The sequence below is a fragment of the Acidovorax sp. genome (assembly GCF_034519795.1).
Taxonomy (GTDB): domain Bacteria; phylum Pseudomonadota; class Gammaproteobacteria; order Burkholderiales; family Burkholderiaceae_C; genus Acidovorax.
This window is the reverse complement of sequence record NZ_JAXHOB010000020.1, coordinates 789,358-902,929: the sequence shown is the minus strand read 5'-3', so window position 1 is coordinate 902,929 and position 113,572 is coordinate 789,358. Positions and strand designations below refer to the sequence as shown.

The window sequence follows — 113,572 nt, the reverse complement described above, 5'->3', positions numbered from 1 at the left end:
ATCGGCCTGCAGGTGCTCGCGGAAGTTCTTCTTGGCCATGGAGGCATAGTGGTGCCAGCCCTTGGCGTTGGAAAACACCGTCTCGGCCAGCGCGCGAAAGCGATCCATGGTGGGCCCGTCCTCGCGGTAGACCACGGGCGAGCGCAGCCATTCGAGCAGTGTGGGGTTGGATTCGCGCATTAGCCCCAAGGCCTTGCGCAGGTCCCAGCCGTTGATGTCCAGGTCGCCGCTGATGGGCACCTCGATCACGTCGCGCCCCGGAGTCACCGTGAGGTACCAGGGCAGGCGGTTCACGTAGATGAAGCGCACGTCGTAGTCGCTGTCGGGCGAGGCAAAGCCCCAGCCCCGGCTGCCCGACTCGCAGGCAAACAGGATGGTGACCTGGTGCTGCGCCTCGATGGCGCCCAGGTTCTCCATGATCTGCGCGCGCATGGCGGGATCGATGGGGTGGGCCGATTGCAGAAATTCTTCTGGTTGCTGTTCTTGGTGCATGTGCTGATGCCGGCACTGGTCTGGCCAGCGCCGGCTCCGTTCAATGGTTGCCGTGGAGGTGCAAGGGAGGCTATCCCTTCACGCACACCACCTGCTTGAGGGTATAGACCACCTCCACCAGGTCCTGCTGCGCGGCCATCACGGCGTCGATGTCCTTGTAGGCCATCGGGATCTCGTCGATCACGTCGGCGTCCTTGCGGCATTCCACGCCCTCGGTGGCGGCGATCTGGTCGGCGATGGTGTACATCTTCTTGGCCTTGGTGCGGCTCATCTTGCGGCCTGCGCCGTGGCTGCAACTCATGAAGCTCTCGGGATTGCCCTTGCCGCGCACGATGAAGCTCTTGGCGCCCATGCTGCCGGGGATGATGCCCAGCTCGCCGGCCTTGGCGCTCACCGCGCCCTTGCGGGTGATGAGCACGTCCTCGCCGAAGTGCGTCTCGCGGCTCACGTAGTTGTGGTGGCAGTTCACCGCCTCCACATGCGCCTCGAAGGGCTTGGTGATCACCCTACGGGCCGCAGCGATCACGCGCTGCATCATCACCTCGCGGTTGGCGCGCGCGAACTTCTGCGCCCAGCCCACCGCGCGCACGTAGTCGCCGAAATACTTGGCCCCCTCTTCGAAGTAGGCCAGGTCCTGGTCGGGCAGGTTGCGCTGGTGCAGCTCGGCGTCCTTCTTGGCCAGTTCGATGAAGTGCGTGCCGATGGCATTGCCCACGCCGCGCGAGCCCGAGTGCAGCATGAACCACACGCTGCCGTGCTCGTCCAGGCACACCTCGATGAAGTGGTTGCCGGTACCGAGCGTACCCAGGTGCTTGTGGTTGTTGGTATTGCGAAAGCGCGGGTAGTCCTCGCAGATCGCGTCGAACTCGCCCTTGAGCGCGGCCCAGGCCACGTCGGTCTCGTCGGGTGGCGTTTCCCACGCGCCCTTGTCGCGGCCCATGCGGCGCGGGTTGCTGCCGTGCGGCACGGCCTTCTCGATCGCCGAGCGCAGCGGGCCCAGGTTATCGGGCAAGTCGTTGGCGTGCAGCGTGGTCTTGCAGGCCATCATGCCGCAGCCGATGTCCACACCCACCGCCGCCGGGATGATGGCCTTGAAGGTCGGGATCACCGAGCCCACCGTGGCGCCGATGCCATAGTGCACGTCGGGCATGGCCGCCACGTGCTTGAACACGATGGGCAGGCGTGCCGCGTTCTCCAGTTGCTTCTGGGCCTCTTCTTCCACAGGGACGCCCTGGGTCCACATCTTGATGGGGACGCCGTTTTCCACGTTGCGTTGCAGGTAGCTCATTTCTTTTTCCTTCTATTCGTTGTTGTTCTGTTGGTTGATGTTCATTCGCTGATCATGTCAAACACCGATTCCAGCACCTGGCGCTGACCCATGCAGTTGCCACAGGTGCAGTGCGTGGGCGGGCCCATGGCGCTCGTGTCCACCGCCAGGATCTTCTGCGCAAAGCGCTGCCGGTTGCCCGCGTCGAGCAGCCAGGCCTTCATCGTTTCGCGAAACACCGGCTGGTCTTCGGCAAAGGCATTCTGTATTTCACGCTGCCCCCAGAAGTCCCAGTAACTTGCGTTGGCGTAATGTAGGACGGCACTGCCCCGCTCGTCCTGCAGCCAGTGCGCCAGCAGCGGATCGATGGACACGCCGCCCTTGTGGAACATCAGCAGGATGTCGAAAGCGTTCGCGCCATTGAACGGGCCCGGCTCGCGCCCGAGGTGGCCCAGTCCTTCGCGGAAGAAGGCCAGCGCGAAGGCATCCACGGCAGCCCGCTCACGGGGCGACAGCGCATGGGCGCTGCAGTTGCCCAGCCGGTCCAGGTACAGCTCGGTGGAGTGGTGCAGCTCTTCGCCCTGGGCCAGCAGCTCCAGCATCCGGGGCAGGAAGTAGGCCAGTTCCTCGGCGGGTTGCTCGCTGCTTTTCGCAGAGCCGTTGTACTCATAGAAGTGCCGGGTCGAGACCTGGCGCAGTGGCAGGCGGCGCATCTCGCGCTCCATCGCCTCGTCCATGCAGCAGGCCAGGCATACGTCCAGCGTGCCCGTGGGGGCTGCGTGGTGCTGGAAAGCGGCGTACGCAGCGTCCACCACGGTACGCAGGGCAGGGGGCAATACGGTGCCGTTCGCGGTTGCTTGTGCTTTCATCTTCGTCCTCTCATGGCGCGTCGTGCGCCGTTGCGTCCCTCGTATGGCGCCGCTACTGCACCATTCCCTGGGCCGCGGCGCGCGCATAGTTCCTCAGTTCCTCGTCATGCGCCGGCACGCTGCGGATGAATTGCTCCACCCGCTCCTGCAGCTCCCGGGGGCGCAACAGGGCGTGGCCCTCGTGGCCGATGCCGTGCAGGGCCGCGACCTGCACGTCACGGCAGGGCACGTCCAGCATCTGGCAGAACACCTGCCACATCGCATCCCGCCATTCGGGGATGTGCCGGGCGTTCCAGAAGGTCGGCCACACGTCGAACCACATGTAGCAGACAAAGCCCAGGCGGCCACTGCTGCTGCCGATGGCCTCGTGCACAGGGGCCCTGCGCGGGCCGATGCAGTCGCTCCACAGCCGGGGAAAGGCCTGCAGCATGCGCACCGCATCCGCCAGTGGCACCGAGGGGTCGAGCACCTGCAGGGGGATGTCGCCGGCGTTGGTGCTCATCACGCAGTTCAGGCCCATGCCCACCTGCTCGTCGCTGTAGGCCGTCAGATCGGTGCCCGCGTTGGCGAACAGCGCGGTCTGGATATGCGTCCACTGCAGCGGTGTGGCCTCAAAGTACGGCTCATCCAGGTCCCAGTACCACTCCCGCTCCTTCTTCCCCGGCACGGGCCGGTCGAAGAGGTAGCGCACGGCGTCGGCATAGAGCGTGGCATCGAGTCCGATGGACTCGGGTGTGAGCGGCGACGGTGCCTGCCTTGCCAAGCGCTTCTCGCGTGCGGTCTGTTTCATGGTGTTCCTCTTTTCTTCTTTCTTTTTTGCTATCTGGTGGACGCGGCGGGATTCGAACCCGCATCTTTGCAGCGACCAGGGTGCTTTACTCCGCTGGCCCAGTGAACGGTTGGAAACGCGCGCCAGTGGCAGACCCGTCATCGGAGCCAGCACCTGCATCCTCAACCTTGCCCGTTCACCGACTCTCCCGCTGCACTCGGTGTTACCCGACCTGCCGGCAACAACAACATTTTTGGCAGTGGCGCTCCCTTCTGTGCCAGCGCGCCCGTAAAAATGAGAGGTGACGAGGAGCGGAGGGTTGTGAACTGAGCTATCTGCCAAAGCAGACCGGGATTCGGACCCGGGACCTCCGTGACCGAGGCCACGACGCTCTACCTGTAAACCCACCTGCATTCACCCCATAAACTGCATCCTGGCCATCTCTTTGCGACAAGAGGGGATGGAACGGCTTGCTCTACCAACTGAGCTACCACCGCTGTTGTCAGGCTGCGGACGGGGATCGAACCCGCGACACAGTAGTTCCATCTGCATTCGTCAAAGAAACGCCAAACTTCTCGGATGATGAAGAGCAGCGACAAGATCGGTGAAACGTTTTACGTGCTCTATCCACTGAGCTACGGCTTTGCAGCCGGCAGGATTCGAACCTGCGACCCCGAGATTAATAGTCTGTAGTTCCACCAGCATTCGCTGCAAAAAGCAATGCGACAAGAACGGCAAGACATCGACCACGCCACCGAAGCGGCGCTGGGATTCGAACCCCGGTCCAACCAGATGTAGTCCTGCCTGCATTCGCACATAACCTGGGTCCCCGTTCGGCGACAAACGGTTGGTGTGACTGGCTTTGGATGTAGTCACACCTGCATTCGCCGAACGACGACGTTCAATCGTTCCTCCGAATCGGGAGCCGCAGACGCTGGTCTGCGGCTCCCTCTCACTTCAGATCGCGGTTTCCTCGATCACTCCCACCCAGTGGTCAGCGCCCAGCCCGCCAGCCGCATACAGGGCCAGCAGGGTGAACACTTCGTCGCTGAAGCCGCCGATGTTCAGCACATCGGCGCGCTCCTGCGCCTGGGTGGTCGCACAGGGCTGGATATCGATGCACACGAGCCGTGCCGCCGGATTGCGCGACTTGAACTGGGCCCATTCCTGCATCGTTGCCGTCGAGCGGCCACGTGCCGTATCGGCCCACGACTCGTTGTCGGACACCAGCACCACCAGATCGGCGCGTGCCTTCTCCTGGTTCAGCAAGGCCAACGGAGCGCTGCATGCAGTCCCGCCGCCGCCAATCGCAGCCAGCTTGGACGCATTGGTCATCACCGAGTCCCGCGGATTGAGCTGCAGTGAAACCACCTTCGTTTCGAACGGCAGCACACGGGCATCGGCGTTCTTGCGCAAGACCGCAGCAGCCACCAGGGCTGCAACGTCGATGCAGCGCACCGCCGTCGTGGCGCCCTTGCGGTAGCCCGTGACTGGCGAGCCCATGGAGCCGGACACGTCGGGGCAGACCACCACACGGCCCGCGAACTGCGGTACGTTGGCGAGTGCCAGTTCCATCGCATCCTGCAACGCTTCCTTCACCACCGTCGGCACCTCAGGGCCGGCAGCGGTGTAGGCCGCCATCAACTGGTACGGCAGTACCCGTGCCTTGGCCACGGCCTGCGGATCGCGCAGCTTCGCGGCCACCGCATCTGCCACCCCGGGCAGTGCGAGCACGCCGTGGCGGGCAAAGGTGTTCAGGTTCTGGCGCACCATCTGCCACGAGCCTCGCTCTGCGATGCGTGCCCAAGCCTGCGTATCCAGGTCCAGAGCGGTCAGCATCTGGAAGGGGACGTCCGGCACCTCGGCGGCCCGGTCGCGCTTGTAGCGCTCGAAGGACTGCGTCAGCGGCGGCAGGGCTGCCGTGTCGTAGGGACGGCCGATCAGCCAGGCAAACCAGGCTGCGCGCCATGCTTCGGCAGGCTTGGGGTGAACCATCTTCACCACATCCGCCAGCGACGGCGTGGTACCCACCGATGCGTTCAGCAACTGCGCTTCGGTCGCCGACAGCAGCCACTGCTGCACCAGCTTCTTCGGGCGGGTTCCCAGCGACTTTCGACCCACCGCTCCAGAGCGCAGCATCTGCACGAAGTTGCGCAGCATCTTGCCGTTGTCGATCACACGGCCAAACACCTGCGTCAGCAGTCCCACGTCACGCTGGGCCAGCGAGGCGGCCAATAGCGCCGGCATGTCCTTCATATGGCCAGCGCGACGTGCATACACCGCAGTCTTGGCCACGAACACAGGATCCACCTCGCTGGCCAGGGACAGAACGGTGTCGAGTTGACTTTCGGCCTTGGTGTAGAAGGTGTTGTTCAGGCAGCCCGTGGCGGCCAACTGAGCCAGTTGGTGCTTGGGCGATGGCAGAAAGGCCGCGCCGCCGGCTTCGTTCAGTGCGTTGGCGGTGGGCATCAGCGTGCCGCGCAGCGTCTGGAACAGTTGGGTGTTGACCATGTTGAACTCCTCTGATGTTGTCTTTTTTTGATCTCGGTCTCGGTACTGTTGTTGCAATGCGTGTGCCAGCTCGCGGGTGGTAAGGTGAGGAAATTTCCAAGTAATTGATTTGATTGGGAAATTTTCGAATTTTTCTGATTGGTACTGTCTGATTGATTGAGTGTGTAGAATCAAAAATTATTTTTTGAGCTAGTAATCTATCCATGAAGAGTGTTGTGGTGATGGGCTTCATCGGTACCCAGCTCGATTCCGGCAAGGGCGCAGGGCGCTGGGAGAAGTGGCGACCCACCGTGTCGCTGGTGCAGCACGAGGACATGGTGGTGCACCGCATGGAGCTGCTGTACACGCCGGCCCACCAGGAGCTGGCGCACCAGGTGCGCAACGACATCGCCACCGCCTCGCCCGAGACCACGGTGCGGCTGGTGCCCATGGAGATCGCCGACCCCTGGGATTTCGGCGAGGTCTACGCCAGACTGTTCGACTGGACGCAGGCCTACCGCTTCGACACCGAGCGCGAGGAGTACTGGACCCACATCACCACCGGCACGCACGTGGCGCAGATCTGCCTGTTTCTGCTGGTGGAGTCGCGGCGCATTCCCGGCGTGCTGGCGCAGACCTCGCCGCCCAGGCGCCAGCAGATGGGCGACGCGGGCAGCTATGCGCTGATCGACCTGGACCTGTCGCGCTACGACGTCATCGCCCAGCGCTTCGGCGCCGAGCAGCGCGATGCGGTGGACTTCCTCAAGAGCGGCATCGCCACGCGCAATGCGCGCTTCAACGCGCTGATCGACGAGGTGGAGCGCGTGGCGGTGCGCTCGCGCGCGCCCATTTTGTTCACCGGGCCCACGGGCGCGGGCAAGTCGCACCTGGCGCGGCGCATGTACGAGCTCAAGAAGGCGCGCCACCAGGTGGAGGGTGAGTTCGTGGAGGTCAATTGCGCCACCCTGCATGGCGACGGGGCCGCGTCCACGCTGTTCGGCCACAAGAAGGGCGCCTTCACGGGCGCAGCGGCCGACCGCGCAGGCCTGTTGCGCACGGCGCACAAGGGCGTGCTGTTTCTCGACGAGATCGGCGAGCTGGGCCTGGATGAGCAGGCCATGCTGCTCAAGGCAGTGGAGGAAAAGCGCTTTTACCCCATGGGCAGCGACCGTGAGGTGGCCAGTGATTTCGAGCTGATCGCCGGCACCAACCGCGACCTGCGCACCGAAGTGGCGGCCGGGCGCTTCCGCGAAGACCTGTATGCGCGCATCAACCTCTGGAGCTACCAGTTGCCGGGCCTGGCCCAGCGCCCCGAGGACATCGAGCCCAACCTCGATCACCTGCTGGCGCGCACCGGCACGGAGCTGGGCCGCACGGTTCGGCTCTCGGCCGAGGCGCGCAGCGCCTACCTGCGCTACGCCCAGTCGGCCGATGCGCTGTGGAGCGGCAACTTCCGCGACCTCTCGGCCAGTGCCACGCGCCTGGCCACGCTGGCCGACAGCGGCCGCATCGGCCTGCCGCTGGTGGAGGCCGAGATCGCGCGCCTGCAGTGGCTGTGGCAGCCGGCCAGGGATGCGCGCGATGGGCTCTCAGGCGCGCGGGCTGCCGATGCGATCGATCTGCGTGCCCTGTTGGGTGAAGAAGCCCTGCACGCCATGGACCTGTTCGACCAGCTTCAACTGGCCGCCGTGCTGCGCGTGTGCCGCCAGGCGCGCACCCTGTCCGATGCGGGGCGGCAGTTGTTCCAGGCCTCGCGCGCGCAGCGCACGGTGGTCAACGATGCGGACCGACTGCGCAAATACCTGGGCCGTTTTGGCCTCACTTGGGAGCGGGCCAGCGGCGGTGAACGATAATCCATCTCGTGAAGCGCGCCAGACCGCCGCTGGTGCAATCTGGGAAACCAGGCACTGGAGGAACGTCCGGACTGCACAGGACAGCGTAGCAGCTAACGGCTGCCCACCGCGAGGTGAGGATCAGAGCAACAGAGACGAGTCTAGACAGGTGCCTGTACGAGGTGTTCTGTGAGGCGCCAGCGCAAGCTGGCGAGAGGACAGCGAGAGCTGTCCGAACCTGGCGAAAGCCAGGTCCGAACAGCCACCCCAAACAGGCAGCGGGCATGCCCGCAGCCTGTTTGGGGTGAAACGGGCAATCTCTACGCGCAGCAATACCAAGTAGGCCAACGTTGATGTGGTTCCGCAGAGTTGGCGGGTAGGTAGCATCGAGCCGTGGTGGCGACACCCGGCCCAGAGTAATGGCGGTCACGCCGCGGGCAACTGCGGTGCACAGAATCCGGCTTATCGGCGCGCTTCACACTTTTGAATTCAAATCCGCGGCGACGGCAGTTGTCAATGCTGCGCAGGCCTGCCCTGTGCAGGCGACACGCTGATCAGCCAGGCTTGGGGCAATGCAAGGCATGCCCTTGTTCCAGTTCGGTGGCGCGCTCCACGGTGTCGGGGTGGCTGCTGAGCAAGGACCACACGGGGCCCAGTGCCTCCGGTGCCTTGGGTTCTGCTGTGGTGGATGCAGAGCCCTCGGCCGGTGCGCTGGCGCCTTCCTTGGCGGCGGTGGCGGCCTTCTTCCTGGCCGCTTTTTCCTCGTCGTCTTCGTCCTGCGCAATGGCCAGCAGCAGCTTGCCCATGGGCGCCGTGGGTAGCTTCGCATGGCCCATGAGCGCGATCGCAAAGCAGTCGGCCTCGCGCTCGTGGTTGCGGCTGTAGGCCAGGCCGGTGAGCACCGATGCGCCGGTGGAGACGATGCCCGACACGTCGCCCAGCGCCAGGCCCATGCCCATCTGCAGCACGCCCTGCTGCACCACCATGCGCGTGGTGTGGCGGTGGGCCACGTGGCCGATCTCATGCGCCAGCACGCCGACGAGGGCGTCGTCGCTGAGCCCCTTTTTCTCTGCCGTCTTGGCCAGGCCATCGGTCATCACCACCGTGCCGCCGGGCAGGGCGAAGGCATTCGCCCCCATGCCGGAGCGGAACGACAGCGTGTAGGTGGGGGCGTAGCCCGGGTAGCGCTGCAACTGGGTGGGCAAGGCTTGCACCAGCGTGTCGAAGCGTGCCTTCAGTGCGGCCTGGCGCTCCTGGGGCAGCTTGCTCGGCTTGAGCGTGCCCTTGTCCATCTGCGTGAGCACATTGCTGGCCACGCTGGTTTCCCAGGACAGGGGGACGAAGCGCGTGAGTTCCGTGGCCGCCCAGGGCGTGCCGTAGCGGTAGAACAGGGTCAGCCCGACGACGGCGACCACTGTGACGCCGAGCAGCACGGGCCAGCGCGTCTGCATGCGCTCGGCCAGGCTGGGGCGGGCACCCGCTTCGGCCAGAGCGGCGTGCCACTGGGCCACGGCGTCGATTTCCAGGCTGCCGTGGTCGCGCAGGTCCACCACCACCCGCTGCTGCGGGCGTCGCTCGCTCCAGGCCTCGGGCCAGCCCACCTCGCTCCAGGTGAACACCGCCGGGGCCGCGCCGGGCTGTGACAGCGGGTGCAGCGCCAGCGACGGGCCCTTGGGGGTGGGCTGCAGGCCCACGAGCACCGGCCTGGCCTGGCTGCTCAGGCCATCGAACCAGCGTCCGGGCACCAGGGTGCCGGCGGGTGCTGCAGCGGGGGATGTGGCTGAGGCCATCAACCGATCAGGTCCAGCCCGGCCGCATCGGCCAGCGCATCGCCGATGCCGCCCTGCTGCTGCTGGCGCACCATGGCACCGGTCACCTGGTCCACGCTGCCCTTGACGTGCAAGGTGACGGATTCGACCTTCATGCGGTACTCGCTGACCCGCGCGAACGGCCGGTACAGGCCCAGCGTGAGCAGGGTCAGGAACAGGTTCTTGATGCGCAGCAGCACGTAGCGGCCCGTGCGCAGTTGGCACTTGAAGCGCGCCACCTGGCTCAGGCCGATGTTGTCCCACATGAGCTGGAACATGCGCGCCTCGCGGTAGGCGCGCGCGGGTGCCGAGGCCAGGAACAGCAGGAAGACCCCTGCGATGAACGCCACTGCGAAGACCACAAGAATCAGCGCGCCCCATTTGTCCTTCAGGCCGGCGAAGAGCGCAAACGACCCCCCGGCCAGCACCGCCAGCCCCGCCGAGATGCCCACCACGAACAACAGGAACACGGCCACCGTGGCCGCCCAGACCTTGATGAAATCCAGGTACACGGGTTTCCAGCGACCGGATTCGTCCCCCACCTGGGCGCGCAGCACCAGCAGGCTCTTGTAGTTGTATTCGAGGCGGATGAAGCACAGCACCGACAGCAGCAGGCCCAGCACCAGCAGGCCCCAGATGGCGGCGGTCATGGTCGGCAGGTCGGCCTCGCCGCTGTCGTCGGCCGCCAGTTCCTGCAGCGCCCCGGCCGATTCGGGCGCGAGGTACTGGATGCCGAAGAACACCCCGATCCACACCAGGGCGATGGCGAACACGGGCCAGCTGGCCACATACACCTCGCGCCAGGAGGCCGTGAACTGCAGGCGCAGGCCACGCCAGCGCGTGGAGCCCAGGCGAAAGCGCATGGCACTGCCCCAGATGAACGGGGCCAGCAGGGCGCCGGCAAGCAGGAAGAGCGAGACCGCCGTGTCCTGCCCGGTGTTGACGGCAATGTTGTAGGCGATGGTGATCATCACCAGCATGACGAAGCCCATCACCATCCGGCGCTGCTGCGCCGTGAATTCGAGTGGACTGCCCGCCACCAGGGTATGGCCATAGAAATACTGCGCAGTGCGCCGGCGCGCCCAGGGGGTGTAGAAGCCCAGGGTGAGGATGGTCAGCAGCACGTTGACGATCCACACCCGGAAGTATTCGCCACCGCTGCCGGTGAATTCGAGCGGATGCGCACCGATCTCCTGCGCGAAGTTCGAGACGGGCGCCGCTCCTGCCCCTGATTGCTGATGGTCCATGGACTCCCTCCTGTTATGGCGGGCAGTGTATCAGCGGCCTGCGGCGGATCACCATCCCTCGAAATGGTGATTGCTCATTTATTGATAGCTAAAAATGAACGTTCAGAAACGCTCCCAGGGCTGCAGGTAGCGCCACTGGCCTTCGGGCACCTTGGCCAGCGGGACGCGGCCGATGCGGATGCGCTTGATCGCCACCACGCGCAGGCCCACGGCCTCGCACATGGCAGGAATCTGCCCCGGGCGGATGCCCTTGAGCGCAAAGCGCAGCCGCGTCTCGTTCTGCCAGCTCACCTTGATGGGGGGCAGGGCGCGCCCGTTGAAGGACAGGCCGTGGCACAGCCGTTGCAGGCCGTTGGGGGCAATCTCGCCGGCCACCTCCACGATGCACTCCTGCTCCAGCGATTCGATGTCCTCGGCCAGCTTGCGCGCAATGCGCTTGTCCTGTGTATAGACCACCAGGCCGCTGGCCTCGGTGGGCAGCGGGGTGAAGCATTCGAGCTGGCGGAAATGGCGCTGCAGCACGCGAATGCCCGAGGCGTCCTCGGGCAGGTGCGAAGCCAAGGCGAGCAGCGTCACAGCGGGCGTCGCGCCCTGGCTGCGGCTCGCATGGGCGGCGCCCGCCTGGCCCGGCGCGCCAAGGCCCGCCTCGAATCCGGCGGGCTTGTGCAGCAGCAGGGTGACGGGGGTGAGCTCCAGCAGGCTCGCGTCGGGGTCTACGGTCACGCTCTGGTGCAGTGCCACGCGCGCGCCGGGCGCCTCGACCACGGCGCCCTCCACGCTCACGAAGCCGCCCTCGATGAATTGCTCGGCCGTGCTGCGCGAGCAGTTGAGCTGCTCGGCCACGCGCTTGGCCAGGCGCACATGGCCGGCTTCAGGGTTTTTTTCAGTCATTACCGGGTTCCATGGCGCGGATGCGTTCTACGTGGGCGAGCAGCGATCGCTGGGCCACGGGCCACATGCGCGGGGGCACATCGTCGTAGGCGTGGCGCACCCAGTCGTCCATGCTGCCCTGGGGCAGGGCCTGCATGGCGGCCAGCACCTTGGCCTCGCGTGCCAGGCGGTGGGCCTTGAGGCGGGCAATCGCGCTGCGCGCCTCGCCCAGCACATAGCCGTGCGCGGGCAGGATGAAGTGCACGCCATGGGCTTCGCAGGCCGCATCCAGTGCGTCCAGCGAATCGAGGTAGTCGGCCATGTTGCCGTCGGGCGGGTCCACCACGGTGGTGCTGCCATTGAGGATGTGGTCGCCGCTGAACAGCAGGCCGTCCTCCTCCAGCAGCAGGCACAGGTGGTTGGCCGCATGGCCGGGAGTGTGGATCACCTGCAGGGTGTGGCTGGTGGTGGCATCGGCCACCGGGGCGGACAGCACCAGGCGCTCGCCATGGGCCAGCTCGCGCTCGGGCGTGAAGGCGCTGGCCACGCGGGCCGTGGGGGCCGAGCGCAGGCCCAGGATGGGGGGCGCTGGCTGGCCGGCCTGCACGCACAGCGCCTGCAGCGGCGCGGCGCCGGGGGAGTGGTCGGGGTGCGAGTGCGTGCAGACGATGGCGCGGATGTCGCCACCGGCGGCGCGCCAGAGCTTCTCCAGGTGCTCGGGGTCGGCCGGGCCGGGGTCGATGGCGATATAACCCGTGGCCGGGTCGCCCACCAGGTAGCTGTTGGTGCCCGGGCCGGTCATCACGCCCGAGTTGGGGGCTGTGAGGCGCTGCACGTTCTTCAGCAGCGGCACGGGGTGGTCGGTCTGCCAGTCGAGCGGGTGCACGATCTGCCCGTCGGGGCAGACCAGCGCCAGTTCGCCGAAGGGCATCTCGTCTTCCATGTAGCGCGCTTCCTTGCCGGCCAGCAGGCCGGCGCGCGGGCAGCTCACCCACAGGGGCTGTTCGCTGGCCAGGGCGGCGAGCACGGCGTCGGTGTTCTTGAACTTCGCCAGCCGCTGCAGTGTGCGGATGGTTGGGAAGATCATGAAGAACTGGCCTGCCTCGTGCCGCGCCAGCGCATCGGCCGGACGCACCCACACGGGCTCGAACTGCTCGGCCTCGTCGGCCACCGGGGTCTGGCCTTCGGGCATGCGTGCGGCCAGGAAGGGCACCTCGAAGCGGCGCGGCAGGTCGCGGTCGGCCGTCCAGTAGGCCAGCAGGTAGACGCTGTCGGCCGCCAGGCGCAGGCCCCGGGCTTCGCACTGCGCGGCAAAGGGCGCGCTGCGGTCCAGCGCGGCAATGTCGGCGGCATCGGCCATGCGGCCATCGGCGTGGCGCGCCAGCAGCACGCCCAGTTCCTCGAAGCTCTCGCGGATGGCGGCGATCGCCTGGGTCAGGTGCAGGTCGCTCTGGGCAGGGCGGCGGTCCGCTGCGGCGTGCGATTGGGCATCGAGCGCATCGATGCCGCCGCCCGGGAAGACGTAGGCCCCTGGGGCAAAGCTCGCGTTGGGCGAGCGCCGCGTCATCAGCACTTCCAGCGCCCCGTCGCCCTCGGCGTCGCGCAGCAGCAGCACGGTGGCGGCCAGGCGGGTGGGTACGGGTTCGCGGTGGGGATGGAGTTGCTGGCTGATGCGGGGCATGGGGCCATTATCCGGCTTTGACCCGCAGCCTGCCGAGCGCGTCATGCAGGAAAGCGCGGGGCTTTCCCGCGGATCAGTACTTGCCCGAGAGCAGGGCGCCGGCATCGGGCACCCGGGTCTCCAGCCCCAGGCGCCTGAGCATGGCCCAGGTGGTGCACGCCGCCGCCGACACCACGGGGATGCCCAACCGGTCTTGCGCCACCTGCACCGAAGCCAGCGAGGGCATCTGCACGCAGGCCGAGATCACCACCACGTCCACGCCATGCGTGTCCAGGCGCTGCACGATCTGCGCCGGGGCAGCAGGGTCCTGTGCGCCCACCTCCAGGTTGTCGGCGATCTCCAGTGACAGGCTGTCGTGCACGGCAATGCCCTCGTGCTCGATGTAGTCCACCACCAGCTGGGTGAGCGGCTTCATGTAAGGGGTCAGCACCGAGACCTTCTTCGCGCCCATGGCCTTCAGGCCTTCGACCAGCGCGCCGGCGCTCGACACCACGGGGGCGGGCTTGCCGTTGGCCACCGTGACCTCGTGCAGCCGCTTTTCGGACGTGCGGTGGTAGCCCAGGCCCATGCTCATGATGGCCACCAGGCAGGCATAGCCCATCACGTCCATCTTCCCGTCCGACAGTTCCAGCGCGCAACGGTCGGAGTCGCGGTCCATGGCGGCCAGCTCTTCCTGGGTGACCTTCTGCATGCGCATGCGGCTGGCATGGAAGCTGAAACGCTCGGGCAGCACCTGCTCGCGGGCGCGCAGCATGGCGGGGATCTCGGTCTCCATGGTGGTGTTGGAGCTGGGCACGATCTGCCCGATGCGGTAGGTGCGTTGCATGGCGGTCTTTCAGGGAAAAATGGGCAAAGCGCTGCCCTGCCCGGCGCGCGAGGCGCCGGGAATGGGATCACGCAGGGGTAGGAGGCTGGCGGGTCAGTCGGCCTTGATGCCGGCGCCCTTGATGGTCTTGGCCCAGTAGGCGGTCTCGGTCTTCACCAGCTCACCCAGCGCCTCGGGCGCGAGGTAGCGCAGTTCGATGCCGGCCGCGTCGGCGCGCTGGCGCGTCTCGGGCATCTCCAGCGCCTTCTTCACATCGGCCGTGAGCTTGGCGATCACCGCCGGTGGCGTGGCCGCCGGGGCGAACAGGCCCACCCAGGCTTCGAGCTTGAAGTCGGGCATGCCGGCCTCGGCCACCGTCGGCACATTGGGCAGGCCGGGGTGGCGCTTGGTGCCCGTCACGGCAAAGGCCTTGAGCTTGCCGCTCACCACATGCTGCATGACCGAGGGCGGCGTGGTGATGAACACCTGCACCTGGCCGGCCAGCACGTCGGCCACGGCCGGGCCCGAGCCGCGGTAGGGGATGTGGGTCATGAAGGTGCCGCTCTGCTGCTTGAAGATTTCGGTGCCGATGTGCGAGAGCGAGCCATTGCCTTGCGATGCGTAGTTGACCTTGCCGGGGTTCGCCTTGAGGTACGCGATGAACTCCTTGAGGTTGTTGCCGGGCACCGAGGGGTGGGCCGCGATCACGTTGGTGGCCACGGTGAGCAGGGCCACGGGGGCGAAATCCTTGGCCTCCCAGGGCAGGCTGGGGGTCAATGCCGGGTTGCCCACGTGGTAGGCCGAGTACGAGATCAGCAGGTTGTAGCCATCGGCCTTGGCGCGGGCCACGGCGCCATAGGCCACGTTGCCGCTGCCGCCAGCCTTGTTGTCGATCACCACCGGCTGGCCGAGCACGCGCGCCAGGGGTTCGTTGAGCAACCGGGCCGAGGTGTCCACCACACCGCCGGGCGGGTTGGGCACCGTGAGCGTGATGGCCTTGCTGGGGAAGTTGTCCTGCGCCGAGGCCAGACCCGAAAGGGCCAGCGTGGCAGCCAGCAGGCTGTGCTTGATCGTCATGTTTGTCTCCGCCTGGATGTTGTAGTCAGGGTATTGTGGAAACAAGCGAACCAGCAGTCCAATATATTGTTGGTCTTGATCAAGACTTGAGAAGTATCAATGGAACTGCGGCACCTGCGTTACTTCATCGCCCTGGCCGAAGAGCTGAGCTTCACGCGCGCCGCGCAGCGCCTGCATGTCTCGCAGCCGCCGCTGAGCCTGCAGATCGCCCAGCTGGAGGCGGAGCTGGGCGCCCAGTTGTTCGTGCGCACCAGCCGGCGCGTGGAGCTGACGCTGGCCGGCCAGGCCTACCTGGTCGATGCGCGCGCGGTGCTGGAGCGGCTGGACACGGCGCGCCAGCGCGTGGCGGCCATCGGCCAGGGGCAGGCGGGGCGCATCGAGGTGGGGCTGTCGGGCTCGCACTTCCTCGGGCCGTTTCCGGCAGCGCTGGCGCGCTATCGGAACAGCCACCCGGGCGTGGACGTGGTGCTGCACGAGATGCAGCCCTCGCTGCAGCAGGCGGCCCTGCGCGACAAGCGCATCGACGTGGGCATCTCGCGCACGGCGGTCAACGACGACCAGCTCTCCAGTACCCTGCTGTGGCCCGACCCCGTGGTGGCGGTCCTGCCGCCCGGCCACCCGCTGGCGGCGCGCAGGGCGCTGGCCTTGAAGGACCTGCGCAGCGAAGCCTTCGTGATGCTGCGCCGCGACTCCTCGGCCCATGCCGAGCACATGGTGCAGTGCTGCGTGCAGGCCGGCTTTGCGCCCCGGGTGGCGCAGACCACGGTGGAACTGGCGGCCTTGCTGAGCCTGGTGGCCGCAGGGCTGGGCGTGGCGCTGGTGCCGTCGTCGCTCGGCAGCCTGTTCGGCGCCCGCGTGGTGCTCAAGACCCTGGGGGCCAAGGCACCGCGTGCCGATGTGCATGCACTGCAGCGGCGCGACGATGCCCTGGGCGTGGTGCCGGCCTTTGTGCGCGTGGTGGCCGGCTGAGAGGATCGGTCAATCCCAGGCAGGGGCAAGGCCTTCGGGATCGACCAGGCGGCCGCCACGTTCCAGTGCAGCGATCTGCGCCATATCGGCATCGGTAAGGCGCAGCTGCTGCGCCTTGAGGTTGCTGGCCAGGTTCTCGCGCCGGGTGGACGAAGGGATGACCGCATAGCCCAGTTGCAGCGCCCAGGCCAGGGCCACCTGGGCCGTGGTGGCACCATGCGCACGGGCAATGGCTTCGATCACCGGGTCGTTCAGCACCTTGCCGTAGGCGAGCGTCATGTACGAAGTGATGGGGATGCCCTGGCTTCTCGCGAAGTCGGCCACGCTGCGGTTTTGCAGGTAGGGGTGCAGCTCGACCTGGTTGGTGGCGATGGCGCCCGCGCCCACGGCGGCAATGGCCTCTCGCATCAGCGCCACGGTGAAGTTGGAGACGCCGATCTGCCGCGCCAGGCCCTGGGCCTTGGCTTCGGCCAAGGCGCCCATGTACTCGGCCACGGGCACGGTACCCCTCGGGGAGGGCCAGTGGATCAGCGCCAGGTCCACCTGCTCGGTTCGCAGCTTGGCGAGGCTGTCCTTGAGGCTGGGGATGAGCTTGTCCGCCGCCAGGTTCTCGGTCCAGACCTTGGTGGTGATGAACAGCGCGCTGCGTGGCACGCCGCTTTCGGCAATGGCCTGGCCGACCTCGGCCTCGTTGCCGTAGATTTGCGCGGTGTCGATGGCGCGGTAACCCAGGTCGAGCGCGTTGCGCACCGACTCGATGACGACCTGGTCCTTGAGGCGGAAGGTGCCCAGGCCGAAGGCGGGGATGGAAGAAGAATGCATGAAGAAAGACTCCGTGTGGATGTGCAGGGAAAAAGTGGGTGATCAGTGGCCGACGGGGACCGGGCCACTGGAGCGCACGGGGATGCCGGCACGCCGGTCCAGCACGCCGCTGTAGTGCGTCAGGGCCAGGGAGCCCAGTACCACCACGGCGCCGATCCAGGGCGTGTGCATCAGGCCCAGGTGCGTCACGATCAGGCCACCGGCCCAGGCGGCACCGGCGATGCCCAGGTTGAAGGCGGCGATGTTCAGGCCCGAGGCCACGTCCACCGCCTGGGGCGTGAAACGCTCGGCCTGCTTGACCACGTAGACCTGCAGCCCCGGGACATTGCCGAAGGCCACGGCGCCCCAGAGCAGCACGGTCACCAGCGCCAGCCAGGGGTGCGGTGCGGTGAACTGCAGCAGCAGCAGCACGGCGGCCAGCAGGGCGAACACGATGCGCAGCGCAGGGATGGGGCCCAGCCGGTCGGCCAGCCGGCCGCCCCAGAGGTTGCCCACGGCCACCGACACGCCATAGACCAGCATCACCCAGCCCACCGCGCCGGCGCTGAACCCCGATATGTCGGTGAGGATGGGTGCCAGGAAGGTGAAGGGGATGAAGGTGCCGCCGTAGCCGATGGCCGTCTTGGCATACACCAGCAGCAGGCGCGGCTCGGCCAGCACCTTGGCCTGCTGCAGCAGCTAGGCGGGTGGCGTGTGGGCGATGTTGCGCGGCACGAAGAGTGCGCTGCCGATGAAGGCGACCACGCCCAGGGCCGAGACGGCCAAAAAGGTCTCGCGCCAGCCGAAGTGCTGGCCGATGAAGGTGCCCAGCGGCACCCCGGTGACCAGCGCCACGGTGAGGCCGGTGAACATGATGGCAATGGCGCTGGCGGCCTTCTCGCGCGGGACCAGGCCCGTGGCGATGGTCGAGCCGATGGAGAAGAACACCCCGTGCGCCAGGCCGGTGAGGATGCGCGCGGCCACCAGCGATTCGTAGCTCGGTGCCTGCCAGGCCAGCAGGTTGCCGGCGGTGAACAAGGCCATCAGCGACAGCAGCAGCGCCTTGCGCGGCAGCTTGCCGGTCAGCGCGGTGAGCACCGGGGCGCCAATGGCGACCCCCAGGGCATACAGGCTCACCAGCAGGCCCGCCGAGGGGATGCTGATGGACAGGTCGGCCGCCACGGTGGGCAGCAGGCCAACGATCACGAACTCGGTCGTGCCGATGGCGAATGCGCTGAGCGTCAGCGCGAGCAAGGCAATGGGCATGGAAACACTCCTGTGGCAATGGGAAGGAGTGTGGTTTTTTCAGTCTTGCAGAAAAAGACGGTTACGCTCGATAGATAGTTGACTGTGAATCAACAATCAAGGATTGGATAGGCCCATGAAAACCACCCTGGAAGAGCTGCAGGCCTTTGTCGCCGTGGTCGATGGCGGCTCGATCACCGCTGCCGCCGACCAACTGGGCCAGACGGTCTCGGGCATCAGCCGAGCCCTTGGGCGCCTGGAAAGGAAGCTCGATACCACGCTGCTGCGCCGCACCACGCGGCGCACCGAGCTGACCGAGGAGGGGCAGGCCTTTCTGCAGCGCACGCGCGCCATCCTGGCGTCCATCGACGATGCCGAGGAACACATGGCCGCGCGGCGCCAGCAGCCCGCCGGCCGGCTGCGCGTGAATGCGGCCACGCCCTTCATGCTGCACGCCGTGGTGCCGCTGGTGCCGGCGTTCCGTGCGGCCTATCCGCAGATCACGCTGGAGCTCAATACGGACGAGATGTACATCGACCTGCTGGAGCAGCGCACGGACGTGGCCATCCGCATAGGCCGGCTGCAGGACTCGACCTTGCATGCGCGCCCCCTGTGCACCAGCCGCCTGCGCGTGCTGGCCAGCCCGGAGTACCTGGCGCGCGCCGGCAAGCCCAAGGGCGTGGCCGACCTGGCCGGGCACACGCTGCTGGGCTTCAACGAACCCGAGTCGCTCAACCGCTGGCCGCTGCGCGGCACGCACGGAGACGAATGGCGGATCGTGCCCAGCCTCACGGCGTCGAGCGGCGAAACATTGCGCCAGCTGGCGCTGGAACATGTGGGGCTGGTGTGCCTGTCGGATTTCATGACCGCAGGCGACCGCGAGGCCGGCCGCCTGGTGCAGGTGCTGGCGCGCGACACGGTGGACGTGCGCCAGCCCATCAACGCGGTGTATTACCGCAACACGCAGCTGGCGGCGCGCATTGCGTGCTTCCTGGACTTTCTCCAGGAGAGGATGGCTTAGCCGCGCGCGGGGATGTTCAAGCCCTTAGCGACCGCCGGGCGCGCCACGAACGCGTCCAGCACGCGCTGGACTTCCTTGAACTGGTCGAACTCCACCAGCTCGCCCGCGCCGTAGAAGCCCACCAGGTTGCGCACCCAGGGCAGGATGGCGATGTCGGCAATGGTGTAGGTGTCGCCCATCACCCACTGGCGGCCGGCCAGGCGCTGGTCCAGCACGCCGAGCAGGCGCTTGGACTCGGCCACATAGCGGTCGCGCGGGCGCTTGTCTTCGTAGTCCCTGCCGGCGAACTTGTGGAAGAAGCCGAGCTGGCCGAACATCGGGCCCAGGCCGCCCATCTGCCACATCACCCACTGCAGGGTCTGGTAGCGGGCCGCCGCGTCCTGGGGCACCAGTTGGCCGGTCTTGTCAGCCAGGTAGATGAGGATGGCACCGGACTCGAACAGCGCCAGTGGCTTGCCGCCAGGGCCGTCGGGGTCGAGGATGGCGGGGATCTTGTTGTTGGGGTTGAGCGACAGGAACTCGGGCGAGGTCTGGTCGTTGGTCTCGAAGCTCACCAGGTGCGGCTCGTAGGGCAGGCCCAGTTCTTCGAGTGCGATCGAGGCCTTCACGCCGTTGGGCGTGGGCAGGGAGTACAGCTGGATGCGGTCGGGGTGCTGGGCCGGCCACTTGCGGGTGATGGGGAAAGCGGAAATGTCTGCCATGGGCTCCTCGTTCGTTGTTTTCAAAGACGCGTTAGCCTAAACCGCTTGGCCGCCCTGTGCTGGATGGGGGCATTGCCATTGCCACGGTGGTTGGCAGGGCCGCCCCGCCAGCGACGATAATCCGGGGCATGAAGATCCACTTCACCAAAATGCAGGGCGCGGGCAACGACTTCGTCGTGCTCGACGAGACCCAGGCGCGCCTGAACCTCACCACCGGCCAGTACCGCTACCTGGCGGACCGCCATTTCGGCGTGGGCGCCGACCAGATCCTCACCGTGCGGCCCTCGCCCGCCGCGGGCATCGACTTCGAATACGTGATCCACAACGCCGATGGCGGCGAGGTGGGCCAGTGCGGCAATGGCTCGCGCTGCTTTGCGCGCTACGTTTACGACAAGGGCCTGACCACCAAGGACACCATCCGCGTGCAGACCCTGAGCGGTGTGCTCTCGCCAAAACTCAATGCCGACGGCCGGGTCACGGTGGACATGGGCGTGCCGGTGCTCGACGAGCCCCGCGTGCCCTTCGATGCCACAGCCCTCGCCCCCACGGTGCAGGGCAACGGCCGCACCTGGCCCCTGGCGTTCGATGTGCAGGGCATCCCGGTCACCGTGCCGGTGGCCGTGGTCTCCATGGGCAACCCGCATGCGGTGCAACTGGTGGACAGCGTGGACACGGCCCCGGTGGGGCTGTGGGGCCCGCTGATCGAGAGCCATGCGCGCTTTCCGGAGCGCGTGAACGCGGGCTTCATGCAGATCGTGGACCGCGGCCATGTGCGCCTGCGCGTGTTCGAGCGCGGCACGGGCGAGACCCTGGCCTGCGGCTCGGGTGCCTGTGCGGCCGTGGCCGCCGGCATTCGCCTGGGCTTGCTCGACCGCGAAGTGCATGTGGACATGCACGGCGGGCGCCTGACCATCGCCTGGAGCGGCGAGGGCACCGATTCCCTTTTCATGACCGGCCCGGCCACCACCGTATTCGAAGGCCAGATCGACATTCCGGACGCAGCATGACCAATCCCAGCACCCATATCCCGCCCATCACCGAAGACGACATCGCCCGCTTCCTGGAGAACACGCCCGGCTTCTTCGAGCGCCACGCCGAGGTGCTGGCCAGCGTGCAGATCACCAGCCCCCACGGCGCCCGCGCCGTGAGCCTGCAGGAGCGCCAGGCCGAGATGCTGCGCGAGAAGATCAAGGGCCTGGAGCACCGCGTGATGGACATGGTGCGCAACAGCGGCGAGAACACCGCCATTGCGGCCAAGGTGCACCAGTGGACCAGTGCGCTGCTGCAGGTCAAGGACCCCTTCGACCTGCCCGAGGCGGTGGTGGAAGGCATCCGCACCCTGTTCGACGTGCCCCAGGCCACGGTGCGCGTGTGGGAAGTGGCCGGCCCGTATGTGGATGCCGATTTCGCCCAGGGGGCCAGCGAGGACGCGCGGGCCTTCGCCTCGTCGCTGACCATGCCGTTCTGCGGCCCCAACCTGGGCTTCGAGCCCGCCGGCTGGCTCAGCGCGATCGATGGCGTGCAGGCCCAGTCGCTGGCCCTGCTGCCGCTGCGCCAGGGCGCGATCGACAGCGCCACGCCGGCCTTTGGCCTGCTGGTACTGGGCTCGCACGACCCCCAGCGCTTCGATGCCACCATGGGCACCGATTTCCTCTCGCGCATTGCCGAGCTGGCCAGCTCGGCGCTGGTGCGCCTGCGCTGACCGGCCCGGCGGACGAGTTCACGTGACCACCGCCGCATCCATCCCCCCTGGCGCCGGCACCCCGGCGCCAGATCCACTGGTGCTGCGCTACCTGGAGCATGTGCGCGTGGAAAAGCGCCTGGCGGCGCGCACGCTCACGCTCTACACGCTGGACCTCGAAAAGCTGGCGCAGTTGGCCGCAGGCGTGGGCGTGCCGCTCTTGCAGCTGCAGACGGCGCACATCCGCCGCTTCGTCGCACAGATGCACAGCGGCGGGCGCAGCGGGCGCGGCATTGCGCTCATCCTCTCGGGCTGGCGCGGCTTCTTCATCTGGGCCGGGCGCCAGGGCCTGGTGCCACACAACCCGGTGCAGGATGTGCGCGCCCCCAAGGCGCCTAAGCCCCTGCCCAAGGCTCTGGGCGTGGACGATGCCGTGCGCCTGGCCGAGTTCGACAACACCGGCGCCGACCCCTGGCTGGAGGCGCGCGATGCAGCCATGGTGGAGCTGCTTTACGGCTGCGGCCTGCGGGTGGGCGAACTCGCGGGGCTCGATGCCGTGCCCAGCGCAGAAACCCAGCGCCAGGGCCGCGGCTGGATCGACCTGCAGGCCGGCGAGGCCCATGTGTTCGGCAAGGGCAGCAAGCGGCGCAGCGTGCCGGTGGGAAAATCCGCGACCGAGGCGCTCTCGGCCTGGCTGGCGCTGCGTGCCGGCCCGTTCGGCGGCGAGGGCTCGGCGCGCATGGATGCCGCGCTGTTCCTGGGCCAGCGCGGCGCACGGCTCACGGCGCAGTCCATCTGGCTGCGCCTGCGCCAGCGCAGCCAGCAGGCGGGGCTGACCACGCCGGTGCACCCGCACATGCTGCGCCACTCGTTCGCCAGCCACCTGCTGCAGTCCAGCGGCGACCTGCGCGCCGTGCAGGAATTGCTCGGCCACGCCAACATCACCACCACGCAGGTCTACACGCGCCTGGATTTCCAGCACCTGGCCAAGGTGTACGACGCGGCGCATCCCCGGGCACGGCGCAAACCTGGCTCGGGCGCTGAATAGAACGGGTCAGGTGAGCGCCGCAGTCTGCGCTGCAATGAAGGCCGTGACCGCCGCCAGGTCCAGCGGCCGGGCAAAGTAGTAGCCCTGGCCCGTCACGCAGCCCAGGCCCTGCAGCAGTTGGGCCTGCTCGGCGGTCTCGATGCCCTCGGCCGTGGTTTCCATGTGCAGGGCCTGCGCCAGTTCGATCACCGAATGCACGATGGCCTCCGACTCGGGGCTGCCCTCGATGGGGGCGATGAAGGAGCGGTCGATCTTCAACCGGTCGAACGGGAAGCTGCGCAGGTAGGCCAGGGAGGAGTAGCCCGTGCCGAAGTCGTCCAGCGCAATGCGCACACCCGCATGGCGCAGCTGGTGCAGCGTGGTCATCACGTCGTCGGTGTCCTGCAGGAAGACCGACTCGGTGATCTCCAGCTCCAGCCGCCCCGGGGGCAGGCCGCAACGCTCCACCACGGCGAGGATCTTGTCGGCCAGCAGGGCATCGTCGAACTGGCACACCGAGAGATTGACCGACATCACCAGGTCGCCCGGCAATTGGCGTGCGGCCTGGCAGGCATGCTCCAGTACCCACAGACCGATGTCGCGGATCAACCCGGCCTCTTCGGCCACCGGGATGAATTCCACGGGCGATACGCTGCCAAAACGCGCGCTGTTCCAGCGCAGCAGGGCTTCCAGCCCCGCGATGCGGCCCGAGGCCAGGTGCCATTGCGGCTGGAAGGCCAGGTGCAGCTCGCCCTGGGCCAGGGCCGTGCGCAGGCCGTCTTCGAGTGCGATGCGCCGGTGGGCGCGCTGGTCCATCTCGATGGAAAAGAACTGCACCTGTCCGCGCCCGCGCTGCTTGGCTTCGTACAGGGCCAGGTCGGCATGGTGCAGCAGGGCGTCCACGTGGTTGCCGTCGTGCGGCAGGAAGGCGACGCCGATGCTCAGGTGCGGCGAGATCGCCAGGCCCGAGAGATCGCAGGGCTGCTCGATGGCGCGCAGCAGGCGTTCGCAGAACACCTGCACCTCGGCACGCATGCTGGCGCCGTCCAGCAGGATGGCGAACTCGTCCCCGCCCAGGCGGGCCACCAGGTCGCGGCTGCGCACCTGCTGCGCCATGCGCTGCGCCACGGTCTTGAGCAGCAGGTCGCCGTTGCCGTGGCCGTAGGCATCGTTGACGCGCTTGAAGTTGTCCATGTCCAGGCACAGCAGGGCGGCCGCGCCGGCGCCAGTGCTGTCCAGCGCGCAATGCTGCTGCAGGCGGTGCTGGAAGTGGCGCCGGTTGGCCAGCCCGGTCAGCACGTCGAAATGCGCCAGGCGGTGCATCTCGTCCTCGGCATGCTTCTTGTGGGTGATGTCCACGCCCACGCCGCGCCAGTCCTGCAGCGTCTGGTCCAGGCGCCAGATGGGCTTGGCGGTGAGCGCCCACCAGCGCAACTGGCCGCCGATCACCAGGGGGACCAGCAGGTCGCGGAAGGGCTGCGGCCCTTCCAGGGCCTTGTGCAGCGCCTGGAGGTAGCTGGCCGGGTCCACGCCATGGGTGGCGCCCTGGTGGGTGCGGGCGATCAGCTCCACCAGGCCCAGGTCGGGGTCGTCCTGGCGGCTGTAGCACAGCGCCTGGTCCAGGCGGTTGGAAGAGTGGCGCAGCGTGCCTTCGCTGGAAACCTCCCAGAGGAAGTCGCTGGTGTTCTCCTCGAAATCGCGCAGCAGCAGGCCCACGATCTGTTGCTGGTGGGCCGCATCGGCCTCGGCCGTCAAGCGCGAGCCATAGGAGCGGGCCATCACGCGCACCGAGGCGATCACCACCAGGCCATAGGTCACCAGCAGCACCAGCAGCGTCACCGTGCCTGGCTGGTCTGCCGCCCGTGCCAGCCCCACGGCCGAGCCGCCGGCAAGCAGCAGCACATAGCTCAGGGCCGCCTCGGGCACCGTCACCAGCGCAAAGCCCCCCGCGCAGATCATTCCGCAGCTGATCGCCAGGATCATCATCTGGTCTGGCGCCGTGGCCGAGGCGAAGAGCGCCGCGGGTATGGCGCCCCACAGCAGGCCCAGCACGCCCGCGTGCCGGGCAGCGCGCTGGATCGCCTTCTTCGAGGCCAGCAGTCGGGGAGGGTGGTTGCGTGCGCGCTGCCAGGCACGCAGTCCCTGCGCCGCCACAAACAGCAGTGCCAGCATCCAGGCCCAGAGCCAGGGGGGCACCGTGGCCAGGCGCCAGGTGATGAAGCACCCGTTGAAGACGTTGACAGCCATGGCCAGCGGGGTCAGGCGCAGCATGGCCTGCAGCTGCTGGGCGCGAAAGCTCGCGGCCAGCGGTTCATCGGCCTCGTAGGGGGCCAGCCATTGCTGCACGCGCGTGGGCAGGAGTGTCAAAAGGCGGGGTTCTGCCATGCAGGCGGGTCCGTTGGGGTAGCCGCCGGCCCTCTGGGCTTGGCGGCTGCGTCATCACACAGGTTTCGGCAAAACACACTTTGCAACCATTGTGCACCCTCGGCTGCGTGCCTGCCCAGGGGTCAAACCAGGGGCCGCAGCGCTCCGTTGTGCCGACCGCACGGCGTGCGGGCTGCGGTTGCATGGCCGGCCGGGAACCTTTGGCGCCTTGGTGGGCTCCGAGCGCTGTGGCCGTGCAGCGCAGGGCCACACGAAAAGCCGCTCAAGAGACAACCCGAGGAGAAGAATCGATGCGACGCTGGATCAAGGCCAACAAGGGATTTCTGGTGCTGCTGGTGTGCTTCGGCCTGTTCCGCACGGCCGTGGCGGACTGGAATCCCATTCCATCAGGCTCGATGCGGCCCAACCTGGTCGAGGGCGACGTGGTGTTCGTCAACCGCCTGGCCTACAACGTGAAGATTCCCCTGACCGACGTGGTGCTGGCGCCGCTGGGCGAGCCGCAGCGCGGCGACGTGGTGACCTTTTCTTCGCCGCTGGACGGCACGCGCCTCATCAAGCGCCTGGTGGCGGTACCCGGCGATACGGTGGAGATGCGCGACGAAGTGCTCATCATCAACGGCGAAGCTGCCCGCTACGACGCACCGCAGGCGCTGCAGGAGGCCGTGGGCCTGGGCCGCACCGTCGACGCCACCCGCCTGACGGAGCAGGTGCAGGGCCATGAGCGCCGGGTGCAGTGGCTGCACGGCGTGACGGCGCGCAGCAGTTTTGACCCCGTGACAGTGCCTGCGGGCGAGTACCTGGTACTGGGGGACAACCGCGACAACAGCGCCGATTCGCGCTACATCGGTCTGGTGCCGCGCCACCTGCTGATCGGCCGGGCGCTCGGTGTGCTGGTGTCGGCCGATACCGACCGCTATTTCATGCCGCGTTTCGAGCGGTTCGGCCAGGCGCTTTGACGGGCCGCAGAAACGATCTTTGAGCCGAGGGCGCGCATGCGTGCCGCTTCGTCCTGTTGCTTGCCCGCACCGGGCTTCGGGCTCGCAGCCCGCAGGCACTCGCCGTTCAGATCAGCCGTTCAGAAGCGCTGGGCGAAGGCCTTGGTCAGCCAGCGCCAAACTCGGCGGGGGCATTCCCGGCAACCGAAAGACCGCCACTGTCGCCACCAGCCCGTGGGCCTGGTGGCTCAGCCCGGCTGCGGCAGCGGCCATTTCCTCGACCAGCGCGGCATTTTGCTGGGTGACCTGGTCTATCTGCGTCACCGCCTCTTGGATCTGGTCGACACCCGTGCTTTGCTCGCCGCTGGCCGCACTGATCTCTCCCATGATGTCGGTGACCTGGCGGATGGAGTCGACCACCTCGCCCATGGTCTGGCCCGCACGATCCACCAGCGCCGTACCGATTTCGACACGCTCCACGCTGGCACCGATCAGGGCCTTGATCTCGTGCGCAGCCGCTGCGGCACGGCCCGCGAGGTTGCGCACTTCCGTGGCCACCACGGCAAAGCCCCGGCCCTGTTCGCCCGCGCGGGCGGCCTCCACCGCAGCATTGAGAGCCAGGATGTTGGTCTGAAAGGCGATCGAGTCGATCACGCCGATGATGTCGGCGATCTGCGCCGAGCTTTCATTGATGCGTTTCATGGTGTCCACCACTTCCGCGACCACGGCACCGCCCTGGCGTGCCACGGTGGAGGCGCAGAGCGCCAGTTCGTTGGCCTGGCGGGCGCTGTCGGCGTTCTGGCGCACGGCGCTGTTCAGCTCCTGCATGGATGCCGCCGTCTCTTCGAGGGCGCTGGCCTGTTCTTCCGTGCGTGAAGAGAGCGCGGTGTTTCCCTGGGCTATCTGCTCGGCCGCACTGGCCACGCTTTCAGAGCTTTGGTGCACCAGGGAGACCATGGCCGCCAGGCTCTCCTGCATGCGTTTGAGCTGTGCCATCAGACTGCTGGTGTCTCCGCTCCTGAGCGCGATGGGCACCGTGAGGTCGCCGTGCGCCACGCTGCGCGCCAGATGGACAGCGGCGCTGGGCTCGGCGCCCAGCTGGCGGATGATGCTGCGTGTCACCAGGTAGCCGAACACCAGGGTGAAGGCCAGGCCCATGGCAATCGCGCTGGCCACGAAAAGCCAGGTGCCGCGGTAGGACTCCACGGCGCGCTCGTATTCGTTGCGCGCGGTATCGAGCTGCACCTGCACCAGGTCCCCGAGCACGTTCTGCAATGGATCCAGCGCGGGGTACATGTCCCTGGCGGCAAACGCGGCCAGGGCCGCTGTATCGCCACGCTGGAGGTGGGCCTTCAGGGCGGCGACGGCCGCGTCCGCCGTGGGCTGCAGCTGCCGGAACTGCTCGACCAGGCGCGTTTCCTGGGGCACGAGGCTGGTGGCGAGGTAGGCACTCCAGTGCTCGTTGATGTCCTGGGTCGCCTTGCCAATCGAATCGAGGCCCTGCTGGGCCGTCAGCGCGCCGTCACGGACCTTGTGCGCCGTATCCACGATGTTGACCGCATAGGCGTCCGACACGAGCTTGATCTGCTTGAGGGGGACCACACGGTCCTGGTAGACCGTGTCGAGGCCGGCATTGGACCGTTGCATGCCCATCAGGCCGGCGCAGCCGATCACGACGGTCAGGGCGCACAGCACCACCAGCAGCAGCGACAGGCGGGTGGACACTTTCATCTGGTGGAGGTTCATGGCATCGGACCGGTGGGTGGATCGGAGTTCCGGAGCGGGTGCGGTGCGCAGCGTGGACAAGGGGGGCTGCGTCGCGTGGAGTGGGGCGGTGCAGAGAGGCTCCGGTGGAAACGTCGGGGTTTTGTACCACTGAAGGTCTTTGCTGGCGAAAGGAAATTGGCCACCCTTTCGGGTGAGAGTCCCACGGGGCGGGAGCTTGTTTCTTGTGTCCCATACAGCGGTATCGGGGCGCGCAGCGTTGTGAACGGGGTGGGCGGCGGGATGTGGTGCGCGGTGCGGGCCCCAGCCGGCACAATCGGGCCCATGAAAACCCTTCGCCTTCGCCCTGGCAAGGAGCGCTCGCTCCTGCGCCGCCATCCCTGGATCTTCGAGTCGGCCATCGCCAAGGGCGGCGGCGACAGCGGTGAGACGGTGCGTGTCGAGTCGCACGAGGGCCAGTTCCTGGCCTGGGCCGCGTTCAGCCCCAGTTCGCGCATCCGCGCCCGGGTATGGAGCTTCGACGAGGCGCAGCGCATCGACGAGCCCTTCTTCATCGCGGCCTGCGCGCGCGCCATCATCGCCCGCGCCCGGTTTGACGTGCAGAGCGACGGCATCCGCCTGGTGCATGGCGAGTCCGACGGCCTGCCGGGACTGATCGTGGACCGCTACGGCGACACGCTGGTGGCGCAGTTCACCAGCGCCGGCACCGAGCGCTGGAAAGGTGTGATCGCGGATGCCTTGCTGCGCGAAACCGGCCTGGCCCGGCTGTACGAGCGCTCGGATGCGAGCGTGCGCACCCTGGAGGGGCTGGAGCCCGCCACGGGCTGGCTGCGTGGAGGCCCGGTGGCGGGTGCCGAGGCGCCGCCCGTGGAGCTGACCATCCACGAGCACCAGTGGCAGCTCACGCTGAACATCGCCGAAGGCCACAAGACCGGCTTCTACCTGGACCAGCGCGACAGCCGCAAGCGCTTTGCCGACTATGCGCGCCGCCTGGGCTTCCAGCATGTGCTCAACTGCTTTTGCTACACCGGGGGCTTCAGCGTGGCGGCCCTGGCCGGCATGCGTGCGGCCGAGGCGGCGGGCGGCCCGGGCGGCGGGCACGTGACTTCCATCGACTCGTCCGGCCCCGCGCTGGAGCGGGCGCGCGCCCACGTGGCGCTCAACGGCTTCGACGTGAACCGTGCGAGTTTTCTCGATGCCGATGTGAATGCCTCGCTGCGCCAGTTCCTCAAGGAAGGGCAGCGCTTTGACGCCATCGTGCTCGACCCGCCCAAGTTCGCGCCCACCGCCGCGCATGCCGAGCGTGCCGCGCGCGCCTACAAGGACATCAACCGCCTGGCGCTGCAACTGCTCACGCCCGGCGGCGTGCTGTTCACCTTCTCGTGCTCGGGCGGCATCAGCGCCGACCTGTTCCACAAGATCGTGGCCTCGGCCGGTGCCGATGCCGGGGTGGACGGCTACATCGTCGAGCGCCTGGCGGGTGCGCCCGACCACCCGATGACGCTGGAGTTCCCGGAGGGCGAGTACCTCAAGGGGCTGGTGGTGATGCGCAAATCCTGAAGCGCAGTGCTGCGTGCCCGGGCGCTAACGCAACTTCCTTACATCAAGGAATGCGTTTTTTGCTCTCCTACTGATAGCTGAGAATTCAGTCGTGACATATGATATTCGGTGAAAAGTAGGTGGGTCCGTCGGAGCGCAGGGGCGGCGTGGTCTTGATTTCGTGGCTAAACTTCCGCAAGTTGTCCCCCTGGCACCCGTATCCTTTTCTAGGCTTTTTTTCATGTCCCTCATTCCTGCGACCATCCTCACCGGCTTCCTGGGCTCGGGCAAGACCACCCTGCTCAAGCGCCTGCTCAGCGAAGCCCACGGCCAGAAGATCGCCGTGATCGAAAACGAGTTCGGCGAAGAGAACATCGACAACGACATCCTGGTGACCGAGTCCAAGGAGCAGATCGTGCAGATGAGCAATGGCTGCATCTGCTGCACCATCCGCGAGGATCTGCGCGAGACGCTGCAGCTGCTGGCTGCCAAGAAGCGCAAGGGGCTGCTCGACTTCGACCGCATCGTGATCGAGACCACCGGACTGGCCGACCCTGGCCCCGTGGCGCAGACCTTCTTCATGGACGAGGAGATCGCCGAGACCTACCTCATCGACTCCATCGTCACGCTGGTGGATGCCAAGCACGCGCCCCAACAGCTCAACGACCGCCAGGAGGCACGCCGCCAGGTGGGTTTTGCCGACCAGATCTTCCTGTCCAAGACCGACCTGGTGAGCGCCGAAGAGACCGATGCCCTGATCCATCGCCTCAAGCACATGAACCCGCGCGCGCCCATCAAGGCCGTGCACTTCGGCGAAGTGCCGCTCAAGGAGGTGCTGGACCTGCGCGGCTTCAACCTCAATGCCAAGCTCGACATCGACCCCGACTTCCTCAAGGAAGAAGGGGCTCACGACCACCACGACCATGGCCATGGCCACCATGACCATGAACACGGTGAGCACTGCGACCATCCTTCGCACCAGCACGGCGGCGGCCACGGCCACCACCATCACCACGATGACGACGTCAAGAGTTTCGTCTTTCGCTCGACGCGTCCGTTCGACCCGGCCAAGCTCGAGGACTTCCTGGGCGCCATCGTCAACATCTACGGTCCGCGCATGCTGCGCTACAAGGGCGTGCTGTACATGAAGGGCACCGAGCGCAAGGTGATCTTCCAGGGCGTGCACCAGCTCATGGGCAGCGACCTGGGGCCGCAGTGGGCCGAGGGCGAGGAGCGCCTGAGCAAGATGGTCTTCATCGGCATCGACCTGCCCAAGGACATCCTCCTGCAGGGGTTGGAACAGAGCCTGGTCTGACCGGGCGTGGCGGTGGGCGCGGGATTGTCAAAGACTGTCGCGGTCCCCCGACGCCCCGGATTTCCCTCTGGATGGGGTGATATGGGTGGCAAGTTGTGTCGTATCTGCAACGTTTCCGTTTGCGTCAGCCCAGGTCGATACAATCGCGCCCCGGTAAAACCCCGGAAGGCTTGCCATCCGCCCTTGGCTGCCAGCGCAGCCTGGGCCCGCCCGTATAGCGAGGAGACCAGGAAGTGAAAGCCGAAACCAGCAAATCCAAGGCGGCTGCGAAAGCAGCCCCGAACGCGGGTAAAAGTGCTGCCGCCCCAGCGGCAGCCAAAGCTGCTGCAAAGGCCCCTGCCAAGGCTGCTCCCAAGGTGACAGCCGCCCCGGTACCCGTCGCCCCCGAACCTGTTCTTCAGGCGGGATCCCATGTACCCGTGCGCACGACCCGGCCTTCTTCCCGATTGGCCCAATTGACCGTACCATCCATGGCACAGGCAACGGCTTCCACCGCTGCCAAAGCCAGCTACCAACAGACCATGCCCACGACCGCGCAAGTGCATCCCACTTTCACTGCTGCCAAAAAAGACCCCAAGCTGGCCAACAACTGGAAAGCCAAGACGGCCCAGGAGCTGACCGACGCTGAAGTCCTGGCCATGCCTGACAGCGAATACATGAACGACAAGCAGATGGCGTTCTTTCGCCTGAAGCTGGTCCAGCTCAAGCAGGACATCCACAACAGTGCCGGTGAAACCACCGAGCACCTGCGTGAAGACACCGTGGTGGTGCCGGACCCGGCCGACCGCGCCACCATCGAGGAAGAGCACGCCCTGGAGCTGCGCACGCGCGACCGCGAGCGCAAGCTGCTCAAGAAGATCGAGCAGTCCATCGCCCGCATCGACGCAGGCGACTACGGCTACTGCGACGAGACCGGCGAGCCCATCGGCGTCGGCCGCCTGATCGCCCGCCCCACGGCCACGCTGTCGCTCGAAGCGCAGCAACGCCGTGAACTCAAGCAGAAAATGTTTGGTGACTGAAGTCTGACCGGCCTGAACACACTCCTGCGCACGCACCCTCTTTCGCCTATCCCATGAGCAAGGAAGAAACCACGCCCGGCGGCCTGCTGTCCAAAATGGTGCGGTTTGTGCGCAACCCGACAACGAACTGGACCGAGCTCGACTCGCTCCAGGACGACCGGGAGAGCCAGTACAGCAAGCAGATGCTCAAGGAGATGATCGAGCGCAAACGCCGCAACGATTTCGTGCGCCGCCGCGAGTTCGACCAACTGCGCAAGCTGCGCCAGCGCGAGGTGCTGCAGGGCCAGCGCACCGAGGACCCCACCGCGCGCCCCTCGTTCTTCCAGAGCAGCATGGCCTCGCCCGACGAGCGCGCAGTGACGCTCAAGAAGATCGACGAGATCGAGGCGCAGATGTCGCAGCAGTGGTGGAAGAGCAAGGCCAATGGCGATGCGCCCACCCAGCCTGCGGATTTTCGCGGGGAGGACGAGGCCGCCGCCCGCGCCTTTGCCCCTACGGCCCCCGTCAGCCTGGCCGCGCCCATTGGCGCAGCCCCTGCGGTCAAGCCCCTTTTTGACGACGACAGCATGGCGATCGGCAAGTTTGGCGGCACCGATGCGACCATGCGGGGGGAGCCGCCGCGGCAGGACGTACTGGCATCGTTTGACCCGAGTCCGGCACCAACGCCCGAAACCGCATCCGCACCGGAGGAATTCGTGCACGAACCCGACCTTGAAGAAGCCGCCATCCGCTTCGCCAACGGCGATCATGCGGGGGCGGAGTCCGGCTTGCTCGATGTGCTGGCACAGCACCAGCAGGACGAGCCGGCACAGCAGCTGGAAATCTGGATGACGCTGTTCGACCTGTACCGCGCGACGGGCCAGCACGACCGCTTCGACACCCTGGCCATCGATTTTGCCGCCGGCTTCAGCCGCTCGGCGCCCTTGTGGTTCTCCATGCCCGAGCAGCTCGGTCTGGTGCAGGAGCAGGCGCCCGCAGCGGGTGCGGCCCGCCGGGATTTCAGCTGGAATGCGCCTCCGCGGCTCACGGTATCGTCAGTCGCGGCGCTGCAGGCCTCCATCGAGCGCTCTGCCGCGCCCTGGACCCTGGCCTGGACGCGCATCGCCGGCATCGACGATGCCGCAGTGCCCCTGCTGGCCGACCAGTTCACCAAATGGGCGGACCGTGCGGGCCAGTTCGTGTTCTCGGGCGTGGACCGGCTCACCTCCCTGATGGAGAGCATGACCCAGTCGGGCGACCGGGCCTCGGGCCCCGAGTGGTGGCGCCTGCGCATGGCGGCGCTGCGCCTGATGGGCCGGCCTGACGAGTTCGAACTGGTGGCGCTCGACTACTGCGTGACCTACGAGGTATCGCCGCCGTCCTGGGTGGCGCCCAAGATGGGTTACTCGGATGACGCCACCGCAGCCAGCAGCCAGACAGCGGCACCGGCCGAGCGCGACATGCTGGCGTCGGATTTCGGCTTTGATGCGTCCATCCCGGCCACGCTGGACACTACCCCTGTGGCGTCGCTCAGCGGCCACATCGATGGGGATGCCACGCCGCTGCTGGAGCCCTTCCAGGCGCTGATGCGCCCCGGGGTGCCGCTGGTGGTGTCCTGCGACAAGCTGATCCGCGTCGATTTTGCTGCTGCCGGCTCGGTGCTCAACTGGGCCGCAGAGCAGCAGGGGCAGGGCCACGAAGTGCATTTCCACAACCTGCAGCGCCTGGTGGCCATCTTCTTCAACGTGATCGGCATCAACGAGCACGCCTGGGTCCTTCCGCGCAAGAGCTGACGCGCTCCGCCTGTGCGCGCCCGGCGCGGGCCTTGCCCTGGCTTGAAAGCTGTGCCGGTGCCCCCATCTGCGCCAGCTATGGACTCCTCTCACAACCATCCGGTGTTTCACGGCACCACCATCCTCAGCGTGCGCCGCCAGACCCCTGACGGCGTGCAGGTCGCCATCGGCGGCGACGGCCAGGTCACCCTGGGCAACATTGTCGTCAAAGGCTCGGCCCGCAAGGTGCGCAAGCTGCACCATGGCAAGGTGCTGGCCGGCTTTGCCGGTGCCACGGCCGATGCGTTCACGCTGTTCGAGCGCTTCGAAGCCAAGCTCGACAAGCACCAGGGCCATCTGGTGCGCGCCGCCATCGAGCTGACCAAGGACTGGCGCACCGACCGCGTGCTGCGCCGGCTGGAGGCCATGCTGGCCGTGGCCGACCTGGAGGCTTCGCTGATCATCACCGGCAACGGCGACGTGCTGGAGCCCGAGCAGGGCATCGTCGCCATTGGTTCAGGCGGGGCCTACGCGCACTCGGCCGCCAAGGCGCTGCTCAACCACACCGATCTGCCTGCGCAGGAGATCGTCAAGAAGTCGCTCGAAATCGCGGGTGAGCTGTGCATCTACACCAACATGCACCACACCATCGAAACGCTGTGAGTGCCTGGCCCGGCGCACCCGCCTCGGGCTTTTCCTTCCATGGCGCCGGCCGCAGAGTGCTGTGGTGGCCGGTCCCTCCCTTGCTACCAGGCGGATCCCCATGTCGTCCATGACCCCCCAAGAAATCGTCTCCGAACTCGACCACCACATCGTCGGCCAGGCCAGCGCCAAGCGCGCCGTGGCCATCGCGTTGCGCAACCGCTGGCGCCGCCAGCAGGTCGAGGGCACACTGCGCCACGAGATCACCCCCAAGAACATCCTCATGATCGGGCCCACGGGCGTGGGCAAGACCGAGATCGCCCGGCGCCTGGCGCGCCTGGCCGATGCCCCTTTCATCAAGGTCGAGGCCACCAAGTTCACCGAGGTGGGCTATGTGGGCAAGGACGTGGATTCCATCATCCGCGACCTGGCCGAGATCGCTGTCAAGCAGACCCGCGATGCCGAAACCCGAAAGGTGCGCACGCGCGCCGAGGATGCGGCCGAGGAGCGCATCCTGGATGTGCTGATCCCCGTGGCCCGCTCGGCCGCTGGCAGTGAAGCCCCCCCTGCCACCGACAGCACGGCGCGCCAGGTGTTCCGCAAGAAGCTGCGCGAGGGATCGCTCGACGACAAGGAGATCGAGATCGACGTGGCCGAAAGCCGGCCGGCGCTGGAGATCATGGGGCCCTCGGGCATGGAGGAGATGACCGAGCAACTGCGCGGCATGTTCAGCCAGATGGGCCAGGACAAGCGGCGCACGCGCAAGCTCAAGATTGCCGAGGCGCTCAAGCTGCTCATCGAGGAAGAAGCCGCCAAGCTCGTCAACGAGGAAGAGATCAAGACCCGCGCGATCGCCAACGCCGAACAGAACGGCATCGTCTTCATCGACGAGATCGACAAGGTGGCATCGCGCCAGGAAAGCAGCGGCGCCGACGTCTCGCGCCAGGGCGTGCAGCGCGACCTGCTGCCGCTGGTGGAGGGCACGACGGTCTCCACCAAGTACGGCATGGTCAAGACCGACCACATCCTGTTCATCGCCTCGGGGGCCTTTCACCTGGCCAAGCCCAGCGACCTGATTCCCGAACTGCAGGGGCGCTTTCCGATCCGGGTGGAGCTGGGCTCGCTGTCGGTACAGGACTTCGAAGCCATCCTCGTGCAGACCCATGCCTCCCTGGTCAAGCAGTACCAGGCGCTGCTGGCCACCGAGGGGGTCACGCTGGAGTTCGCCCCAGAGGGCATCACGCGTCTGGCGCACATCGCCTTCGAGGTCAACGAGCGCACCGAGAACATCGGCGCCCGGCGCCTGTCCACGGTCATGGAGCGGCTGCTCGACGAAGTCAGCTTCGATGCAACACGACTATCGGGTCAGACAGTGGTTATTGACGCCGCCTATGTGGATGCGCGGCTGCAAACCCTGAGCCAGAACGAGGATCTGTCGCGCTACATCCTGTGACCTTGGGCGCTGCCTTGAGGTATCACTTGCATAGGCTGCTGTAAGTGGTTCTTTCTCAACGACTTTTGCTTGTTTGGCTTCTTCGGAGTCGCGCCTAAGTCCTTGATTTCATTGCAAAAGTTTGTTGTGCACCCCCTTGCTCGGTGTGCTTTTCCTGCTACAGTGCAAAAAAGTGCAATTAAGTGGTGAAAAGTGCCCTCAGAGCCCGATTCCAGGGCCCGAGTGGATTCCAACCGAGTGGGAAATCTGTCCGTGTTCCAAGGTGCCTCGTCGCTGAGTCTCGATGCGAAGGGTCGGCTGTCCGTGCCGACCCGGCATCGTGACGTCCTCGCGGCGACGGCGGGCGGGCAGCTCACCATCACCAAGCACCCCCACGGCTGCCTCATGGTCTTCCCCCGCCCCGAGTGGGAGAAGTTCCGCGAGCGCATTGCCGAGCTGCCCATGTCTGCCCAGTGGTGGAAGCGCATCTTCCTGGGCAATGCCCAGGACGTGGAGATGGATGGCACGGGCCGTGTGCTGGTGTCGCCCGAGCTGCGCGAGGCCGCCGGCATCTCGCGCGAGACCATGCTGCTGGGCATGGGCAACCATTTCGAACTCTGGGACAAGGCCACCTATGACGAGCAGGAGGCCAAGGCCATGCAGGGTGAGATGCCGGACGTCTTCAAGGACTTTTCTTTCTAAGGGCGCGCGGTGACCGAGGCTTTGCAACACACGACCGTCCTGCTCGAAGAAGCGGTGGACGCGCTGCTCGGAGGCGCAGGCCCCGAGCCGTCCGGCACCTTTGTGGACGCCACTTTCGGGCGCGGGGGGCACTCGCGCCGGATCCTGCTGCGGCTGGGGCCGCAGGGGCGTCTTGTGGCTTTCGACAAGGACCCTGAAGCCATCGCCGAAGCAACGCGCATCAACGATGCGCGTTTTTCCATTCGGCACGAAGGATTTCGCCACCTCGGTGAACTGCCTGCCGGCAGCGCCGCGGGCGTGCTGATGGACCTGGGCGTGAGCTCGCCCCAGATCGACAGCCCCGAGCGGGGTTTCAGTTTCCGTTTCGATGGTCCGCTGGACATGCGCATGGACACCACGCGCGGCGAAAGCGTGGCCCAGTGGTTGGCAACTGCCGAGGTTCAACAGATTGCGGAGGTGATACGTGACTACGGTGAAGAACGGTTTGCTGGCCCCATTGCAAAGGCGATTGTTGCGCGGCGCGAAGAGCGGGGGCCTGTTGCAACCACCGGTGAACTGGCCAGTCTCGTGGCTGGCGCGGTCAAAACCCGCGAGCCGGGCCAGAACCCTGCAACGCGCACATTTCAGGCTCTTCGGATTTTCATCAACGCCGAGCTTGAAGAGCTGCAACAGGCGCTAGAGGCCAGCCTCTCGGTGCTGCAGCCGGGCGGGCGCCTGGCGGTGATCAGCTTCCATTCACTGGAAGACCGCATCGTCAAGCAGTTCATCGCCAAGCACTCCAAGGAGGTCTACGACCGCCGGGCGCCGTTCGCCGCGCCCCAGGCCATGAAGCTGGTGGCGCTGGACCGCATCAAGCCCAGCGCCGCCGAGGTGGCGGGCAACCCCCGTTCGCGCAGCGCCATCATGCGCGTGGCCGAGCGCACGGAGGTGCCTGCATGACGCGGTTGAACCTGGTGCTGCTGCTGGCAGTGCTGGCGAGTGCACTGTTCCTGGTGCACACCCAGTACCAGTCGCGCCGCCTGTTCACCGAGCTCGACCGGGCCACGGCAGAGGCGCGCCGGCTCGAAACCGAGCACCAGCGCCTGCAGGTGGAAAAGCGCGCCCAGGCCACGCCGCTGCGCGTGGAAAAACTCGCGCGCGCGCAACTGCAGATGCGCACGGCCACGCCGGCCATCACGCAGTACGTCTCCGATCCGGCCGGCGTCACGGCCAGCGCATCGTCATCGCAGGCCGCAGCGCCTGCCGCAGGAACGCAGCCGTGAGCCGCAGCGTTCTGTACACCTCCAGCCCGCTGCTGGCCAGCAAGACGCCGGTCTGGCGCAGCAAGTTCATCGTGGCGATGATCGCGCTGGGCTTTCTTGGCCTGGGTGCGCGGGCGGCCTATGTGCAGGTGTTCGGCAACGCGTTCTTCCAGCGCCAGGGCGAGGTGCGCTTCGCACGCACTCTGGAGATGCCTGCCAACCGCGGCAAGATCCTCGACCGCAACGGCCTGATCCTGGCCTCCAGCGTGCCGGCCGCCAGCATCTGGGCCATCCCCGAGGACGTGGAACAGGACCAGCCCGAGGTCCGGGCCAAGATGAAGCAACTGGCCAAGCTGCTGGAAATGCCGCTGTCCGAACTCAATGCCAAGCTGGCCGACGAGGACAAGACCTTCGTCTGGATCAAGCGCCAGCTCGACTGGGACGTGGGCCAGCAGATCGCGGCGCTGGGCATCAAGGGCATCTACCAACGCAAGGAATACAAGCGCCAGTACCCCGAAGGCGAGGCCGCCGCGCACGTGGTGGGCTTCACCAATGTCGAGGACCATGGCCAGGAAGGCATGGAGCTGGCCTTCAACAAGGAGCTGGCCGGCAAGGCCGGATCGCGCCGCGTGATCAAGGACCGCCTGGGCCGCGTGGTCGAAGGCGTGGGCGAGACCGTGCCGCCCGTGGACGGGCGCGACATGCAGCTGTCCATCGACAGCAAGGTGCAGTTCTTCGCCTACCAGAAGCTGCGCGACCAGGTCACCGCGCACAAGGCCAAGGCCGGCAGCGTGGTGGTGCTCGATGCGCACACCGGCGAGTTGCTGGCCCTGGCCAACTACCCGAGCTACGTGCCCGACAAGCGCCAGAACCTGACCGGTGAGCAACTGCGCAACCGCGCGCTGACCGACGTGTTCGAGCCGGGCTCGACCATGAAGCCGTTCACCGTCGGCCTGGCCCTGGAGAGCGGGCGCGTGCGCCCCGAGACGCCGGTGGACACGAACCCCGGGCGCATCACCATCACCGGCTCCACGATCTCGGACACGCACAACTACGGCCTGCTCACGGTCGAGGGCGTGATCCAGAAGTCGAGCAACGTGGGCACCACCAAGCTCGCCATGCAGATGCCCGCGCGCGAGATGTGGGAGACCTTCTCGGCCGCTGGCTTCGGCCAGAAGCCGCAGATCGGCTTTCCCGGCGTGGTGAGCGGCAAGCTGCGCCCCTACAAGACCTGGCGCCCCGTGGAGCAGGCCACCATGTCCTATGGCTACGGCCTGTCGGCCAGCCTGTTCCAGATGGCGCGCTCGTACACCGTGTTCGCCAACGGCGGCAAGGTGATCCCGGCCACCATGTTCAAGACCGATGAGCCCGCCATCGGCGTGCCCGTGTTTTCCGAGCGCACGGCCGACCAGGTGCGCAAGATGCTGCAGATGGCGGCCGGCCCGGGCGGTACCGGCCAGAAGGCCCAGACCCTGGGCTACTCGGTGGGCGGCAAGTCCGGCACGGCGCGCAAGCAGGTGGGCAAGAACTACGCCTCGGGAAAGTACCGCGCCTGGTTCACGGGCATGGCGCCCATCGACAAACCGCGCATCATCGTCGCGGTGATGATCGACGAGCCGAGCAACGGCGTGTTCTATGGCGGCGCCGTGGCAGCCCCCGTGTTCAGCGAAGTGGTGCAACAGACGCTGCGCATGATGGGCGTGCAGCCCGACATGGCCGTCAAGCCCCAGATCGTGGCCAACCCGGTCGAGGAGTCCCTGTGATGCAGGTGCTCAACTCCTCCCGCGACGCCGTGCAGTGGCTGCGCAGCCGCGTCACCGGCACGTTGCAGACCGACAGCCGCCTGATCGGCCCGGGCGACGGCTTCATCGCCTGGCCCGGTGCGGCCACCGACGGGCGCGCTCATGTGGCCGACGCCCTGGTGCGCGGCGCCACGGCCTGCCTGGTGGAGCAGGCGGGCGTGCAAGCCTTTGCGCTGGAGGGTGAGCACATCGCCGCGCTGCCAGGCCTCAAGGCCGCCACCGGCCCGATTGCGGCCGAGTGGTTCGGCCATCCCGCCGATCGGCTGGACGTGCTCGCCGTGACGGGCACCAATGGCAAGACCAGCACCGCTTCGTGGCTGGCCGATGCGCTCAACCTGCTGGTGGGCTCCGCAGGCGGCAAGGGCTGCGCCATCGTCGGCACCCTGGGGCTGGGGCGGCCACCGGCACTCACCTACACCGGCATGACCACGCCCGACCCCGTGCGCCTGCAGCGCGCCTTCGCGCAGTTTGTGGACGAGGGCCTGTCCGCCTGCGCCATCGAGGCCTCGTCCATCGGCATCGCAGAGCGGCGCCTGGACGGCACGCGCATCCGTGTGGCCGTGTTCACCAATTTCACGCAGGACCACCTCGACTACCACGGCAGCATGGCCGACTACTGGCTGGCCAAGCGCGAGCTGTTCGGCTGGAGCGGATTGGAAGCGGCCATCATCAACGTGGACGACCCGGCCGGCGCGCAGCTGCACGCCGAGCTGGCGGGCTCTGCGCTGGACCTGTGGAGCATCGCGCTCGACGCCGAGGCCCGCCTGGTCGCCCGCGACGTGGCGCTGGGCCAGCAGGGCCTGCGCTTCATCGTGGTGGAGGGCGCCGAGCGGCACGCACTGCAGACCCGCGTGATCGGCCAGTACAACATCTTGAACCTGCTGGGCGTGCTGGCCACGCTGCGCAGCCTGGGCGTGTCCCTGGCCGACGCCGTGGACGCCTGCAGCCGCCTGCAACCCGTGCCCGGGCGCATGCAGCGCCTGGTGGCGGCTGGCCAGCCGCTGGTGGCCGTGGACTATGCCCACACCCCCGATGCGCTGGACAAGGCGCTGCGCGCGCTGCGCCCCCTGGCCGACGAACGCGGCGGCCAGCTGTGGTGCGTGTTCGGCTGCGGCGGCGACCGCGACGCCGGCAAGCGCCCGCTGATGGGCGCCGTGGCGCAGCAGCAGGCCGACCGCGTGCTGGTCACCAGCGACAACCCGCGCAGCGAAGACCCCGCCGTGATCATCCACCAGATCCTGCAAGGCACGATTGCCGGCGCCTCGGTGCAGCCCGAGCCCGACCGGGCCGCTGCCATCGCGGCCGCCATCGGCCAGGCCGATGCCCTGGACGTGGTGCTGATCGCCGGCAAGGGACACGAAGACACCCAGGAGGCGGCCGGTGTGCGCCTGCCGTTCTCCGACATGGCCCATGCGCAGGCTGCGCTGCAGGCCCGAGGAGCCCGCACATGGGCATGAAGACGATGACCCTGCGCCAGGCGCACGCCCTGATCCACCCGCGCATCCCATCGGCGCGTCTGGTGGGCGATGGCGACACAGTCGTGCAGCGCGTGCACACCGATACCCGCAGCCTGCAGGCGGGCGACCTGTTCGTGGCGCTCAAGGGTGAGCGCTTCGATGCCAACGCCTTCCTGGACCAGGCCCGCGCGGGCGGGGCGGCCGCTGCCATGGCGCATGGCGGCCTTGAAGCGGCGGGCCTGCCAGGCATCGAGGTGCCCGACAGCCTGGCGGCACTCGGTGCGCTGGCCACCGGCTGGCGCGCCCAGCTCGGTCTGCCGCTGATCGGCGTGACCGGCAGCAACGGCAAGACCACGGTGACGCAGATGATCGCGTCCATCCTGCGCGCCTGGCAGGGCGATGCCGCCTTTGCGACGCAGGGCAACTTCAACAACGACATCGGCGTGCCGCTGATGCTGCTGCGCCTGAACGGCGCACACCGCGCCGCCGTCATCGAGATGGGCATGAACCACCCCGGCGAGATCGCCGTGCTGGCCGCCATGGCCCAGCCCACGGTGGCCCTGGTGAACAACGCGCAGCGCGAGCACATGGAGTTCATGCACACGGTCGAAGCCGTGGCGCGCGAGAACGGCTCGGTGTTCGCGGCCTTGCCTGCCGACGGCGTGGCCGTGTTCCCGGCCGGCGATGCCTTCACCCCGCTGTGGCGCGAACTGGCCGGGGCACGCCCCTGCCTCGCGTTCGGCGAGGGGGGCGATGTGGCCTGCGCGTCTGCCGAATGGACCCAGGGCGCTTGGGTGGTGCAGGTGCAGACACCCGCCGGGGCCCTCGATTGCCGCCTGCAGATCGCCGGCCGCCACAACGTGACCAACGCGCTGGCCGCCACCGCCTGCGCCCTGGCTGCCGGCGCACCGCTGTCCGCGATTGCACAGGGACTCGATGCCTTCGTGCCCGTCAAGGGCCGCTCGCGCGCCTTCAGCGTGCAGCACGCTGGGCGCGAGATCACCGTGGTGGACGACACCTACAACTCCAACCCCGATTCGCTGCAGGCGGCCATTCATGTGCTGGCCGCCTTGCCCGGCCCGCACCTGCTGGTGGTGGGCGATATCGGCGAGGTGGGGGAGCAGGGGCCGCAGTTCCACGCCGAGGCCGGTGCCCAGGCCAGGGCGGCCGGCATCGCCACGCTGTACGCGCTGGGCACGCTGTCGGCACACACCGCGCAGGCCCATGGGTCGGCGGTGCATTTCGAGGGCATGGAGCAGTTGCAGGCGGCTGTCTGCGCGGCCTTGCCCACGGTGGGCAGCGTGCTCGTCAAGGGTTCGCGTTTCATGAAGATGGAACGGGTGGTGGAGGCCATTGCGGCTGCCGCTGGCCCGCAAGCAACACCACAAGAACAACAAGGAAAGTCCGAGGGAAGCCATGACGCAACGCACTGAACCGACGCACGCAGGCCAGGCGCTGCGCCTCCAGCACGGAGGTGCCGCATGCTGCTGATCCTGTCGCAATGGCTGCAGGGGCTGTCGCCCGAGCTCGGCTTCTTCCGCGTGTTCCAGTACCTCACCTTCCGTGCGGTGATGGCGGCGCTCACGGCGCTGCTGATCGGCCTGTTGGCCGGCCCCAAGGTGATCCGCGTGCTCACCTCGCTCAAGATCGGCCAGCCCATCCGGGGCTACGCCATGCAGTCGCACCTGTCCAAGAGCGGCACGCCGACCATGGGGGGGGTGCTGATCCTGCTGTCGATCGCGATCTCCACGCTGCTGTGGTTCGACCTGTCCAACCGCTTCGTGTGGATCGTGCTCATCGTCACCCTGGGCTTTGGCGCCATCGGCTGGGTCGATGACTGGCGCAAGGTGGTCAACAAGGACCCCGAAGGCATGCGCTCGCGCGAGAAGTATTTCTGGCAGTCCGTCATCGGCCTGATCGCGGCCGTGTACCTGGTGTTCAGCATTTCGGAAAGCTCCAACGCCAAGGTGTTCGAGCTGTTCATGACCTGGGTACGGTCTGGCTTCTCGCTGGACCTGCCGCCCAAGGCCGGCCTGCAGCTGCCCTTCTTCAAGGAGGTGAGCTACCCACTCGGCGTGCTCGGCTTCGTGATCCTGACCTACCTGGTGATCGTGGGTTCGAGCAATGCCGTGAACCTGACCGACGGCCTGGACGGCCTGGCCATCATGCCGGTGGTGATGGTGGGCTCGGCCCTCGGTGTGTTCGCCTATGTCACGGGCAGCTCGGTCTATTCCAAGTACCTGTTCTTCCCGAACATCCCGGGCGCCGGCGAACTGCTGATCTTCTGCGCCGCCATGGCCGGCGCCGGCTTGGCCTTCCTGTGGTTCAACGCCCACCCTGCACAGGTGTTCATGGGCGATGTGGGCGCGCTGGCGCTGGGCGCGGCCCTGGGCACCATCGCCGTCATCGTGCGCCAGGAGATCGTGCTGGCCATCATGGGCGGCATCTTCGTGGTCGAGGCGCTCTCTGTGATGCTGCAGGTCACCTGGTTCAAGTACACCAAGAAGCGCTATGGCGAAGGCCGACGCCTGCTCAAGATGGCGCCCCTGCACCACCACTTCGAAAAGAGCGGCTGGAAGGAGACCCAGGTGGTCGTGCGCTTCTGGATCATCACCATGCTGCTGTGCTTGATCGGCCTGTCCACGCTCAAGCTGCGCTGACCATGACGACCACGCCCCACGATCCCCACGCCAACGGCACCGAGCCTGGCCATCACCTGCCCCCAATGGCAAGTGACGGCCTGCGTGTGCCGGCCGGGGACGAGGCCGTGCGCGTGCCTCAACGCGCGCCAGAGGCGGCCCCGCCGCAAGAAGATGTGGCGTTGCCCGGTGCCGAGGCCCTGGCACAAGCCGACGGCGTACCCGCAGACGCAGTGCAAGGCGGTGAACCGGCCGATGCGCTGCAGACTGCCGCGACGCCCGCACCCACCCAGGCGCAGCCCGCCGACGGCTATGTGGCCCCGGCCATCTCCGCGGCCAAGGCGGCCGCCGATTTCGTGGCCCAGATCTTTGCCGAGGTGAATGCGCCCGATACGAGCGAGCCTTCGCCGTTGCTGGCTGCACCCGTGGACGAGTCCGAGGGCGAGGCCGAGCCCGCGCAGCCCCAGGGCCGTCCGGGCGAGGGCATGCTGCCCTATGAGGGCAAGCACTTCCTGGTGCTGGGCCTGGGCGCCTCGGGCCTGGCCATGGCCCGCTGGTGCGTGCGCTGCGGCGCCAGCGTCACGGTGGCCGACACGCGCGAGGCCCCACCCCAACTGGCAGTGCTGCACAACGAACTGCCGGGCGTGCGCTTCGTGGCCGGGCCGTTCGATGCCAGCCTGGTCGAGGGCGGCGCCGGCGTGCACGCCGTCTACCGCTCACCCGGCCTGAGCCCGGCCACCGTGGCGCCCGTCTGGGCGGCGGCGCAGGCCATCGGCCTGGCCACCGGCGGCGAACTGGGCCTGTATGCCGCAGCGCTGCAGTACCTGCGCGCCTCGCACGGCTATGCGCCAGCGGTGCTGGCCATCACCGGCACCAATGGCAAGACCACGGTCACCTCGCTCACCGGCCAACTGGTGGAGCGCGCGGGCAAGACCGTGGCCGTGGCGGGCAACATCGGCCCCACGCTGCTCGACACCCTGGCCGGGCACATCGACGCCGACACCCTGCCCGAAGTCTGGGTGCTCGAGCTCTCGAGCTTCCAGCTCGACGGTGCCACCGGCTTCGAGCCCACGGCCGCCACGGTGCTCAACATCACGCAGGACCACCTGGACTGGCATGGCGACATCGGCGCCTATGCGGCGGCCAAGGCGCGCATCTTCGGCGACACGGCCCTGATGGTGCTCAACCGCGACGACCCCACCGTCATGGAGATGCTGGGCACCGCCTCGGTCGCTGCGGCACAGGCGGCGCAAGCCGCTTCGGGCAAGCCCGCCCCGACCTCGCGCAGCAAGCAGCCCGCCAAGGTGCCGTTGCGCGAGCACCTGAGCTTCGGCATCGACATGCCCCGGCGCCCGGGCGACTTCGGCATCGAGACCGTGGGCAGCATGCCCTGGCTGGTGCGCGCGCACGAAGCGGACGAGACCCGCAAGCGCAGCACCCGCCGCCGTGCCGCCCCTGCGGCGCAGGGGGGCGAAGCTGCAGCCACCGTCCCGGCGGACGAGGAAGACCTGCACATCCAGCGCCTGATGCCGGCCGATGCGCTGCGCATCCGCGGGCGCCACAACGCCTCCAACGCGCTGGCGGCGCTGGCCCTGGCATCGTCGGCAGGCTGCACCCTGTCGGCCATGCTGTTCGGCCTGCGCGAGTACCGAGGCGAGCCGCACCGCGTCGAGCCCGTGGCCCTGATCGATGGCGTGGAGTATTTCGACGACAGCAAGGGCACCAACGTGGGTGCCACCGTGGCCGCGCTCAACGGCCTGGGGGCCGACCGGCGCATCGTGCTGATCCTGGGCGGCGACGGCAAGGGCCAGGATTTCGCGCCCCTGGCCATCCCCGTGGCGCGCTACGCGCGCGCCGTGGTGCTCATCGGGCGCGATGCGCCGCTGATCCGCACGGCCCTGCAGGAGGCCGGCGTGCCGCTGCTCGACGCAGCCACGCTGCCCGAAGCCGTGCACCAGGCGGCGCAGCGTGCCCGCTCGGGCGATGCGGTGCTGATGTCGCCCGCCTGCGCGAGCTTCGACATGTTCACCGGCTATGAACACCGCGCGCGCGTGTTCTGCGACACCGTGCTGGCCATGGCGCAGGACGCCGGCCAATCCCTGGAGGGCATGTGATGGCCGCCAGCAGCGCCAGCGCCCCCACCGGCTTCGCGCAGCGCCTGGCCGGCTGGCTCGGCCGCCTCACTGGCAAGGCCGGCGAGGTGCTGCCCGTGCGCGTGGGCGGCACCGAGTACCGCCAGTCGGCCACCACGCCCGCCAGCGTGCTGGGATTCGACCAGGCCCTGCTGTGGGTGGTGGTGGCACTGCTCGCCTGGGGGCTGGTGATGGTGTATTCGGCATCGATTGCCATGCCGGACAACCCGCGCTTTGCCAACTACGCGTCCACGCACTTCCTCACCCGCCACATGATGTATCTGGTGGTGGGTTTCGTCGCGGCCCTGCTGACCTTCCAGGTGCCCATGAAGCTCTGGGAGCGCGCGGCGCCCTGGCTCTTCGTGGCGGCGCTGCTGCTGCTGGTGGCGGTGCTGATCCCGGGCGTTGGCAAGGTGGTCAATGGGGCGCGGCGCTGGCTGTCCATCGGGCCGGTGGGCTTCCAGCCGTCCGAGGTCGCCAAGTTCGCCGTGCTCATCTATGCCGCCGACTACATGGTGCGCAAGATGGAGGTCAAGGAACGCTTCTTTCGCGCCGTGCTGCCCATGGGGGCGGCTGTGGCCATCGTCGGCGTGCTGCTGCTGGCCGAGCCGGACATGGGGGCCTTCATGGTGGTGGCGGTGATCGCCATGGGCATCCTGTTCCTGGGCGGCGTCAACGCGCGCATGTTCTTCCTGATCGCAGCCGTGCTGGTCGGCGCTTTCGCTTTGATGATCGCCAGTTCGCCCTGGCGCCGTGAGCGCGTGTTCGCCTACCTCGACCCGTTCAGCGAGCAGCACGCCCTGGGCAAGGGCTACCAGCTGTCGCACTCGCTGATCGCCATCGGGCGCGGCGAGATCTTCGGCGTGGGCCTGGGCGGCAGCGTCGAGAAGCTGCACTGGCTGCCCGAGGCGCACACCGACTTCCTGCTGGCCGTGATCGGCGAGGAGTTTGGCCTGGTGGGCGTGCTGGTGCTCATCGTGCTGTTCCTGTGGATGACGCGCCGCATCATGCACATCGGCCGCCAGGCCATCGCGCTGGACCGCGTGTTCGCCGGTCTGGTCGCCCAGGGCGTGGCGATCTGGCTGGGCTTCCAGGCCTTCATCAACATGGGCGTGAACCTGGGGGCGCTGCCCACCAAGGGCCTGACCCTGCCGCTGATGAGTTTTGGCGGCTCGGCCATCCTGATGAACCTGGTGGCGATAGCGGTGGTGTTGAGGGTCGACTATGAGAACAAGCACATGATGAGGGGAGGGCGGATATGAGTGCACCCAAAACCGCCCTCATCATGGCCGGCGGCACCGGTGGCCATATCTTTCCCGGCCTGGCCGTGGCCGAGGAGCTGCGTGCGCGCGGCTGGCACGTGCACTGGCTGGGTGCGCCCGGCAGCATGGAGTCGCGCATCGTGCCGGCGCAGGGTTTTGCGCTGGAGACCATCGACTTTTCGGGCGTGCGTGGCAAGGGGCCTGTGACGCTGGCCCTGCTGCCGCTGCGCCTGCTGCGCGCCTTCTGGCAGGCGCTGCAGGTGGTGCGCCGCGTGAAGCCCGACGTGGTGGTGGGCCTGGGCGGCTACATCACCTTTCCGGGCGGCATGATGGGTGTGCTGTGCGGCAAGCCGCTGGTGCTGCACGAGCAGAACTCGGTGGCCGGCATGGCCAACAAGGTGCTGGCCGGCGTGGCCGACCGGGTGTTCACCGCCTTCCCGAATGTCTTCAAGAAGGGCCAGTGGGTGGGCAACCCGCTGCGCGCTCCGTTCACACGCCAGAGCGATCCTGCCGAGCGCTTTGCCGACCGCAGCGGCCCCCTGCGCCTCTTGGTGGTGGGCGGCAGCCTGGGCGCGCGCGCACTCAACGAGATCGTGCCCCAGGCGCTGGCGCTGATTCCGGCCGGGCAGCGCCCCGTGGTGCTGCACCAGAGCGGCGCCACCCAGATCGACGCGCTGCGCGCCAACTATGCCGCCGCCGGGGTCGAAGCCGAGCTGACCCCCTTCATCGACGACACCGCCAGCGCGTTCGCGCAGGCCGACATCATTGTCTGCCGCGCGGGCGCCAGCACCGTGACCGAGATCGCCGCCGTGGGCGCTGCCGCCCTGTTCGTGCCCTTTCCCTCGGCAGTGGACGACCACCAGACCACCAACGCCCGTTTCCTCGTGGATGCCGGGGGCGGCTGGCTGGTGCCGCAGCGCGAGCTCACGGCCCAGGGCCTGGCGGCGGTGCTGAGCAACACAGAGCGCCCGGAGCTGCTGCGCCGGGCCACAGAAGCCAAGAAGATGCAAAAGACCCATGCCACCCACGCGGTGGTGACTGCCTGCGAGGAGCTTGCAACACCATGAAGCACGCCATTCGCCACATCCATTTCGTGGGCCTGGGGGGCGCCGGCATGAGCGGCATCGCCGAGGTGCTGTTCAACCTGGGCTACCGCATCTCCGGCTCGGACCTGGCCGACAGCGCCACCCTGCGCCGGCTGCAGGGCCTGGGCATCAAGACCTGCCTGGGCCATGCCGCCGCGCACATCGACGGCGCCGATGCGGTGGTCACCTCCACCGCCGTCACGGCCGACAACCCCGAGGTGCTGGCCGCGCGCGACAAGCGCATCCCCGTGGTGCCGCGCGCGCTGATGCTGGCCGAGCTGATGCGCCTCAAGCAAGGCATCGCCATTGCCGGCACGCATGGCAAGACCACCACCACCAGCCTGGTCACCAGCGTGCTGGCCGAGGCGGGCCTGGACCCCACCTTCGTGATCGGCGGGCGCCTGAACAGCGCCGGTGCCAACGCCAAGCTGGGCAGCGGCGACTACATCGTGGTCGAGGCCGACGAGTCGGACGCCTCGTTCCTGAACCTGCTGCCCGTGATGGCGGTGGTGACGAACATCGATGCCGACCACATGGAGACCTACGGGCACGACTTCGGCCGGCTCAAGGGCGCCTTCGTCGACTTCCTGCACCGCATGCCGTTCTACGGCACGGCCATCCTGTGTGTGGACAGCCCGGCCGTGCGCGACATCCTGCAGAGCGTGACCTGCCCGATCACGAGCTACGGCTTTTCCGAAGATGCCCAGGTGCGTGCCATCGACGTGCGTGCCGAGGCCGGCCAGATGCGCTTCACCGTGCAGCGGCGCAACGGCGTCACGCTGCCCGACATGGAGATCGTGCTCAACCTCGCGGGCGAGCACAACGTGCTCAACGCGCTTTCGGCGATTGCCGTGGCGGTGGAGCTCAATATCCCCGACGAAGCCGTGCAGCGTGCGCTGGCCGGCTTCAAGGGCGTGGGCCGGCGCTTCCAGAGCTATGGCGACCTGCCTGCAAAGGATGGCGGGCGCTTCACCGTCATCGACGACTATGGCCACCACCCGGTGGAGATGGCGGCCACGCTGGCAGCGGCGCGCGGTGCATTTCCCGGGCGGCGCCTGGTGCTGGCCTTCCAGCCGCACCGCTACAGCCGCACGCGCGACTGCTTCGAGGATTTCGTGAAGGTGATCGGCCATGCCGATGCGGTGCTGCTCACCGAGGTCTACGCCGCGGGCGAGGCCCCCGTGGTGGCGGCCGACGGCCGTTCGCTGGCACGCGCGCTGCGCGTGGCCGGCCGCGTGGAGCCCGTCTTCGTGGACGACGTGGCCGAGCTGCCCCAGGCCATTGCCGACAACGCGCGCGACGGCGATGTGGTGATGTGCATGGGCGCAGGCTCCATCGGTGCCGTGCCGGCCAAGGTGGTCGACATGCTGCAGAACAACAACCAATCCAAGCACAAGGCGCTGGCGGGGAGCGCGACATGACGATGACGACGAAACTGGGTTCCAACGTGGATGTGAAGGCACTGGGCAAGGTCGCCGTGCTGATGGGCGGCGCGTCCGCCGAGCGCGAGGTGTCGCTGATGTCCGGCACCGGCGTGCTGCAGGCGCTGCGCTCGCGCGGCGTGGATGCGCATGCCTTCGATCCTTCGCAGAACGAGCTGGGCGAGTTGCGGCGCGACGGCTATGCGCGCTGCTTCATCGCACTGCATGGCCGCCATGGCGAAGACGGCACTGTGCAGGGCGCGCTGGAGCTGCTGCGCATCCCTTACACCGGCCCGGGCGTGATGGCCTCGAGCATCGCGGTGGACAAGATCATGACCAAGCGCATCTGGCGCGCCGAGGGCCTGCCCACGCCGGAGTGGCGCCTGGTGGGCAGCGTGGCCGAGACCACGGAGGCGCTGGCGGCGCTGGGCGCCCCGATGATCGTCAAGCCCTCGCGCGAAGGCTCCACCATCGGGCTGACCAAGGTCACCTCGCCCGAGCAGTGCGGCGAGGCCTATGCCCTGGCCTCGCGCTACGACCCCGAGGTGCTGTGCGAGCAGTTCATCGCGGGCGAGGAAACCACCTGCCCGGTTCTGGGCGAGGGGGCAGGCGCCTATGCGCTGCCGGTGATCCGCATCGTGGCGCCCGAGGGCAACTACGACTACCAGAACAAGTATTTCACCGACGTCACGCAGTACCACTGCCCGAGCGGCCTGCCCGAGGCCGAGGAGCGCGAGATCCAGCGCCTGGTGGTGGCGGCCTTCCGCTCGCTGGGCTGCCGCGGCTGGGCGCGTGCGGACATCATGATCCGCGCCAGCGACCGCCAGCCCTTTCTGCTGGAGATCAACACCTCGCCCGGCATGACCGGGCACTCGCTCGTGCCCATGTCGGCGCGCGCATCGGGCATCAGCTACGAAGACCTGTGCGTGGGCGTGCTGGCCACGGCCACCATGGACACGCCCGCCGGCAGCACCCTGGGGACCTGATGAACAACACGCTGCCCGCACCGCTGGACGTCAAGCTCATGAACATGACCGCATCGGTCCTGTTCGTGGGCTGCGCCATGCTCGTGCTGGCAGCGGGTGCCTGGTGGGTATTGCGCTACCCGGGCTTTGCCATCGCCCGCATCGTGGTGCAGGGCGAGCTGGTGCACAACAACGCCGTCACCTTGCGCGCCAACGTGGCGCCGCACCTGGTGGGCAACTTCTTCACGGTGGACCTGCGCAAGGCGCGCGAGGCCTTCGAGCAGGTGCCCTGGGTGCGCAAGGCCTCGGTGCGGCGCGAGTTTCCGGGCAGCCTGCACGTGGTGCTCGAAGAGCACGACGCCGTGGCGTACTGGGGCCCCGACACGGGTTCGGCCATGGTCAACACCCAGGGCGAGGTGTTCGAGGCGAATGTCGGCGACGTGGAGCAGGACGGCCTGCCGCGCCTGCAGGGACCGAGCGGCACTTCGGGCGAGGTGCTGCAGATGTACGGCCTGCTGCAGCCGGTGTTCCAGCCGCTCGGGATGGAGATGCAAGAGCTGGCGCTGACCGGACGCGGCGGCTGGCGCGCCACGCTGGACACCGAGGCCGTGGTGGAACTCGGGGGCGGCACGCCAGTGGAAGTGGTGGCACGCGCCAAGCGCTTTGCACGCACGCTGACCCAGGTGGCCGCCCAGTACAAGCGCCGGGTGGATGCGCTCGAGTCGGCGGACCTGCGGCACGCGGGAGGGTATGCATTGCGGCTCAAGGGGGTGACCACCACGAGCCCGGAGGCGGCCGCTGGCGCCGCCACACGGAGGTAGCAGCATGCATGCAAGGTACAGACAGCGCAGCGGGCAGGGCAGAACAACGAAGGGCAGTGACTGAATATGGCAAGAGAATACAAAGACGTGGTGGTCGGCCTGGACATCGGCACGGCGAAGATCATGGCCGTGGTTGCCGAAGTCCTGCCCAATGGCGAGCTCAAGCTCGCAGGCCTGGGCGTGGCCCCGAGCAATGGCCTGAAGCGCGGCGTGGTGGTCAACATCGACGCCACGGTGCAGAGCATCCAGCAGGCGCTGAAAGAGGCCGAGCTGATGGCCGACTGCAAGATCCAGCGCGTGTACACCGGCATCACCGGCAGCCACATCCGCGGCCTCAATTCCAGCGGCATGGTGGCCGTGAAGGACAAGGAAGTCACCTCGGCCGACGTGGCGCGCGTGGTGGAGACGGCCAAGGCCATCAACATCTCCTCCGACCAGCGCTTGCTGCTGGTGGAGCCGCAGGAGTTCGTGATCGACGGGCAGGACGTCAAGGAGCCCATCGGCATGAGCGGCATCCGCCTGGAGGCCAAGATCCACATCGTGACCGGTGCCCAGAGCGCGGCCGAGAACATCATCAAGTGCGTGCGCCGCTGCGGGCTGGAGGTGGAGCAACTGCTGCTCAACCCGCTCGCATCGAGCCAGGCCGTGCTGACCGACGACGAGCGCGAGCTCGGCGTGGTGGTGGTGGACATCGGCGCGGGCACCACGGACGTGGCCATCTTCACGGGCGGTGCCATCCGCCACACGGCGGTGATCCCGATCGCAGGCGACCTGATCACCAGCGACATCGCCATGGCGCTGCGCACGCCCACCAAGGACGCCGAGGACATCAAGGTCGAGAGCGGCTACGCCAAGCAGTTGCTGGCCGACCCCGAAAGCCAGGTCGAAGTGCCGGGCCTCGGTGACCGCAGCCCGCGCATGCTGAGCAAGCAGGCGCTGGCCGGCGTGATCGAGCCACGCGTGGAGGAGATCTTCTCGCTGGTGCAGCAGGTGATCCGCGAGTCGGGCTATGAAGAGGTGCTGTCCTCGGGCATCGTGCTCACGGGCGGCAGCGCCGTCATGCCCGGCATGATCGAGCTGGGCGAGGACATCTTCCTCAAGCCCGTGCGCCGCGGCATCCCCAAGTATTCGAGCGCCCTGTCGGACATGGTGGCCCAGCCCCGTGCCTCCACCGTCATGGGCCTGCTCGAAGAGGCGCGCCTGGCACGCCTGCGCGGCTTCAAGGTGGCGCAAAAGAGCGGCTCCATGAAGACGGCGTTCGGTCGGTTCAAGGACTTCATCGTGGGGAACTTCTGATGAGGAACTCCCACCACCACAGTTTTGCCCGCGCAGGCCCTCGAATGCCTCGCGGGCGATGGCGATGTACAGGACCGCCATGCCGCCCGCGCCACCAGACAACACCGAACCCCATTTTGCAATTGCGTACGAAGACAGAACCAGGAGCTCCAACATGTCCATCGAAATGATCGAAGCCGAAACATTCAACCAGGGCACGCAGATCAAGGTGATCGGCGTGGGCGGCGGCGGCAGCAACGCCGTCGAACACATGATCGCCCGCAGTGTGCAGGGCGTGGAATTCGTCTGTGCCAACACCGATGCGCAGGCCCTCACGCGCAGCTCCGCGCACAGCGTGATCCAGCTCGGCGCCAGCGGCCTGGGCGCCGGCAGCAAGCCCGACAAGGGCCGTGACGCAGCCGAAGCCGCAGCCGAGGACATCCGCGCGGCCATCGACGGCGCGCACATGCTGTTCATCACCGCCGGCATGGGCGGCGGCACGGGCACGGGCGCGGCACCGGTGATCGCGCGCATCGCCAAGGAAATGGGCATCCTCACCGTGGGCGTGGTCACCAAGCCCTTCGACTGGGAGGGCGGGCGCCGCATGACCAACGCCGACAACGGCCTGGCCGAACTCGAAGCCAACGTCGATTCGCTGATCGTCGTGCTCAACGAGAAGCTGCTGGAAGTGCTGGGCGATGACATCACCCAGGACGAAGCCTTCGCGCACGCCAACGACGTGCTCAAGAACGCCGTGGGCGGCATCGCCGAAATCATCAACGAGTACGGCCAGGTGAACGTCGACTTCGAAGACGTGCGCACCGTGATGGGCGAGCCCGGCAAGGCCATGATGGGCACGGCCACGGCCAGCGGCCCAGACCGCGCCCGCATCGCTGCCGAGCAGGCCATCGCCTGCCCGCTGCTCGAAGGCATCGACCTGTCGGGCGCCAAGGGTGTGCTGGTGCTGGTCACGGCCAGCAAGGGCAGCCTGAAGCTGTCCGAGTCGCGCCTGGCGATGAACACCATCAACGCCTACGCGTCCAAGGATGCGCATGTCATCTTCGGTGCTGCCTATGACGACACCCTGGGTGATGAAATCCGCGTGACCGTGGTCGCCACCGGCCTGTCGCGCCAGAACGCCCGCCGCCAGCCGATCTCGGTGGTGCAGGGTGGGCTGCGCACCGGTACCGACAACATGGCCTACCAGATCCCCGTGGCAGGCGTTGCCGGTGCGATGGGCAATGCCATGGGCGTGCCCTCGGGCCAGACCGGCCATGGCGGCGGCGGCAGCTCGCAGGCCGACTACGGCAGCATGTCGGTGCCCAGCGTGTGGCGCACCAACCGCACGCAGGCCGCCGCCCGCGTGGACGCGCTGTCCTCGGGTGGCATGGACGACCTGGAAATCCCGGCCTTCCTGCGCAAGCAGGCGGACTGACCGTCCGGCGGGCCATTGCGGCCCACGCCTGCCAAAGGGGCCCTGGGCCCCTTTTTTCATGGGCGGTGCCAGAGGGGTATCAGTTGTCCATTGCGCGTCGCGCCACCTGAGGTCTATGAAACTGGCGCCGCCAAGGCCAGTGCCCCCGCGCAAGGGCCGCCCCGCCGCGCTGGGGGCGTCCCGCTCCCAGATTGCGAAGCAATATGAGAGAGGGGTGAAGGCGCGAAGCGACTCAGGGGGTGTGGCACTTCATGCCGCCGCGAGGGCGGGTGCATCCAGCGGCAAGGACAGACACACTGCGGTACCACCGCTGTCTTCCAGGCGCAGCGCCAGCGCCGCGCCGATCAGCCCCGCCCGTTCGTGCATGGTGCGCAGGCCATTGCCGCAGGCGCCATCCTGCCTGCCCACGCCGTCGTCGCGCAGGTGGATGGTGATGGCCTGGTCGTCGGCGCGGGCGGTCAGTGCCAGCTGCCGCGCGCGGGCGTGCTGCAGCACGTTGGAGATGGCCTCGAACACGATGTACTGCAGGTGGCGCATGGCCTCCTCGCTGCTGCCGGGCCACAGGGGCAGCAGCGCCACGTCCCACAGCAGCTCCAGACCCGAATCGCGGATGCGCTGCTCCAGGCGGAAGCGCAGGCTGGCCAGCAGTGCGTTGACGTCGCCGTTGGGCAAGGACATCGCGTCCACCGACAGGCGCAGCTGGTCCAGCGACTCGCGCAGGGTCTGCATCACCTGGGCCTGCGATGCCACCCCGCCTTCGAGCTGGCGCATGGCCGTGATCAGGTGGGCACCCGCGCCATCGTGCATGTCGCGCAGGATGCGTGCGCGCTCTTCGGACTTGGCGCTGATGCGCTCGAGCTTGCGCAGCGCCTGGTGCTGCTCGGCCAGCTTCTCCTCGCGCTGCAGAACGCGCTGCTCCAGCGACGCCGTGAGGTCGATCAACGCATTGCGCGCCTGCTGAAAGCGTTGCCCCACGATGGCCAGCACGGCCACGCCAGCGAAGGCGGCCGCCCATTGCGTCCAGCCGCCATCCATGTACTGCGCAGGCGCCAGGCGTGCCCCCGCGATATCGCGCACCAGGGCCGCCCAGCAGACGCACAGGGCCGCCAGCATCCACAGCCGCGGGCTGTCGTGGGTATGCCGGCATTCCCAGCCCAGGCGCAGGATCAGTGCGGCCCAGGCCAGGACCAGCACCACGGTCCAGCCCAGCACCCAGTCGGCGCCGCCGGCCACGGCAAAGGGGCACAGCACGAAGATCGCTGACGCGGCATACAGCTCTGCCCGTGGGCGGGGCCCCCACACGGTGCGCGTGAGCCAGTAGGTGGCAAGGCAGCCGGTCCAGAACAGGCCCTGCACGGCCTGGAACCAGGCGGGCCAGGCCAGAAAGATCTCCTCCAGCCAGGCGGCGGTGACGCGGCAGGCCCATGCCAGTTCGCACAGCGCCGCAAACGCATACAGCGCCTGGCGCTGCTGCCACCACAGCAGCAGGCAGAAGATGCCCACCACCAGGCTGAATAGCGAGACCGCGCGCGGCAGCGTCACGCGCTGCCATTCCAGCGCGTGCCAGTTGCCCTGCAGCGCCGCCTCCGGCCCGAACTGCACGGGCGAGATGCCGGCGCGCCGCAGATAGTCCGCACGGATGTGGATCTCCAGCACGTTGTGCGCCTGCAGCAGCGAGCCCGGCAGCCGGATCCACAGCGGGCGCCGGCCGCTCCAGCCGTCGTTGGGACGCAGCAATTCTCCGCCGGTGGCCAGTTCCATGCCGTTGAGCGAGATGCGGTAGGCATTGCCCAGCCGGGGGATCAGCAGGGCCTGGGGCTGCAGCCGCTGGGCATCCGTGGCGTCGAAGCGCAGCGTGGCGGTGGCCCAACCCGCCTTGCGCCGGTGCAGCACGTCCCAGTGCAGCGGAAGGGTATGGGCCGTCGTGGTCGGGATGGCGCTCTGGCGCAGGCGCAGCGTCAGCTCGGCGTCGCGCAGCACCTGCACGCCCGGGGGCGGCGCAGCGTCCTGCGCCAGCGCCGGCAGAACCTGCAGGCCCCAAAGGAGCAGCCCGCACAGCAGATGGCCGATGAACGACTCGGGCAGGCCCAGGGTGCGCAGCATGGCTGGTGAACTGTCAGGGAGCGCGACGGTGGCGGTCCAGCAGGCCCATGCGGCTGGCCTCGAAGACTGCCTCGCCGCGCGAGTGCACGGCCAGCTTGCTGTACAGGTTCTTGATGTGGCTTTGCACCGTGTGCTTGGAGATGTCCTGCAGGCGCGCGATCTCGGCGTACGAGTAGCCGCGCGCGATCAGCTCCAGCACGTCCGACTCGCGCGGCGTGAGTTCCAGGCTGGGCATTGCCGGGTCCACGGTATGGGGCTGGGGTTCCTCGCGCGCGCCCCGCTGGCGGAGCCGGGCCAGCAGCTTGCGCGCGATCATGGGGGAGATGGGCGATTCGCCGTGCTTCACCCCGACGATGATCCGGCCCACGTCCGCCGGGGTCGAGTCCTTCTGGATGTAGCCCACGGCACCGGCTTCCACGCAGGCGATCACGGTGTCCTCGTCGCCGAAGACCGACACCACCAGCACCTCGCACGCCGGCTGCGTGCGCACCACGTGCTGCAGCAGCGCCAGGCCATGGCCATCGGGCAGTGCCAGGTCGGTCAGCAGCACGTCGGCAGGGTGCTCATCCAGCCAGCGGCGCGCAGGCGCCAGCATGCCGAAGGAAGCGGCCAGCTCCAGGTCGGGGTGGGCGGTGACGCAGCCTTCGAAGAATCTGCGCATCTCGGCGTCGTCCTCGATCAGTACGACGCGCCAGCGGGGTGTGCTCATGGAGGGCGGGGTGGGGGAGGGCTGCAGGGTGGGTGTCGCTGCATCTTAGCGCCCGCCCGCCCTGTGGCATCCCATGTTCGCGGCGCCGCTCCTCCCATGTTCATGGGGTGCGGGCCAAGCGCCCGGAACCTACGATTTTCCCGGTGCTGCAGGAGCCTCAGGGCCTCGGCAGGGGGGCAGGTCGAGACCGCAAAAAAGTTTTCTGCCCCCTGCATCCAAACGCTGCACCGCGCCGTTCCACAAGCAGGACGCCATGTGGCGCCCTTCAACCGGACCTACCGAGATACAGGAACCAACATGAAACAGCTCAAGTACTTCGCACCCGCAATGCTCCTGGGCCTGGCCACGCTGACCGCGCAGGCGCAGCCCGTCTTCCAGCAGGGCGTGCTCACCGATGCCGCCGGCCGCACGGTCTACACCTTCGACAAGGACGCTGCTGGCAAGAGCAACTGCAGCGGCGGCTGCCTGACTGCTTGGCCGGCCTTTGCCGCCAAGGCCGGTGCCAAGGCCGAGGGCGACTTCGGCGTCATCGAGGCCGGTGGTGCGCGCCAGTGGAGCTTCAAGGGCAAGCCCCTGTACTACTACGCCAGCGATGCCAAGGCCGGCGACCGCCTGGGCGACGGCATGGGTGGCACATGGCACGTGGTGCCCAAGCCCTGAACCGATCGCACCCAAGGCCCCTCACCGATTGCATTCCCCCATTTCCTGAAGGACACCACCATGAAGTTCTCTTCCATCGCCATCGCCTGCCTCACCCTGGCCGGTGCCGCCGTTTCCACCTCCGCCTGGGCCGACAAGGCCTCCCTGCTGCGCGCCACCGGCAACGTGCCCGAGCGCGCCGAATGCCCGGCCAACACCGAGGTCAACCGCAGCGGCGGCGTGCTCAAGTGCAGCGTGACCCTGGTGTTCGAGCGCGGCTCGATCTGCCCGCCCGCCAACAAACCCAACTACGTCGCCATCCAGATGGCGGGCAGCGACAAGTGCCTGCCTGCAGTGGCGGGCGACGTGATCAGCGTGCCTTCGGCCATGAACCCGGTGGCCGGGCCGCCCAAGCTCAAGGGCCAGTCGGGTCTGCCCGGCGACATCATGGGCTACCTGACTGCCGTCGGCCCGGCCGCGCTGCTCGGGCCTGACGAAGGGCGCTACCAGCGCGTCGTCAACGCCGGCGGTGCCGACAAATTCGTGGCCGAGAAGATCGTTCACCTGTGGCCCGCGAGCTACCCCGTGCACTACACCCTGGGCAAGAACCCGGCCAACGGCGTCAGCTGCCCCAATGGCTACAACGACGTTACCGGCCGCAGCCAGGACAGCCTGGGCTGCGAAAAGATCGAAAAGAAAAGGCCCATGTGCCAGAACGTCAACGGCATTGGCTGGCGCCTGGAGGTCAAGCGCGGTGAAGACCGCTGCCAGGGCCCCACCGAAGGCCCGACCAAGCCCGAGGGCGAGCACGCCGGCCCCGGCAACGACTGGCACCTGGACACCGACGCCGCCGGCAACGAGGACCGCTGGGTGCGCGTGTCCTACACCCGCCCCGTAGGCCGCTGACTTTTCGCACCGGCCCGCGCTGTGCGTGCACCGGCTTGGGTGCGCATCGCGGGCTGGCCTGTGCACGCCCATCCCCTTTGCCGAGATTGCCATGACCTTCAACCACTCCCCTGTGCACCTTGCACGCCGTGCAGCTGCTCCGGCCGCTGTACTGGCCCTGGCGGCGGCTCTGGCCGGCTGTGCCGGTGCACCCGACCGTGCCGCTCTCAACGAGGTGCGTGCCCAGGCCAACCCCACGGACAAGGCGCAGCGCACCATCACCAACTTCACGCCCGCGCTGCGCTGCATGGACGAGATGATGTTCGACATGGGCACGCGCGACGTGACCATGATGATGGAAGAGTTCCGCGACGCCACGCAGAAGGTGCCCATCTCGGCGCGCGACATGCTGACCTCGGCCGTGTCGGACATGACGCGGCGCTCACGCGGCGTGCGCCTGTCGGTCTTCGGCAGCGACCAGCAGAATCTGGCCCAGGTGCTGGCACAGGCGCAGCGCACCAGCGCCTTCGGTGTGGTGCCGGCCTACAACATCCGCGGCACGGTGAGCCAGCTCGACGAATCGGTGCTCAAGAACGGCAGCTCCTTTGGCGCCACGCTCGCCCAATCGGTGTTCGGCGTGCGCTTCGGCAGCGAGACCAAGTTTTCTGTGCTGGGCCTGGACGCCGCCGTGGTGGAGACCGCGAGCATGACGCTGCTGCCCGGCGTGTCGTCCAAGAACACCACCGTGCTGGCCAGCCGCGACGCCAGCGCGGCCGATGGCCAGGCGCAACTGGTCAACCCCGGCATCGGCGTGGTGTTCTCGTTCTCGACCTCGCGCGCCGATGGCCCCTCGCAGGCGGCGCGCAACATGGTCGAGCTGGCCGCCGTGGAACTGGTGGGCAAGCTGCTGCGCGCGCCCTACTGGCAGTGCCTGGGCACCACCGACAGCGATGCCGAGGTGCAGCGCGAGCTGGCCGATTGGTTCCTGTCCATGGACGAGGCCGAACGCATCGCCTTCTACAAGGAGCGCATGCGCGAGCGGCGCTACTACGACGGCGCCATCGACGACCAGGCCGACGCCGCCTTTGCCACGGCGCTGCGCAGCTACCGCCAGGCGCTCGGCCTGCCTGCCCAGGGCGCATTGGACGAGGGGTTCTTTCGCTCCTTCGTGCTCGCCAAGGTGCCACGCGGCCCGCTGAAGGCGCTGCCGCGCAATGCCTCCACGCGCGCATCGGGCGCCGCGTTGGCCGCCGTGCCCGCCGCAGCACCAGCGCCCGGCGACACCAGCGCAGCGGCGGCCCCGCCACCGCCTGCACCCGTTGCGGCGCCCGAGGTTGCGGCACTTGCCGTGGCGCTGGGGGCACCGCAGCGCGGCAGCGCCAGCCTGGACATCGCGGTGCTGCGCCCCGGCTATGTGTACTGCTACTCGCAGGACCCCGTGACGCGGCGCATCCAGCGCATTTTCCCCAACCGCTTCACGCGCGATCCACGCATGGTGCCGGGCAAGCCGCAGCGCCTGCCGGGCAACGAGCGCTTCGTGCTCAACCCCGCGGCCGAATACGCCTGCCTGCACGCGCCGAGCGAGGTCTATGGCGACCTGCCGCCGCCGCTGCGCTGGGGTGATTTCGAGGACATCCGCGTAGGCACGTTCGACGAGATCCGTGCCGGTTTCGCACAGGCTTCGGGCATGCCTGTGCAACTGTTCGCGGTGCCACGATGACGGCCGCTGCATTGACCGCCGATGAGCTGCCCGACGCCGTGGCGCAGCTGCTGTCGCGCGTGGTGCTGCGCGACACATCGGCCTTCCAGCGCCTGTACCAGTTGGTGGCCAGCCGCCTGCTGGCGGTGGCCGTGCGCGTGGTGCAGGATCGGGCCCTGGCCGAAGACGTGCTGCAGGAGGTCTTCGTGCACCTGTGGAACCGGCCGCAGACCGGTGCAACCGGGCAGGCGCTGAGCCTGTCGTGGCTGTGCGTGGTCACGCGCAACCGCGCCATCGACGCATTGCGCAAGCGCCGTCCCGAAACGCCGCTGCACTGGCGCGATGCCGATGGCGAGGAACAGGTGCACGATGCTGCAGCCGAAGGCGGCTCGCCACTGGAGCTGTTGCTGGCCGAGGAGGATGGCTCGCGCCTGGGGCGCTGCATGGGCCAGATCGACAGCGAGCCGCGCAGCGCGCTGCTGCTGGTCTACTACGAAGGGCTCACCCATGCCGAGCTGGCACAGCGCCTGGCCCGCCCCCTGGGCACGGTCAAGGCCTGGATGCGCCGCAGCCTGGCGCGCCTGCGCGACTGCATGGAGTCCTGCGCATGACATGGCACCAGAACCCCGGGCTTGTGGACCTGCTGGCAGGCGAGTACGCCCTGGGCACGCTGCAGGGCGGCGCCCGCCGCCGCTTCGAGAAGCTGCTCGCGCGGCGGCCCGACCTGGCCGAAGCCGTGGCGCGCTGGAACGAGCGCATGGCGCCCGCGCTGCTGGCCCTGCCACCCCAGGCGCCGGCACCCGCCACCTGGCGCGCCATCGAGCAGCGCCTGGGGTTTCCTGCCCCTGGGGTGCGGGTGCCGTGGTGGAAACGCTTGCTGCAGCCAGCCCCGGCGGGCGCCTTGGCGCTGGGCCTGATGGTGGGGGTGCTGCTGCCGTCGCTCTGGCAGGCCCAGCACGGCGGGCAGGATGCCCCTGCCTCCACCCAACTGCCCGAAAGCTATGTAGGCGTGCTGGGGCTGGCGGATGGACGCCCAGGGCTCATCGTCTCCAGCCTGCGGCAGGGGCACACGGTAGACATCAAGCGCCTCGCGGCCGTGCCCGTGCCGGCCGGCCAGGTGCTGTACCTGTGGTCCCTGGATGCGGCGGGCAAGGCCAGCCCCGTGGCGCCGCTGCCGCAAGGGGCGTTCGTGCACCTGCAACTGGGCGCCCCGTCCGAAACCGTGTTTGCCAAGGCAGTGGAGCTGGCGGTGAGCCTGGAGCGAGAGGGCAGCAGCCCCACAACGCCCTCCAGTGCCTATGTGTACCGGGGCCTTTGCGGGAAACTGTGGCGGGTGCCGTAAGGCCTTGCCATGGTCTTGCGGCGAGCAGGGACGGGCCCACCCTTTTACAATGCGGGAATGCTCCAGCAACGCACCCTCAAGACCTTGACCCGCGCCGTCGGCGTGGGGCTGCACAGCGGCCAGAGGGTCGAGCTGACCCTGCGGCCTGCGCAGCCCGACACCGGCATCGTGTTTCGCCGGGTCGATCTGCCCCAGCCCGTGGACATCCCGATCCGTGCCGATGCCGTGACGGACACGCGCCTGGCCTCCACCATCGGGGTCGGCAGTGCCAAGGTGCACACCGTGGAGCACCTCATGTCGGCGTGCGCCGGGCTGGGGCTCGATAACCTCTACGTGGACATCACGGCCGAAGAGGTGCCCATCCTCGACGGCTCGTCGTCGTCCTTCGTCTTCCTCTTGCAAAGCGCGGGCATCGAACTGCAGAAAGCCCCCAAGCGCTTCATCCGTGTGAAGCGCCCGGTGGAGGTGCGCGAGGGCAGCGGTGCCCAGGCCAAGTGGGCGCGCCTCGTGCCCTACCATGGCTACAAGCTGAGCTTCGAGATCGATTTCGACCACCCTGCGGTGGACTCCACTGGCCAGCGCGTGGAGTTCGACCTGGGCGAGGGCAACTACAGCCGCGACATCGCACGCGCGCGCACCTTCGGTTTCACGCGCGACGTGGAGATGATGCGCTCCAACGGCCTGGCCCTGGGCGGCGGGCTGGACAACGCCATCGTGATGGACGACTACAAGGTGCTCAACAGCGACGGGCTGCGCTACGACGACGAGTTCGTCAAGCACAAGATCCTCGACGCCATGGGCGATCTGTACATCATCGGCCGGCCCCTGCTGGCGGCCTACAGCGCCTTCCGCTCGGGCCACGCGATGAACAACCTGCTGCTGCGCGAGCTGCTGTCCCAGCCCGATGCCTGGGAAGAGGTCACCTTCGAGGACGAACGCCAGGCACCGCGGGGCTTCGCGCAGCCGGCGCGCGCCTGGTAGGCGCGGGCCTTCATGCTGCTCTTTCGCTGGGCCGTCATGGCGCTGCTGCTGGCAGCGGCCGTATCGTTCGCGTTCTACGCGGGCACCGGACAGGCGCACTACAAGCGCTGGGGGCTGGTGGTGCTCAAGTGGACCGTCATCGCCGCCGTGTTCTTCTTTGCCGTGGTGATCATCGGGCGCATATGAAGCCACGGGGCAGGCCGGTATCGATATACTGGCACCTGCTCCGGGGTGTGCGAAAGCGCTGAGATGCATGGGGCCTGACCAACAATCAGGCTGCCTGCGAACCCGACGAACTTGATCCGGTTCATACCGGCGGAAGAAGAGCCGACCTCCATGCCCGTGCGCGCCCCTGCTGGCCCGCAGGGTGTGCCGCACATGCGCCCTGGCGCATGCGCGGGGCGCAGGTCCATTCCGGAGCAATTCCCTTTGCCACCGGAACTGGAGACCCGCCCCATGAATGCACCCGATCCCCTCGCCCGCGAAAAATTCGCCGAACTGCTGGCCGCCACGCGCGAGCCGTTCCCGGCCTCGCGCAAGGCCTACCTGCCAGGCCACCTGCATGCCGACCTGCGCGTGCCCGTGCGCGACATCGCGCTGACCAATGGCGAACAGGTCAGCGTCTACGACACCTCGGGCCCCTACACGGACCCCGACGCGGTGATCGACGTGCGCCGCGGCCTGGCCAGCGTGCGCGGCGGCTGGATCGCCGGCCGGGGCGACGTGGAGCACTACGAGGGCCGCGCTCCGCTGGCGCTCGACGATGGCAGCAAGAGCGAGGACGCCGTGCGCCTGGCCCAGTTGCGCGCCGAAGCGGCTGCGCTGCAGCGCCAACCCCTGCGCGCGCGCAGCGGTGCCAACGTGACGCAGATGCACTACGCCAGAAAGGGCATCGTCACCCCCGAGATGGAGTACGTGGCCATCCGCGAGAACGGCAAGCGCGAGTGGATGGCGCAGTACCAGGCCGACGCCGGCCGTGAGCGCCGCCTGGCCGGCAACCCCATGGGTGCGAGCATTCCGCGGGTCATCACGCCCGAGTTCGTGCGCGACGAGGTGGCGCGCGGGCGCGCCATCATCCCGGCCAACATCAACCACCCCGAGGTGGAACCGATGGCCATCGGGCGCAACTTCCTGGTCAAGATCAATGCCAACATCGGCAACTCGGCCGTCACTTCCAGCATCGAGGAAGAGGTCGAAAAACTCGTCTGGGCGATCCGCTGGGGCGCCGACAACGTGATGGACCTGTCCACCGGCAAGAACATCCACACCACGCGCGACTGGATCGTGCGCAACAGCCCGGTGCCCATCGGCACCGTGCCCATCTACCAGGCGCTGGAGAAAGTCGGCGGCGTGGCCGAGGACCTGACCTGGGCGATCTTCCGCGACACGCTGATCGAGCAGGCCGAGCAGGGCGTGGATTACTTCACCATCCATGCCGGCGTGCGCCTGGCCTACATCCACCTCACGGCGGCGCGGCGCACGGGCATCGTCTCGCGCGGCGGCTCCATCATGGCCAAGTGGTGCATGGCGCACCACCGCGAGAGCTTCCTGTACGAGCATTTCGAGGACATCTGCGACATCATGAAGGCCTACGACGTGTCCTTCAGCCTGGGCGACGGCCTGCGCCCCGGCTGCGCCTCGGACGCCAACGACGAGGCCCAGTTCGCCGAACTGCACACGCTGGGCGAGCTCACCCAGGTGGCCTGGAAGCACGACGTGCAGACCATGATCGAGGGCCCCGGCCACGTGCCCATGCACATGATCCAGGCCAACATGACCGAGCAGCTCCAAACCTGCCATGAGGCGCCGTTCTACACCCTGGGCCCGCTGACCATCGACATCGCCCCCGGCTATGACCACATCGCCTCGGCCATCGGCGCGGCCATGATCGGCTGGATGGGCACGGCCATGCTGTGCTACGTGACGCCCAAGGAGCACCTGGGCCTGCCCGACCGCGACGACGTCAAGCAGGGCATCATCGCCTACAAGATCGCCGCGCACGCCGCTGACGTGGCCAAGGGCCATCCGGGCGCCCGGGCGCGCGACGATGCGCTCAGCCAGGCGCGCTTCGACTTCCGCTGGCAGGACCAGTTCAACCTGGGCCTGGACCCCGAGACGGCCAGGGAATACCACGATGAGACGCTGCCCAAGGACAGCGCCAAGGTGGCGCACTTCTGCTCCATGTGCGGGCCCAAGTTCTGCTCGATGAAGATCACGCAGGAAGTGCGCGAATTCGCGGCGCAGAAAGGCTTGGCCGACAGCGAGGCGCTGGCCACCGGCATGGAGGCCAAGGCTGTGGAGTTCCAGCGCGGCGGCGGTGAACTGTATGTGCCCATCCACCCGGTGAAATAAGCACGGCTACTGCCCTCGCAGTTTGGCTGCTCGGGGCAGGGGGGAGGTACATACCCTCTGGGGCGGAGTCTGTATGGGCGCATACAGTCGCGCCCACACCCGCACCATAGGTACAGCAAGATCTATGGCACCAAATTTGCTATGCTGTAGTTGTCAATAAATGTAAGGAAGAGCGATGAACCTGCTCAGCCGTCTTTCCATCCGCGCACGTCTCTATTTCGGCACGATCTTTTCCCTGGTTCTGCTCGTCGTCATCGGTGCCATGGGCTATCTGGCCCTGGAGCGCACCCGAAGCACCCTGGACCAGCTGTTCTCCCAGCGGGTGCAGACATTGACCGATGTGGCCGAGCTGCGCACCACCCTGGGTGACCTGCGCCGCCTCGAGAAAGACATCATCATCAGCTTCAACAACTCCGTCGAGGTCGCGGCCCTGCGCGAGGGCTGGAAGAAATCGCTCACCGCGCTGAACAAGGGCATGGCCGACGTGCGCCAGGTGCAGTCGGGCGATGCGGCTTTCGTCGAGGCCATCGACAAGTCGCTGGCAGAGGTCAAGGAGTACGAGGCCGGCATCTCGCCCGTGTTCGAACAGATCGAGCGCGCCCAGATCGATGGCGCCGTGGGCGGCGCCTATGCCGACCGCCTCAAGAAGCACATGGAGGCCACGGACAAGCTGCTGTCCGATCTCTCCGTGACGGCACGCACCAAGATGGACGAGGCGCGCGAAGGCGTCAACACCTTGACCACGACCATGTCCGGGCTGATCGGCATCGTGCTGGTGCTTGCGCTGGCCGTGCTCATCCCGCTGACCTTCTTCAGCGTGCGCTCCATCACCCGCTCGATCTCAGAGGCCAGCGCCCTGGCCGAGCGCATCGCCGGCGGTGACCTGTCCCAGGACGTGCAGGTGACCTCGCAGGACGAGGTGGGCCAGCTCGTGGCCTCCATGGCGCGCATGCAGGATGCCCTGCGCGGCCTGGTGCAGCAGGTGCAGGAGGCGGCCAGCAACATCTCCACGGCCAGCACCGAGATCGCCTCGGGCAACCATGACCTGAGCCACCGCACCGAGCAGACTGCGGCCAACCTCGAAGAGGCCGCCTCGTCGATGGAACTGCTCACCAGCACCATCGGCCAGAGTGCCCAGTCCTCGCGCCAGGCCAGCGATTTCGCCTCGTCGGCCGCCGAGGTGGCCGGGCGCGGCGGTGTGGTCGTCTCGCAGGTGGTGACCACCATGGACCAGATCACCACCAGCTCGCGCAAGATCGCCGACATCACCGGTGTCATCGACGGCATTGCCTTCCAGACCAACATCCTGGCGCTCAATGCGGCCGTGGAAGCCGCCCGTGCGGGCGAGCAGGGCCGCGGCTTTGCCGTGGTGGCCAGCGAGGTGCGCAGCCTGGCCCAGCGCTCGGCGGCCGCCGCCAAGGAGATCAAGGGCCTGATCGGTTCCTCGGTGGAGCGTGTCGAAGACGGCTCGCGCCTGGTGAGCCAGGCCGGCGCCACCATGAACGAGATCGTGGGCAGCGTGCGCCGCGTCTCGGACATCATCAGCGAGATCACGGCCTCCTCGGCCGAACAGCGCGACAACGTGGGCCACATCAGCCAGTCGGTGAGCCAGCTGGACAACATGACCCAGCAGAACGCCGCACTGGTCGAGCAGTCGACCGCGGCCTCCGAATCCCTGCGTGAGCAGGCGTTGCAGCTGACCCAGGCCGTGAGCCAGTTCAAACTGCAGTCGGGAGCCAGGGCCGCCAGCCCGGGTGCCGGCGGCAGCATGCCGACCCCCCGCCAGGGCATCCCTGCGCCGGCCCAGCGGCCAGCCGTTCCGGTGCGCGCGCCCAAGCAGGCATTGCAGATCCGCTGACGGTCTGCCAGCGGGTAGAAAACCCCCGGCTGCGCCCAGCAAAAAGCCCCTGTCGCCGGTTGGTGACGGGGGCTTTTTGCTGGGCGCGGGGCGCTTGCGGTGCGAAGGGCTATTAGTCCCGTGTAACGCGCAGCACTTCTTCGCGGCTGGTGATCCCGGCCGCGATCAGGCGCTCGCCGTCTTCGCGCATCAGCGCCATGCCGCCGGCCAGTGCCGCGGTGCGGATATCCGCCTCGGAGGCCTGGTTGTGGATCTGCGCGCGGATGGCATCGTTGGTCACCAGCAACTCGAACAGGCCGGTACGGCCGGTGTAGCCGGTCTGGCTGCAATGCTCGCAGCCGGCCCCCTGGCAGTGGCTGCAGTACTTGCGCACCAGGCGCTGGGCCAGCACGCCCAGCAGCGAGGACGACAGCAGGAAAGGCTCCACGCCCATGTCGGTCAGGCGCGTGACGGCGCTGGCCGCATCGTTGGTGTGCAGCGTGGCCAGCACCAGGTGGCCGGTGAGCGAGGCCTGGATGGCGATCTGCGCGGTCTCGAAGTCGCGGATTTCGCCGATCATGATGATGTCCGGGTCCTGGCGCAGGATGGCGCGCAGGGCCTTGGCGAAGGTCAGCTCGATCTTGCTGTTGACCTGGGTCTGGCCCACGCCGGGCAGTTCGTACTCGATGGGGTCTTCCACCGTCATGATGTTGTTGCGTGTGGCATCGAGCCGCCCCAGGCCTGCGTACAGCGTGGTGGTCTTGCCCGAGCCCGTGGGCCCGGTCACGAGGATGATGCCGTGCGGCTGGGCGATCAGGCCCTCGAAGCGGCGCAGCGTGTCGCCCTGCATGCCCACGGCTTCCAGGCTGAGCTTGCTCTCGCTCTTGTCCAAAAGGCGCAGCACGGCGCGCTCGCCATGGGCGCTGGGAAGGGTGGAGACGCGCACGTCGATGGCACGCGTGCCCAGGCGCAGGCTGATGCGCCCGTCCTGCGGCAGGCGTTTTTCCGAAATGTCCAGGTCGGCCATGATCTTCAGGCGCGAGATCAGGGCCGCATGCAGCGCGCGGTTGGGCTGCACCACCTCGCGCAGCGAGCCGTCGACGCGAAAGCGCACGCTCGAATGCCGCTCGTAGGGCTCGATGTGGATGTCGCTCGCGCCATCGCGCGCCGCCTGCGTGAGCAGGGCGTTGAGCATGCGGATGATGGGCGCGTCGTCGGCCGTTTCCAGCAAATCTTCCACCGCCGGCAGGTCCTGCATCATGCGCGACAGATCGGCGTCGGACTCGACCTCGCTCACTACGGTCGCAGCACTCGATTCGCCCTGGGCATAGGCAGCGCTGATGCGCTGGGCCAGGGCCGGGGCCGCCAGCGATTGCAGGTGGCGGACCTTGTGCTTGCGCATCACTTCCGACAGTGCGGTCACATCGGGTGCAGGGCCGTGCCACAGCACGAGCTGCTGGCCGTCGTCCTCCAGCAGCAGCTGGGAGGTGCGGGCAAAGGCGTAGGGCAGGGGGTGGCGCATGGGTCAGAGCGTCTGGCGGGTCACCGTGGCGGCGGGCGCGAGCTCGCGCACCATCGCGGCAGCGGAGTCGGCCGAAGCAGGGTTGTGGTACGGGCCTACGCGCACGCTGGTGCGGGGGCCCTGGCTGGTGTCGACGATCTGCTCGGAGATAGGCAGTGCTGAATTGCGCAGCTTTGACAGCGATGCCTGCGAGGCGGCATCGTCGCCGAACACGCCGGCACGCACGTAGTAGGTCGGTGCGGTGGCGGCAGCCGCTGCCACCGCAGTGGCTACAGCAGGCGCAGGGGCTTCGCTGATGGGCACGCCCGAAGGCGTCAGCCGGGGCGCTGGCTGCACGGGCGTCACCAGGTCCTGCATGGGGGCTGGCTGCATGCGCGTTGCCGGAGCGCTGCGCTGGGGCAGTTCCGGCAGCACGGGGGCGCCCGATATCGAGCGCAGTGGCAGGCTCGGCGCGGGCTGGGTCACCTGCTGCAGCCCGCGGATCGCGTCGTAGCGGTCCACCATCAGGGCTTCGCTGGTGGCGGCATCGCGCACCACCACGGGGCGCAGGAAGACCATCAGGTTGGTCTTGTTGCGTGTGCGGTTTTCGCTGCGGAACAGGCCACCCACGACGGGCAGGTCGCCCATCACCGGCACCTTGTCCTCGCCCTGTGAGTAGCTGTCTTCCAACAGACCGCCGAGAACGATGATGTTGCCATCGTCCACCACCACATTGGACTCGATGGAGCGCTTGCTCGTCGTGGGGCCGTTCACGTCAGAGAGAGTCGCGCGGTCGATCTTGGAGACCTCCTGGTAGATCGACATCTTCACCGTGCCGTTCTCGCTGATCTGCGGGCGCACCTTGAGCATCAGGCCCACGTCCTTGCGCTCCACCGTGGTGAAGGGGTTCACCGTGTTGCTGCCGCCGGTGTTGGCATACGAGCCGGTCGGGAAGGGCACGTTGTTGCCGATCACGATGCGCGCTTCCTCGTTGTCCAGCGTCATCAGGTTGGGGGTGGACAGCACATTGGCATCACCGCTGTTCTGCAGGAAGTTGGCCAGCGCGCCCAAGTAATACTGGCCATTGATGCGCGGTGCAAGAGCCAGGTTCAGGCCCTTGCTCAGCGTGCTGGCGGCAGAGGTGATGGCGCTTGTGCTTCCGCTTGCGAGTGCTCCCGTGAGATTCAGGATATTGGCGCCTCCACCCTGGACGGAATTGGTGCCGATGACGCCAACGGTGCCATCGCCCTGCTTGCCCAAAACCCCTTGCCACTGGATTCCGAACTCCGCCAGCTTGGTAGCTGAGACCTCCACGATCATGCTTTCCACCAGCACCTGGGCGCGGCGGCCGTCGAGCTTGTCGATCACGGCACGCAATTGGCGGAACAGGGGCTCGGGTGCGGTGATGATCAGCGAGTTGGTGGTCGGGTCGGCCTGGATCAGGCCGCCGGTGGAGGGCTGGTTGCTGTTGGCGCTGCCCATGCCCGAGCCGGCACCCATGCCGGAGCTGCTGCCCAGCCCGCCGAGGCTGCTGTTGGAGTTGCCGCTCAAGCCTCCGCTGTTGCTGCCCCCGCCCGACAGCGAAGGGGAAGAAGACGCGCCGCCGGAAGAAATCGCCGGCGTGCTGGCGCCCGCGCCGCCCGTGGCGTTGCCGCCCATGCTGGCCATGGCCGCGCGCAGGGTGGTGGCCAGCTTGGTCGCATCGGCGTTCTTGAGGTAGACCACATGGATGTTGCCCATGGAGGCGCTGCTGCCCGGCACCGGGGGCTGGTCGAGCTTGTCCACGAGCGCACGCACCATGGCCACCCGCGCGGGGTTGGCGGCACGCAGGATCAGCGAATTGCTGCGCGGCTCGGCCAGCAGCGTGGTCTTGAACGAGGTGTCCGCCTGGCCCTGGGCGGCGGCGGGTGCGGCGCCGCTGCCGCCATCGATGAGGCGTGCCACCAGCGGCGCCAGGTCAACCGCCAGGGCGTTGCGCAGCGGGATGATCTCCACGTCGCTGGCGTTGGAGACGTCCATCGCCGCGATGATGCGGCCCAGGCGCTGCAGGTTGTCGGCGTAGTCGGTGATCACCAGCGAGTTGTTGCCCGGGTTCACGTTGATGGTGTTGTTGGGGCTGATCAGCGGGCGCAGCACCGGCACCAGGTTGCCCGCGTTCTCGTAGTTGAGCTTGAAGATCTGCGTCATGATCTGCCCGCCGCCGGGTGTGCCGCGCGCCGAGCCCGATTCGCTCACGCCCACGCTGCCGCCCTGCAGCTTGGCATCGGCCTCGGGCACCACCTTGTACAGGCCGGCCGATTCGACCACCGTGAAGCCCTGCAGGCGCAGCGCCGCGAGGAACTGCTGGAACGCCGCCGAGGGCGGCACGGCGCGTTCGGTGATCAGCGTGAGCTGGCCCTTCACGCGCGGATCGACCACCACGTTGCGCCCGGTGATGGTGGCCATGGTGCGCGCCACGGCCTCGATCTCGGCGTTGGCGAAGTTCAGCGTGACGGGTTCGTTGCCGCGCACGCTGCTGGTGCCTGTGCCTACGGCGGTCTGCGCCAGGGCCAGCGGGCTGCTGGTGAGCAGCAGGGCGGCCAGGGTGATCGAGCTGACGGCGAATTGCAGACGCGGCGAAAGGGAGGAGGCGGAAGTCGTCATAGGTCAACCCACGTTGATGAGGGAGCGCGCGCCGTTGCGCCGTCCGATGATGTTCAGAAGATTGGTGAGCGCCGCTTCGCGGTCGGGCGCCGCACTGGCCTCGCCCGCAAAGCGCAGGCGCTGGCCCACCCATTGGCCGGTGCCGCTCAGTTGCAGGTGGCCGCTCAGGGTGGTCAAGGTCAGGATGGGCACCTCGCCGCCCTGCACGGCCAGGCGGTAGCTGCCCATGGGGCGCAGGGTGGACAGGCGCGAGGACATGTCCAGCGCATCGAGCTGCACCTTGCCCTCCAGCACCATGCGGCCGGCCTGCCAGGCGGCCTGCAGCCCCTGGGTCTGCAGCGCCAGCTGGCCTTGCGGCTGCAGCGTGTTCCAGGGCGTGCCCAGGCCCGACAGCAGTGCGGCGGGCCAGCGGCTCTGGCTGTCGCCCACCACCACGCGCAGTTGCGATATGCCCAGCGCCAGTCGGGCCTGCAGTGGCTGCACCGTGCAGCAGGCGGCCTGCACCTGGGCGTGCACGCCGGTGAAGCGGGGGCGCAGCGTCCATTGCAGGCGACCGGGCAGGGCCGTGCGGTCCTGGCTGGCGGTGCCGCCAGTCAGCACCAACTGGGCCGAGCCGTTCCAGACCGTGCCACGCGCTTCCGACAGCAGCAACTGGCCGCCCGTGGCCCGGGCCAGGCCCTGGGCGAGCCATTGCGCGGGGGCGAAGACCACCAGCGCCGGCAGCAGCCCGGCCAATGCGCCGCCCACGGCCCAGCCCCAGGGCGAGCGGGGCACGGCGCCGGTGGCGCGGGAGGGGGAGCGTGGGCTGCGGGCGGGCGACACGGGGCGTTTCGCGGGGCTCACCGCGCAGGCAGGGCCAGCACCAGGGTGCCGTCCCAGCGCGGGGTACCGGGGGCAGGGCCTGCGGGCGCGCTGCCTGGCGTGGGGTTGGCACCCCTGGCCGCAACGGCCCCAGGGATCGGGGGCACCAGCAGGCCTGCGGGCGCCGCACCCGGGGCGGGGGCGGCCATGGCCGGTGGTGAGGCCGGGGCCTGCAGGCCTGGGCGAACGCCGCTCGCCGCAGCGGGGGCCGCAGGTGCGATGGTGCGGGTCAGGCGCGCCTCGATGGGGACGGCCCGGGCATTGCTGCGCGCCAGCGCCAGCCACTGCGCGAGGGCATCTGCGGGCGCTGCCTTCAGGGTGACGGTGGCGCGGTCACCCGCCACATTGAGCTGGGCGGCCGTGCCCATGCGCTCCGTGAGGCCGCTGCGCAGGGCGCCCGTGGCATCGCCCGTGCTGCTGCGGGGCATGGCCTGCAGCTGCTGGGCCTCGGCCTGCAGGCTGCGCATGCGCTGCAGCTGCGCGTCCAGTTCGGCATGGCGCTGGGGGGCGGTTCGCAAGGTCTGCAAGGCCGGGGAAATGGCCACCCACCACACCAGGGCCAGGCCCACGAGGGCGACCGCGCCCAGCACGAAGTTCTGTTCGCGCGGGGCCATGGCCCGCCACTGGGCTTTCAAGGGGGCGAGCTGGCTCATGGGGCGGTCTCCGCACGCAGCACCAGGCTGCCATCGTCCAGGCGGCCGGTATAGCCGGCAGCCCGCAGTCGGGTGGTGATCACGGGTTCCTCTTGGGGGGCGAGCGGCAGGCCGCGCAGGCGCAGTTCGCCGGTGGTGAATTCCAGGCCAGTAGGGATGCGGCCATCGGGCAGCGCGCTGCCGGCCGCGGCCATCATGGGTTCCAGGTCGCGCGCCGAGAAGCTGCCCGAGGCCTGGCGCAGCAGCGCCATCTCGCGCTCCATCTGCTCCAGTGGCGCGATCACCGCCTGCACCTGCGGGAATGCCTGGGTGAAGGTGCTGCGCACGCTGGCCTGTTTGGCGGCCAGGGCCTGCCGTTCCTGCCAGGCCCAGACGTTCAGGCCTGCCAGGTGGGCCAGCACGAGCACCCCCAGCGCCCAGCGCGCTGCACGCCATTGCGGGGCGTACAGCAGGGCGCTCAGGGCGCCACCGGCCTTGCGCAGGGCGCGCGAGCGGCTGTTGCTGGAGAGTTCGAACTGCGCCAGGTCCCAGTCGCTGCGGGCGGCATCCAGGGCACGGGCGCTGGCCGTGTGCAGGCTCACCGGGTGGCCCAGGGCGTGCTCGGCCAGTTCCGCCACGGCCGGGTCGGCGCGCAAAGGTGTGGGTGGTGCGTCGCCCCCGGCAGCGCTGCCCAGGCCCGCCAGTGCCAGCGTGGCCGGTGTCAGGGGCAGTACCGAGATGCCCTGGTCGGGGCCCAGGCCGCACAGGATCAGTTGCGGCTCGTCTGCCGAGCCGATGGCCGACACCTCGGGCACGCCACTGGCCGTGGGGCCGGGCGCGAATTCGGGCACCACGCGGGACACGCGCCGGCCGGCAGCCTCCAGGGCCTGCAGGTGGGCGCGCAGCCAGGCGCGGTCGCACACGGCGACCCATACCGGCACGCCGGCCTGGGCGCCCGGTTGCAGCGCAAAGTGCAGTTGGGCCGGGTCGTCGAGCAGGCGGTCTTCGAGCAGGCCGTCCAGCACCGAGCGCAGGCGCGGTGTCTGCTGGCTGGCACCCAGGGGCAGGCCGGGCGGCAACTGCACTTTCTGCCAGGAGAGCGCCTCTATCGGCACCACGGCCACGACCTCGCCGGGGCGTGCGGTCTCGGGCAACAGGGCCGCCTCGGCCAGCGCATGGCGCTGGGCGGTGTGCCCGTCCGCCGTCAGCGTATAGCCGTACTGGGTCGATAGCCCCGGAGGGGTGGGCGGCAGGGAGAGTATCAGCGTGCTCATGGGCGGGTAGTGCGGGTCATTTTAGGCGGTGGCTCCTGTGCTGCGCGCATTCAGCGCAAGCTCTGTTGCGCCGGAGCGGCAGTATCCCGGTCGAAGGCGCCGCGTTCCCGCCACAGCGTCGTCACTTCCAGGCCCAGTTTGCGGACCAGTGAGCGCTCGTCCACGGTGGTGTTGTCCATGCGCAGCCGGCCCCGCACCTCGAAGTAGGCCGAGGCGATGGCCAGGTCATTGGTCTCGAACGGGACTTTGCCCAGCGCCTCGACCACTTCGGCCATGGAGCGGAAATGCTTCGACTCGCGGGCCTGCACCAGCTTCTGGGCGCCGGCCATGTCCAGCCCGTCGATGGCGGCCCAGACCACGTCGATGCCGGCGGTGTTGAGATTGACCGGCGTGCGCACCGGCAGGATGGTGACATGGGGCAGCAGCGCCGCGATGGTCGGCGGCGACAACCCCAGCCAGCCCAGCTGCGACACCGTCTGGGGCATGAGGGGGGCGCTGCCATCGGCCCCCGTGCGGGCCTGGGCCTTGCGCAGGTTCTCCACCAGCAACGCCAGCTCCTGCGAGGGCAGCCCCAGCCGCTCGAACAGGCGGGTGAACTGTTTCAAGGCCCCGGCCTGCACCTGCCCGCCTTCGGCCAGGCTGGTGATGTTCAGGCGCGATTGCAGGTCGGTGATCTGGCCCGAGAGAAAGGCATCGGTGGTGTCGGTGCTGGCGTCGTCCACCTGGGCCACGCCGCGCTCGGCCGCGAGGAAGCTGGACAGCCGGGCTTCCTGCAGCGGCACGGACCAGGGCTCGGCCAGGTGGTCGGCGCCGCCGGCACGGCCATCCTCGCGCAGGATCAGGCGCGACCAGTCCAGCGCCCCGACCAGGATCCAGGCGGCCTGCACGCGGGCGCGCTCGGCGGTCTCGACCTCGATGGCGCGCCATTGCTGCCACAGGGAGGCGGCGGCGAAGGTGGCCACGAGCGTGACGGTGAGCATGGCCGCCAGCAGCGCCGCGCCGCGCTGGGCCCGCGCTGGCCGTTGCCGGGTGTGCGGTGTGCGGCGCATCAGGTGCGTCCTCCGCCCAGGGTCGGGTTGACCCAGTCGCGCACCACGGCGCCGCTCAGCGCCTGGCCGGAAGACAGGGTGACCTGTACCCGCACCCCGTCGGGGAGGGCGGTGGCCGGGCTGCCCGGGGTCTGGCCGGCGCTCGACAGCGGGTTGGACCAGGCGCCGCCGCGGAAATAGAACAGCTGCCAGCTGCTGATGCGCACCAGGCTGATTTCGTAGCGTCGGGCCTGTTCGTCGGGCGTGCGCGCCCACTGCTCGGCCAGTTGCCAGGCCTGCTGCCATTCGGTGCGGTTGCGCACGGGCGGGGATTGCCAGCGCACCCATTGGCCTCCCCCTTCCACGCCCGGCATGTCGCGCCGGGTCCAGGCCACCACCAGCGCGCCCTCGTCGGGCACGGCCGTGGTGCGGCGCGTGATGCGCAGCACCTGCCCGTCCCAGTCCATCGGGGTGGTGTTGGCCAGCGGCAGGATGGCATCGAGATCGGCGCCCCATTGCGCCAGGGCCGACTGGATCACCAGCATCTCGTCGGCGCGCTGGCGCGTCTGCTCCTGCGCGCGCACCATGCCATCGATGCCACGCCAGCTCATGATGGCCAGGATGGACATCAGCGCAATCGCGACCAGCAGCTCGATCAGCGTAAAGCCGGCCAGGGCGGTCGGCGGTGTGCGGTGCTTGCGGCCTGGCACGGCCAGCCGCTGGGTGGGGGGCGTCAGCCTGCAAGCCATGTTCAATAGCGCCCCAGGATGGTCGAGATGCGCAGGATGGAGTTTTCCCCGTCGAGCACCTGGGCATCCACGCGCCGAAAGCTCGGGTTGGGCGTGGGCCGCACGATCAGGCGCACATCCAGGCGCCGGCCCGCCTGCTCGCAGGGCTGGGTGCTGTCGCCGACGCTGGGCATCTGGCGCGAGAGGCGCATGCGCACCAGCTCGTTCTCGGCGCACAGCTGCGCCAGCACGATGTCGGACTGGCGCAGCGCATTGCGCGTGAGGGCATTGGTGGACTGCAGCCCGGCCATCAGCGCAATCGCCACGATGCTCAGGGCCACCAGCACCTCCACCAGCGTAAAGCCCTGCTGGTGTGTGTTCAGGGGGGCGCGGGTCATTGCACCGACTCCACGCTGAAAGGCCGCAGCCCGTCCGTCACCACGCGCAGGGCCTGGTCGGGATGGTCCTGGTGCGTGAGCAGCACCTGCTGCGCACCGATCACCGGCTCGGGCCCGAGCAGCAAAACGGCATTGCCCCGCACCAGGGTGCCACTCGCCAGCCACCGGTGCGGCAGGGCATCGGGCGGCAGCCCCTCGAAATTGAAACCTTGCGGCCCACCGCGCCAGCGCACCGGCACGCCACTGGCCCGCGACTGCGCCCGCCCCGACTCCAGCAGGGCCGCCAGCCGCGCCGCCTCCCGCTCCAGCTGCGTCTGCCCGTTGTCGCGCAGCGCCAGCGAAATACCCGCCGTCGCCAGCGCCATGATGCTGATGACCACCAGCAATTCGAGCATGGTGAATCCGCTCGCACGGCGTGTCATGGGCTTACCCAGCACTGATGGACGCGCATTGCGCGGCTCCAGAAGTCATGGTGGCGACGGAGTTCCTTTTCAGGGCGAAAAGAGGGTTCCATGGGGCATGGTTGCAACGGTCGCGGCGCCGCCCGAGGGCGTGCGGCCGCCGCGCCGGGCCGCCCCAAGCAAGGCCCGGCCCCCTCGGGGGGCAGGGAGCGACACGCCAGTGCGCGACCGTGGGGGTCACGGCTACTGCCAACTGCCGATATCGGCATCCTTGCCTTCGCCGCCCGACTGTCCATCGGCACCGAAGGACATCACGTCGATCTCGCCCTTGATGCCGGGGTTCAGGTACTGGTAGGGGCGGCCCCAGGGGTCGTTGTTGAGCTTTTCGAGGTACAGCTTCCAGTTGCCGGGGATGGGGCCGGACGTGGGCTTGGCCACCAGCGCCTGCAGGCCCTGTTCGGGCGTCGGGTAGCGCTGGTTGTCCAGCCGGTACAGCTTGAGCGCCTGCATGATGTTGGTGATGTCGGTCTTGGCGGCGGTGCTGCGCGCGTCGTCGGCGCGGTCGAGCACGTTGGGCACGATCAGCGCTGCCAGCACGCCGATGATGACCACCACCACCATCAGCTCGATCAGGGTGAAGCCCCGGGCCAGGCTGCGGCGTGCGCAGCGCAGGGAGGAGGGTGAGGACAGGAAAGAGAGGGTGTTCACTGCAGGCGGTCTCGCTAGGGTCGTATCGGGTGAATCATAATCCCCGCATGGTGACCAATTCATACAGCAAATGGGGCGTGCGCCTGGGGACTCTGGCGCTGTGGGCTGCGGCGGGCGCCAGCGTGGTCTATTGGGGGCTGCGCCTGTCGAACCGGCCGGTCGCGCAAACCGTGCCGGCTGCGGCGTCCATGGCGGCGATACCCGATGCCCAGGCGGTCGCGCGCGCACTCGGGGCCATGCCCGCTGGCGCGGTGGTGGCCGTGGCGGCGCCGGTGGCCTCGCTGGCCAGCCGGTTTGCCTTGATTGGCGTGCTGTCCGGGCGCCACAGTGGCGGCGGCGCCGCGCTGATCGCGGTGGACGGCAAGCCCGCCAAGCCATTTCGCGTCGGGACCGTGGTGGATTCCGGCATGGTCCTGCAGGCGCTGAGCCCGCGCCAGGCCCAATTGGGGGCCGATGTCGGTGGCCCGGCCATGCTCACGCTGGACATGCCGCGCAAGAACTGACCCCGAAGGGCGGGCAGGCGCCGGTGCGAATCCGGCGCTTTCAGGGCTTGCTTCTCCTTACCGTGCTGGCTGTTGGTATTTTGCCACTCTAGGGGCGGTCCCTGGGGCTTCGCAACAGGCTCTTACCTCAGCTGCACTGTATTCCACTCACCCCAGGCGGGGGCATGCACGGGCCATTGGTCGGCCTGTGGCGTGGCATCTTCTCCATGGCGCAGCAACCAGTCCACGCAGCGGGCCACGCCGGCATGGGTGAGCCACACCGCATGGGCCAGGCCGGCGGCCTGCGCCGCAGCCCGCGCGCCGTGCAGGGCATGGGCCACGCGCTCCAGCATGTCCGCCAATGGTTCGCCGCCGCCGGGGCGGTGGTGGGCGAAGTCGGCAGTCCAGGCATCGATGTCGGCCTTGGCGAGGCTGTTCCAGGTGCGGCCCTCCCAGGCGCCGAAATCCATCTCGCGCAGCCGGGCGTCGGGCAGCGGTTGCCAGTCGGGGCGGGCCACCTGCACGGCCTGGGCCAACTGCACACACCGTTGCAGGGGTGAATGCCAGACGAGTGCGGGGCCCGGCAGGGCCTGGCCCAGACGCTGGGCGCAGGCCTGGGTAGGGGCGCGTTCGGCGGGCATGTCCAGCATGCCGTAGCAGGTGCCCGGGGCGACCAGCGGCGGCGCGTGCCGCACCAGCCAGAGCTGCACGTCGCGGCCCTCAGCCATGCCCCAGGGCCAGCGCGGCGCCCAGGTAGAAGCCGATCTCGCCGATTTGCTGCGTGGCGCCCAGGCAGTCGCCGGTGAAGCCCTGCAGGCGCCGAGCAAACCACCGGGCCATCCAGGCCGCGCCCAGCGCGCTCAGCGTGAAGGCAGCGAGGCTGATGGCCGTGGAACTCCAGAACCAGGCCAGCGCCAGCGGGGCCACGCACCAGGCGGCAGCCACCAGCAGTGCCGTGCCGGTGATCTGGTCGGCCAGCGGCTTGCTCTTGGAGCGCACGGTGTCGCCCACATGCAGCAGGCGGCGCACGATGAACAGCGGCCACAGGCGCGACAGCACATGCCCGCCCACCAGGGCCGCCAGCGCCGTGGTCAGGCCGTGCACGCCGAGCAGCGCCAGCAGGCTCACCTTGGCCAGCAAGGCCAGCACCAGCGCCATGGCACCGAAGGCACCGACGCGCGAGTCCTTCATGATGTCCAGCGCCCGTTCGCGGTCATAGCTGCCGCCCAGACCGTCGGCCACGTCGGCCAGGCCATCCTCATGGAAGCCCCCGGTGAGCAGCACCGTGGCCACGGTGCAGAACACGGCTGCCACGGCCGGGCCCAGCGGGTTGGGCGCCAGGGCCAGTGCCAGCGCCGCATACACCCCCGCCGCCACGGCCGCCGCGAGCCAGCCCACGCCCGGCAGGTGGGCGGCGCTGGCGCGCAGCATGGCGGGGCTGAAGCCCACCCAGCCGGCCAGCCGCCCGGTGACCGGGATGCGGGTGAAGAACTGCACGGCCAGCAGGTAGTGGCGCAGGGCTTGCATGGGGGGCGCTGTGCGGGCCTGGGGGCTATTTGGCGCGCAGGAACAGGCGGTAGGCCGGGTTCAGCGTTTCTTCCACATAGGGGTAGCCCAGGGTGGCGAGGAAGGCGTCGAAGGTGGCCGAGTCCTCGGGCGGTACCTGCATGCCCACGAGGATGCGGCCATAGTCCGCGCCCTGGTTGCGGTAGTGGAACAGGCTGATGTTCCAGGTCGGCTGCATCAGGCTCAGAAACTTGAGCAGCGCGCCCGGCCGCTCGGGGAACACGAAGCGCAGCAGGCGCTCGTCCTGCGCCAGCGCGGAGTGCCCGCCCACCAGGTGGCGCAGATGCTCCTTGGCCAGCTCGTCGTGCGTGAGGTCCAGCGCACCGAAGCCGTGCTCCGTGAAGATCTGTGCGAGCTTTTGCGACTCGCCCTTGCCCTGGGCCGTGAGGCCCACGAACACATGCGCCTCGGCCGCGTCGCTGATGCGGTAGTTGAACTCGGTCACGTTGCGCGGGCCGCCGGGCAGGGCGCCCACCACCTCGCAAAAGCGCCGGAAGCTGCCGCGCTCCTCGGGGATGGTCACGGCCAGCAGGGCTTCGCGCTCCTCGCCCACCTCGGCGCGCTCGGCGACGAAGCGCAGGCGGTCGAAGTTCATGTTGGCGCCGCACAGGATGGCGGCGTAGGTCTCGCCCTCGGTCTGGTGCGTTTCCACGTACTGCTTGATGGCCGCCACCGCCAGCGCGCCCGAGGGCTCGACGATGCTGCGCGTGTCCACGAACACGTCCTTGATCGCGGCGCAGACGGCATCGGTGTCCACGGTGATGAATTCGTCCACCAGGCCGCGGGCGATGCGGAAGGTTTCCTCGCCCACCAGCTTGACGGCCGTGCCGTCGGAGAACAGGCCCACATCGGCCAGGGTGACACGTTCGTGCGCGCGTACCGACTGGATCATGGCGTCCGAGTCGTTCATCTGCACGCCGATGACCTTGATCTCCGGGCGCACGGCCTTGATGTAGTTGGCCACGCCGCTCACCAGGCCGCCGCCGCCGATGGCCACGAACACCGCGTCCAGGCGGTTGCTGCCCAGGCGCTGCAACTGGCGCAGGATCTCCATGGCAATCGTGCCCTGGCCGGCGATCACGTCCGGGTCGTCGAAGGGGTGCACGAAGGTCAGGCCTTCCTTGGCCTGCAGTTCGGCAGCGTGCTGGTAGGCGTCGGAATAGCTCTCGCCATGCAGCACCACCTCGCCGCCCAGCGTGCGCACGGCATCCACCTTGACCTGGGGGGTGGTGGTGGGCATCACGATCACGGCGCGGGCGCCGAGCTTGCTGGCGCTCATGGCCACGCCCTGGGCATGGTTGCCGGCCGAGGCGCAGATGACGCCGCGCTGCAGCTGGCCGGGGGTGAGGTGCGCCATCTTGTTGTAGGCGCCGCGCAGCTTGAAGCTGAACACGGCCTGCTGGTCCTCGCGCTTGAGCAGCACCCGGTTGTTCAGGCGGCGGCTCAGGTCGCGGGCGGGTTCCAGGTCCGACTCGATCGCCACGTCGTACACGCGGGCGGTGAGGATCTTCTTGAGGTAATCGGCGGGGGTCAGGTCGTGGGTCATGGCAGGGGACAGGCTCCAGGCTCCCGGCTCGGGTGTGAGCGGGGCACACATCATAGATTTCCTGCGCCCGGGATGCAGGCGGTGCCGAGTGCCCCGTCCGGGCAAAAAAAAAGCCCCAGGCCGCAAAGCCCGGGGCTGAATCCATCCTTTGAGGAGATGGAGGAGACAATCGGCGCGTTGGAGGTGGTGGAACATTTCCAGCACCTGTCCCTTTTCGATAAAAGGGCAACGCATGGCGCAATATTAGCGCGAAGGATGCTGCGATGCAGCAAAATCCACCGACTTTTTTTGGAGTGGCCTGCCCATTTCGTGAAAAAAGCCACGTTTTTTGATGAATCACCGAGGAGAAACACACATGGAATGCACAGTCAGCTGGACCGGCGGCGCCGGAACCCGCTCGGGAATGGGGTTCGTGGCGGAAACCGGCAGCGGCCATGTCCTGGCGATGGACGGCGCGCCCGACAGCGCCAACCCGGCCAATGGCGGGCAGAACCTGGCACCCCGGCCCATGGAGACCGTGCTGGCCGGCACGGGGGGCTGCACAGCCTACGATGTGGTGCTGATCCTCAAGCGCGGGCGCCACGACGTGCGCGGCTGCAGCGTCAAGCTCACCTCCGAGCGCGCCGAGGTCGATCCCAAGGTGTTCACCCGGATCCACATGCAATTCACCGTGACTGGCAAGGGCATTCCCCCCGCCGCCGTGGAGCGCGCGATTGCCATGAGCCACGAAAAATACTGCTCGGCCAGCATCATGCTGGGCAAGACGGCCGAGATCACCACCGGCTTCGAGGTGGTGGAAGCCTGATACGCCTGGCGCCACCCATGAAGTGGGCGCGCCCAAGGCGGCTCAGGGGGGCTTAAATGCGGTGTGCCGTGGTCGTCATCACCTTGGCGGCGGCCCGCATCAGTGCCTGGACCGGCGGTGGCAAGACCGTGGCGCCTTCGGCCAGGGCCTGTGCCGCGTGGCGCTCCTCGTCGTCCTTCATGCGTGCCACCACAGCGCGCGAGGCCAGGTCCTGTGCCGGCAGGCGCGCCAGGTGCCCCTGCAGGTGGGCCGCCACCTGGTTCTCGGTTTCCGCCACGAAGCCCAGGCTCACCCGGTCACTGACCTTGGCCGCCACGAGGCCCAGTGCGAAGGCCCCGGCAAACCACAGGGGATTGAGCACGCTGGGGCGGGCGCCCAGGGCGTCGAGCCGCTCCCGGGTCCAGGCCAGGTGGTCGGTTTCCTCGCGCGCGGCCTCCAGCAAGTGGCCGCGCAGGCGGTCGTCGCGGGTGACGGCCGCCTGCGCGGTGTACAGCGCCTGCGCGCAGACTTCGCCCACGTGGTTGACGCGCATCAGGGAGCCTGCCAATTCACGCTGCGCAGGGGTCATGGCACCCTCCGCGTGGCCGGCGGCGGGGGAGGTTTGCGAGGCGCGCGGTGTGGCAAAAAGGGTGCGCAAGGCGTTGTCGGCGACAGTCAAGAAGGCGTCCATGGCAGGCGGGGGTGAGGATGGATGTGGAAACATGTGTTGCAAATCGACACGAATGGGTGCGGGCCAAAAAACGGCCGAAAGGCACTTCGCTGGTGCATCGGTGGTGGATTTTGCCGGGGTGCACTGAAATGTTGCAACACTGCAACGAAATCTCCCTTTCGGCTCGATTGTGGGTGAATTCCTTTGCGAAACGGGGCGGCCTCTGGTGCAATAAGAACAACTTCCCCACCAGGAGGTTGGCCCGGGGAACCGGCGGGACTGAGCAGGTGCAAGGCACTCCTAGACCCCCCGTACCGGCGCCCTATGTTTAACCTTGGAGTAACTCGCAATGAAAAAATCCCTGATTGCCCTGGCTGTGCTGGCTGCTTCCGGCGCTGCAATGGCTCAATCGTCCGTGACTCTGTTCGGTATCGTCGACGCGACGTATGCCTACGGTAACGGCAGCGTTGCTAACCGCTCGCAACTGACGAACTCCGGCTACAACAGCAGCCGCCTGGGTTTCCGCGGCGTTGAAGACCTGGGCGGTGGCCTGTCTGCTTCGTTCTGGCTGGAAGCCGGCCTGGTCAACGACGACGGTCGTGGCGGCGGCACCAACACCAACAACCAAGCCACCGGTGGCAACAGCAACGGCGGCCTGACGTTCAACCGTCGTTCGACCGTCAGCCTGAACGGCGGCTTCGGTGAACTGCGTCTGGGCCGTGACTACACCCCCCAATTCTGGAACCTGACCGTGTTCGATCCGTTCGGCACGAACGGCGTTGGCACGACCCAAACGCTGAACTCCAGCCTGGGTGGCCCAACCACCGTGCGCGCTTCGAACGCCATCGGCTACTTCCTGCCCCGCAACCTGGGCGGTTTCTACGGCCAAGTGCAGTACTACCTGGGTGAAAACCTGAGCAACGTTGCCAACAAGAAGGACGGCAACGGTCTGGCACTGCGCGCTGGCTGGGCCAACGGTCCTGTGAACGTGGCAATGGCCGTTTCGCAAACCAAGTTCCTGAACGCCGACATCAAGGCCTGGAACCTGGGTGGCCAATACGACTTCGGCTTCGGCAAGCTGCTGGCCCACGTCAACCGCGACGACGTCAAGAACGGCAACGAAGGCACCGGCTGGCTGATCGGTGGTCTGATCCCCGTCGGCGCTGGCGAAATCCGCGTTGCTTACTCCACCTACGAAATCGAAGTTGCCAACGCAGCTGACCCACGTAGCAACAAGTTCGCTCTGGGCTATGTGCACAACCTGTCGAAGCGCACCGCCGTGTACGCTACCGCAGCTGCTGTGAAGAACAAGAACGGCGCCGCTCAAGCTCTGAACGGTTCTGTGACTGCAGCTGGCCGCAACTCCAGCGGTTACGACTTCGGTATCCGTCACAGCTTCTGATATTGACGGCTGGCTATATGCCAGCCATCAATGGATGAATACAAAAAAGCCGCCTTCGGGCGGCTTTTTTTATTGCCATTGCAGATTCGTTTTATGGTGTTGCGCGGTGGATTTGCGCGCGTGCTGCAAAGGGGTGGATATTTTCCGGTGAAGTCGTGGATATCCTACTCTTGCGTGCTCAGGGCGCAACCCAGCGTTTGGCCGTGTGTTGGGTGCAATGGCGCGGTGATGCCCGCAATAGGGGCGCGGCGCGGGTCGAAGGGGCAAAGCTGCGGGCCAAGGGCGCGTATCGGTGCAAATGCCCTGATCCAGGCCCTGTCGTGCCTGTTGATCCATCACCTGTTGGCGCAATCGGCCCGTGCGGTGTTGGCACTTTACTTGCATGTCAATGCGCTTCATCGGGGCATAAATAGTCCCTCGGGGAGGGGCGGGATTCAGGGATTTCCCGTTGGCCGATGGCCGCTATTTACTGCATAGTAAAACTTTTACATTGTTGAAGAGGTTTCATGAAACTCAATCTCAGCCTGCTGTCGATTGCCGCAGCTGCCGCCATGCTGATGGCCACGGGTGCTAATGCCAAACCATTCAAATGGGCGAGCCAGGGCGAAATCGCCACGTGGGATATTCATTCCCAAAACAACGCGCTGCAAAACGGCATCCATGCCAATGTGTACGAGAGTCTGGTGTACTACAACAGCAAGACTTTCGAGGTGGAGCCTGTGCTTGCCACGGCCTGGAAGGAAGTGACCCCCACGCAGGTGCGTTTCACGCTGCGCCAGGGCGTCAAGTTCCATGATGGTTCGGCGTTCACTGCCGACGATGCCGTGTACTCGCTGCAGCGCGCCATGGCCAAGACCTCCAACTTCACGCCCTACGTGCAGGGCATCAGCAAGGTCAACAAGGTCGATGCGCAGACCGTTGACGTCATCCTGACGGCGCCCAACCCCGTGCTGCTGCGCCAGATGACCGAGCTGCGCATGATGAGCAAGGCCTGGGCCGAAAAGAACAAGTCCGTGGAACCCAAGGACATCAAGGGAACGGACGAGAACTTCGCCCACCGCAACGCCATGGGCACGGGGCCCTATACGCTCGACTCCTGGCAGCCCGACGTGAAGATGGTGTTCAAGCGCAACCCCAACTGGTGGGGCAAGATGGACGGCAACGTGACGGAGATCGTCTACACCCCCATCAAGTCGGCCGCGACCCGCATCGCCGCCCTGCTCTCGGGTGAGGTGGACATGGTGCTCGACCCCGCTCCCCAGGATCTGGGCCGCCTGCGCCAGGACGCCAACCTGAAGGTGATCGACGGCCTCGAAAACCGCACCATCTTCCTGGGCATGGACCAGTTCCGCGACGAACTGCCAGGCTCCAACGTCAAGGGCAAGAACCCCCTCAAGGATGTCAAGGTGCGCAAGGCCCTGTACCAGGCCATCGACACCGCCGCGCTGGAGCGCGTCACCCTGCGCGGCCTGGGCAAGCCCACCGGCACGCTCGTCGCACCGCAGGTGGCCGGCTACACCGAAGCCGTGGGCAAGCGCTTCCCCTACAGCGTCGATGCTGCCAAGAAGCTGCTGGCCGAAGCCGGCTACCCCGAGGGTTTCGAAGTCGACTTCGCCTGCCCCAACAACCGCTACATCAATGACGAAGCCGTCTGCCAGGCCGTCACCGCGATGTGGTCGCGCATCGGCGTGAAGGCCAAGCTGCGCACGCTGCCGCTGGTGACCTACTTCCCCATGATCCAGCGCAACGAAGCCAGCATCTACATGCTGGGTTGGGGCGTGCCGACCTTCGACGCGCTGTACAGCCTGCAATCGCTGGTGCGCAGCGTCGGCCAGGGCGGCGACGGCAATTACAACGTGGGCCGCTACAGCAACCAGCGCATGGACTACCTGGTGGACCGCGTCAAGGCCGAGACCGATGCCCCCGTGCGTTCGCGCATGATGACCGAGGCGCTGCAACTGTCCAACGACACGGTCTCGCACATTCCTCTGTACGACCAGGTGATCCCATGGGCCGTGAAGAAGAACATCGAGCTGGTCCACCGCGCCGATAACCGCGTGGACATGCGTTTGGTCAAGGTGAACTGATCTATCCTTGCAGATGGAGAGCAAGGGCCTTCCGGCCTTTGCTCTCCTTGGTTTTTTTCGACACGATCCCCACGAGCGCCGCGCCACCAAAAGTGGCCAAGGCGTCCCATCGAATACACACTCGACTCTCTGATGCTTGCCTTTATTTTGCGCCGCCTGATCCAGGCCGTGATCGTCATGGTCGCCGTGGCCTTCATCTCCTTCATGCTGTTCCAGTACGTCGGAGACCCCGTGGTGTTCTTGCTGGGCCAGGACGCAACCCCCGACCAGATCCGCGAACTGCGCGTGGCGCTGGGCCTGGACAAACCCTTCTTCGTGCAGTTCGGCCACTTCCTCGTGAATGCCGCACAAGGTGAATTCGGCCTGAGCCTGCGCCAGGGCGCCAAGGTCTCGCGCCTGATTGCCGAGCGCTTTCCCGCCACCCTCGAACTGGCCCTGGTCGCCGCCGTGCTGGCCCTGGTGATCGGCGTGCCCATGGGCGTGTATGCGGCGTTGAAGCGCGGCACCTTCACCAGCCAGCTGTTCATGACGCTGTCTCTGCTGGGCGTCTCGCTGCCCACCTTCCTGATCGGCATTCTGCTGATCCTGGTCTTTGCCGTGCACCTGGGCTGGTTCCCGAGCTTCGGGCGCGGCGAGGTCGTGCAGATGGGCTGGTGGAGTACCGGCCTGCTCAAGGCCAAAGGCTGGCACCACATCATCCTGCCGGCGGTGACGCTGGCCATCTTCCAGCTCACGCTGATCATGCGCCTGGTGCGCGCGGAAATGCTGGAGGTGCTGCGCACCGACTACATCAAGTTCGCACGCGCCCGCGGCCTGTCCAACCGGGCCATCCACTTCGGCCACGCGCTCAAGAACACGCTGGTGCCCGTGATGACCATCACCGGCCTGCAGCTGGGCGGCCTGATCGCCTTCGCCATCATCACCGAGACCGTGTTCCAGTGGCCGGGCATGGGCCTGCTGTTCATCCAGGCCGTGACCTTTGCCGACATCCCCGTGATGGCCGCCTACCTGTGCCTGATCGCCCTGATCTTCGTGGTCATCAACCTGGTGGTGGACCTGCTGTACTTTGCAGTGGACCCCCGTCTGCGCGTGGGCAAGGCCGGAGGCCACTGACATGCAGGCTCCCCGACTCAAGGCGGGCGGCCGGGCCTTTGCGCACATCGCCCACTTCCATCCGGAGCTGACGGCCCTGCGCCGCGACCTGCACGCGCACCCCGAGCTGGGCTTCGAAGAGGTCTACACCGGTGCCCGGATCAAGGAGGCGCTCAAGGTCTGCGGCGTGGACGAGATCCACGACGGCATCGGCCGCACCGGGCTGGTGGCGGTGATCCGCGGGCGCAGCACGGCCAGCGGCTCCATGGTGGGCCTGCGTGCCGACATGGACGCGCTGCCATTGACCGAGCACAACGACTTCTCCTGGAAGTCCTGCAAGCAGGGCCTGATGCACGGCTGCGGCCATGACGGCCACACGGCCATGCTGGTGGGCGCCGCGCGCTACCTGGCCGAGACGCGCAATTTCGACGGCAAGGCCGTGCTGGTGTTCCAGCCCGGCGAGGAAGGCTTCGCCGGTGCCCGTGTGATGATGGAAGACGGCCTGTTCGAGCGCTTCCCTGTGCAGTCGATCTTCGCCATGCACAACTGGCCGGCCATGGCGCCCGGCACGGTGGGCCTGAACTCCGGCGCCATGATGGCGGCGGCCGACCGCATCACCATCGAGATCACCGGCCGCGGCGGCCATGGTGCGCATGCCTACCAGACGGTGGACGTGATGCTCGTGGCCGCGCACATCATCACCGCCGCGCAGACCATCGTCTCGCGCAACGTGCGCCCGCTCGATGGCGCCGTGGTCAGCCTGTGCGCCATGCAGGCCGGTGACCTGGGGGCCTTCAGCGTGCTGCCGGGCTCGGCCACGCTGGTGGGCACCGTGCGCACCTTCAACCCCGTGGTGCAGGAGATGGTCGAAAAGCGCCTCAAGGAGCTGTGCAGCGCGATCGCGCTGGGCTTCGGTGCCACCGCCACCGTGCACTACGAACGCATCTACCCGGCCACCATCAATTCCGAGGACGAGGCGCTCTTCGCGGGCAACGTGGCCGAATCGCTGATCGGCGCCGACCACGTGGTGCGCGACCTGGAGCCCAGCATGGGCGCCGAGGACTTCTCCTTCATGCTGCAGGACAAGCCCGGGGCCTACCTGCGCATAGGGCAGGGCACGGGCGCCAGCGGCAGCGCGCTGCACAACAGCCGCTACGACTTCAACGACGACATCCTGCCGCTGGGCGCTGCGCTGCATGCCAGCCTGATCGAGCAGGCGATGCCACTGCCCACGCTCTGACGGAGCACCAGGTACCGGCGCCTTTTTTCCCCTTGTACCGCCACCCCCTTTCACCCACCAGGAGCATTGCATGACATTCCAGAAAAAAATCGCCATGACGGCCTTGTTTGCCGCGCTGGCTGCATCCAGCGTGGTGGCCCATGCGCAGACCATCCGCGTGGCCAACCAGGGCGATTCGCTGTCCATGGACCCGCACTCGCTCAACGAATCGCTGCAGCTGAGCGTCACCGGCAACGTCTACGAGCCGCTGGTCGGCCGCAACAAGGACCTGAGCCTGGCCCCGGCCCTGGCCACGAGCTGGAAGCAGACCTCCCCCACCGTGTGGCGCTTCGAGCTGCGCAAGGGCGTGCAATTCCATGACGGCACCCCCTTCACGGCCGACGACGTGCTGTTCAGCTTCGCCCGCACCCAGGTCGAGGGCTCGGACATGAAGAGCTACACCAACGACTTCAAGGAAGTGCGCAAGATCGACGACCACACCATCGAGATCGAGACCAAGAGCCCTTTCCCCATCCTGCCCGACGTCGTCTCGCTCGTGTACATGATGAGCAAGAAGTGGTGCGAGACCAACCAGGCCATGGTCCCCGTGGACCGCCGCAAGGGTGTGGAGAACGCGGCATCGTTCAAGGCCAACGGCACGGGCCCGTACCGCCTGCGCGAACGCCAGCCCAACGTGCGCTCGGTGTTCACGCGCAACGGCACCTACTGGGGCAAGATCGAAGGCAATGCCACCGAAGTGGTGTTCACGCCCATCGGCAACGATGCCACGCGCGTCGCGGCCCTGCTCTCGGGCGAAGTGGACGTGATGGAGCCGGTGCCCGTGCAGGACATCGACCGCGTCAACACCAGCGCCAACACCCGCGCCATCACCGGCCCCGAGCTGCGCACCATCTTCCTGGGCATGGACCAGAAGCGCGACGAACTGCTGTACTCCAACGTCAAGGGCAAGAACCCCTTCAAGGACAAGCGCGTGCGCCAGGCCTTCTACCAGGCCATCGACATCGAAGGCATCAAGAAGACCGTGATGCGCGGCGCTTCCAACCCGTCGGCATTGCTCGTGGGCCCCGGCATCAACGGCTTCCAGCCCGATGCCAAGCGCCTGCCCTACGACGTGGAAGCCGCCAAGAAGCTCATGGCCGAAGCCGGCTACCCCAACGGCTTCGAAGTCTCGATGAACTGCCCCAACGACCGCTATGTGAACGACGGGCGCATCTGCCAGACCGTGGCGGCCAACCTCTCGCGCATCAACGTCAAGATCAACCTGCAGGCCGAGACCAAGGGCACCTACTTCCCCAAGATCCTGCGCCGCGACACCAGCTTCTACATGCTGGGCTGGACGCCTGCCACCTACGACTCGCACAACGCCCTCAATGCGCTGGTGGCCTGCGTGGACGACAAGGGCACGGGCCAGTTCAACCTGGGTTCGTACTGCAACCCCAAGGTGGACGAGCTGACCAAGAAGATCCAGGCCGAGACCGACAAGGTCAAGCGCAACGCCATGATCAAGGAAGCCTTCGACATCCATGCCGCCGATGTGGGCACGCTGCCGCTGCACCAGCAGGCACTGGCCTGGGGCGTGAGCAAGAAGGTCACGCTGGTCCAGCTGGCCGACAACTTCATGCCCTTCAAGTGGATGAGCATCAAGTAACAGCCCCCGGCAGTTGAGTTAACAAGTCAGTTAGAGACGGACATTTCAGCAGACAGCCACCACGACCGCTACCCGCGCCGTGCGTGCTGTCTGCCCACTGGTTTCCCACAATGAAAACAACCCTTGCCCGCTGGTTTGACAGCGACGTTGGCTACAGCTTTCGCACATCGCCCATGGCGATGGTCGCGGCGGCGATCGCCCTGATATGCCTGTTTTGCTCCCTGTTTGCAGGATGGGTCGCTCCCCACAACCCCTTTGACCTGGCGACGCTGGAGCTCAGCGATGCACGCCTGCCCCCCGCCTGGATTGCGGAGGGCTCCATGAAATACCCCCTGGGCACCGACGACCAGGGGCGCGACATTCTCTCGGCGCTGATCTACGGCGCCCGCATCTCCCTGGTGGTGGGCTTCGCCTCGGTGCTGCTGTCCGTGGTGGTGGGTGTGGCCTTCGGCCTGCTGGCCGGTTTCCGTGGCGGCTGGATCGACGCGGTGCTCATGCGCCTGTGCGACGTGATGCTGTCCTTTCCCGCCATCCTGGTGGCCCTGCTGATCGCCGGCGTCGGCCGGGCGCTGTTCCCGAATGCCCACGAGTCGCTGGCCTTCGGGGTGCTCATCATCTCGATCTCGCTCACCGGCTGGGTGCAATACGCACGCACCGTGCGCGGCTCCACCCTGGTCGAGCGCAACAAGGAATACGTGCAGGCCGCCCGCGTCACGGGGGTCTCGTCGCTGCGCATCATGCGCAAGCATGTGCTGCCCAACGTGATGGGTCCGGTGATGGTGCTGGCCACCATCCAGGTGGCCACCGCCATCATCACCGAGGCCACGCTGTCCTTTCTGGGCGTGGGCGCACCGCCCACCTCGCCATCGCTGGGCACGCTGATCCGCATCGGCAACGATTACCTGTTCTCCGGCGAGTGGTGGATCACCGTGTTCCCCGGCGCCATGCTGGTGCTGATCGCTTTGTCCGTGAACCTGCTCGGCGACTGGCTGCGCGACGCACTGAACCCGCGTCTGCGCTGAACGAGAAAAAGAAAAGCGGTATTCCCATGAGTCTTCTAGAAGTCAAAAACCTCGTTGTCGAATTCCCGAGCCGCCGCGGTACCCTGCGCGCCCTGGACGACATTTCCTTTTCCATTGCACCCGGCGAGATCCTGGGCGTGGTGGGAGAGTCCGGCGCGGGCAAGTCGCTCACCGGTGCGGCCATCATCGGCCTGCTCGAACCCCCGGGCCGCGTGGCCTCGGGCCAGATCCTGCTGGAGGGCCAGCGCATCGACAACCTCAGCAACGACCAGATGCGGCACATCCGGGGCCGGCGCATCGGCGCCATCTTCCAGGACCCGCTGACCTCGCTGAACCCGCTGTACACCGTGGGCCGGCAGCTCACCGAAACCATCCTCGCGCACCTGCCGGTGAGCGCCGCCGAAGCGCGCCAGCGCGCCATCTCGCTGCTGCAGGACACCGGCATCCCCGCCGCAGCCGAGCGCATCGACCACTACCCGCACCAGTTCTCGGGCGGCATGCGCCAGCGCGTGGTGATCGCCCTGGCCCTGGCGGCCGAGCCCAAGCTCATCGTCGCCGACGAGCCGACCACCGCCCTGGACGTTTCCATCCAGGCGCAGATCATCACGCTGCTCAAGAACATCTGCAAATCGCGCGGCGCCGCCGTCATGCTGATCACGCACGACATGGGCGTGATCGCCGAGACCTGCGACCGCGTGGCCGTGCTGTACGCCGGCCGCGTGGCCGAGATCGGCCCCGTGCACGATGTCATCAACAAGCCCTCCCACCCCTACACCAGCGGCCTGATGGCCTCCATCCCCGACATGGCGGTGGACCGTGAACGCCTGAACCAGATCGACGGAGCCATGCCCCGCCTCAATGCCATCCCCAAGGGCTGCGCCTACAACCCGCGCTGCCCCAAGACCTTCGACCGCTGCATGGTGGATCGCCCCGACCTGATGCCTGCCGGCTCCACCCGCGCGGCCTGCTGGCTGCACGCCCCTGCCACGGCGGAGGTGTCCGCATGAGCGCCGTGCCTTCCACCACCGCAAGCGCCGGCAAGGCCCTGGTGCAGGCGCATGACCTGGCCAAGACCTTCGATGTCTCCGCTCCCTGGCTCAACCGCATGATCGAGCGCAAGCCGCGCACCCTGCTGCATGCCGTGGACGGCGTGAGCTTCGAGATCGAAAAGGGCAAGACCCTGGCCCTGGTGGGCGAGTCCGGCTGCGGCAAGAGCACCGTGGCGCGCCTGTTGGTGGGCCTGTACGAGCCCACGCGCGGCGGCCTGACCTTCGACAACCAGGACGCCCACGCCGCCTTCAAGGGCAACGATGCGCGCGCCATGCGCCGGCGCATCCAGATGATCTTCCAGGACCCGTACGCCAGCCTGAACCCGCGCTGGCTGGTCGAGGACATCATCGGCGAGCCGCTGCGCGAGCACGGCCTGATCACCGACAAGGCCGAACTCAAGCAGCGCGTGGGCGAGTTGCTGAAGTCGGTGGGCCTGTCGCCGCTGGACATGGTCAAGTACCCGCACCAGTTCTCGGGCGGACAGCGCCAGCGCATCTCGATCGCGCGTGCTCTGGCCACCGAGCCCGAGTTCCTGGTGTGCGACGAGCCCACCTCGGCGCTCGACGTCTCGGTGCAGGCCCAGGTGCTCAACATCATGAAGGACCTGCAGCGCGAGCGCCACCTGACCTACCTGTTCATCTCGCACAACCTGGCCGTGGTGCGCCACGTGAGCGACCAGGTCGGCGTGATGTACCTGGGCCGCCTGGTGGAGCTGGCCGACAAGCACACCTTGTTCGACCATCCGCGCCATCCGTACACGCGCATGCTGCTCGATGCCATCCCCAAGATGCACGACACGGGCAAGGCGCGCACCCCCGTGCAGGGCGAGGTGCCCAACCCGCTCAATCCGCCGCCCGGCTGCGCCTTCAACCCACGCTGCCCGCATGTGAACGACCGCTGCCGCACCGAGCGCCCGCAGCTGCTGAGCATCGGTGGCATCCGCATCGCCTGCCACGCGGTGGAGGAAGGCCGCATCCAATAATTGCTCTGCGCGCAATACCAGGGGCTCCTTCGGGAGCCCTTTTCGTTGGAATGCCCATTCGGCCCGTTTCACGGCACTGTCATCTGGCGTTTCCACCATGGCTGCTTTTGACCAATGGCTGGGAGAGCACACATGGGTAAGGGAACGACGAGCGGGGCACGCTGGGTGCGCCGGGGCGCGGCAGCGCTGGCGGTGGCAGGCCTGCTGGCCGCCTGCGGTGGATCGGACGGCGGCGGGTCTCTGGACCTGACCATTCTTCACATCAACGACAGCCATTCCACCCTGGAGTCCAAGTCCAAGACGCTCAAGCTGTCTGCGGGCGGCACCGCTGCCGTGGACGTGGCCGTGGATGCGGGCGGCTTTGCGCGCGTGACGGCGGCAATCGCGGAGCTGGCCGGCCAATCCCCCAACGTGCTCAAGCTGCATGCGGGCGATGCGATCACGGGCACGCTCTACTTCAACCGCGCCGGCGCCGATGGCGAGGCCGACGCAGCACTGATGAACACCGTGTGCTTCGACGCCTTCACGCTGGGCAACCACGAGTTCGACAAGGGGGACACCGGACTCAAGGGCTTCCTGGACCTGCTGAAAAAAGGCGCCTGCAAGACCCCGGTGCTCAGCGCCAACGTGAAGTTCGGCGCCAATTCGGCCCTGAACCCCAGCCGGGCTCCCGGCTACGTGAGCCCCTCCACCGTGGTGGAACGCGGCGGCCAGAAGATCGGCATCGTCGGCCTGACCATTGCGCAGAAGACCAAGGCATCGTCGAGTCCGGACCCGGACACCACGTTCGAAGACGAGGCCACGGCAGCCCAGCGCGAGATCGACCGCCTGCGTGGCCAGGGCATCAACAAGATCATCGTCATGAGCCACGTAGGCTATGACTACGACAAGCAGATTGCGGCCAGGCTCAGCGGCGTGGACGTGGTGGTGGGTGGCGACTCGCACACCCTGCTGGGCCCGGTCGGGCTGACCACGACCGCAGTGGGCAGCCCTGCCGGCGCCTACCCCACACGCGTAGCCGACAAGGACGGCAAGAACGTCTGCGTGGTGCAGGCCTGGGAATACTCGCAGGTGGTGGGTGAGCTCAAGGTGAGCTTCGACGGCAACGGCGAAGTCACGCAATGCAATGGCACGCCCCATGTGCTGATCGGCGACAACTTCACCATTGCCGGCAAGGCCGCCACCGATACCGAGAAGACCGCTCTGCGCGCCAGCGTGGCCGCCAGCGGCTTTCTGCGCATCACCCAGCCGTCCGCCGCCGCCACGGCCGTGCTCCAGCCCTACAAGGACAAGATCGCCGGCTTCAACGTGACCCAGGTCGCCTTCGCGCCGCAAGAGCTGTGCTCGCGCCGCGTGCCCGGCGGCGTGGGCTCGGTGGACTATGGCCGCTCCAGCGCGGCCTGCAACGCCGAAGGCAGCGTGAGCGCGCGTGGCGGTGACATCCAGCAACTGGTCGCCCAGGCCTACCTGGACGAAGCCAACCTCAAGTACGGCGGTGCCGACATCTCGCTGCAAAGCGGCGGTGGCGTGCGCATTGCGCTGCAAGGCCGGACAACGGCCGCCCAGGTGATCCAGGTGCTGCCTTTCGGCAACATGCTGTTCCGCCTGGACATCACGGGAACGGAGGTCAAAGGCATGCTGGAAGACGGCCTCGAAGCCGTGTACGGCCCCGGCGGTTCGTCGGGCCCCTACCCCTACACCGGCGGCCTGCGCTACGACGTGAATGCGCGTGCAGCCTTCGGCCAGCGCGTGACCCATATCGAGGTGCGAAACCCCGCCACGGGAAGCTGGGGCCCGCTGGACAATGCCAAAACCTACAGGCTTTTCGTGCTGAGCTTCAACGCCACCGGTGGCGACGGTTACAAGACCCTGGCCGCCGTGCCGGCCGCACGCCGCCTGGACATCGGCGTGCTCGATGCCGACGTGTTCTTCAGCTACATCGAAAAGCAGCCCAAGGATGCAGCCACCGGCCTGCCATCGCTCAAGCGCCTGCCGACCGAGCTGTACAGCACGCGCAACTTCACAGGACCGAACTGAGGGGTGGGGGCGAAAGCTCCCTGCCTGAACCCTGTACCGATGCCGGCCCCGCGCCGGCATTTTTCATGGGGCCTTCGATCCGGCGATCAGGTGTTCGCGCAGCGTAGCCAGGATCTCGTCGGACAGGGCCGGCCGCCCGGCGGCCGTGGCGCGCGCCAGCGCCAGTCCGCCGACCATGGTAGCCAGTATGTGCATGGCACGCGCCCGGCCTTGGGCACTGGGCTCGCCGTGATCCAGGCCTTCGAGCATGCGCGCAAAGCGCTCGATGTTGCGCTCGATCCCCTGCGCGAACACTTCGGACAACTCGCCGCCGGCCCGCGCCGCATCCACTGCCAGCGCTGCCGCAGGGCAACCCTCGCCCGGGTGGTCGCGGTGCTGCGGTGAGAGGTAGCTCGTCACCCGTGCGGCCAGGCCTGCGTCACCGCTGCCCATGTCCTGTCCCATGCCATCGAGCGGTGTGATCGTCCAGTCGAAGGCGCGTGCGCAGGCCTCGCGCACCAGCGCATCCTTGTTTTCGAAGTGCCGGTACAGGCCGCCATGGGTCAGGCCCGCGTCGCGCGTGATGTCGGCCACGCCAACGCCCGACACGCCGCGCTCCCGGTACAGGCGCGCGGCCGCATCCAGGATGCCCCGGCGGTTCTCTGCGGCCTGCGCCTTCGAGACTTTCATGGTGGAAACCTCTTTTTGATGATGGTCGTACGCAAAATACGCCAACGCACTTATGATGACGCCCGCAATCATAAATGCGCGGCCTGCGCCGCGCACTGAAAGGGTAACGCGATGGTGAATGAACACAAGGGAACGCAGCAACCGGGCCAGGGCTCGCGCCTGCCGCGCGTGGTGATCACGGGCATGGGGCTGGTCTCACCCCTGGGCGTCGGGGTGGAACTGGCCTGGCGCCGCCTGCTGGCAGGGGCGTCGGGCCTGCGCCGCCTGCCCGATGCGGTGGTGGAGGGGCTGGCGGCCAAGGTCGGTGGCGCGGTGCCCACCAAGGAGCAGGACCCCGAAGGCGGCTGGGACCCCGACACTGTCGCCTCGTCCAAGGACCAGCGCAAGATGGACCGCTTCATCCCGTTCGCCCTGGGTGCTGCACAGCAGGCTCTCGCGCAGGCCGGCTGGGCGCCGACAGGAGAGGGGGAGCAGCAGCGCACGGCCACCGTGATTGCCTCGGGCATCGGGGGCTTCGGTGCCATTGCCGAGGCCGTGCGCACCACCGACACGCGCGGTCCGCAGCGCCTGTCGCCGTTCACCATACCGTCCTTCCTGGTCAACCTGGCGGCTGGCCAGGTCTCCATACGCCATGGCCTCAAAGGGCCCATCGGTGCTCCCGTGACGGCTTGCGCGGCCAGCGTGCAGGCCATTGGCGACGCCGCACGCATGATCCGCTGCGGCGAGGCCGACATTGCCGTCTGCGGCGGCACCGAGGCCACCATCGACCGCGTGAGCCTGGGTGGTTTCGCGGCGGCCAAGGCGCTGTCCACCGGCTTCGCGGAGCACCCCGAACAGGCCTCGCGCCCCTTCGACGCCGGCCGCGATGGCTTCGTCATGGGCGAGGGCGCGGGCATGCTGGTGCTCGAATCGCTGGACCACGCGCTGGCGCGTGGCGCCACGCCGCTGGCCGAGGTCGTGGGCTATGGCACTTCGGGCGACGCCCACCACATCACCTCCGGCCCGGAAGACGGCGATGGCGCGCGCCGCGCCATGGAGATCGCGCTGGCCCAGGCGGGCCTGGCGCCCAGCGAGGTGCAGCACCTCAATGCCCATGCGACCTCTACTTACGTGGGTGACCGGGGCGAACTCGCTGCCATCCGGCGCGTGTTCGGTACCGGCAAGTCGGTGGCCATCGCCTCCACCAAGGCGGCCACGGGCCACCTGCTGGGCGCTGCCGGTGCCGTGGCGGCCATCTTCACCACGCTGGCCCTGCGCGACCAGATCGTGCCCGGCACGCTGAACCTGGAGCAGCCCGATGAGCTGGCCGAGGGGCTGGACATGGTGGCGCTCAAGAGCCGACCGATGGCGCTGGAGCATGCCATGCTCAACGGTTTTGGCTTTGGCGGAGTCAACGCCACCCTGGTGCTCAAGCGCTGGGCACCGGCTGCTGCGTAGAAGGGAGCGGGCTGCCTACGCGTAGCGTTTGGCGCGCAGGTTCTCTTTCATCTGCTGCAGGATGGGTTGCAGCGGGCTGCCGATGCGCAGGGCCACGCAGGTGGCCAGCACGTCGATGATGAGCAGGTGCATGAGCCGCGACACCATGGGGCTGTAGCGGTCGTAGCCTTCGGGGTGGTCGGCGGCCAGGTGGATCTGGCAGGTGCTGGCCAGTGGCGAGCCGCTGGCCGTGATGGCGATGGTGGTCGCGCCGTTCTTGCGCGCGATGTCGGCCGCATCCATGAGGTCGCGCGTGCGCCCCGAATTGGAGACGATCACCAGGCAGTCGCCCGGGCCCAGCAGGGTGGCGCTCATCACCTGCATGTGGCCGTCGCTGGTGGCAATCGACGTGACCCCCAGGCGAAAGAACTTGTGCTGCGCGTCCTGGGCCACGATGCCGGAGTTGCCCACCCCATAGAACTCGATGCGCCGCCCGGTCTTCCAGGTGGCCGCAATCGCCTCGGCCGCGCGTTCCAGCGCCACGGTGCTGGCGGCATTGCGGTACTGCAAAAAGGCGGCCACGGCGTTGTCCACCACCTTGACCAGCACGTCGCCGGTCTTGTCGTCGGCGTCCACGCTGCGGTGGATGAAGGGCACGCCTTCGCTCACGCTGCCCGCCAGCTTGAGCTTGAAGTCGGCCAACCCGTCGTAGCCCATGCTGCGGCAAAACCGCACCACGGTGGGTTTGCTCACATGGGCGCGCTCGGCCAACTCGCGCACGGGCAGGCGCGCAAAGCTGCGCGGGTCGGCCAGCACGAGCTTGCCCACGCGCTGTTCGGCCGGGGCGAGCGACGACAGGGAGGCGGTGATGCGGTCGAGCATGTCAGCGGCGTCCCCGGCAGGGGAGCAAGGAGATGGTGTGGATCGGCGGATGCAAGGAATTGATGGTAACTGGGTTCCATCGATTTTGGTAACTTGGGTTCAACCCGCAGTCAGCCGCAGGAAGGTCCGCCGCATCTTGCTCAGGGAATGCGCGGGGTATCGGTGCTTGGTAGTACCGGCGGCCGACACAGCGATGCGGAATAATGGGGGCATGAACCAACTCGACGCCCTCAAACAGTTCACCACCGTGGTTGCCGACACCGGCGACTTCAAGCAACTGGCCCAGTTCCAGCCGCAGGACGCGACGACCAATCCTTCGCTGATCCTCAAGGCCGTGCAAAAGCCCGAATACGCCCCCTTGCTCACGGACACGGTGAATCAGTTCCGTGGCCGCCCGATGGACGAGATCATCGACCGCCTGATCGTGCGCTTCGGCCGCGAGATCCTGGACACGATCCCGGGCCGCGTCTCCACCGAAGTCGATGCACGCCTGAGCTTCGATACCGAGGCCACCATCACGCGCGGCGAGCGCATCATCGAGCTGTACCAGGCCGAGGGCATCCACATCGACCGCGTGCTCATCAAGGTTGCCGCCACCTGGGAAGGTATCCAGGCGGCCGAAAAGCTCGAGCAGCGCGGCATCCACACCAACCTGACCCTGCTGTTCTCGTTCTGCCAGGCGGTGGCCTGCGGCCAGGCCAAGGTGCAGCTGATCTCGCCCTTCGTGGGCCGCATCTACGACTGGTACAAGAAGCAGGCCGGCGCCCAGTGGGACGAGGCCGCGCGCTCGGGTGCCAATGACCCTGGCGTGCAGTCCGTCGCGCAGATCTACAACCACTACAAGCACTTCGGCATTGCCACCGAAGTCATGGGCGCGAGTTTTCGCAACACCGGCCAGATCACCGCGTTGGCCGGCTGCGACCTGCTCACCATCGCCCCCGATCTGCTGGCCCAACTGGCGGCCAGCGATGCACCGCTGGCGCCCGCACTCGATGCCGCGGCCGCCAAGGCGCTTGACCTGCCGGCGGTGAACTACGACGAGGCGGGTTTCCGCTACGCGCTCAACGAAGACGCCATGGCCACCGAGAAGCTGGCCGAGGGCATTCGCGGCTTTGCGGTGGATGCCGTGAAGCTCGAAAAGCTGATCCTGGCGGCCTGATTAGGTACATCCCCCTGAGGCGCTTCCGCGCCTTCACCCCTTCTCTCGAATTGCTGCGCAATTCGGCAAGGGGGACGCACCCAGCGCGGCGGGGCGGCCCTTGCGCGGGTGCACTGGTATGGAGCGCGCCAGTTTTGTCGGGCAAAGACGATGCGTTGAGCAGCAAGGAGCCCGCAGCACGCCTTACGTGCGAGGAGCTACCGCGCTGAGCGGCACCTTCAGGCCCACGCGCAGGCCATGCGGCGTCACCGGCTCCGCGAAGGTCTGGCCGGCGTGCTGCAACGCGATTTCCTCGACGATGGACAGGCCCAGGCCGCAGCCGCCGGGCTTGTCCGAGCCGCGCCAGAAGCGCGCGAACAGGTCGCGCAGGTGGGCGGGTGCCACGCCGGGCCCATCGTCTTCAACGGCCAGCGTGGCCAGGCCCGCACCCGCGATGTCCACCCGCACCGTCACTGTGGCGCCGTGGCCCGCGTAGTGCAGGGCGTTGTCGATGAGGTTGTTGAGCGCCTCGCGCAGCAGCAGCGGGTGGCCCTGCACGGCCAGTTGCTCCTCGCCTTCGTAGCCCAGGTCCACGCCGCTGGCCACGGCACGCGCGGCCCAGTCGCGGGCCACCTCGCGCGCCAGGGCCGGCAGGTCCAGGGTCTGCATGGCCACGCTGCTTTCCGAGCGCGCCAGTTGCAGCAACTGGTGTACCAGGTGGGCACTGCGCCGCGCGGCCGACAGCACTTTGTGCAGCCGCTCCTGAACGGCCGGCTCGTGGCTCTCGTGCAGTGCCAGTTCGGTCTGGCCGATCAGGCCCGCCAGCGGCGTGCGCAGCTGGTGGGCGGCATCGTTGAGGAAACGCTTTTCCTTGTGCTGGCCGCGCGCCACGGCCTCCAGCAGGGCGTTGATGGTGCTGGCCAGCGAGTGCACTTCCTGCGGCGCCGACGTCAATTCGATGGGCGGCAGGGGGTCGGTGGTGTTGCGCTTGCGTGCGCCGGCCTTTTCGATCTGCGCCTCCAGGCGCTTCAAAGGCTGCAGGCCGCGCAGCACGCCGGCATACACCACGGCGCTGAGCGCCAGGCCCATCAGGCCCATGGGCAAGAGCATCTGTTCGAGCAGCTCTTGCGCGATGCGCTCACGCACCGTGAGGCTTTGCGCCACCTGCACACGCAGGCGCTGGCGTGTCTGCGGCGTGCCGTAGTCCACGTCGAGCAGGGCCACGCGCACCGGGCGGTCGTCCACCCGCGCCTGGTACAGAAAGGGCTCGCCCACCTCCACGCTCACCGGCGGGGGCGGCGGCAACTGCGCATTGCCCAGCAGGAAGCGACCAGGGGGCGATGACACCATGTAGGTGATGCGGTCGGCCGGGTCCTGCTCCAGGATGTCCTGCGCGGCCTTCGGGAAATCGACCAAGAGGCCGTCACCGATGGGCTTGATCTGCCGCGCCAGGGCGCGCACCGACTGGGTGAGCGTCTGGTCGATGCCTTTCTCGCCATTCTGCAACGCGATGCGCCAGGCCAGAAAGCCGCCCGACAGCCACAGCACGAGCTGCGGCAGCAGCAGCCACAGCAGCAGCTTGCGTTGCAGGGAGACGCCGGGAATCGGGCGCATCACGGTCCTCAGGGGGTGGGCAGGAGCGCGGCGGTCGCGGTCATTCCGCAGGCTTGGCCAGCATGTAGCCCAGCCCGCGGATGTTGCGGATCACCAGGTTCGATGCGTCGAGCTTCCTGCGCAGTCGGTGCACGTACACCTCCAGCGCGTTGGAGTTGAGCGCAGCGGCAGCGGTCTGCCCGGGTTCTGGCGGGCCCGCGCGCCAGGCGGCAAGCACATCGTCGCGCGTGACCACCTCGCCGCAGCGGTTGACCAGCAGCTCCAAAAGCTCCCATTCGCGCTGCGTGAGCTCCAATGGCTCGCCACCCAACACCGCGCTGCGGTTGCCATGGTCGATCTGCAGGCTGCCGATGGCGGTGCTGGGCCCCCCGGCGGCGCTGCTGCCCTGCGTGAATGCGGGCTGCCGCGCGCGGCGCAGCATGGCCTGCAGGCGGGCCTGCAGCTCCTGCATGTTGAAGGGCTTGGTGATGTAGTCGTCGGCCCCGGCGTTCAGGCCGTGGATGCGGTCGTCGATGCCGTCGCGTGCGGTCAGAATCAGCACTGGCAGGCCGGCAATGTGGGTGCGCGCCCAGGTCAGCAGCTCCATGCCGTCCGCACCGCCGGGCAGCCCCAGGTCGAGGATGATGCCGTCCACCGCCTGGCCCTGCAGCAAGGTGGTGGCCTCGGCCACACTGGAGGCGGTGTGCACGCTGAACTCCAGTTGCTGGAGCTGGCCCGTCAGCGCGTCCAGCAGCAGTGCATCGTCTTCGACTATCAGGATGGTGGGCATGGATAGAGGATAACAAAGGGTCTTGCAGCGCAACTGTCGCAGGGGCGCACAGCAGGGAAAGCACCAAGGCGGGGGACATGCCGCACCGTAATTCGATAACGGCCCCATTGCATTGGCGTGCAACGGACACCCCGGGAAAGTCCTGATATGTTCATTAATTATTGTAATTAAAGTACCGACTGCGCTGAACGCCACCGGTAAGGCGGCGCACAAAATGGATTCACACAAACGAGGAGACAAGGGTATGTGGAAGTTGACACAAGTCGCCGCCGTCGCGGCGGTTCTGGCGGCATCGGCGTCCGCCGGTGCGGGGGAAGTAGAGGTCCTGCATTACTGGACTTCGGGTGGCGAAGCCAAATCGGTGGCCGAGCTCAAGAAGATCATGCAGGGCAAGGGCCACACCTGGCGTGACTTCGCCGTGGCCGGCGGTGGTGGCGACAGCGCCATGACCGTGCTCAAGAGCCGCGTGATCTCGGGCAACCCGCCGTCCGCAGCCCAGACCAAGGGCCCGGCGATCCAGGAATGGGCGTCCGAAGGCGTGCTGGCCAACATGGACGCGCTGGCCAAGGCCGAGAAGTGGGACGAGCTGCTGCCCAAGGTGGTCGCCGACATCATGAAGTACAAGGGCGCCTATGTGGCCGCCCCGGTCAACGTGCACCGTGTGAACTGGATGTGGGGCAGCTCCGAGGCCCTGAAAAAGGCCGGCGTGAGCGCCATGCCCAAGACCTGGGACGAGTTCTTCGCTGCGGCCGACAAGCTCAAGGCCGCAGGCCTGGTGCCTGTGGCCCACGGCGGCCAGAACTGGCAGGATTTCACCACCTTCGAATCCGTGGTGCTGGGCGTCGGCGGTCCCAAGTTCTACCAGGATGCCCTGGTCAAGCTCGACGACAAGGCCATCAACAGCGACACCATGAAGAAGTCGCTGGAGACCTTCCGCCGCATCAAGTCGTACACCGACCCGGGTGCTCCCGGCCGCGACTGGAACCTGGCCACGGCCATGCTGATCCAGGGCAAGGCGGGCTTCCAGCTGATGGGTGACTGGGCCAAGGGCGAGTTCCTGGCCGCCAACAAGGTGCCGGGCAAGGACTTCATGTGCGCCGCCGCACCGGGCACGACCACGTCCTACACCTTCAACGTGGACTCGTTCATCCTGTTCAAGCTCAAGGACGCTGCGGCCCAGAAGGCGCAGAGCGACCTGGCCAGCTCCATCATGAGCCCCGAGTTCCAGGAGGTGTTCAACCTGAACAAGGGCTCCATCCCGGTGCGCGCCGGCCAGAAGATGGACAAGTTCGACGACTGCGCCAAGGCCTCCGCCAAGGACTTCGTGGACACCGCCAAGAGCGCCAGCCTGCTGCCCAGCGTGGCCCACGGCATGGCGATTGCGCCCGCCACGGAAGGTGCCATCAAGGACGTCGTCAGCCAGTTCTGGAACGACGACAAGGTGAGCGTCGCCGACGCCATGAAGAAGATCGCGACCGCCGCGAAGACCAAATAAACCACCACTGAGGGATCCCATCATGATGAAAAGAAACCGCCTCACGGCGGTGGCTTTGGCCGCCGCATGCGCGATGAGCAGTGCCATGGCAATGGATGTTGCCGGCTTCGAGTTCAACGGTTACTCCCGGGGTGGCCCGGTGTTCAACCATTCCGACGGCGTCAAGGGCAACCTGGCCCTGGGCGGCGAGCTGCAGAAATTCCGCCTGGGCAATGAAGGCGACAACGGCATCGAAGTCAACTTCGCCCGCAGCTTCGAGGCGGGCGGCATCAAGTGGAAGTTGAACTACATGCCTGCCAAGTGGGGCAGTGGCGACATCAGCACCGAGCAGGCCTTCGTGGAAATGAGCGGCTTCTCGTTCTCGCCCGAAGCCAAGTTCTGGGTCGGCCAGCGCCGCCTGCGTATCCAGGACGTGCACATCGTCGACTACTTCCTGCTGAACTACGGCGACAACGTCGGTGCCGGCATGACCGACATGCCGATCGGCGGCATGAAGCTCGGCGTGGGCGTGTTCAGTGGCGACAAGTTCGATGCCAACCTGCCCAACGACGTCAAGGCGCACCGCCTGAACGTCGATCTGTCCGAGATCAACACCAACCCCAACGGCAAGCTGCGCGTGCTGCTGACCGCGGTGGGCGGCAAGAACCAGGTCAACGGCGGTTCGGGTTCGGGCATCTCGCTGATGCACACCCAGAAGGACTTCCTGCTGTCCGGGGTCAGCAACACCCTGTACCTGCAGACTTCGCGGGGCCATGCCCGGATCGACGGCGAGTTCGAGGCCATCGACGGCACCCGTCCCGGCCGGCGCTCTACGCGCATCGCCGACTCCATCAACTGGCAAAGCGGTCCCTTCGGCGGCCAGGCACTGATTGGCTACCAGACCAACAAGACCGACCTGACGGGCGTGGAGACCAAGGACTTCTCGCTGGGCGGACGCGGCTCGTACGCCATCACGCAGAACTTCAAGGCCCTGGCCGAAGTGTCGACCACCACCCGCAAGGGCACGGGTCCTGACCAGCGCCTGAGCAAGGTGACTTTGGCTGGCGCCTTGGCCATGAACCAGGACTTCTGGTCGCGCCCCGAGTTGCGCCTGTACGTGACCAAGGCCAACTGGAACCAGGCCGCTGCCGTGGCGAATGCCGCGACCTTCGGCGCCAATGGCAAGACCTCGCGCACGCTGGTGGGTGTGCAATACGAGATCTGGTGGTAAGGAGGGAGAAAGCGAGTTAAGTCAGAGGTGACTTTGTTCTTGGGGGGCACTCCCTGTGTGCCCCCCTTTTTTCCTTGTTGTTGTTTTTCCTGTTGACGTGATGATGGACGGCGCGTCCGTCGCCCATGTCCCAGCCAGCGTATGCACCCGATGCTTCTTTTGCAATGACGACCAAGAACTCCTTTGAATCCTGGCTGCCCAAGCTGGTCGTGGCACCGGCCTTCGTGCTGGGTTTTGCCTTCATCTACGGTCTGATGGTCTGGAACGGCGTGCTGAGCCTTTCCGTATCGCGCATGCTGCCCAACTACGAATGGGCGGGCCTGGCGCAATATGAAAAGCTCTGGGAGATGGACCGCTGGTGGGTGGCCTTGAAGAACCTGGGTATTTTCGGCGTGGGCTATGTGGGCGGTTCGCTCGCCATCGGCGTATTGCTGGCCGTGCTGCTGGACCAGAAGATCCGCGCCGAGGGCGCGCTGCGCACCATCTACCTGTACCCCATGGCCCTGTCCTTCGTGGTCACCGGCACGGCCTGGAAGTGGCTGCTCAACCCAGGCCTGGGCATCGAAAAAATGGTGCGCGACTGGGGCTTTCCCAATTTTGAATTCGGCTGGCTGGTGGACACCGAGATGGCCATCTACTGCGTGGTGATCGCCGGCATCTGGCAGAGCGCGGGCTTTGCGATGGCGCTGTTCCTGGCGGGCCTGCGCGGCATCGACGACAGCATCATCAAGGCCGCGCAGGTCGATGGCGCCTCGCTGCCGCGCATCTACTGGCGCATCGTGCTGCCAGCGCTGCGCCCGGTGTTCTTTTCCACGCTGATGGTGCTGTCGCACCTGGCGATCAAGAGCTTTGACCTGGTGATGGCGCTCACGGCCGGCGGCCCCGGCTATGCCACCGATGTGCCCGCCACCTTCATGTACACCATGTCGTTCTCGCGTGGCCAGATCGGCCTGGGCGCGGCCAGCGCCACCATGATGCTGACCACCGTGGCAGCCCTGGTCATTCCCTACCTGTACAGCGAACTGCGCAGCAAACCCCATGACCGCTAAGCCCTCCCTTTTCCCTTCTGTGGGCCGCCTGCTGGTCTACGCGGTGCTGGCCCTGGCCACCGCCTTCTTCCTGCTGCCGCTGTACGCGATGCTGGTCACCTCGCTCAAGGATGCCGAGGAAATCCGCAGCAGCTCGCTGCTGGCGCTGCCCGCATCGCTCAACCTCTCGTCCTGGAGCACGGCCTGGTCCAGCGCCTGCACGGGGGTGGACTGCAATGGCCTGCGCCCCTTCTTCTGGAATTCGGTGGCCATGGCCGTGCCGGCCGTGATGATCTCCACCGTGTGGGGTGCGCTCAATGGCTACGTTCTCAGCCTGTGGAAGTTCCGCGGCAGCGATGCGCTGTTCGGCATGCTGCTGTTCGGCGTGTTCATGCCCTTCCAGGTGGTGCTGCTGCCCATGAGCCAGGTGCTCGGCTGGCTGGGCCTGTCGAGCTCCATCACAGGCTTGGTGATGGTGCACTGCCTGGCGGGCCTGGCCGGCACCACGCTGTTCTTTCGCAACTACTACGCGGCCATTCCGAAGGAGCTGGTGAACGCGGCACGCATGGATGGCGCGAGCTTCTTCCAGATCTTCTGGCGCATCGTGCTGCCGCTGTCCACGCCCATCATCATGGTCACGCTGATCTGGCAGTTCACCAACATCTGGAACGACTTCCTGTTCGGCGTGGTGTTCTCGGGCACCGACTCCAAGCCGGTCACGGTGGGCCTGAACAACCTGGCCAACACCAGCTCCAGCGTCAAGGCCTACAACGTGGACATGGCGGCCGCCATCATCGCCGGCCTGCCGACCATGGTGATCTATGTGCTGGCGGGTAAGTTTTTCGTGCGCGGGCTGACGGCCGGCGCGGTCAAAGGTTAAGGGTAAGAAATCATGGCGTCTTCATTGGACATACTGGGCATCAACAAGCGTTTCGGCAAGGGTGACAAGAGCGTGGAGGTGCTGCGCAAGATCGACATCCACGTCGCACCGGGCGAGTTCCTGATCCTGGTGGGGCCCTCGGGCTGCGGCAAATCGACCCTGCTGAACATCATCGCGGGGCTCGACGAGCCGACCGAGGGCGAGATCCGCATCGCCGACAAGAACGTGGTGGGCATGCCCCCGCGCGACCGCGACATCGCCATGGTGTTCCAGAGCTATGCGCTGTACCCCACGCTGAGTGTGGCGGACAACATCGGCTTTGCGCTGGAAATGCGCAAGATGCCCAAGCCCGAGCGCAAGAAACGCATCGACGAAGTGGCCGCCATGCTGCAGATCACCCACCTGCTCGACCGCCGGCCCAGCCAGCTGTCGGGCGGGCAGCGCCAGCGCGTGGCCATGGGCCGGGCCCTGGCGCGCCAGCCGCAGCTGTTTTTGTTCGACGAGCCGCTGTCCAACCTCGACGCCAAGCTGCGCGTGGAGATGCGCGCCGAGATCAAGCGCCTGCACCAGGCCAGCGGCATCACCAGCGTGTACGTGACGCACGACCAGGTCGAGGCCATGACCCTGGGCTCGCGCATCGCGGTGATGAAGGGCGGCGTGGTGCAGCAACTCGGTACGCCCGACGAGATCTACAACCACCCGGCCAACACCTACGTGGCGACCTTCATCGGCTCGCCCACCATGAACCTGCTGCGCGGCACGCAGGCGGCCGGGCACTTCGCCATCCAAGGGGTGTCGCTGGAGCTGGCGGCGCCGCAGGCGGCGCCCGAGGTGATGCTGGGCGTACGCCCCGAGCACCTGGTGATGCAGGACAGCTCGCCCTGGCGCGGCGAAGTCAGCGTGGTCGAGCCCACGGGCCCCGACACCTATGTGATGGTGGACACCGCCGCCGGCAGCATGACGCTGCGCACCGATGCGCAGACGCGCGTGAAGCCCGGCGACCGCGTGGGCCTGGCCGTGGCGCCAGCGCACGCCCATTGGTTCGACACCGGGACGGAACAGCGCATCGCCTGATCCCGCCCCGCAAGGCGGCAACCCCCGACTGCCTTCGGCCTCGCTGCATGGGGGCTTTGACCCGGCTGCCTGGGGCGTTCTGGGTTACAAACCGGTTTGCGTCGGCTCTGCCGTTTTCAGCCATCCAATTCCGGGTGAGCGGTCCGCTGCCTTGCAGCGGACGCTGCCCCTTCGACCATGCCCGCAACACGCCTTCTCGCCGACATCGGCGGCACCAACATCCGCCTGGCCTGGCAGGCCCCGGGGGACGACACGCTGCACGATACGCGCGTGCTGCAGTGCGCCCAGTACCCCACGGTGGACGATGCCATCCGCACCTACCTGGCCGAAGTGGGCATTGCCGCGCCGCAGGAGGCGGCCTTCGGCATTGCCAACCCCGTGACGGGCGATGCCATCCGCATGACCAACCACAGCTGGAGCTTTTCGCAGAAGGCGGTGCGCAAGGCCTTCGGCTTTGCGCGGCTGGTGGTCATCAACGACTTTACCGCGCTGGCCCTGGCGCTGCCCTTGCTTACGCCCGACCTGCTGCGCCAGGTGGGCGGCGGCCAGGCCGTGCCGGGGGAGGCCATTGGCCTCGTCGGGGCGGGCACCGGCCTCGGCGTTTCGGGCCTGGTGTTCCCGCCCCACTCGCCGGCCGGCGTGCCGCTGTCGGGCGAGGGTGGGCACGTCACGCTGGCGGCCGACACGCAGCACGAGTTCGACGTGCTGCGCGTGCTGCACGAGCGCTACGGCCATGTCTCGGCCGAGCGCGCGGTCTCGGGCTCGGGCCTGGTGGACCTGTACCACGCCGTGCGCACCGTGGCGAGGGCCGGCGGCACCGAGGTGAACTCGCCCGCCCAGGTGACCGAAATGGCCTTGCAGGCCAAGGACCCGCTGGCCCTGCAGGCACTGGAGCTGTTCTGCGGCTTTCTGGGCAGTGTGGCCGGCAACCTGGCGCTCACGCTGGGCGCGCGCGGCGGGGTGTACATCGGTGGCGGCATGGTGCCGCGCCTGGGCGAGTGGTTCGACCAGTCTTCCTTTCGCCAGCGTTTCGAGGCCAAAGGCCGCTTTGCGCCGTACCTGGCGTCGATCCCCTGCTGGATCATCGACCCGAGCGCTACCCCGGCACTGTACGGCGCCTCGCGCGCGCTCGACATCGCGGGCGGCTGAGCCGTGGCGAGCGTGCCGTCGCTGGCGCTGTCGGGCGTGCACCATGTGGCCCTCATCGGCTCGGATTACGCACGCTCCAAAAGCTTCTACACCGAGGTGCTGGGCCTGGCCATCGTGCACGAGTCCTACCGTGCCGAGCGCCAGTCGCACAAGCTCGACCTCGCGCTGCCCGATGGCACGCAGATCGAGCTGTTCTCGTTTCCCGAGGCGCCACCGCGCCCTTCCTACCCCGAGGCCTGCGGGCTGAGGCACCTCGCGTTGCGGGTGGACGACCTTGAGGCCAGCCTGCAGGCCCTGGCCGCCCATGGTGTCGTGGCCGAGCCCGTGCGCATGGACCCGCTCACGGGCTGCCCCTTCACCTTCATTGCCGACCCCGATGGCCTGCCCATCGAACTGGTGGGGCCGCTGCCGGAATAAGCGATCTTCCACTCCAAGAAAAATGCCGCGCAGGGTTTCCCTCGCGGCATTTTTCTTGGGTGCATTGTTTTCAAAACCGGAACAGTCAGTTCGTGACTGAGTGGTTTTTCTTTGATCGCCCGCGGCGTACAGTTCAACCCATCGATGAGCCGAACCCGCAAGGCGACTCACCGAACCCGGTTCGAAATGGTTTTGTCCCGGTTTTTTGAGTCACTTTTTTCTTCCAAGGATTTCATCATGAACACGACCGCACGCTTCCTCTCCATCGCCGCTGTTGCCGCTTTCGCTTCTTTCGGTGCCCAGGCCGACGAAGCCGATGCTTCGCAATTCGCCACCCAATTCGAAACCAGCCGCACCCGCGCCGAAGTGGCCGCTGAAGCCGCCACCGTGGCCCAGACCCGCAGCATCGAGCCTGCTGGCTCCCGCGTGGTGACCTACAAGTCGACCGCTGACCGCGCTGCCGTGCGTGCCCAGGCTGCTGACGCTGTGCGCACCGGCCAGATCTCTTTTGGCGAAATCGGCGCGCTGTAAGCCGCCCCGGATTGAACTGACCTGACCCCCTGTCAAACCCAATAAAGAATCGAGATCACCATGAACAAGACTGCACGTTTCCTCTCCATCGCCGCTGTGGCTGCTTTCTCCGCTTTCGGTGCCCATGCCGACGAAGCCGATGGATCGCAGTTCGCCCTGAAGTTCGACACGAACCGTACCCGTGCCGAAGTGGCTGCCGAAGCCGCCACCGTGGCTAAGACGCGCAGCCTCGAGCCAGCAGGCTCGCGCGTCGTGACCTACCAATCGACGGCTGACCGTGCTGCCGTGCGTGCGGCCGCTGCCGAAGCCGTGCGCCTGGGCCAGATCCCTTCGGGCGAAATCGGCGCCATGTAAAGAATGCGGGCCTTCCCATGGTGGTGGCATCTCACGGTCGTGGATGCCGCCACCATGTGGAAGTGTTTCCCCCCAAAGGCCGTAACCCGGCATGAATGACAAAAGGCTCCAACCGGAGCCTTTTTTGTTGTGGGGCCGCGCGAAGAGCGTCAGACCTCTTCGCTCCAGCAATAGCCGTCGCGCGCGATCATCGCGCTGGCGGCGCTCGGGCCCCAGCTGCCAGCGGTGTAGGGCCGTGGGCCCAGCGCGTCGTTGCGCCAGTGCTGCAGGATGGGTTCCACCCAGCGCCAGGCTTCCTCCTGCTCGTCGCTGCGCACGAAGAGGTTCAGGCGCCCGGCGATCACATCGAGCAGCAGGCGTTCGTAGGCGCCCACGCGCTCGGTGCCGAAGCGCTGGTCGAAGTCGAGGTTCAGGTACACCTGCGACAAGGCAGGTTCGGTCTGGTGCTGGGCGGCACCCTGGGCCAGGAGGTGCAGCTCCAGCCCGTCCTTGGGCTGCAGGTTGATCACCAGGCGGTTGGCCGCGCCGGCCGAGGTGCGGAAGATCGGGTGCGGCACGGGGCGGAAGTTGACCACGATGTGCGCGTCGCGCCCCGCCAGCCGCTTGCCGGTGCGGATGTAGAAGGGCACACCGGCCCAGCGCCAGTTGGAGATCTCGGTGCGCAGCGCGACGAAGGTCTCGGTGGTGCTGCCGGCGGCCACGCCTTTTTCCTGCAGGTAGCCGGGCACGCTGGCGCCGTGCGTCTTGCCGGCCACGTACTGGCCGCGGATCACGTGCTGGCCGATGGTCTCCACGCTCCAGGGCTTGAGCGACTGCAGTACCTTGAGCTTCTCGTCGCGGATGGCGTTGGCGCTGGCGTTGATGGGCGGCTCCATGCCGATCGCGCACAACAGCTGCAGGGCATGGTTCTGCACCATGTCGCGCAGGGCTCCGGTCTGGTCGTAGAAGGCGCCTCGCGTCTCCACGCCCAGCTCTTCGGCGATGGTGATCTGGATGTTGGCGATGGTTTCGCGCCGCCACAGGGGCTCGAACAGGGCGTTGCCAAAGCGCATGGCGAACAGGTTCTGCACCGAGGGCTTGCCCAGGTAGTGGTCGATGCGAAAGACCTGTTCTTCCTTGAGCACGCGGCGCAGCGTGTCGTTGATGGCCTGGTTGGAGCGCAGGTCGTGGCCCAAAGGCTTTTCGAGCACCACGCGGGTGGTCGGGCCGTTCAGGCCCACGGCGGCGATCTGCTCGCAGACATTGGTGAAAAGGCTCGGTGCCGTGGCCACGTACATCACCACCGACTCGGCATTGCGCTCGTGCAGCATGTCGGCCAGGCGGGCATAGTCCTGGGTTTGCGACAGGTCCATGCGCAGGTAGTGCAGCAGGGCGCCGAAGCGTGCGAACTCATCGGGGGTGGGGCGCTTGGCCAGGTCCACGCCGTCGAAGCGCGACTGGATCAGGCTGCGGTATTGTTCATGGCTGAGCTCGTCACGGGCCACCGCGATGATGCGGCCCCCCTCGGGCAGCGTTCCGTGGCGGAACGCCTGGAACAGCGCCGGCATGAGCTTGCGCCAGGCCAGGTCGCCGGTTCCGCCAAACAGGACAAGGTCAAAACTCATGGGGTCTCCGTATTCAGTGCATTGGTCGTCGTGCGTTTCCGCGAAATTGTAATCACGTTACATCGATTTGTGTAGGACAGCAGAGCAACTGGCGTTCCAGGCTGTGTCTGCAACAAAAAAATACCAGCCTGTTTTGGTAATCAAGTTACTATTTCGCCGTTTTCCATTTTCCTGTCCAGGTAGCTCTCCCATGTCCCTTCGTTGTGACCAGACTCCCCAGTGGCCCGCGCTGCAGGCCTTGTTCCAGGCGCAAGGGCGCGCACTGGACCTTCGGCAGGCCTTCGCCGAGGATGGAGAGCGCTTTGCGCACTTCAGTCAGGCCGCCCCCGAGGTGTTCGCCGACCTCTCCAAGAACCTGTGGGACCGGCCTACCGAGTCCCTGTTGCTGGGCATGGCCGAGGCCTGTGGCCTCGCTGCGCAGCGCGATGCCATGTTCGCGGGCCAGCCCATTAACCACACCGAGGGCCGCGCCGTGCTGCACACGCTGCTGCGCCGCCCGGAGGGCCTGGCGCTGCCCGGTGACGGCCCCGATATCGCGCAGAAGCTCGCCGAGGTGCATGGCACGCTGGGCGCCATGCTGCAGTACGCCGAGCAGGTGCGCGGCGATGCCGCCATCACCGACGTGGTGAACATCGGCATCGGCGGCTCGGACCTGGGTCCGCACATGGCGGTGCTCGCGCTCGATGCCTTTCGCGCCGCGGGCAAGCGTCTGCACTTCGTTTCCAATGTGGACGGGCACGAACTGCATGGCGTGCTGCAGGGGCTCAAGGCCGAGAGCACGCTGTTCCTCATCGCTTCCAAGACCTTCACCACGGCCGAGACCATGGCCAATGCGCGCTCGGCGCTGGCCTGGTTCGGCGCAGAGGGCGGCAGCGACGTGGCGCGCCACTTCGCGGCGCTGACCACCAACGTGGAGGCGGCCGCTGCCCTGGGCATCACCACCACCTTCGGCTTCTGGGACTGGGTGGGCGGGCGCTATTCGCTGTGGTCGGCCATCGGCCTGCCCATCGCCATCGCCATCGGTGCGGCAGGCTTCCGTGGGCTGCTGGCCGGCGCGCATGCCATGGACGAGCATTTCCGCACCGCGCCGCTGGCCGCCAACCTGCCGGTGCGCCTGGGCCTGCTCGACCTCTGGTACCGCAACTTCCATGGCTTCACCAGCCGCTGCATTGCGCCCTACCACGCGGCACTGGGCCGGCTGCCGGCCTACCTGCAGCAGCTGGAGATGGAGAGCAACGGCAAGCGCGTGGGGGCCGACGGCCAGGAGCTGCCGTACGCCACCTCGCCCGTGCTCTGGGGCGAGCCCGGCACCAACGGCCAGCACGCGTTCTTCCAGATGCTGCACCAGGGCACCGACGTGCTGCCGCTGGAGATCGTGGCCGTGCGCCAGGCGGCGCACCCGCTGCCGGGTCACCAGGACAAGCTGCTTGCCAACGCCCTGGCCCAGGCCCAGGCGCTGATGGTGGGCAAGCCCAGCGCCGAGGACGGACACCGCCATTTCCCGGGCAACCGGCCCAGCACCTTCCTGCTGCTCGAATCGCTGACCCCGGCCTCGCTGGGTGCGCTGATCGCGCTGCAGGAGCACCGCGTATTCGTGAGCGGCAGCCTGTGGGGCATCAACAGCTTCGACCAGTGGGGCGTGGAGCTGGGCAAGGTGCTGGCGCGCGACCTCGAATCCCGCCTGGCTTCGGGCGATGCCGCAGGGCTCGATGGCTCCACGGCAGGGCTGCTGGCGCGCCTGCGCGGCGGCTGAGCCGCAGCGCCGCGCTCATCGCATTTCACAACGAGGCGCCTTGAGGCGCCCAGGCCGCACCCTGCGGCCCAACGAGGAGACAAGCCCATGACTGCACCGCAGCCGCCCGATTTCCGCTCGCCCGCATTCCTGCACGCGCACATCCGCCAGACCATGGCGTTCTACGAGCCCGTGGCCACCGATGCGGGGGGCGGCATGTACCACTTCTTCCTCGACGACGGCACCGTCTACGACGAGCGCACGCGCCACCTGGTGAGCGCCACGCGCTTCGTGGTCACGCATGCCATGCTGTTCAAGACCACCGGCGAGGCGCGCTACCGCCACGGCATGGAGCATGCGCTGCAGTTTTTGCGCACCGCCTTCCTCGACCCAGCCACCGGCGGCTATGCCTGGCTGATCGACTGGCATGGCGGCCACGCCACCTTGCTCGACGCCACGCGCCACTGCTATGGCATGGCCTTCGTGATGCTGGCCTATGCCCGGGCGCACGAAGCCGGCGTACCCGAGGCCCGCGAGTGGCTGGCCGAGGCCTTCGATACCGCCGAGCAGCATTTCTGGCAGCCGGCCGAGGGCCTCTATGCCGACGAGGCCACACGCGACTGGGCGCTGGCGGACTACCGCGGGCAGAACGCCAACATGCATGCCTGCGAGGCCATGATCTCGGCCTTTCGCGCCACGGGCGACCGGCGCTACATCGAGCGCGCCGAGTTGCTTGCGCAGAACATCTGCCAGCGCCAGGCCGCGCTGGCCGGTGGCTGGGTGTGGGAGCATTTTCGCGCCGACTGGTCGGTGGACTGGGACTACAACCGCCACGACCGCAGCAACATCTTCCGACCCTGGGGCTACCAGATCGGCCACCAGACCGAATGGGCCAAGCTGCTGCTGCAGCTCGATGCGCTGGCGCCCGCGCCCTGGCACCTGCCGTGTGCCCGCTTCCTGTTCGATGCCGCACTGGACAAAGGCTGGGACACCGCCCATGGCGGCATCGTCTACGGCATGGCGCCCGACGGCAGCATCTGCGACGACGGCAAGTACCACTGGGTGCAGGCCGAGAGCATGGCCGCCGCCGCCGTGCTGGCCGTGCACACCGGCGAGCAGCGCTACTGGGACTGGTACGAGCGCATCTGGACCTACTGCTGGCAGCACTTCGTCGACCACGAGCACGGCGCCTGGTTCCGCATCCTCGACGGCCGCAACCTCAACCACACACGCGAGAAGAGCAACGCCGGCAAGGTCGATTACCACAACATGGGCGCCTGCTACGACGTGCTGCTGGCCTTGGGCGCGCTGCGCGCGCCCTGACCACCCGGTCACATCGCCGCGTTGGCCTGGAAGAAGTTCACGGGCAGGCCCGGCACTTCGACGGGCAGGCTGAACAGCGAGCCCGCCGGGATGGCGGCGTCCAGCTCGGTCTGCGGCCGGCCGGCGCGCGCCGAGGTGATGTACAGCGTGCGCAGGTCGTCGCCGCCAAAACAGACCATGGTGGGGCACTGCACGGGCACGGCAATGCGCCGCAGCTCCTGGCCGGCGGGCGACAGCTGCAGCACGCAGGCACCCTCGTACATGGCGACCCAGTAGTTGCCCTGCACGTCCACGGCCGCGCCGTCGGGGCGGCCACCGTAGGGGGC

Annotated in this window: 98 protein-coding genes, 1 other RNA gene, 1 pseudogene and 1 riboswitch (2 of these 101 running past the window's edge); of the genes and pseudogenes, 62 read left to right on the top strand and 38 right to left on the bottom strand. The window is 67.6% G+C overall.

Annotation, left to right across the window (positions count from 1 at the left end; genetic code table 11):
* The 5 genes from U5N23_RS25425 to U5N23_RS25405 form a co-directional block, all read right to left on the bottom strand.
* Window positions 1-492, bottom strand: the 5' portion of a protein-coding gene (locus tag U5N23_RS25425) for a nucleotidyltransferase domain-containing protein (protein ID WP_322595470.1). 366 nt of this gene lie to the left of the window's left edge; the window shows 492 of its 858 coding nt (coding positions 1-492); its start codon is at window positions 490-492; the stop codon falls past the left edge of the window.
* 70 nt (window positions 493-562) lie between these two features.
* The gene (locus U5N23_RS25420; protein WP_322595469.1) at window positions 563-1,780 is read right to left on the bottom strand and encodes an RtcB family protein; all 1,218 of its coding nucleotides are present in this window, start codon (window positions 1,778-1,780) and stop codon (window positions 563-565) included.
* Between the two features lie 41 nt (window positions 1,781-1,821).
* A complete protein-coding gene (locus U5N23_RS25415) occupies window positions 1,822-2,628 on the bottom strand; it encodes a hypothetical protein (protein WP_322595468.1) in 807 nt (268 codons plus the stop codon).
* A 52-nt stretch (window positions 2,629-2,680) separates the two neighbouring features.
* Window positions 2,681-3,418 carry a hypothetical protein gene (locus U5N23_RS25410; RefSeq protein ID WP_322595467.1) on the bottom strand — a complete coding sequence of 246 codons (738 nt, stop codon included), beginning with the start codon at window positions 3,416-3,418 and terminating at the stop codon, window positions 2,681-2,683.
* 936 nt (window positions 3,419-4,354) lie between these two features.
* On the bottom strand, window positions 4,355-5,908 hold the full coding sequence (locus U5N23_RS25405) for an RNA-binding protein (RefSeq protein WP_322595466.1): 1,554 nt from the start codon (window positions 5,906-5,908) through the stop codon (window positions 4,355-4,357).
* A gap of 203 nt (window positions 5,909-6,111) precedes the next feature.
* On the opposite strand from U5N23_RS25405, the gene rtcR reads away from it, so the two are divergent.
* Both rtcR and rnpB read left to right on the top strand, forming a co-directional pair.
* The gene (gene rtcR, locus U5N23_RS25400) at window positions 6,112-7,740 is read left to right on the top strand and encodes an RNA repair transcriptional activator RtcR (protein ID WP_322595465.1); all 1,629 of its coding nucleotides are present in this window, start codon (window positions 6,112-6,114) and stop codon (window positions 7,738-7,740) included.
* A gap of 10 nt (window positions 7,741-7,750) precedes the next feature.
* Window positions 7,751-8,200, top strand: an RNA gene (rnpB, locus tag U5N23_RS25395) — RNase P RNA component class A.
* Window positions 8,201-8,273: 73 nt separating this feature from the next.
* Here the strand turns inward: rnpB and U5N23_RS25390 are convergent.
* From U5N23_RS25390 to U5N23_RS25365, 6 genes are all read right to left on the bottom strand, one after another.
* Entirely contained in the window at window positions 8,274-9,509 is a 1,236-nt protein-coding gene (locus tag U5N23_RS25390; RefSeq protein ID WP_322595464.1) for a M48 family metallopeptidase, read from the bottom strand.
* Window positions 9,509-10,774, bottom strand: coding sequence for a YjgN family protein (locus U5N23_RS25385; protein ID WP_322595463.1), 1,266 nt, complete (start codon window positions 10,772-10,774; stop codon window positions 9,509-9,511). The genes U5N23_RS25390 and U5N23_RS25385 overlap by 1 nt, the downstream gene beginning before the upstream one ends.
* Window positions 10,775-10,876: 102 nt before the next feature.
* On the bottom strand, window positions 10,877-11,665 hold the full coding sequence (locus U5N23_RS25380; RefSeq protein WP_322595462.1) for an rRNA pseudouridine synthase: 789 nt from the start codon (window positions 11,663-11,665) through the stop codon (window positions 10,877-10,879).
* The gene (locus U5N23_RS25375; protein ID WP_322595461.1) at window positions 11,658-13,325 is read right to left on the bottom strand and encodes an MBL fold metallo-hydrolase; all 1,668 of its coding nucleotides are present in this window, start codon (window positions 13,323-13,325) and stop codon (window positions 11,658-11,660) included. Before U5N23_RS25375 ends, U5N23_RS25380 begins: the two co-directional genes overlap by 8 nt.
* Before the next feature lie 73 nt (window positions 13,326-13,398).
* The gene (locus U5N23_RS25370) at window positions 13,399-14,151 is read right to left on the bottom strand and encodes an Asp/Glu racemase (protein WP_322595460.1); all 753 of its coding nucleotides are present in this window, start codon (window positions 14,149-14,151) and stop codon (window positions 13,399-13,401) included.
* Window positions 14,152-14,244: 93 nt separating this feature from the next.
* Window positions 14,245-15,207, bottom strand: coding sequence for a tripartite tricarboxylate transporter substrate binding protein (locus U5N23_RS25365; protein ID WP_322595459.1), 963 nt, complete (start codon window positions 15,205-15,207; stop codon window positions 14,245-14,247).
* Between the two features lie 99 nt (window positions 15,208-15,306).
* Here U5N23_RS25365 and U5N23_RS25360 point away from each other — a divergent pair, with 99 nt between their 5' ends.
* Window positions 15,307-16,176, top strand: coding sequence for a LysR substrate-binding domain-containing protein (locus U5N23_RS25360; RefSeq protein WP_322595458.1), 870 nt, complete (start codon window positions 15,307-15,309; stop codon window positions 16,174-16,176).
* 9 nt (window positions 16,177-16,185) lie between these two features.
* Here the strand turns inward: U5N23_RS25360 and dkgB are convergent, their stop codons facing one another.
* Window positions 16,186-16,998 carry a 2,5-didehydrogluconate reductase DkgB gene (dkgB, locus tag U5N23_RS25355; protein ID WP_322595457.1) on the bottom strand — a complete coding sequence of 271 codons (813 nt, stop codon included), beginning with the start codon at window positions 16,996-16,998 and terminating at the stop codon, window positions 16,186-16,188.
* Between the two features lie 42 nt (window positions 16,999-17,040).
* Window positions 17,041-18,243 (bottom strand): annotated as a pseudogene (locus U5N23_RS25350) (MFS transporter).
* Between the two features lie 115 nt (window positions 18,244-18,358).
* On the opposite strand from U5N23_RS25350, the gene U5N23_RS25345 reads away from it, so the two are divergent.
* The gene (locus tag U5N23_RS25345) at window positions 18,359-19,243 is read left to right on the top strand and encodes a LysR family transcriptional regulator (protein WP_322595456.1); all 885 of its coding nucleotides are present in this window, start codon (window positions 18,359-18,361) and stop codon (window positions 19,241-19,243) included.
* On the opposite strand, the gene U5N23_RS25340 is transcribed toward U5N23_RS25345, so the two are convergent.
* Window positions 19,240-19,944, bottom strand: coding sequence for a glutathione S-transferase N-terminal domain-containing protein (locus U5N23_RS25340; RefSeq protein ID WP_322595455.1), 705 nt, complete (start codon window positions 19,942-19,944; stop codon window positions 19,240-19,242). The genes U5N23_RS25345 and U5N23_RS25340 overlap by 4 nt on opposite strands.
* A gap of 128 nt (window positions 19,945-20,072) precedes the next feature.
* Between U5N23_RS25340 and dapF the strand changes: the two genes are divergently transcribed.
* The 3 genes from dapF to U5N23_RS25325 are packed head-to-tail and all read left to right on the top strand — an operon-like array spanning window position 20,073 to window position 22,673.
* Complete coding sequence (gene dapF / locus U5N23_RS25335) at window positions 20,073-20,951, top strand: diaminopimelate epimerase (RefSeq protein ID WP_322595454.1); 879 nt, start codon at window positions 20,073-20,075, stop codon at window positions 20,949-20,951.
* Window positions 20,948-21,646, top strand: coding sequence for a DUF484 family protein (locus tag U5N23_RS25330; RefSeq protein WP_322595453.1), 699 nt, complete (start codon window positions 20,948-20,950; stop codon window positions 21,644-21,646). The genes dapF and U5N23_RS25330 overlap by 4 nt, the downstream gene beginning before the upstream one ends.
* Window positions 21,647-21,668: 22 nt before the next feature.
* Window positions 21,669-22,673, top strand: coding sequence for a tyrosine recombinase XerC (locus U5N23_RS25325; protein ID WP_416208664.1), 1,005 nt, complete (start codon window positions 21,669-21,671; stop codon window positions 22,671-22,673).
* A 6-nt stretch (window positions 22,674-22,679) separates the two neighbouring features.
* Here U5N23_RS25325 and U5N23_RS25320 read toward each other — a convergent pair whose 3' ends face one another.
* Window positions 22,680-25,037: a putative bifunctional diguanylate cyclase/phosphodiesterase gene (locus tag U5N23_RS25320; protein ID WP_322595452.1), complete on the bottom strand. Its 2,358-nt coding sequence runs from the start codon at window positions 25,035-25,037 to the stop codon at window positions 22,680-22,682.
* A gap of 290 nt (window positions 25,038-25,327) precedes the next feature.
* Between U5N23_RS25320 and lepB the strand changes: the two genes are divergently transcribed.
* Window positions 25,328-25,993, top strand: coding sequence for a signal peptidase I (gene lepB, locus U5N23_RS25315; RefSeq protein ID WP_322595451.1), 666 nt, complete (start codon window positions 25,328-25,330; stop codon window positions 25,991-25,993).
* Between the two features lie 111 nt (window positions 25,994-26,104).
* Here lepB and U5N23_RS25310 read toward each other — a convergent pair whose 3' ends face one another.
* The gene (locus tag U5N23_RS25310) at window positions 26,105-27,718 is read right to left on the bottom strand and encodes a methyl-accepting chemotaxis protein (protein WP_322595450.1); all 1,614 of its coding nucleotides are present in this window, start codon (window positions 27,716-27,718) and stop codon (window positions 26,105-26,107) included.
* A gap of 303 nt (window positions 27,719-28,021) precedes the next feature.
* Here U5N23_RS25310 and U5N23_RS25305 point away from each other — a divergent pair, with 303 nt between their 5' ends.
* The 21 genes from U5N23_RS25305 (at window position 28,022) to ftsZ (ending at window position 53,632) form a co-directional block, all read left to right on the top strand.
* Window positions 28,022-29,257, top strand: coding sequence for a class I SAM-dependent rRNA methyltransferase (locus U5N23_RS25305; RefSeq protein ID WP_322595449.1), 1,236 nt, complete (start codon window positions 28,022-28,024; stop codon window positions 29,255-29,257).
* Window positions 29,258-29,477: 220 nt separating this feature from the next.
* Window positions 29,478-30,551 (top strand): GTP-binding protein, encoded by a 1,074-nt coding sequence (locus tag U5N23_RS25300; protein WP_322595448.1) that lies wholly within the window; start codon window positions 29,478-29,480, stop codon window positions 30,549-30,551.
* A 521-nt stretch (window positions 30,552-31,072) separates the two neighbouring features.
* Entirely contained in the window at window positions 31,073-31,570 is a 498-nt protein-coding gene (dksA, locus tag U5N23_RS33180) for an RNA polymerase-binding protein DksA (protein ID WP_007857375.1), read from the top strand.
* 53 nt (window positions 31,571-31,623) lie between these two features.
* Complete coding sequence (locus U5N23_RS25290) at window positions 31,624-33,342, top strand: STAS domain-containing protein (RefSeq protein ID WP_322595446.1); 1,719 nt, start codon at window positions 31,624-31,626, stop codon at window positions 33,340-33,342.
* Window positions 33,343-33,420: 78 nt separating this feature from the next.
* Window positions 33,421-33,984, top strand: a complete 564-nt coding sequence (gene hslV / locus U5N23_RS25285) for an ATP-dependent protease subunit HslV (RefSeq protein WP_322595445.1) — start codon at window positions 33,421-33,423, stop codon at window positions 33,982-33,984.
* A 100-nt stretch (window positions 33,985-34,084) separates the two neighbouring features.
* Complete coding sequence (hslU, locus tag U5N23_RS25280) at window positions 34,085-35,416, top strand: ATP-dependent protease ATPase subunit HslU (protein WP_322595444.1); 1,332 nt, start codon at window positions 34,085-34,087, stop codon at window positions 35,414-35,416.
* Between the two features lie 252 nt (window positions 35,417-35,668).
* On the top strand, window positions 35,669-36,097 hold the full coding sequence (gene mraZ, locus U5N23_RS25275; RefSeq protein WP_007857381.1) for a division/cell wall cluster transcriptional repressor MraZ: 429 nt from the start codon (window positions 35,669-35,671) through the stop codon (window positions 36,095-36,097).
* 9 nt (window positions 36,098-36,106) lie between these two features.
* Window positions 36,107-37,036: a 16S rRNA (cytosine(1402)-N(4))-methyltransferase RsmH gene (rsmH, locus tag U5N23_RS25270; RefSeq protein WP_322595443.1), complete on the top strand. Its 930-nt coding sequence runs from the start codon at window positions 36,107-36,109 to the stop codon at window positions 37,034-37,036.
* A complete protein-coding gene (gene ftsL / locus U5N23_RS25265; RefSeq protein ID WP_322595442.1) occupies window positions 37,033-37,359 on the top strand; it encodes a cell division protein FtsL in 327 nt (108 codons plus the stop codon). Before rsmH ends, ftsL begins: the two co-directional genes overlap by 4 nt.
* Window positions 37,356-39,101 carry a penicillin-binding protein 2 gene (locus U5N23_RS25260; protein ID WP_322595441.1) on the top strand — a complete coding sequence of 582 codons (1,746 nt, stop codon included), beginning with the start codon at window positions 37,356-37,358 and terminating at the stop codon, window positions 39,099-39,101. The genes ftsL and U5N23_RS25260 overlap by 4 nt, the downstream gene beginning before the upstream one ends.
* Window positions 39,101-40,597 carry a UDP-N-acetylmuramoyl-L-alanyl-D-glutamate--2,6-diaminopimelate ligase gene (locus U5N23_RS25255; RefSeq protein ID WP_322595440.1) on the top strand — a complete coding sequence of 499 codons (1,497 nt, stop codon included), beginning with the start codon at window positions 39,101-39,103 and terminating at the stop codon, window positions 40,595-40,597. The genes U5N23_RS25260 and U5N23_RS25255 overlap by 1 nt, the downstream gene beginning before the upstream one ends.
* Window positions 40,588-42,030 (top strand): UDP-N-acetylmuramoyl-tripeptide--D-alanyl-D-alanine ligase, encoded by a 1,443-nt coding sequence (locus tag U5N23_RS25250; RefSeq protein ID WP_322595439.1) that lies wholly within the window; start codon window positions 40,588-40,590, stop codon window positions 42,028-42,030. Before U5N23_RS25255 ends, U5N23_RS25250 begins: the two co-directional genes overlap by 10 nt.
* Window positions 42,031-42,078: 48 nt before the next feature.
* Window positions 42,079-43,257, top strand: a complete 1,179-nt coding sequence (gene mraY, locus U5N23_RS25245; RefSeq protein ID WP_322595438.1) for a phospho-N-acetylmuramoyl-pentapeptide-transferase — start codon at window positions 42,079-42,081, stop codon at window positions 43,255-43,257.
* A gap of 2 nt (window positions 43,258-43,259) precedes the next feature.
* The gene (locus U5N23_RS25240) at window positions 43,260-45,350 is read left to right on the top strand and encodes a Mur ligase family protein (protein ID WP_322595437.1); all 2,091 of its coding nucleotides are present in this window, start codon (window positions 43,260-43,262) and stop codon (window positions 45,348-45,350) included.
* Window positions 45,350-46,630: a putative lipid II flippase FtsW gene (gene ftsW / locus U5N23_RS25235; RefSeq protein ID WP_322595436.1), complete on the top strand. Its 1,281-nt coding sequence runs from the start codon at window positions 45,350-45,352 to the stop codon at window positions 46,628-46,630. Before U5N23_RS25240 ends, ftsW begins: the two co-directional genes overlap by 1 nt.
* Window positions 46,627-47,697, top strand: a complete 1,071-nt coding sequence (gene murG / locus U5N23_RS25230; protein WP_322595435.1) for an undecaprenyldiphospho-muramoylpentapeptide beta-N-acetylglucosaminyltransferase — start codon at window positions 46,627-46,629, stop codon at window positions 47,695-47,697. The genes ftsW and murG overlap by 4 nt, the downstream gene beginning before the upstream one ends.
* A complete protein-coding gene (gene murC / locus U5N23_RS25225) occupies window positions 47,694-49,136 on the top strand; it encodes a UDP-N-acetylmuramate--L-alanine ligase (protein WP_322595434.1) in 1,443 nt (480 codons plus the stop codon). The genes murG and murC overlap by 4 nt, the downstream gene beginning before the upstream one ends.
* Entirely contained in the window at window positions 49,133-50,122 is a 990-nt protein-coding gene (locus U5N23_RS25220; protein ID WP_322595433.1) for a D-alanine--D-alanine ligase, read from the top strand. Before murC ends, U5N23_RS25220 begins: the two co-directional genes overlap by 4 nt.
* Window positions 50,122-50,922, top strand: a complete 801-nt coding sequence (locus U5N23_RS25215; protein WP_322595432.1) for a cell division protein FtsQ/DivIB — start codon at window positions 50,122-50,124, stop codon at window positions 50,920-50,922. Before U5N23_RS25220 ends, U5N23_RS25215 begins: the two co-directional genes overlap by 1 nt.
* 66 nt (window positions 50,923-50,988) lie before the next feature.
* Window positions 50,989-52,218 (top strand): cell division protein FtsA, encoded by a 1,230-nt coding sequence (gene ftsA, locus U5N23_RS25210; protein WP_057200162.1) that lies wholly within the window; start codon window positions 50,989-50,991, stop codon window positions 52,216-52,218.
* Window positions 52,219-52,372: 154 nt separating this feature from the next.
* Window positions 52,373-53,632, top strand: a complete 1,260-nt coding sequence (ftsZ, locus tag U5N23_RS25205) for a cell division protein FtsZ (RefSeq protein WP_322595431.1) — start codon at window positions 52,373-52,375, stop codon at window positions 53,630-53,632.
* A 249-nt stretch (window positions 53,633-53,881) separates the two neighbouring features.
* Here the strand turns inward: ftsZ and U5N23_RS25200 are convergent, their stop codons facing one another.
* Together U5N23_RS25200 and U5N23_RS25195 are read right to left on the bottom strand one after the other, a co-directional pair.
* A complete protein-coding gene (locus tag U5N23_RS25200) occupies window positions 53,882-55,735 on the bottom strand; it encodes a hypothetical protein (RefSeq protein WP_322595430.1) in 1,854 nt (617 codons plus the stop codon).
* Between the two features lie 13 nt (window positions 55,736-55,748).
* Window positions 55,749-56,444 (bottom strand): response regulator transcription factor, encoded by a 696-nt coding sequence (locus U5N23_RS25195; RefSeq protein ID WP_322595429.1) that lies wholly within the window; start codon window positions 56,442-56,444, stop codon window positions 55,749-55,751.
* A gap of 297 nt (window positions 56,445-56,741) precedes the next feature.
* On the opposite strand from U5N23_RS25195, the gene U5N23_RS25190 reads away from it, so the two are divergent.
* The 9 genes from U5N23_RS25190 (at window position 56,742) to U5N23_RS25150 (ending at window position 66,200) form a co-directional block, all read left to right on the top strand.
* Window positions 56,742-57,104 (top strand): hypothetical protein, encoded by a 363-nt coding sequence (locus tag U5N23_RS25190; RefSeq protein ID WP_322595428.1) that lies wholly within the window; start codon window positions 56,742-56,744, stop codon window positions 57,102-57,104.
* Between the two features lie 60 nt (window positions 57,105-57,164).
* A complete protein-coding gene (locus tag U5N23_RS25185; protein ID WP_322595427.1) occupies window positions 57,165-57,989 on the top strand; it encodes a hypothetical protein in 825 nt (274 codons plus the stop codon).
* A 91-nt stretch (window positions 57,990-58,080) separates the two neighbouring features.
* On the top strand, window positions 58,081-59,688 hold the full coding sequence (locus U5N23_RS25180) for a DUF4384 domain-containing protein (RefSeq protein WP_322595426.1): 1,608 nt from the start codon (window positions 58,081-58,083) through the stop codon (window positions 59,686-59,688).
* Window positions 59,685-60,278, top strand: a complete 594-nt coding sequence (locus tag U5N23_RS25175; RefSeq protein ID WP_322595425.1) for a sigma-70 family RNA polymerase sigma factor — start codon at window positions 59,685-59,687, stop codon at window positions 60,276-60,278. The genes U5N23_RS25180 and U5N23_RS25175 overlap by 4 nt, the downstream gene beginning before the upstream one ends.
* A complete protein-coding gene (locus U5N23_RS25170; protein ID WP_322595424.1) occupies window positions 60,275-61,009 on the top strand; it encodes an anti-sigma factor domain-containing protein in 735 nt (244 codons plus the stop codon). Before U5N23_RS25175 ends, U5N23_RS25170 begins: the two co-directional genes overlap by 4 nt.
* Before the next feature lie 57 nt (window positions 61,010-61,066).
* Entirely contained in the window at window positions 61,067-61,990 is a 924-nt protein-coding gene (gene lpxC / locus U5N23_RS25165; protein WP_322595423.1) for a UDP-3-O-acyl-N-acetylglucosamine deacetylase, read from the top strand.
* A 12-nt stretch (window positions 61,991-62,002) separates the two neighbouring features.
* Window positions 62,003-62,176, top strand: a complete 174-nt coding sequence (locus U5N23_RS25160; RefSeq protein WP_322595422.1) for a hypothetical protein — start codon at window positions 62,003-62,005, stop codon at window positions 62,174-62,176.
* A gap of 31 nt (window positions 62,177-62,207) precedes the next feature.
* Window positions 62,208-62,331: riboswitch (TPP riboswitch) on the top strand.
* Between the two features lie 115 nt (window positions 62,332-62,446).
* The gene (gene thiC / locus U5N23_RS25155; protein WP_322595421.1) at window positions 62,447-64,342 is read left to right on the top strand and encodes a phosphomethylpyrimidine synthase ThiC; all 1,896 of its coding nucleotides are present in this window, start codon (window positions 62,447-62,449) and stop codon (window positions 64,340-64,342) included.
* 175 nt (window positions 64,343-64,517) lie between these two features.
* Window positions 64,518-66,200, top strand: coding sequence for a methyl-accepting chemotaxis protein (locus U5N23_RS25150; protein ID WP_322595420.1), 1,683 nt, complete (start codon window positions 64,518-64,520; stop codon window positions 66,198-66,200).
* A 112-nt stretch (window positions 66,201-66,312) separates the two neighbouring features.
* Here U5N23_RS25150 and U5N23_RS25145 read toward each other — a convergent pair whose 3' ends face one another.
* The 10 genes from U5N23_RS25145 to gspG form a co-directional block, all read right to left on the bottom strand.
* Entirely contained in the window at window positions 66,313-67,701 is a 1,389-nt protein-coding gene (locus U5N23_RS25145; protein ID WP_322595419.1) for a GspE/PulE family protein, read from the bottom strand.
* 3 nt (window positions 67,702-67,704) lie between these two features.
* The gene (gspD, locus tag U5N23_RS25140) at window positions 67,705-70,323 is read right to left on the bottom strand and encodes a type II secretion system secretin GspD (protein ID WP_322595418.1); all 2,619 of its coding nucleotides are present in this window, start codon (window positions 70,321-70,323) and stop codon (window positions 67,705-67,707) included.
* 3 nt (window positions 70,324-70,326) lie between these two features.
* The gene (gene gspN, locus U5N23_RS25135) at window positions 70,327-71,166 is read right to left on the bottom strand and encodes a type II secretion system protein N (RefSeq protein ID WP_322595417.1); all 840 of its coding nucleotides are present in this window, start codon (window positions 71,164-71,166) and stop codon (window positions 70,327-70,329) included.
* On the bottom strand, window positions 71,163-71,837 hold the full coding sequence (gene gspM / locus U5N23_RS25130) for a type II secretion system protein GspM (protein WP_322595416.1): 675 nt from the start codon (window positions 71,835-71,837) through the stop codon (window positions 71,163-71,165). Before gspM ends, gspN begins: the two co-directional genes overlap by 4 nt.
* Entirely contained in the window at window positions 71,834-73,090 is a 1,257-nt protein-coding gene (gene gspL, locus U5N23_RS25125) for a type II secretion system protein GspL (protein ID WP_322595415.1), read from the bottom strand. The genes gspM and gspL overlap by 4 nt, the downstream gene beginning before the upstream one ends.
* A gap of 50 nt (window positions 73,091-73,140) precedes the next feature.
* On the bottom strand, window positions 73,141-74,139 hold the full coding sequence (gspK, locus tag U5N23_RS25120) for a type II secretion system minor pseudopilin GspK (protein ID WP_322595414.1): 999 nt from the start codon (window positions 74,137-74,139) through the stop codon (window positions 73,141-73,143).
* Window positions 74,139-74,867, bottom strand: a complete 729-nt coding sequence (locus U5N23_RS25115) for a prepilin-type N-terminal cleavage/methylation domain-containing protein (protein ID WP_322595413.1) — start codon at window positions 74,865-74,867, stop codon at window positions 74,139-74,141. The genes gspK and U5N23_RS25115 overlap by 1 nt, the downstream gene beginning before the upstream one ends.
* Window positions 74,868-74,869: 2 nt before the next feature.
* Window positions 74,870-75,244: a type II secretion system minor pseudopilin GspI gene (gene gspI / locus U5N23_RS25110; protein ID WP_322595412.1), complete on the bottom strand. Its 375-nt coding sequence runs from the start codon at window positions 75,242-75,244 to the stop codon at window positions 74,870-74,872.
* On the bottom strand, window positions 75,241-75,666 hold the full coding sequence (locus U5N23_RS25105) for a prepilin-type N-terminal cleavage/methylation domain-containing protein (RefSeq protein WP_322595411.1): 426 nt from the start codon (window positions 75,664-75,666) through the stop codon (window positions 75,241-75,243). The genes gspI and U5N23_RS25105 overlap by 4 nt, the downstream gene beginning before the upstream one ends.
* A gap of 222 nt (window positions 75,667-75,888) precedes the next feature.
* The gene (gene gspG / locus U5N23_RS25100; RefSeq protein WP_416208663.1) at window positions 75,889-76,353 is read right to left on the bottom strand and encodes a type II secretion system major pseudopilin GspG; all 465 of its coding nucleotides are present in this window, start codon (window positions 76,351-76,353) and stop codon (window positions 75,889-75,891) included.
* A gap of 47 nt (window positions 76,354-76,400) precedes the next feature.
* Between gspG and U5N23_RS25095 the strand changes: the two genes are divergently transcribed.
* Entirely contained in the window at window positions 76,401-76,856 is a 456-nt protein-coding gene (locus U5N23_RS25095) for a type II secretion system protein N (protein WP_322595410.1), read from the top strand.
* Window positions 76,857-76,978: 122 nt separating this feature from the next.
* Here the strand turns inward: U5N23_RS25095 and U5N23_RS25090 are convergent, their stop codons facing one another.
* Genes U5N23_RS25090 through ilvA form a run of 3 tightly spaced genes read right to left on the bottom strand, consistent with a single transcriptional unit; the run spans window position 76,979 to window position 79,947 of the window.
* Window positions 76,979-77,563, bottom strand: a complete 585-nt coding sequence (locus tag U5N23_RS25090) for a histidine phosphatase family protein (RefSeq protein WP_322595409.1) — start codon at window positions 77,561-77,563, stop codon at window positions 76,979-76,981.
* Entirely contained in the window at window positions 77,556-78,362 is an 807-nt protein-coding gene (locus tag U5N23_RS25085) for an adenosylcobinamide-GDP ribazoletransferase (protein ID WP_322595408.1), read from the bottom strand. The genes U5N23_RS25090 and U5N23_RS25085 overlap by 8 nt, the downstream gene beginning before the upstream one ends.
* A gap of 25 nt (window positions 78,363-78,387) precedes the next feature.
* Entirely contained in the window at window positions 78,388-79,947 is a 1,560-nt protein-coding gene (gene ilvA, locus U5N23_RS25080; RefSeq protein ID WP_322595407.1) for a threonine ammonia-lyase, biosynthetic, read from the bottom strand.
* Window positions 79,948-80,302: 355 nt separating this feature from the next.
* Here ilvA and U5N23_RS25075 point away from each other — a divergent pair, with 355 nt between their 5' ends.
* Complete coding sequence (locus U5N23_RS25075) at window positions 80,303-80,752, top strand: OsmC family protein (RefSeq protein ID WP_322595406.1); 450 nt, start codon at window positions 80,303-80,305, stop codon at window positions 80,750-80,752.
* Between the two features lie 52 nt (window positions 80,753-80,804).
* Here the strand turns inward: U5N23_RS25075 and coq7 are convergent, their stop codons facing one another.
* Window positions 80,805-81,422, bottom strand: coding sequence for a 2-polyprenyl-3-methyl-6-methoxy-1,4-benzoquinone monooxygenase (gene coq7 / locus U5N23_RS25070; RefSeq protein WP_322595405.1), 618 nt, complete (start codon window positions 81,420-81,422; stop codon window positions 80,805-80,807).
* Between the two features lie 328 nt (window positions 81,423-81,750).
* Between coq7 and U5N23_RS25065 the strand changes: the two genes are divergently transcribed.
* The 9 genes from U5N23_RS25065 to U5N23_RS25025 all read left to right on the top strand — a co-directional run bounded on the left by U5N23_RS25065 (window position 81,751) and on the right by U5N23_RS25025 (window position 93,961).
* Window positions 81,751-82,803: a porin gene (locus tag U5N23_RS25065; protein ID WP_322595404.1), complete on the top strand. Its 1,053-nt coding sequence runs from the start codon at window positions 81,751-81,753 to the stop codon at window positions 82,801-82,803.
* A 506-nt stretch (window positions 82,804-83,309) separates the two neighbouring features.
* A complete protein-coding gene (locus U5N23_RS25060) occupies window positions 83,310-84,890 on the top strand; it encodes an ABC transporter substrate-binding protein (protein ID WP_322595403.1) in 1,581 nt (526 codons plus the stop codon).
* Window positions 84,891-85,022: 132 nt separating this feature from the next.
* Window positions 85,023-86,003, top strand: coding sequence for an ABC transporter permease (locus tag U5N23_RS25055; RefSeq protein ID WP_322595402.1), 981 nt, complete (start codon window positions 85,023-85,025; stop codon window positions 86,001-86,003).
* Window position 86,004: 1 nt separating this feature from the next.
* On the top strand, window positions 86,005-87,222 hold the full coding sequence (locus U5N23_RS25050) for a M20 aminoacylase family protein (protein ID WP_322595401.1): 1,218 nt from the start codon (window positions 86,005-86,007) through the stop codon (window positions 87,220-87,222).
* A gap of 70 nt (window positions 87,223-87,292) precedes the next feature.
* A complete protein-coding gene (locus U5N23_RS25045; RefSeq protein ID WP_322595400.1) occupies window positions 87,293-88,870 on the top strand; it encodes an ABC transporter substrate-binding protein in 1,578 nt (525 codons plus the stop codon).
* 110 nt (window positions 88,871-88,980) lie between these two features.
* A complete protein-coding gene (locus tag U5N23_RS25040; protein WP_322595399.1) occupies window positions 88,981-89,892 on the top strand; it encodes an ABC transporter permease in 912 nt (303 codons plus the stop codon).
* Window positions 89,893-89,918: 26 nt separating this feature from the next.
* Window positions 89,919-90,899, top strand: coding sequence for an ABC transporter ATP-binding protein (locus U5N23_RS25035; protein WP_322595398.1), 981 nt, complete (start codon window positions 89,919-89,921; stop codon window positions 90,897-90,899).
* Window positions 90,896-91,924 (top strand): dipeptide ABC transporter ATP-binding protein, encoded by a 1,029-nt coding sequence (locus U5N23_RS25030; RefSeq protein ID WP_322595397.1) that lies wholly within the window; start codon window positions 90,896-90,898, stop codon window positions 91,922-91,924. Before U5N23_RS25035 ends, U5N23_RS25030 begins: the two co-directional genes overlap by 4 nt.
* A gap of 132 nt (window positions 91,925-92,056) precedes the next feature.
* The gene (locus U5N23_RS25025) at window positions 92,057-93,961 is read left to right on the top strand and encodes a bifunctional metallophosphatase/5'-nucleotidase (protein WP_322595396.1); all 1,905 of its coding nucleotides are present in this window, start codon (window positions 92,057-92,059) and stop codon (window positions 93,959-93,961) included.
* A gap of 63 nt (window positions 93,962-94,024) precedes the next feature.
* On the opposite strand, the gene U5N23_RS25020 is transcribed toward U5N23_RS25025, so the two are convergent.
* Entirely contained in the window at window positions 94,025-94,630 is a 606-nt protein-coding gene (locus U5N23_RS25020) for a TetR/AcrR family transcriptional regulator (RefSeq protein ID WP_322595395.1), read from the bottom strand.
* Between the two features lie 111 nt (window positions 94,631-94,741).
* Between U5N23_RS25020 and fabF the strand changes: the two genes are divergently transcribed.
* Window positions 94,742-96,067, top strand: a complete 1,326-nt coding sequence (fabF, locus tag U5N23_RS25015) for a beta-ketoacyl-ACP synthase II (RefSeq protein WP_322595394.1) — start codon at window positions 94,742-94,744, stop codon at window positions 96,065-96,067.
* Window positions 96,068-96,082: 15 nt separating this feature from the next.
* Here fabF and U5N23_RS25010 read toward each other — a convergent pair whose 3' ends face one another.
* Complete coding sequence (locus U5N23_RS25010; RefSeq protein ID WP_108016385.1) at window positions 96,083-96,928, bottom strand: MurR/RpiR family transcriptional regulator; 846 nt, start codon at window positions 96,926-96,928, stop codon at window positions 96,083-96,085.
* A 211-nt stretch (window positions 96,929-97,139) separates the two neighbouring features.
* Here U5N23_RS25010 and tal point away from each other — a divergent pair, with 211 nt between their 5' ends.
* Window positions 97,140-98,087, top strand: a complete 948-nt coding sequence (gene tal / locus U5N23_RS25005) for a transaldolase (RefSeq protein ID WP_322595393.1) — start codon at window positions 97,140-97,142, stop codon at window positions 98,085-98,087.
* Between the two features lie 183 nt (window positions 98,088-98,270).
* Here tal and U5N23_RS25000 read toward each other — a convergent pair whose 3' ends face one another.
* Both U5N23_RS25000 and U5N23_RS24995 read right to left on the bottom strand, forming a co-directional pair.
* Window positions 98,271-99,680 (bottom strand): sensor histidine kinase, encoded by a 1,410-nt coding sequence (locus U5N23_RS25000; protein WP_322595392.1) that lies wholly within the window; start codon window positions 99,678-99,680, stop codon window positions 98,271-98,273.
* Between the two features lie 40 nt (window positions 99,681-99,720).
* Window positions 99,721-100,449, bottom strand: coding sequence for a response regulator transcription factor (locus tag U5N23_RS24995; protein ID WP_322595391.1), 729 nt, complete (start codon window positions 100,447-100,449; stop codon window positions 99,721-99,723).
* 244 nt (window positions 100,450-100,693) lie between these two features.
* Here U5N23_RS24995 and U5N23_RS24990 point away from each other — a divergent pair, with 244 nt between their 5' ends.
* From U5N23_RS24990 to U5N23_RS24950, 9 genes are all read left to right on the top strand, one after another.
* Entirely contained in the window at window positions 100,694-101,944 is a 1,251-nt protein-coding gene (locus tag U5N23_RS24990; protein WP_322595390.1) for an ABC transporter substrate-binding protein, read from the top strand.
* 91 nt (window positions 101,945-102,035) lie between these two features.
* Window positions 102,036-103,154 carry a carbohydrate porin gene (locus U5N23_RS24985; RefSeq protein ID WP_322595571.1) on the top strand — a complete coding sequence of 373 codons (1,119 nt, stop codon included), beginning with the start codon at window positions 102,036-102,038 and terminating at the stop codon, window positions 103,152-103,154.
* Window positions 103,155-103,318: 164 nt separating this feature from the next.
* Entirely contained in the window at window positions 103,319-104,203 is an 885-nt protein-coding gene (locus tag U5N23_RS24980; protein ID WP_322595389.1) for a sugar ABC transporter permease, read from the top strand.
* The gene (locus U5N23_RS24975) at window positions 104,193-105,062 is read left to right on the top strand and encodes a carbohydrate ABC transporter permease (RefSeq protein ID WP_322595388.1); all 870 of its coding nucleotides are present in this window, start codon (window positions 104,193-104,195) and stop codon (window positions 105,060-105,062) included. The genes U5N23_RS24980 and U5N23_RS24975 overlap by 11 nt, the downstream gene beginning before the upstream one ends.
* Window positions 105,063-105,074: 12 nt before the next feature.
* Complete coding sequence (locus tag U5N23_RS24970) at window positions 105,075-106,136, top strand: ABC transporter ATP-binding protein (protein WP_322595387.1); 1,062 nt, start codon at window positions 105,075-105,077, stop codon at window positions 106,134-106,136.
* 177 nt (window positions 106,137-106,313) lie between these two features.
* The gene (gene glk, locus U5N23_RS24965; protein WP_322595386.1) at window positions 106,314-107,285 is read left to right on the top strand and encodes a glucokinase; all 972 of its coding nucleotides are present in this window, start codon (window positions 106,314-106,316) and stop codon (window positions 107,283-107,285) included.
* A 3-nt stretch (window positions 107,286-107,288) separates the two neighbouring features.
* Window positions 107,289-107,702 carry a VOC family protein gene (locus U5N23_RS24960; RefSeq protein WP_322595385.1) on the top strand — a complete coding sequence of 138 codons (414 nt, stop codon included), beginning with the start codon at window positions 107,289-107,291 and terminating at the stop codon, window positions 107,700-107,702.
* Window positions 107,703-107,939: 237 nt separating this feature from the next.
* A complete protein-coding gene (locus U5N23_RS24955; RefSeq protein ID WP_322594143.1) occupies window positions 107,940-108,233 on the top strand; it encodes a DUF4148 domain-containing protein in 294 nt (97 codons plus the stop codon).
* Window positions 108,234-108,293: 60 nt separating this feature from the next.
* Window positions 108,294-108,587: a DUF4148 domain-containing protein gene (locus tag U5N23_RS24950; protein WP_322595384.1), complete on the top strand. Its 294-nt coding sequence runs from the start codon at window positions 108,294-108,296 to the stop codon at window positions 108,585-108,587.
* A 149-nt stretch (window positions 108,588-108,736) separates the two neighbouring features.
* Here U5N23_RS24950 and zwf read toward each other — a convergent pair whose 3' ends face one another.
* Window positions 108,737-110,191: a glucose-6-phosphate dehydrogenase gene (gene zwf, locus U5N23_RS24945; RefSeq protein ID WP_057200203.1), complete on the bottom strand. Its 1,455-nt coding sequence runs from the start codon at window positions 110,189-110,191 to the stop codon at window positions 108,737-108,739.
* Between the two features lie 190 nt (window positions 110,192-110,381).
* On the opposite strand from zwf, the gene pgi reads away from it, so the two are divergent.
* Both pgi and U5N23_RS24935 read left to right on the top strand, forming a co-directional pair.
* Window positions 110,382-111,944 (top strand): glucose-6-phosphate isomerase, encoded by a 1,563-nt coding sequence (pgi, locus tag U5N23_RS24940; protein WP_322595383.1) that lies wholly within the window; start codon window positions 110,382-110,384, stop codon window positions 111,942-111,944.
* An 87-nt stretch (window positions 111,945-112,031) separates the two neighbouring features.
* On the top strand, window positions 112,032-113,246 hold the full coding sequence (locus U5N23_RS24935) for an AGE family epimerase/isomerase (protein ID WP_322595382.1): 1,215 nt from the start codon (window positions 112,032-112,034) through the stop codon (window positions 113,244-113,246).
* A gap of 8 nt (window positions 113,247-113,254) precedes the next feature.
* On the opposite strand, the gene U5N23_RS24930 is transcribed toward U5N23_RS24935, so the two are convergent.
* A protein-coding gene (locus U5N23_RS24930; RefSeq protein WP_322595381.1) for an SMP-30/gluconolactonase/LRE family protein crosses the window boundary here: on the bottom strand, window positions 113,255-113,572 show its 3' end. Its footprint extends 600 nt past the window's final position; 318 of the gene's 918 nt are visible here — the last part of the coding sequence; its start codon lies beyond the right edge, outside the window; it ends in the stop codon at window positions 113,255-113,257.

What these genes read in the sequence shown, in the direction of transcription:
- U5N23_RS24975 (WP_322595388.1), top strand. Translation starts at nt 104,193, where the DNA reads ATGACCGCTAAGCCCTCCCTTTTCCCTTCTGTGGGCCGCCTGCTGGTC.
- U5N23_RS24950 (WP_322595384.1), top strand. Translation starts at nt 108,294, where the DNA reads ATGAACAAGACTGCACGTTTCCTCTCCATCGCCGCTGTGGCTGCTTTC.
- U5N23_RS25085 (WP_322595408.1), bottom strand. Translation starts at nt 78,362, where the DNA reads ATGCAAGCCCTGCGCCACTACCTGCTGGCCGTGCAGTTCTTCACCCGC.
- U5N23_RS25345 (WP_322595456.1), top strand. Translation starts at nt 18,359, where the DNA reads ATGAAAACCACCCTGGAAGAGCTGCAGGCCTTTGTCGCCGTGGTCGAT.
- murC (WP_322595434.1), top strand. Translation starts at nt 47,694, where the DNA reads ATGAAGCACGCCATTCGCCACATCCATTTCGTGGGCCTGGGGGGCGCC.
- gspD (WP_322595418.1), bottom strand. Translation starts at nt 70,323, where the DNA reads ATGACGACTTCCGCCTCCTCCCTTTCGCCGCGTCTGCAATTCGCCGTC.
- U5N23_RS25065 (WP_322595404.1), top strand. Translation starts at nt 81,751, where the DNA reads ATGAAAAAATCCCTGATTGCCCTGGCTGTGCTGGCTGCTTCCGGCGCT.
- lepB (WP_322595451.1), top strand. Translation starts at nt 25,328, where the DNA reads ATGCGACGCTGGATCAAGGCCAACAAGGGATTTCTGGTGCTGCTGGTG.
- U5N23_RS25240 (WP_322595437.1), top strand. Translation starts at nt 43,260, where the DNA reads ATGACGACCACGCCCCACGATCCCCACGCCAACGGCACCGAGCCTGGC.
- U5N23_RS25410 (WP_322595467.1), bottom strand. Translation starts at nt 3,418, where the DNA reads ATGAAACAGACCGCACGCGAGAAGCGCTTGGCAAGGCAGGCACCGTCG.
- U5N23_RS25150 (WP_322595420.1), top strand. Translation starts at nt 64,518, where the DNA reads ATGAACCTGCTCAGCCGTCTTTCCATCCGCGCACGTCTCTATTTCGGC.
- hslU (WP_322595444.1), top strand. Translation starts at nt 34,085, where the DNA reads ATGTCGTCCATGACCCCCCAAGAAATCGTCTCCGAACTCGACCACCAC.
- U5N23_RS25095 (WP_322595410.1), top strand. Translation starts at nt 76,401, where the DNA reads ATGGTGACCAATTCATACAGCAAATGGGGCGTGCGCCTGGGGACTCTG.
- U5N23_RS25360 (WP_322595458.1), top strand. Translation starts at nt 15,307, where the DNA reads ATGGAACTGCGGCACCTGCGTTACTTCATCGCCCTGGCCGAAGAGCTG.
- U5N23_RS25175 (WP_322595425.1), top strand. Translation starts at nt 59,685, where the DNA reads ATGACGGCCGCTGCATTGACCGCCGATGAGCTGCCCGACGCCGTGGCG.
- U5N23_RS25215 (WP_322595432.1), top strand. Translation starts at nt 50,122, where the DNA reads ATGAACAACACGCTGCCCGCACCGCTGGACGTCAAGCTCATGAACATG.
- U5N23_RS25010 (WP_108016385.1), bottom strand. Translation starts at nt 96,928, where the DNA reads ATGCTCGACCGCATCACCGCCTCCCTGTCGTCGCTCGCCCCGGCCGAA.
- U5N23_RS25375 (WP_322595461.1), bottom strand. Translation starts at nt 13,325, where the DNA reads ATGCCCCGCATCAGCCAGCAACTCCATCCCCACCGCGAACCCGTACCC.
- U5N23_RS25190 (WP_322595428.1), top strand. Translation starts at nt 56,742, where the DNA reads ATGAAACAGCTCAAGTACTTCGCACCCGCAATGCTCCTGGGCCTGGCC.
- U5N23_RS25040 (WP_322595399.1), top strand. Translation starts at nt 88,981, where the DNA reads ATGAAAACAACCCTTGCCCGCTGGTTTGACAGCGACGTTGGCTACAGC.
- U5N23_RS25380 (WP_322595462.1), bottom strand. Translation starts at nt 11,665, where the DNA reads ATGACTGAAAAAAACCCTGAAGCCGGCCATGTGCGCCTGGCCAAGCGC.
- ftsZ (WP_322595431.1), top strand. Translation starts at nt 52,373, where the DNA reads ATGTCCATCGAAATGATCGAAGCCGAAACATTCAACCAGGGCACGCAG.
- U5N23_RS25370 (WP_322595460.1), bottom strand. Translation starts at nt 14,151, where the DNA reads ATGCAACGCACCTACCGCATCGGGCAGATCGTGCCCAGCTCCAACACC.
- hslV (WP_322595445.1), top strand. Translation starts at nt 33,421, where the DNA reads ATGGACTCCTCTCACAACCATCCGGTGTTTCACGGCACCACCATCCTC.
- tal (WP_322595393.1), top strand. Translation starts at nt 97,140, where the DNA reads ATGAACCAACTCGACGCCCTCAAACAGTTCACCACCGTGGTTGCCGAC.
- U5N23_RS25115 (WP_322595413.1), bottom strand. Translation starts at nt 74,867, where the DNA reads ATGGCTTGCAGGCTGACGCCCCCCACCCAGCGGCTGGCCGTGCCAGGC.
- U5N23_RS25055 (WP_322595402.1), top strand. Translation starts at nt 85,023, where the DNA reads ATGCTTGCCTTTATTTTGCGCCGCCTGATCCAGGCCGTGATCGTCATG.
- dapF (WP_322595454.1), top strand. Translation starts at nt 20,073, where the DNA reads ATGAAGATCCACTTCACCAAAATGCAGGGCGCGGGCAACGACTTCGTC.
- rtcR (WP_322595465.1), top strand. Translation starts at nt 6,112, where the DNA reads ATGAAGAGTGTTGTGGTGATGGGCTTCATCGGTACCCAGCTCGATTCC.
- U5N23_RS24955 (WP_322594143.1), top strand. Translation starts at nt 107,940, where the DNA reads ATGAACACGACCGCACGCTTCCTCTCCATCGCCGCTGTTGCCGCTTTC.
- U5N23_RS25060 (WP_322595403.1), top strand. Translation starts at nt 83,310, where the DNA reads ATGAAACTCAATCTCAGCCTGCTGTCGATTGCCGCAGCTGCCGCCATG.
- U5N23_RS24985 (WP_322595571.1), top strand. Translation starts at nt 102,036, where the DNA reads ATGGATGTTGCCGGCTTCGAGTTCAACGGTTACTCCCGGGGTGGCCCG.
- U5N23_RS24990 (WP_322595390.1), top strand. Translation starts at nt 100,694, where the DNA reads ATGTGGAAGTTGACACAAGTCGCCGCCGTCGCGGCGGTTCTGGCGGCA.
- U5N23_RS25305 (WP_322595449.1), top strand. Translation starts at nt 28,022, where the DNA reads ATGAAAACCCTTCGCCTTCGCCCTGGCAAGGAGCGCTCGCTCCTGCGC.
- U5N23_RS25050 (WP_322595401.1), top strand. Translation starts at nt 86,005, where the DNA reads ATGCAGGCTCCCCGACTCAAGGCGGGCGGCCGGGCCTTTGCGCACATC.
- U5N23_RS24935 (WP_322595382.1), top strand. Translation starts at nt 112,032, where the DNA reads ATGACTGCACCGCAGCCGCCCGATTTCCGCTCGCCCGCATTCCTGCAC.
- U5N23_RS25200 (WP_322595430.1), bottom strand. Translation starts at nt 55,735, where the DNA reads ATGCTGCGCACCCTGGGCCTGCCCGAGTCGTTCATCGGCCATCTGCTG.
- U5N23_RS25045 (WP_322595400.1), top strand. Translation starts at nt 87,293, where the DNA reads ATGACATTCCAGAAAAAAATCGCCATGACGGCCTTGTTTGCCGCGCTG.
- U5N23_RS24970 (WP_322595387.1), top strand. Translation starts at nt 105,075, where the DNA reads ATGGCGTCTTCATTGGACATACTGGGCATCAACAAGCGTTTCGGCAAG.
- U5N23_RS25090 (WP_322595409.1), bottom strand. Translation starts at nt 77,563, where the DNA reads ATGGCTGAGGGCCGCGACGTGCAGCTCTGGCTGGTGCGGCACGCGCCG.
- U5N23_RS25185 (WP_322595427.1), top strand. Translation starts at nt 57,165, where the DNA reads ATGAAGTTCTCTTCCATCGCCATCGCCTGCCTCACCCTGGCCGGTGCC.
- zwf (WP_057200203.1), bottom strand. Translation starts at nt 110,191, where the DNA reads ATGAGTTTTGACCTTGTCCTGTTTGGCGGAACCGGCGACCTGGCCTGG.
- U5N23_RS25145 (WP_322595419.1), bottom strand. Translation starts at nt 67,701, where the DNA reads ATGCGCCACCCCCTGCCCTACGCCTTTGCCCGCACCTCCCAGCTGCTG.
- U5N23_RS25405 (WP_322595466.1), bottom strand. Translation starts at nt 5,908, where the DNA reads ATGGTCAACACCCAACTGTTCCAGACGCTGCGCGGCACGCTGATGCCC.
- gspL (WP_322595415.1), bottom strand. Translation starts at nt 73,090, where the DNA reads ATGAGCACGCTGATACTCTCCCTGCCGCCCACCCCTCCGGGGCTATCG.
- mraY (WP_322595438.1), top strand. Translation starts at nt 42,079, where the DNA reads ATGCTGCTGATCCTGTCGCAATGGCTGCAGGGGCTGTCGCCCGAGCTC.
- dksA (WP_007857375.1), top strand. Translation starts at nt 31,073, where the DNA reads ATGCCCACGACCGCGCAAGTGCATCCCACTTTCACTGCTGCCAAAAAA.
- gspM (WP_322595416.1), bottom strand. Translation starts at nt 71,837, where the DNA reads ATGAGCCAGCTCGCCCCCTTGAAAGCCCAGTGGCGGGCCATGGCCCCG.
- U5N23_RS25415 (WP_322595468.1), bottom strand. Translation starts at nt 2,628, where the DNA reads ATGAAAGCACAAGCAACCGCGAACGGCACCGTATTGCCCCCTGCCCTG.
- coq7 (WP_322595405.1), bottom strand. Translation starts at nt 81,422, where the DNA reads ATGGACGCCTTCTTGACTGTCGCCGACAACGCCTTGCGCACCCTTTTT.
- U5N23_RS25385 (WP_322595463.1), bottom strand. Translation starts at nt 10,774, where the DNA reads ATGGACCATCAGCAATCAGGGGCAGGAGCGGCGCCCGTCTCGAACTTC.
- U5N23_RS25195 (WP_322595429.1), bottom strand. Translation starts at nt 56,444, where the DNA reads ATGAGCACACCCCGCTGGCGCGTCGTACTGATCGAGGACGACGCCGAG.
- U5N23_RS25035 (WP_322595398.1), top strand. Translation starts at nt 89,919, where the DNA reads ATGAGTCTTCTAGAAGTCAAAAACCTCGTTGTCGAATTCCCGAGCCGC.
- U5N23_RS25320 (WP_322595452.1), bottom strand. Translation starts at nt 25,037, where the DNA reads ATGGCAGAACCCCGCCTTTTGACACTCCTGCCCACGCGCGTGCAGCAA.
- U5N23_RS25255 (WP_322595440.1), top strand. Translation starts at nt 39,101, where the DNA reads ATGCAGGTGCTCAACTCCTCCCGCGACGCCGTGCAGTGGCTGCGCAGC.
- U5N23_RS25365 (WP_322595459.1), bottom strand. Translation starts at nt 15,207, where the DNA reads ATGACGATCAAGCACAGCCTGCTGGCTGCCACGCTGGCCCTTTCGGGT.
- lpxC (WP_322595423.1), top strand. Translation starts at nt 61,067, where the DNA reads ATGCTCCAGCAACGCACCCTCAAGACCTTGACCCGCGCCGTCGGCGTG.
- U5N23_RS25180 (WP_322595426.1), top strand. Translation starts at nt 58,081, where the DNA reads ATGACCTTCAACCACTCCCCTGTGCACCTTGCACGCCGTGCAGCTGCT.
- ftsA (WP_057200162.1), top strand. Translation starts at nt 50,989, where the DNA reads ATGGCAAGAGAATACAAAGACGTGGTGGTCGGCCTGGACATCGGCACG.
- U5N23_RS25220 (WP_322595433.1), top strand. Translation starts at nt 49,133, where the DNA reads ATGACGATGACGACGAAACTGGGTTCCAACGTGGATGTGAAGGCACTG.
- U5N23_RS25030 (WP_322595397.1), top strand. Translation starts at nt 90,896, where the DNA reads ATGAGCGCCGTGCCTTCCACCACCGCAAGCGCCGGCAAGGCCCTGGTG.
- U5N23_RS25420 (WP_322595469.1), bottom strand. Translation starts at nt 1,780, where the DNA reads ATGAGCTACCTGCAACGCAACGTGGAAAACGGCGTCCCCATCAAGATG.
- U5N23_RS25290 (WP_322595446.1), top strand. Translation starts at nt 31,624, where the DNA reads ATGAGCAAGGAAGAAACCACGCCCGGCGGCCTGCTGTCCAAAATGGTG.
- U5N23_RS25300 (WP_322595448.1), top strand. Translation starts at nt 29,478, where the DNA reads ATGTCCCTCATTCCTGCGACCATCCTCACCGGCTTCCTGGGCTCGGGC.
- U5N23_RS25160 (WP_322595422.1), top strand. Translation starts at nt 62,003, where the DNA reads ATGCTGCTCTTTCGCTGGGCCGTCATGGCGCTGCTGCTGGCAGCGGCC.
- U5N23_RS25075 (WP_322595406.1), top strand. Translation starts at nt 80,303, where the DNA reads ATGGAATGCACAGTCAGCTGGACCGGCGGCGCCGGAACCCGCTCGGGA.
- U5N23_RS25390 (WP_322595464.1), bottom strand. Translation starts at nt 9,509, where the DNA reads ATGGCCTCAGCCACATCCCCCGCTGCAGCACCCGCCGGCACCCTGGTG.
- ilvA (WP_322595407.1), bottom strand. Translation starts at nt 79,947, where the DNA reads ATGACCCACGACCTGACCCCCGCCGATTACCTCAAGAAGATCCTCACC.
- ftsL (WP_322595442.1), top strand. Translation starts at nt 37,033, where the DNA reads ATGACGCGGTTGAACCTGGTGCTGCTGCTGGCAGTGCTGGCGAGTGCA.
- U5N23_RS25250 (WP_322595439.1), top strand. Translation starts at nt 40,588, where the DNA reads ATGGGCATGAAGACGATGACCCTGCGCCAGGCGCACGCCCTGATCCAC.
- ftsW (WP_322595436.1), top strand. Translation starts at nt 45,350, where the DNA reads ATGGCCGCCAGCAGCGCCAGCGCCCCCACCGGCTTCGCGCAGCGCCTG.
- U5N23_RS25330 (WP_322595453.1), top strand. Translation starts at nt 20,948, where the DNA reads ATGACCAATCCCAGCACCCATATCCCGCCCATCACCGAAGACGACATC.
- gspK (WP_322595414.1), bottom strand. Translation starts at nt 74,139, where the DNA reads ATGCGCCGCACACCGCACACCCGGCAACGGCCAGCGCGGGCCCAGCGC.
- glk (WP_322595386.1), top strand. Translation starts at nt 106,314, where the DNA reads ATGCCCGCAACACGCCTTCTCGCCGACATCGGCGGCACCAACATCCGC.
- U5N23_RS25105 (WP_322595411.1), bottom strand. Translation starts at nt 75,666, where the DNA reads ATGACACGCCGTGCGAGCGGATTCACCATGCTCGAATTGCTGGTGGTC.
- dkgB (WP_322595457.1), bottom strand. Translation starts at nt 16,998, where the DNA reads ATGCATTCTTCTTCCATCCCCGCCTTCGGCCTGGGCACCTTCCGCCTC.
- U5N23_RS25310 (WP_322595450.1), bottom strand. Translation starts at nt 27,718, where the DNA reads ATGAACCTCCACCAGATGAAAGTGTCCACCCGCCTGTCGCTGCTGCTG.
- U5N23_RS24980 (WP_322595389.1), top strand. Translation starts at nt 103,319, where the DNA reads ATGACGACCAAGAACTCCTTTGAATCCTGGCTGCCCAAGCTGGTCGTG.
- U5N23_RS25170 (WP_322595424.1), top strand. Translation starts at nt 60,275, where the DNA reads ATGACATGGCACCAGAACCCCGGGCTTGTGGACCTGCTGGCAGGCGAG.
- U5N23_RS25025 (WP_322595396.1), top strand. Translation starts at nt 92,057, where the DNA reads ATGGGTAAGGGAACGACGAGCGGGGCACGCTGGGTGCGCCGGGGCGCG.
- U5N23_RS25340 (WP_322595455.1), bottom strand. Translation starts at nt 19,944, where the DNA reads ATGGCAGACATTTCCGCTTTCCCCATCACCCGCAAGTGGCCGGCCCAG.
- pgi (WP_322595383.1), top strand. Translation starts at nt 110,382, where the DNA reads ATGTCCCTTCGTTGTGACCAGACTCCCCAGTGGCCCGCGCTGCAGGCC.
- thiC (WP_322595421.1), top strand. Translation starts at nt 62,447, where the DNA reads ATGAATGCACCCGATCCCCTCGCCCGCGAAAAATTCGCCGAACTGCTG.
- murG (WP_322595435.1), top strand. Translation starts at nt 46,627, where the DNA reads ATGAGTGCACCCAAAACCGCCCTCATCATGGCCGGCGGCACCGGTGGC.
- U5N23_RS24995 (WP_322595391.1), bottom strand. Translation starts at nt 100,449, where the DNA reads ATGCCCACCATCCTGATAGTCGAAGACGATGCACTGCTGCTGGACGCG.
- U5N23_RS25020 (WP_322595395.1), bottom strand. Translation starts at nt 94,630, where the DNA reads ATGAAAGTCTCGAAGGCGCAGGCCGCAGAGAACCGCCGGGGCATCCTG.
- fabF (WP_322595394.1), top strand. Translation starts at nt 94,742, where the DNA reads ATGGTGAATGAACACAAGGGAACGCAGCAACCGGGCCAGGGCTCGCGC.
- gspI (WP_322595412.1), bottom strand. Translation starts at nt 75,244, where the DNA reads ATGACCCGCGCCCCCCTGAACACACACCAGCAGGGCTTTACGCTGGTG.
- U5N23_RS25000 (WP_322595392.1), bottom strand. Translation starts at nt 99,680, where the DNA reads ATGCGCCCGATTCCCGGCGTCTCCCTGCAACGCAAGCTGCTGCTGTGG.